Raw genomic sequence first — 111,644 nt, 5'->3', positions numbered from 1 at the left:
ATGCAAAAGTGGCTTTGTTTCAGCAGAATTGTCGAAATAGCTGCTTTCTGACCAGAGAGTAAAATTGGAAAAAAAAGTAGCCCCTGCTGCGATATGCTTTCCTAATTGCTCATACTCACCAGCTAGTAAAGCAATCCAACCAAAGACAAGGCACGACACAAGCACAATTGCAAGTGCTGGAAATATTCTTCGAACACGGCGAGCGTAAAAATCCGCAAACCTGAAGGAGCCTCGCTCGAGACTGTTGATTATCACTGTGGAGATCAGAAACCCTGAAATAACGAAGAATATATCAACGCCGACGAAACCGCCTTTCAGAACATCTGGAAATGCGTGATAAAAAACAACCGCCAACACCGCGACCGCGCGCAACCCATCAACATCTGGTCGATAGGTTGGATGCGAAAGATAACTCCCATCGTTGCTAGCAAATACTTTCTTTTTTTTATCGTAAGATGACATTGCCCCAATTTTCTAATTTTGCATAGAACCAATCAAAGCACCCGATTGATGCAATCAATATACAAGTTTTAGTATATCGCCATAGCGTGACCGTTCAGCAGAAGAAGTTTTTCTTTTCGGTGTTTCTATGGAGATCCCGGGCAAAGCTTTCCCACCCCGCCTCCCAAACACAGACAAACATCCTGGCATGAAACCGAAGGTTGGAGAGCTGGCCGGCGTCAGCGTGGAAATTGGAGCGGGTGAAGGGAATCGAACCCTCGTATTCAGCTTGGAAGGCTGCTGCTCTACCATTGAGCTACACCCGCAAGCGTCTCGCTTGAGTGGATGGTGGGGGAAGTAGGACTCGAACCTACGAAGGCATAGCCAGCGGATTTACAGTCCGCCCCCTTTGCCGCTCGGGACATTCCCCCATTTGATCCAACCAAAACGCGCCGCGTAAGGTCGTCCAAAACGAACACCCCGCCCGGAGGCGGGGGTGTCGTGGGCGCTCTTATGGTGACCCGCCTCCCCGGTGTCAACACCAAACAGCAAACCTCATCGTGAGTTCTGCGATCATGTGTTATGGCGGCTCACGCAACACAAAGAGATTTCCTTAAAAATGAGCGAGCGTCCCTTCTCCTCCCGCAAACCACGCTTCAACCGTCCCGGTGGAAAGTACGAGCGCCGGGACGCGCGTCCGAGGCGGCAAATGGAGAACGACGAAGGGACGGTGCTCTATGGCTGGCATCCGGTCGCCGAAGCTTTGCGGAACCCGAAGCGCAAGTTCACCCGCCTTCTCGCCACCGAAAATTCGATGCAGCGCCTCACCGAGGAATTGGGCATCCCCCTGCCGATCAAGCCCGAGATCGTTCGCCCGGGAGATATCAACAGGCTGGTGGAAGCCGATGCGGTCCATCAGGGCCTCTATCTCGAAGCGGAGCCCCTCGCCTCGCCCACGCTGGATACCTTGAGCGGAGAGCGCGTCGTCCTGGCTCTCGACCAGATTACCGACCCGCACAACGTGGGCGCGGTTGTCCGCAGCGCCGCGGCATTCGGGGTCGAGGCCATCATCACCACAGCCCGGCATAGCCCGGCCGCCACGGGCGTTCTGGCCAAGGCGGCTTCCGGCGGCCTCGAACACGTGCCGTTTCTCATCGTTCGCAACCTGGCCGATTCGCTCATCAAACTCGGCGATCGCGGCTTCACGCGAATCGGGCTCGATTCCTCAGGCGAGGCGCGGATCGACGAGATGCCGCTGAAAAATCCCGTCGTGCTCGTGCTGGGTTCCGAGGGCAAGGGCTTGAGACAGCGCACACGCGAATGCTGCGACCTGATCGGCCGCCTCGACATGCCCGGCGAGATCAAGAGCCTCAACGTCTCGAACGCTGCCGCCATCGCGCTCTACGCGGTCACGAAAGCCGTCTCCAGGACGTAACAATAAAACGATAATCGTCTTGTCGAGGCTGCCGTTTTACTTGCGCGAACGTCTCCTTAGACAGAAGTCGCAAATACGAATTGTGAATTGTGAGGAAATGCCCTGCCGTTAGGCTGTCTCTCCAATGGGAGTTCGGTGGCGAATCGTGGCCATCGACTTACCTGCCGCCAAGGTCTCGATGCTTTGACGCAAAAACCCGGACAACCGGGATCAACATTGGAAGGAAACACTATGGCAACCGCAGCCACAACGCCCCGGACGGACGCCGCAGTCCGCCCGATGAGCGGTGAGGAGAAGAAAGTCATCTTCGCCTCGTCGCTCGGTACTGTTTTCGAGTGGTACGATTTTTACCTTTACGGATCGCTCGCCGCCATCATCGGCGCACAGTTCTTCAGCCAGTATCCGAAGGCGACGCAGGACATCTTCGCGCTTCTCGCCTTCGCTGCGGGCTTCCTGGTGCGCCCGTTCGGCGCGCTCGTCTTCGGCCGCATCGGCGATCTCGTCGGCCGCAAATACACCTTCCTCGTGACCATCCTGATCATGGGCCTGTCGACCTTCATCGTCGGCTTGCTGCCTGGTTCGGACAAGATCGGCGTGGCCGCTCCGATCATCCTGATCGGTCTGCGCCTCCTGCAAGGCCTGGCGCTCGGCGGTGAATACGGCGGTGCGGCGACTTACGTGGCGGAGCACGCTCCCCATGGCCGTCGCGGGTTCTACACATCCTGGATTCAGACCACGGCGACGCTCGGTCTTTTTCTCTCACTCATCGTGATCCTGTTCACGCGTACGATCCTGGGTGAAGCAGAGTTCGCTGCTTGGGGCTGGCGCATCCCGTTCCTGGTCTCGGTCGTGCTGCTTGGCGTTTCTCTCTGGATCCGCATGCAGTTGCACGAATCCCCGGCATTCCAGCGCATGAAGGAAGAGGGCACGGGCTCCAAGGCTCCGCTCTCCGAAGCGTTCGGCCAGTGGAAGAACGCCAAGATCGCTCTTCTTGCCCTCTTCGGCCTCGTCGCCGGTCAGGGCGTCGTCTGGTACACGGGTCAGTTCTACGCTCTGTTTTTCCTGCAATCGATCCTGAAGGTCGACGGCTACACCGCGAACCTGCTGATCGCCTGGTCGCTCCTGCTCGGCACCGGCTTCTTCGTGTTCTTCGGCTGGCTGTCGGACAAGATCGGCCGCAAGCCGATCATCCTCGCGGGTTGCCTGATTGCCGCCCTCACCTACTTCCCGCTCTTCAAGCAGATCACCACCCTGGCGAACCCTGCGCTCGAAGCGGCGGTGGAGAACGTGAAGGTGACGGTCGTCGCCGATCCCGCCGGTTGCGGAAATCTCTTCAACCCGGTCGGTACGCGCGTCTTCACCACGTCCTGCGATCTGGCCCGCGACTATCTGGCCAAGGCTTCCGTGAAATATTCCACCGAAGCCGCTCCGGCAGGTCAGCCGACGAAGATCCGCGTCAACTCGACCGAGGTGCCGTTCGACACCGCCAAGCTCGCCGATTCGCGGACCGCGACCACGGCAGCGCTCCAGGGTGCGGGCTATCCGAAGGCGGGCGACGCGCAGATTGCGAAGATGAAACACCCGTTCGATCTGTTTAACAGCCAGATCGCCGGACTTGTGGGCCTTCTCTTCATCCTCGTGATCTTCGTGACGATGGTTTACGGCCCCATCGCGGCTGCGCTGGTGGAGCTTTTCCCCACCCGCATTCGGTACACGGGCATGTCACTGCCATACCATATCGGTAACGGCTGGTTCGGCGGACTTCTGCCCGCGACCGCTTTCGCGATGGTCGCCCAGACCGGCGATATCTATTACGGTCTGTGGTACCCGATCGTGATTGCGCTGATCACCTTCGTCGTCGGCATGCTCTTCGTCCCTGAGACGAAGGACCGCGACATCTTTACTTACAAAGGCTAGCAAGCCTTTTGACGCAGACAGAAGCCCCGCCCTCGTGGCGGGGCTTTTTGTTTGGCGCGCTTAGAAACAGGTGGTCAAGCGACGGACGATCCAGCCTTCCCCTTCCACGAAAAGGCGCTTGCGCGCGCGCTGGCAGTTGCCTGGCAGCGTCTTCCCGCCCGTGGAAGAGGTGGTGGCTTGCGGCTCCTTCTTGGACAGAACCGACGAAATCTTCGCGGCAGTCCCCTTTGGCAGAGGCTTTTTCGCCTGCGCCGCATCAACCGGCGTCCCGAGGCAAAATATCAGGATGGCGATAGCCCCTCCAAACCATTGCGACCGGGTTTTCTGCTTAGAGGATCGCGGCATAACCTCCGCCTTATCCGATGATCCAAAAACATCCCCCTTAGGGAAATCTGGTGAGGAGCGATTGGTTGCGATGCGTCCGAGCACATGATTTTGATGATTGATGGGAACTTGCCTGAAAGGCTTTGCGCTGCTACCTGAGCGCCTATGGGGCCGGCGTAGCACAGCGGTAGTGCAGCGGTTTTGTAAACCGAAGGTCGGGAGTTCAATCCTCTCCGCCGGCACCATTTTTCGGCACTCTCGGCCTAGAGCCGTTCCGTTCCTCACCCAAGACGAACCGCCGAGCATTCATGTCCGTTACGATCACCGATCCCGACGATCCCCGCATCGAGCCCTACCGGGCCGTGCGCGAGCGCGATCTCGTCGGGCGCGAGGGGCGCTTCATTGCCGAGGGCGAGGTCGTGTTGCGCGTCCTTCTCGACAGCGCGCGGTTTGACGTCGAATCTCTCCTGATTTCAGACAGCCGCGTCGGGCCGTTGGAAGATGTCTTGCGCACCATCTCACCCGGTACGCCGGTCTACGTCGCCGGTCGCGCGGTCATGGACGCGATCGTCGGATTTCCGATCCACCGGGGCGTTCTCGCAATCGGCCGCAGAAGAGACGACCCTGCAGCCGAAGAGTTGCTGTCGTCGCTTCCGCAAAACGCTCTCGTCGTCGGCCTGGTCGGCCTCGCCAACCACGACAATGTGGGCGGCATTTTCCGCAACGCCGCGGCCTTTGGCGCGGATGCGGTGCTACTCGACGCGGAAACGTGCGATCCGCTCTATCGCAAGGCGATCCGCGTCTCGGTCGGCGGCGCGCTTGTCGTTCCTTTCGCCCGCGTCCCATCGGCCGGCACCATGGTCGACGTTCTGCAGCGCACCGGTTTCGACATCATGGCGTTGAGCCCGTCCGGCCGGGAGAACCTGATCGGCGTTCGTTGCGCCCCTCGGACGGCTCTGCTCCTGGGCGCTGAAGGTCCTGGCCTGCCGACGGATCTGCTTGCCCGCACACGCACCGTCGCCATCCCTATGAAAAGCGGCTTCGATTCGCTCAATGTATCGACCACGAGCGGGATCGTGCTCCATCACCTGACAGCTTCGCGCGCCTGACGATTTCGTGAAGCCTAACGGCTTGATCCCAAGCGCAGTCATTATAGCCTCTTCAATTCATAGGGGGAGGTTGTCATGTCTGTCACACGTCGCGTGGTTCTCGCGGGTAGCACGCTCGCGCTCGCAAACCCATTCGGAGATAAAGTTTTGGCTCAAGGCACAAGCACGATGTCGAACGCGTCTTCTCAGGCTCCCGGCTTCTACCGCTACAAGGTCGGCGACATCGAGGTGACGGCCATCAACGACGGCTTCGCCAAACGACCGCTGGAAGGCTTCGTCAAGAATGCGGAACTCTCCCAGGTCCAGGACGCGATGAAGGAGGCCTTTCTATCGCCGGAAGCTCTTTCGATCACCTTCACGACGTTGGTGCTGAACCGCAACGGCCGCCTCACCCTCATCGACACGGGCAACGGTGATCTCGGCGCGCCGACCTCCGGCACGTGGATGGCGAATTTCCGCGCCGCCGGTTTTGATCCGGCACAGGTCGACACCGTCGTCATCAGCCATTTCCACGGTGACCATATCAACGGCCTTCGCCTGAAGGACGGAACTGCCGTGTTCCCGAAAGCCGAAGTCATGGTGCCGGCCACCGAATGGGCTTTCTGGATGGAGGATGCCCGCATGAATCAGGCGCCGGAGGCCATGAAGGGCGGCTTCCAGAACGTGCGCCGGGTCTTCGCCCCAATCGCAAAGGATGTGAAGCGCTACGAGGCCGACAAGGAGGTTGTTCCAGGCCTGACGGCGATAGCCATCCCAGGCCACACGCCGGGCCATACCTCATTCATGCTTTCATCCGGCGGCGGCAAACTCATCGTCATGTCCGACGTGACGAACCACCCGGCTCTTTTCGTCCGCAATCCGGATTGGTCGGCGGTCTTCGACATGGATGCGGACTTGGCCCGCCTGAGCCGACACCGGATGCTGGACCTCGCGGCGAGCGAGCGGGCGCAGGTCGCGTTCTACCACGCTCCCTTCCCCGCCACAGGTTATATCGGGAAAGAGGGCGGCAGATTTCGCTTCGTACCCGTGCAGTGGAGTGCGGCTGTCCTCTAGAGCATGATCAGAACAAGTGGAAACTGGTTGTTCGCCCCGATCATGCGACATTGAAAAATCGAGAGTTCGATCATGTTTCAAAGAGACATGATCGAACTCTAGCCGTTAGAGCGACGTTTCGGCCAGGAGCCAGGCGAGCGTGCCCGCGTCGACACCTGTGGGCTCGATGAAAAAAATGATCGGCGTCTCGTAGGGATGCCGATCTTTGAGGGCCGTATGCACGTCCTCGCGCCGGCGGGTGACCGTCTTGAGAATGGCGACAACCTCTTCACCACGCTCGATTTTTCCCTTCCAGGCATAGACCGAGACCATGCCGGGAAGCACGTTCATGCACGCGATGAGCCTGTTTCGAACGAGCTCCTCGCCAATGGACAAAGCTGTGTCCGCATCGGGAAAGGTCGTGTAGACGAGGAGTGGTTGCTCCATGCTATGCCTCTCTGGGGTATGGTCAGTGGTGACGCCGGGTCCTCAAGAATAAAAGCGTGGTTCCGAGAGGAATCATGCGAAAATGAGGGACTGGATCAGGGTTCAACGAGGGTATCTTGGGATGACGCGCCGTTTCAACAGGGTCGCTTTCGTTGCGAGCCCCTCCCCTGAAGCACAGCGTACCCTCGAAACGCTGCGGGCCGCCTATCCGAACGTCCCCCCAGAAGACGCGGACGTCATTGTGGCGCTGGGCGGCGATGGCCTCATGCTGCAATGCCTGCATCAGATCATGGGCAGGTCCAAACCGATCTACGGCATGAACAAAGGCTCCGTCGGCTTTCTCATGAACGAGTTTCGGCAGGAGGGTCTCTTCGAGAGACTGGAGGAGGCGCAGCGCAGCGTTGTGCACCCTCTCCTCATGGTCGCCTGGGATGCGAATGGGCAATCTCACACCGCGCGGGCGATCAACGAAGTATCCATGCTGCGGCAGACCCACCAGATTGCAAAACTGAAGGTCAGTGTGGACTCGCATGTCCGTTTGGAGGAGTTGAGCGCCGACGGCATTCTCATCGCCACGCCGGCAGGCTCGACGGCGTACAACCTTTCGGTCGGCGGCCCGATCCTGCCGCTCAACACGCCGCTTCTGGCGCTTACTCCCATCTCCGCCTTTCGGCCACGTCGCTGGCGGGGGGCTTTGCTGCCGGACTACGCCCGCATCGAAATCGAGGTTCTCGAACACGAGAATCGCCCGGTGAGTGCGGTGGCGGACCACACGGAATTCCGAAACGTATCGCGGGTGCAGGTGTCGATGGATCGTAGCATCGACCTGGTATTGCTCCATGACCCCGGACACGGCCTCGACGAGCGCATTCTGCGCGAGCAATTCGGCTATTGAGAAGACCGACGCGAGCCATAAAATCCGACCAGCGGGAGGAGAATGCAGAAATGACGGCTGAGCATGAACGGCATCCCCGCGGCGGGCTCTATTTCGAGGATTTCGAGATCGGCGCAACCATCCCTCATCGTCTCACGCGGACGGTCACGCAGATGGACAACATGCTGTTCTCCAACATGACCCTGAACCCGCAGCCGCTCCATATCGATGCTCATTTTTGCGCGACAGAGACGGAATGGGGGAAACCTCTCATGAATTCCCTCTTCACGCTGGGCTTGATGATCGGCATTTCGGTCAACGATACCACCGTCGGTACCACCATCGCCAATCTCGGCATGACGGATGTGAAGTTTCCGGCTCCTCTCTTCGAAGGCGACACCGTGAACGCGACGACCGAGATCGTCGCCAAACGCGAGTCGAAATCGCGCCCCGAAGCGGGCATCGTCGAATTCCTGCATCGCGCTTACAAGCAGGATGGCACCCTCGTCGCCGAATGCCGCCGACAGGCCTTCATGCGCAAGCGCAACGCTGCTCCCTGGCAGGCCGACATATGATGCGCTCGCTCCTCTTCGTTCCAGGCGACAGCGCCCGCAAGCTCGAAAAGGGTCTGGCCTCAGGGGCGGACGCCTTGATCATCGACATCGAGGATTCGGTGGCGCTCTCCGCGAAAGAGGAAGCCCGCCGCGTGACGGCTGAGTTTCTCGCGTCCGTTCGCGAAACCCGCGACCGTCCGCGCCTCTATGTCCGCGTCAACGGTCTGGCGACAGGCATGACCGATGCCGATCTCGACGGCGTCATGCGGGCCGTGCCGGACGGCATCGTTCTACCGAAAGCCATCGGCGGCAAGGACGTCGCGCATCTGGGCGCGAAGATCGCGGTACGCGAAGCCGAGTTCGACCTTGCGGACGGCGGCACGCGCATCATCGCCATCGCAACCGAAAACGCGCGCGGCGTGTTCGCGCTCGGTACTTTCGCCGGGGCGAGCCAGCGCCTCGACGGCCTCGCCTGGGGCGGGGAAGACCTGTCCGCCGATATCGGCGCCGAAACCAACCGCCGCAACGACGGGCATTATACCGAGCCCTACCGGCTCGCCCGCTCGCTCACCCTGTTCGGAGCGGCGGCCGCCGAGGTCGACGCCATCGATGCGGTCTACACCAATTTCCGCGATCTCGACGGCCTCGCCGCCGAATGCCGGGAAGCGCGCCGCGACGGCTTCGTCGCCAAGATGGCGATCCACCCGGCCCAGGTGCCGGTGATCAACGAAACCTTTGTGCCATCGCAGGAAGCGTTGGAGCGGGCAAAAGCCGTCATTGCCGCCTTCGCGACCAATCCCGGTGCGGGCGTGGTCGGCGTCGATGGTGAAATGCTCGATCGCCCCCACCTCACCCGAGCCGAAAGGCTTCTCGCGCGGGCTGGCGACAAGAGCTAGGCCCATTGAGTTTCTTGCTCATGTAGACGGTTATGCCGCCCATGAAGGGCTCGCGTTCAACGATAAGGTATCCGGTCTTCTCATAGAGAGCGACATTTGCCTCGAAGGCGGCATTCGTCAGCAGGCGAATCTCGGGGCATCCGGCCTCGATGGCCTTGCACTCGGCGTGCGCCAACAATTGCCGGCCCAGCCCTTTGCCCTGGTCGCTCGGGCCAACGGCGACGCTCTCAATCCAGAGATGATCATCGCGCAGCATCGTCTCGATCAGCCCCACCATTCTGGAACCGATATACATCAAGTCGATCTGGTGTTCTTGGACGGCCCGTTCATAGTCGGCATTCATTGGCCGAGGTTCGCGACCGATGACGGGAATCCATTTTGCGTATGCCGAGCGCACGACCTCACGGATCATGTCGGCGTCTTCCGATTTTGCTGCCCGAAATTCCACGAAAAGTTCCAAAGACATAGAAGGATCCTTGCGAGCTAAATAAAAACCCCGCCGACCGGATGGTGGGCAGGGTTGCTGAATTCTCGATAACGAAGGCAGGAGAAAGAACTAGGCTCCCACGGATCTTCGCTTTCTCGGAGTCGACGCACCACCGCGCACAATCGTACAGCGTCGGCGCTCTAAGGTTGAGAAGCGTGAGTTCATGAAACTTACGCTACCAAGATATCATTGGCTGTCAATTGACTAGCGGGCCGGCTCCGAAATCGGCTGAACTCCCGTGCCACGCGTACATAAACATCGCCTCACTTCTCGTTCGGACGGCGCAGAGAGAACTTCGTCTCCGGCGTCATCACGAAATAGTCGCGATAGCCGGAACGCGCGATGGGACGCATGGCGGCGGTGTCGAGCATTCCATCGACGAGAAAACGGTCATCGATATAGACGCCGACGACTTGGCCGATGACGAGATAATAGCGCGGATCCGATCCATCGAGCGGCACCAGCGGCACGGTTTGAAGCCATTTGCATTCGAGCGCGGCGGGAGCCTCGGCCACGCGCGGCGGCTTGACGATCCGCGAAGGCGCGGCTTCGAGCTTGGCGTGAGCCATCTCGTTCTCACCGCGCGGCAACAGCGCGGAGGTGGCGTTCATCTGATCGCGCAGATCGAAGGTCGCGAGGTTGCAGACGAACTCGCCTGTCTCTTCGATGAACGTCACCGCGTCTTTCCGCCCGGCCGACGAAAAGGCGACCATGTGCGGATGGTCGGAAACCGCGTTGAAGAACGAATAGGGCGATAGGTTGATCTCGCCCTTCGCGCTCATGGAAGTAATCCACCCGATCGGGCGCGGCGTCACGATGGCCTTGAACGGATCGTGCGGCAGGCCGTGATCGTTAGTGGCTGTTTCGTAGAACATCAGAACCGCGTCACAATATCGGAGAGGCTGGGCCGCGGCCTGTCGGTCGGGGTTTCCTTCGCCGTCCCGATATGGACGTAGCCGGCCAGCCGCTCATCGGGGGCGAGACCCAGGGCGTCGAGCACACGCCGGTCGAACGCCGTCCAGCCGGTCAGCCAGGAAGCGCTGAAACCGAGCGCGTGCGCCGCATTGAGGAGGTTCATGCACACAGCGCCTGCCGACAGCTCCTGCTCCCAATCCGGGATCTTCACGTGGGGCTTAACGCGGGAGACGACCGCTACCACCAAGGGAGCATGGGAGAAACGTGCCAGTTCCACCGCCACCTTCTCGGCCTCGGCTTCCGGCTGATCCGCCTTGAACGCGGCTGCGGCAATTTCGCCGAGCCGGCGCCGTCCGTCCCCCTCGATCACGATGAAGCGCCAGGGAACCAGCTTGCCGTGATCCGGCACACGCGCAGCGATCGTCAGGAGCGTGTCGATGTCGGTTGGGTTCGGTCCAGGCTCGGTGAGCCACAGGGCTGGGACGGAGCGTCGCTGCTGAAGACGGGACAAACTTTCGTTCATAAGGCTTTCATCCGGACCTGATACTGTGCAAGGATCATCGGGACGGCAAAGGAAAGCCGCAGACAATAAGAGCCGGGGCTCATGCCTTGCCCTCGCCATGTCTCTGCGGGTGGAACATCGCCGTCCTAGTGGGGGCTGTCGCTGCGAAATAAAACGAGCAGCGCATGTATAGGGGTAGCGTGCTGGCCCGCCAAGCCGGATTTCGATCCTGGAACACGACCCGAAAAAATGGGGTCCGATTTTCCGACAAAATCGTGAGAGATAAAGGCGATGAGTTCGCGCCGTGCGCCGATGAGGCGAGGCTGGCAGCGTCTAATACTTTATCGAATTTTGGGGTCGCCGCATTCATCTTATACAGAATGCCGGTTGGTGGATGGCGCTAACGACGAATGAAAACAAATCTCCTAGAGGATGACGCGTCCTCCTCAAATGTCTGGACGTCCAGACAAACCGCCGTATCCCTGCTCCTGATCCTGCTGATCTGGGCTATGGCCGCGTCCGTGTGGCCGCTCACAGGCAGCGTCGTGCCGTGGGATTCCAAAAACCAGTTCTACCCGACCTGGCGCTACCTCGGCGAGGCCCTTGCCCAAGGGGAACTCCCGCTCTGGAACCCCTATCATTTCAGCGGACACCCCTCCGCGGCCGATCCGCAATCCCTGCTCTTCACCCCGACGATGCTTCTTTTCGGTTGGCTCATGCCCAAGGCGTCGATGGAAGTGTTCGATGTGGTGGTCTTTGCCCATCTTCTGCCGGGAGCGCTTGCTTTCGTGGGACTCTTTCGGCGCCGGGGCTGGCATCCGGTCGGCGCAGTCATCGCGGCCATCGTCTTCATGCTCGGGGGCTCGGCGACGGCCCGCCTGCAACATACCGGCATTATCCTGAGCTACGGCTTCTTCCCGCTCGCCCTCCTGCTTCTCGAGGAGGCCCTGGACCGTAAATCCTACTCGCTCGGCGTGCTTTTCGCGATGGTTGCGGCCTTCCTGACCATCGGGCGGGATCAGGTGGCTTTCCTGTGCGCGCTGACCCTGATCTGCGTTGCTGCGCATCGGATCTTCACCTCTGAGCGCCCTCTCGTCTATTTCAGGACCCGTGTCGGCATTCTCCTTATCATGGGCTTCGTCGGCGGTGCACTGCTGGCCGTACCGTCCATCCTCACCATGCAGTTCCTCGCGACCTCCACGCGCCCCGGCTTCGGCTACGGTGTCGCGGCCATGGGATCGCTTCCGCCGGAGAGTCTGACGACGATCCTCTTCGGCAATATCTTTGGGTCTCTCCGCTGGACATACGACTACTGGGGCCCCGACTGGCACAGCGTCGCCGAGGGGACCTGGACCGACCGGGCGACCAACTATCTGTTCGCGGGCACCATCCCAGCCCTGCTCCTCCTGTGGCATGGCATTGCGGGAGGGCGGCTTCTCGCGCGCGAATTCCGCTTCTTCCTGATCTTCGGGATCGTCGTTCTCCTCTATGCGCTTGGCCGCTACACCCCCGGCTTCGGCCTTGTTTTCGACCATCTCCCCGGCGTCAAGCTCTATCGCCGTCCGGCGGATGCGACGTTCCTGATCAATATCTTCCTGGCGTTCGCCGCCGGCTACCTCGCTCACCGTTATATCCGGGACGGCATTCCGCGCCTGGACAGGGCGAAAATCGCCTCCTGGCACGTGGCCCTGCCCTCGCTCGCGGTCCTTCTGTTGGTGGCGGCGATCGGAAGCGCCCTGGGCTTCGCACTCAAAGCCGGTCAGGTTGCGCCGGCCATGAGTGAGATCGGTATCGGCCTGACCTTCGCGTCAATCGCCTTGCTTCTCCTGACCCGATTTGACGGCAACGCCCGCTGGCGTCCCGTCGTTGCTCTCACGCTGGTTATGGCCACGGGTGGCGAGTTGATCTGGCGGCATGCGGCCTCGGCTCTCAATGCCGAGCCGGAGGAGCGGTATGCCGTTTTTGAGAAGCTGCCTGCCGATCAATTGCACGGCCTGAGCATCCTCAAGACCGAGTTGGACCAGCGCCACGCCGCAGGCGATTACCCGCGCGTGGAGATCCTGGGCCTGCGCGGCCCCTGGCAGAACGCCTCCATGGTCTTCGGGATCGAGGACATCATCGGCTACAATCCGCTCCGGCTCGCCGATTACGAGCGAGCGGTCGGACCGGGCGAGAATGCGGAAGATCCCAATCTGCGCCAGTTTCCGGCGAGCTTCCGGGGGTACAAGTGCCGCCTCGCCAACCTCCTTGGCCTCGAATATCTGGTTCTGGACCGCAAGCTCGAACGCATGCCGCGCCACTTCCCCCGCCCCTCGAACGCGGAATTGCTCTACGGCTCGGGACGGATGTGGATCTATCGCCTGAACACGGTCAGCCCGCGCGTCTATGTGGCCACCAAGGTCACGCCCGTCGATTCGGAAGCGGCGCTCGATCAGGAGGACCTCCCGGAATTCGACCGCCTGAACGAGGCTCTTGTGGATATCAGCAGCGTGCCGCTGCTCAAAACCTCCCATGAGATCGTCCCTCCCGCCAGCGCGGAGAAGCCGAAGAACGAAGCCCGGATCACCCAATACAAGCGGACATCCGTGACGATCGAGGTGCAGAACGAACAGGCAGGTATGCTCGTCCTTCACGACATCTTCTATCCCGGTTGGGAAGTCCGCGTGGACGGCGAACGCCGCCCCATTTTGCGCGCAAATCTATTGTTCAGAGGCGTCGAGGTTGGCCCCGGCCAGCACAAAGTGGAATTCACTTTCCGTCCGACGTCGCTGGAAAATCTGATTGCGGCGACGGCGGATCTCGTGAAAAAGGAAGTCGAGCCCGTCAGGACCGTGCAAGCCGCCGCCCGATAGGGACGATAGGTTGGAAGTGGCGAAACGTTGAAACCGTCCATCTGGAGTTTGAGCCTTCTTGCCGCCTGCGTCGCAACCTCGGCCTGGGCGCAGTCTGCTACGCCTTCATTGACGCAGACCCCTCCCCCTATCCCAAGCTCGGAATTCACGCTCAACGCCAGTGCCGCCTTTGCGGATAGTGGCAAAGCGATCGGCTCGGGGCTTGTCTGGCGGGTTTACGAAGATCGGGGCGACGTCACGCAGCCGCTGATCGTCGCCCGCTCCAGCGCGCCGACACCTCGCTTCAATCTGCCATCGGGCAATTACATCGTTCACGTAGCCTACGGTTATGCCAGCGCGTCGAAGCGTATCAGCGCCCAATCCGGCACACTCACCGAGCGCCTTCCGATTACGGCCGGAGCCCTGAGGCTCAAGGGAGCGGTAGGCGACAGCCCCATCGCACAGAACCAGATTTCGTTCTCGGTCTATGTCCCGATCGGCACCAACTCCGAAGGCAGGCTCGTCCTGTCGAACGGAAAGGCGGGTGACATCATCCGTTTGCCGGAAGGCTCCTATCACGTCGTCTCGACCTATGGCGACGCAAACGCGATCATGCGCGCGGACCTGAAGGTCGAAGCCGGCAAGATCACGGAAGCGACCCTCAATCACCGGGCGGCTATCGCCACCCTCAAGCTGGTGGCCTCCGCCGGCGGGGAAGCTTTCGCCGGCACGGCCTTCAGCGTGCTGACGCCGGGCGGCGACGTGATCCGCGAGGCCATCGGCGCGTTTCCGTCCGTAACGCTGGCGGAAGGCGATTACGTCCTGATCGCCCGCCACGACGGCAAGGTCTATACGCGCGAGTTCAAGGTCGAGAGCGGTCTCAACCGCGACTTCGAGATCGTCGCGACGCAATAGGCTAATGGACACCACAACCAGACAGAGATACGTTGTTACACATGCGTACTCTGTTCAAAGTTGTCGGCGCATTCCTGATCGCCCTTGTCATCGTGCTGGTCGCGCCTGTGCTGCTGCTACTCATTGGAGTAGGCGTCTACGACGCCCTGACCCGCGACTGCTCTCATATCGTCGACAAGGAATACGCAACGAAGGTCATCGAAGCGTACCTCGTTCAACCCAGAGCCAGTGCTGTTCTGGGCAGAGCGAAGCCAAAGGTTGTCGCAATAGAAGAAAGTGGCGACGACTTTACTGACGACCCCGGTCCGGGAGAACGCACTTACAAATTCAGACTCGAGGACAGCAAGGGCAATAATTGGCCCCTTGCGAGAGTCGATGCCTGTGGTGGTCTGGAACTCGCTGGCTTGCTGGACGGCAGGTGAGAGGAAAACCGCCTTAAATCCCTCGTCTGAGGACGCGTCTCTCGGTCATGTTAGGACGGCCGCGGATGCACCAAAAACGTTCATGGCCGCAACAGGTGCGGCCATGAAGAGCAAAACAGGATCGGGCTAAATCAGACCAGCGTTCCCCCCACCACGTGATGCCCGTCGAGGGTTGCGTGGGCGTCGGGTTCCGAGACGGCCTTTGCCGCGCGGCGGAGATCCGGAGTGACGGCCTCTTCCTTGAGAATGCGCAAAGCTTCCTCGAGGCTGAGATTGGTCTGGTCCGGGCTGCCGAGGCGGCGGATGGAGACGGCGCGCTCGGCCACCTCCTTCTTGCCGATGATGAGAAGCACCGGCACCTTGGCGAGCGAATGTTCGCGCACCTTGTAGGTGATTTTCTCGTTGCGCAGATCCGACTCGACGCGAAGCCCGGCGGCCTGCGCCGCCTTCACGACTTCACGTGCGTAATCGTCGCCGTCCGAGGTGATGGTCGCCACCACCGCCTGCACCGGCGCGAGCCAGAGCGGGAAGTGCCCGGCGAAATGCTCGATGAGGATGCCGGTGAAGCGCTCCATGGAGCCGCAGATGGCGCGGTGAACCATGCACGGCGTCTTCTTCTGTCCGTCCGCATCCACGTAGAACGCGCCGAAGCGCTCCGGCAGGTTGAAGTCCACCTGCGTGGTGCCGCACTGCCAGTCGCGGCCGATGGCATCACGCAGCACGTATTCGAACTTCGGCCCGTAGAAAGCGCCCTCACCCGGATTGATGCCGGTCTTGATGCGCCCGCCCGACTGCTCCTCGATCTGCTTGAGGACGCGGGTCATCACCTCTTCGGCGTGATCCCACATCTCGTCCGTGCCGACGCGCTTTTCAGGACGGGTCGAGAGTTTCACGACGATATTCTCGAAGCCGAAATCGCCGTAGGTCGAGAGGATCAGGTCGTTGATCTTCAGGCATTCCTCGGCAAGCTGCTCTTCGGTACAGAAAACGTGCGCATCGTCCTGTGTGAACGCGCGCACGCGCATCAGGCCGTGCAGCGCGCCCGAAGGCTCGTAGCGCGATACCGCACCGAACTCAGCCAAGCGAAGCGGCAGGTCGCGGTAGGACTTGAGGCCGTGCTTGAAGATCTGCACGTGGCCGGGGCAGTTCATGGGCTTGATGGCGAAAACGCGCTCGTCTTCCGTCTTGGTGACGAACATGTTCTCGCGGTACCAACCCCAGTGACCCGAGGTCTCCCAAAGAGCCTTGTCGAGGATCTGCGGCGCGTTGACTTCCTGATAGTCGCCCTTGAGGCGGCGGCGCATGTAGGAGGTCAGTTCCTGGAACAGGGTCCAGCCCTTCGCGTGCCAGAAGACGACGCCCGGTCCTTCCTCCTGGAAATGGAACAGATCCATCTCGCGCCCGAGACGGCGATGGTCGCGCTTCTCGGCTTCCTCAAGCTGCCTGAGGTAGTTGTCGAGGTCTTCCTGAGAGGTCCACGCGGTGGCGTAGATGCGGGTGAGCATCGCGTTTTTGGAATCACCGCGCCAGTACGCGCCCGCCACCTTCATGAGTTTGAAGGCGTTGCCGATCTTGCCCGTAGAGGTCATGTGCGGGCCGCGGCACAGGTCGAACCAGTCGCCCTGGAAGTAGATCTTCAGATCCTGCCCTTCCGGGATCGCGTCGATTAGTTCGATCTTGTAGGTCTCGCCCTTCTCCCTGAAGACCTGCTTCGCCTTATCGCGGCTCCACACTTCCTTCGTGAAAGGTTTGTCCCGCGCGATGATCTCGCGCATCTTCGCCTCGATGGCCGGGAAGTCTTCCGGCGTGAAAGGCTCGTTACGCGCAAAGTCGTAATAGAAACCGTTCTCGATCACCGGACCGATGGTGACCTGCGTGCCGGGAAAAAGCTCCTGCACGGCTTCGGCTAGAACGTGCGCGCAATCGTGCCGGATCAGCTCCAGCGCGCGCGGATCTTCGCGGTTCAGAAATTCGATTTTGGCATTGGCGGTGATCGGATCCGCGAGATCCGTCACGGTGCCGTTCAAGGCCATGGCCACGGTGCGCTTTGCCAGCGACTTGGCAATGCCTTCCGCAATCTCGCGGCCGGTGATGCCGGAGGCGTATTGGCGCTCTGCGCCATCAGGGAATGTGAGGGTAATCATCAATCATCTCTCAAGCTCACTCCTGCCAACGGAGCAGGTAAGCGTGGGGCCGACGGGCTGGGTTTTGCTTACGACGAGCGGCCGCCGTCAGGTTCGACCGCTTCGCAGGTGATCGCGGGGGCGTTGACGCCCCGCCAGCGACCATACACCCACGGCTTATACCAGCGGGCGTGTTCGGGCAACGTTTCAGGCACGAGATCGAGCCCCGATGTGCCGAAGGGCCCACAGCGGCAGATCCGTGCCAGCCCCATCCAGCCTCCCGGCCAAAAGCCGTGCCGCTGGATCGCCTCGTCGGTATATTCCGAGCAGGACGGAAGATGGCGGCACTGGCGGCCTATGAGTCCGGAAAGCGTGAGCTGATAGGAACGGATCGCCACATGGGCGATCCGGCGGGGCATGTGTTTTGCCGTTGTCTCCTGGGGCGCGTCCTTTTGATGCCACGAGTGCGTCACGTCAGGAGGCTTCCGAGCGCCGCTGCGCCTCGATCTGCTCGATGGCGTCGACCACTGCCTCGAAAGTGAGGAGGATGGAGGCGTGCCGGGCGGTGAAATCCTTCAGCGGCTCCAGAACGGCAAGATCTGCCCATTTGCCCTCCGGTGCGCGCCCATCTTCCTTGAGAATCCTGCGTGCCTGTTCCTGAACGGCGCGCAGCTCCGCCACGGTGGAACCGATCACCTTGCTCGCCATGATGGAAGAGGAGGCCTGTCCGAGGGCGCAAGCCCGTACCTCATGCGCAAAGTCGGCAACCACATCGCCGTGGAGCTTGAGATCGACTGTCACGATGGACCCGCAAAGCTTTGACCGCTTTGTCGCACTCGCATCCGCGTCCGCGAGCCGCCCGAGCCGCGGGATGTTCGCGGCGAGTTCGAGAAGGCGGCGATTGTAGATCTGATCAAGCATGATGCGGCTGTCACGGGACAAGAGCGTTGTCGCTTGATATAGGTTATGTTGGCGTCAAGCGCGATCCCGAGAGATCCGAGGGCGCGCCGGCCCCATATGACGGTCAAAGGGCATCGCGCCCGATGGCATGGAACAAAAGAAAGGCTCCACATGGATGATGTGGTTAAGTCCTTGTCCCAGCGTCTGTCTCCAGCCGCCGACAAGCCCGTAGACCGCCCGACCCGCGAAGAAGCGGAGGCGGCCGTTCGCACCTTGATCCGCTGGACCGGCGACGACCCGGAGAGGGAAGGATTGCGCGAAACGCCAAAGCGCGTCGCCAAGGCGTTCAAGGAGCTCTATGCCGGCTACAAGGATGATCCGCACGAAATTTTGAACAAGATCTTCAAGGAGGTCGAAGGCTACGACGACCTGGTTCTGGTGCGCGATATCCCCTTCTATTCCCATTGCGAGCACCACATGGTGCCGTTCCATGGCGTGACCCACATCGCCTATTACCCGACCAAGGGTGTCGTCGGCCTGTCCAAGCTTGCCCGCCTCGTCGAGATCTACGCGCGGCGGCTCCAGACCCAGGAGACGATGACGGCGCAGATCGCCTCAGCTCTGGAAGAAGCTCTCGAGCCGCGCGGCGTCGCAGTGATGATCGAAGCCGAGCATATGTGCATGTCCATGCGCGGCGTGCAGAAAGCAGGCGCTGTCACGCTGACGAGCCAGTTCACCGGCGTGTTCAAGAAAGATCCGGCGGAACAGGCGCGCTTCATGACCATGGTTCGTCACGGCAAAGCTTGAAACTCGCGACCATCGGGGGCATTCGAGAGAAGCAACCTGCTCTCCAGTGTCCCCGAGTCATCCCATGTGCGCGAACCACCCACCCTTCCCCGCCGCCGGCTCCAAGTCCGAGCTGGAAGAAGGCGCGACCTTGACGCCTCGCTTCGGCACGGATGGTCTTGTGACCTGCGTGACGACGGAGGCCGACACAGGCGAACTTCTCATGGTCGCCCACATGAACGCCGAAGCACTTGCGAGAACGCTTGAGACGGGCGAAGCGTGGTATTGGTCGCGCTCTCGGAGCGAGCTGTGGCACAAAGGCGCGACGAGTGGACAGATCCAGACCGTCGTGGAAATGCGCGTCGATTGCGACCAGGACGCCTTGTGGCTCAAGGTGAAGGTGGCGGGCGATGGCGGGTGCTGCCATACGGGCCGACGCTCGTGCTTCTATCGGGTAGTGCAATCGAAGGAAGGCGAGACGACACTCGCACTCTCAAAACAAGCTTGATCCCTACTCATCCGGAATTGTGGGGGTGAAAAGCCTGACAGGAAACGTTACTGCGCACTCATGAGACACAATCACGTCCTTCTCGCCCGCATCGCCACCAGCACGATCTTCTTCGGTAACGGCTTCGGAATCGGAACCTGGGCGGCACAATTGCCGCGCTTCAAGGCGGCGCTCGGCCTGTCTGACGGAGAGCTCAGCCTCGCACTTCTCGCTTTCGGGCTTGGTGCGATCACCCTCATGCCCGTCGTCGGGTGGATCTCGACCCGCGTCCCGAGCCGAACGATCACCATCGTGACCGGCTTCGGCTTCGCTATCACGCTGTTTCTCCCGGGCATCGCGCCGAGCCTTCCGCTCCTCATTGCGGCATCGCTCGTGGCTGGCGCGTTCAACGGCTCGATGGACGTCTCGATGAACACCAATGCCACGGTTGTCGAGAAGGCTTGGAAGACACCGATCATGTCCTCCTTCCACGCCTTCTTCAGCCTTGGCGGCCTCGCTGGGGCAGCAATCTCTGCTGCTCTTATTAAAGCGGGCTTCGATATTGCCGCAACGCTGCTCATGTCCTGCGCCGTGATGGGCCTGCTCTTCTTCTTCTCTTCGTTTTTCATGATGAAGGACGAGACGGAAACGGCCGAAGGTCACGGCTTCGCCTGGCCGCGCGGAGCGCTGATGGGTATCGCGGTGCTCGCCATGCTGTGCATGGTCGTGGAAGGCGCGATGGTCGACTGGACGGCCATTTATCTCCGCACTGTCGCCGGTGCAGAGCTTGAAACCGCCGTGATGGGCTTTGCCGCCTTTTCGTTGACCATGACGATCTGTCGCTTCATGGGTGATTTCGTCGTGAGCCGTCTCGGCCGCGGTCCAACCTTGCGCCTCGGCGGCCTTCTCGCCGGTATCGGTTTGACGCTGGCCATCGGAGTGCCGACGCCTATCGCAGCAATGGCTGGCTTCGCGATCGTTGGTTTCGGGCTTTCCAACGCTGTGCCGGTCCTCTTCAGCAGCGCAGCGGAGGTCAACGGCGTCCCGGCTGGGATGGGCGTCGCCATGGTGGCGACCCTCGGCTATGGCGGCCTGTTGATGGGGCCCCCTATCATCGGCTTCGGCGGCGATCATCTCGGCCTGCGCGCGACGTTGATCGGCCTGGTCGTCTGCGCGCTCGTTATCGTGCTGATGTCTCGTCGGGCATTGAGCCCCTCTTTGACATAAATCCGCACCCCTCTGACCACCTAAGCTTCTCATGCGTTATTCATGAGCCCTTCATCAGGAGGTGCCAAAGATGGCTTCAACCTAGGAGCTGCTCTATGTTCTGGGATGGCATTGCCCGACGAAGTGTCGGGCCTGAAGGCGGCGGGGAAGCCGAAATGCACGCGCCAGTCGAGCGCGAAGCAAAACCGAAGGTGAAGATAGGCCTGGCGCTCGGCGGCGGTGCCGCCCGGGGCTGGTCGCATATTGGCGTCGTTCGCGTTCTCGCCGAAGCCGGTATCATTCCCGATGTGATTGCCGGATGCTCCATCGGGGCGGTCGTCGGCGGCTGTTTTGCTGCGGGCAGACTCGACGAAATCGAGGCGTTCGCTCTCTCCTTGACGAAGCGGCGAGTCATGGGATTGCTGGATTTTCATATTTCGGGCTCAGGCCTGATCGCGGGCGGGCGATTGCAGCGTCTCCTCGAAGAGAACCTCACCGATCAGCGTGTCGAAACGCTCCCCATGAAATTCTGCACGATCGCGACCGAGCTTGCGACAGGCCACGAGGTCTGGCTGACAAGGGGGCAACTTGTCCAGGCCATGCGCGCTTCCTATGCCCTCCCCGGCATCTTCGATCCAGTTTCCATCGGCGGCCGATGGCTGATGGATGGTGCGCTCGTGAACCCGATTCCGATCACGGCCGCACGCGCGCTCGGTGCCGATATCGTCATCTGTGTGAACCTGAACGGCGAAGTGCGCGTACGCGGCACCGTCATTCAATCCTACGACAGCACCCACACGGACGAGCAGGATATCGAGGAGCACATGGAGGAGCCGCGACGTTGGGGCATCTTTTCCGCGCCAAAGGCTCCGAAAAATCGGCGCCCCAATGCGCCGGGCATCGCCTCGGTGATGGTCGATGCCTTCAACATCACGCAGGACCGCATCGCACGCTCGCGCCTCGCCGGCGATCCTCCCGACGTCATGATTGCGCCGAAGCTTGCGAAAATGGGATTGTTCGAGTTCCACCGCGCTCAGGAATGCATCACGCTCGGACGGCAAGCCGCGGAACGCGCCTTGCCGGATATCACAGAGTTGCTTCAGGAAGCGGCGAAGTCATAGAGCATGATCAGAACAAGTGGAAACCGGTTGTTCACCTGGATCACGCGGCAATAAGGAATCTAGGTCGCCTCTGGGGGAGCGAGTGCGATCAGGCGCTTGCGATATATTCCTTGATCGCCTTGGTCTCCGCCTCGATTTCAGCGAGACGGTGCTTCACCACGTCGCCGATCGACACAATACCGATGAGAGCGCCCTCCTCGACCACCGGCACATGCCGGATTTTGCTCGTGGTCATGATCTCCATGATGAGCGGGATGTCGGCTCGCTTCGTGCAGGTGACCACCCCGCGGGTCATGTGTTGGGACACCGGATCGGTCAATGCGCCCGCGCCTTTGTCGGCGATGGCGCGGACGATATCGCGCTCGGAAATGATGCCGGCGACCGGCTCCTGCCCGTCGGCAACGATCACCGCGCCGATTTTCCAGTTCGAGAGAAGCTCAGCCGCCTGAGCGAGGGTCTTCGTCGGGTCGATCGTGACGACGTTTCGTCCCTTGTTCAGAAGGATGTGGTCGACAGACATGGGGCGCCTCCGCGTAACCGGAAGCGAAGGCCGTTCCCTCCGCCTCCGAGAATGGCTGGAGCCTCGATCTTTCCAAAGCGCCGGAAAACTCGAAACCCAGCGTCAATCACTAGATTCTCGGCTTTCTCGATCTTTTTTTCAAGCGGATTAGGGATGATGACGCGGCCTTAACGGATCGATGATCGGAAAGAGCGCCAATCCGGCGAAAAATCCACCCAGATGAGCTTCCCACGCAATGCTGACATCCGTGACGCCGAGCGGCCGTGCAAAGGCATCCGAGAAATAGTTGATCACGATCCAGATGACGAGGAACAGCATCACCTGTCGGTTCGCGATAAGGCCTCGCAGAGTTTCACGATGGCGTTCGTGAGGTTCGTTCATACGGCCTTCCGCGTTGAAACTCGGAGGCGCGAACATGAACCACGCCGCAGCGCCCATCATGCCGGACACCGCGCCGGATGCACCAATGAGGGGCAAGACCTGCCAAGCATGCATGAGCACATAAAGAACCGCCCCGACAAAGGCCGTCACGGCGGCAAGGGCAAGAAAGCGTGCCGGTCCGAAACGTCGCGCAAGGGGCGTTCCGAATGCCGCAAGCCAGACGCAGTTCAGGAGCACATGGGTCCAGGATCCGTGCAGCAACGCGTAGGTCAGCCCGGTCCAGGGCTTTCCGCCCTCATCGCTCAGCACATATTGGGCAAGGGCGAGCGGCAGGGTTTCCATGTCACCGTTCCCCTGAAGCGATGAAATGATATCCTGCGCATTGACCCCACCATAGGCGACCGCCCAACGCGCCGGAACCACGGCGAAGGCAATCAGCCATTCGAAGTCCACCTCTTCCGACAGAACGAAGGTGCGAAGTGCGTGAATGCCGATGAGAACGGCGATGCTCACGAGCACGACGGTCGGAAGCTGAAAAATGGGCTCGCGCGTGGCGCGGGAAGGAAGAGATGAGGGCATGGGAACCGGATGTTAGGGCGCGATACTAACCCAACGACATCTTTATGTATTTTCAGAAAAAACTCTTCAAAGGACTAAGATCCCAATCGAGTTAGCTTGGCAATTGCGTCACATTCCGCATCTGCCAAGGTGAAAAACCAAGTAACGAAAGCCCTTATTGCCCGTGCTTTATAGCTTGGCTTAAGAATTTATTAACCATACCCGGAACAAACCTGCCCGCGACGCGTTAACTCACCCTTAACTTTCTTGTTGAGCCATCAGTTAAGCCGTGTCAGCTTGGTTAAAAGAACTTTAACGGGCTGTGCGGGGCATGTCTCACATTTTTTTCAGTGGCTTCAAGCTGGGCGGTCGCAGGACCGGCCTTTTGGGTACCAAGGCCGTGTGTGCGGCTCTTCTTGGGATTGCTTTTCTTATCGGTGGGGCAGCTGAAGCGCAAAACTTTGCCTCTCTGTCGGCATCGCCGCTTCCAATTCAAAAAGGCGGCGGCTCCAAGCCGATCCTCGGATGGCAGGAATTCTGCCAGAGCAACCCTTCCGAGTGCGCCGTCAATTCCTCAGAACCACGCACCATTAAGCTCACCGCACAGATCTGGAACACTATCGTTTCCATCAACAAGCGCGTGAACAATGAAATCACCCCCGTGACCGATCAGGATCATTGGGGCGTCGTGGACCATTGGGATATACCCACCGATGGCAAGGGCGATTGCGAGGACTACCAACTCCTGAAGCGCAAGAAGCTGGTCGAGCTAGGTGTTCCGCGCCGCGCCATGCTCATGACAGTGGTGATCGACGAACTCGGCGAAGGCCATGCGGTTCTCGTTGTTCGCACCGATCGCGGCGACTACGTGCTCGACAACAAGCACTCGAACGTCCTGTCGTGGGATCAGACCGGCTACGTCTACGTGAAGCGTGAAAGCCAGGACGCCGTGGCCTGGGTTTCCCTCGGCGGTATCACAGCCTCGCCGACGACCACCGCGAACCGCTAGAACTTGCTTATTGCCGCATGATCCGGGCGAACAACCGGTTCCGATCATGCTCTAAAATGTGCGACCCGGATCAGTCGATCCGGGTCAGCCCCTTCGCGAACCTCTTCCAGTTCTCGACATAGTTCCTCGCCGCTTCCTTGAGCCGCGCGATAGCAGTCTCGTCGAGTACCTTGATCGCTCGTGCAGGCGAGCCCACGATCAGCGAATTGTCCGGAAATTCCTTGCCCTCGGTCACGAGCGCGCTCGCACCGACGAGGCTGTTTTTTCCAATCCGGGCGTGGTTCAGCACGGTCGCTCCCATGCCGATGAGCGAATTTTCGCCGATGGTGCAGCCGTGCAGAATGGCGCGATGGCCGATGGTGCAACCTGCACCGATGCTGAGAGGCGCGCCGAGATCCGTGTGGAGCAGCGCGCCCTCCTGAATATTGGTCGCCTCTCCGACATCGATGAGTTCGTTGTCGCCACGCAGGACGGCGCCGAACCAGATGCCGACATCGACTCCCAGTCGGACGCGTCCAATCACATGCGCATCCGGGGCGATCCAAAAGCGCCCAGCCTCGGGCACGACGGGTTCGACGTCATCGAGACGATAGAGCGGCATGGATCGGGCCTTGCGGAGAGTTAGAGCATGATCAGAACAAGTGGAACCGGTTGCTCGCCCGGATCATGCGGCAACAAGGAATTGGAGAACTTGATCGTGTTTCAAAGAGACACGATCGAGTTCTAGTCTTCGAGATCCGTATCGAGGATCGCCATGGTGAAGTTATAGGAGCGGTCGCCATCCTCGTCATCGAGGAAGAGCACACCCAAAAATTCTTCGCCGACATAGACCTCCGCGGAATCGGTCTTCTTCGGGCGGCCGACGACACGGATGGAGGCATTTGCAAAAGTCTGGCGAAGGTAACGCTCGACCTTCGCCATCTCGGTCTTATCCACGATGAATCCTTTCATGAAATTGATGAACGCTGCACTTGCCACGACGGAAAGAGCGGGGCAAGCGCGTCGGAGGCGTCAAATCCCTTCCGACAGGAAATGATCCATCGCACGCGCCGGCTCCGCGCAGCCCGCGGTGCCGACCACCTTGGCCGGAACACCGGCAACCGTGGCATTGTGCGGCACAGGTTGCAACACGACCGACCCGGCCGCGATGCGGGCGCAGTGTCCGACCTCGATATTGCCGAGGATCTTTGCGCCTGCGCCGATGAGAACGCCCTTCCTGATCTTCGGATGACGGTCCCCGCGCTCCTTGCCCGTGCCGCCGAGCGTCACGTCCTGAAGCATGGACACGTCGTCTTCGATCACGGCCGTCGAACCGACGACAAGACCGGTCGCATGGTCGAGGAAGATGCCCCGGCCCATGGTGGCGGCAGGATGAATGTCCGTCTGGAACACCTCGGACGACACGCTCTGAAGGTAGAGTGCGAAGTCGCGCCGCCCCACGCTCCAGAGCCAATGGGCGAGACGATGCGCCTGGATGGCATGGAAACCCTTGAAATACAGCACAGGCTCGATGGTCCGCTCGCAAGCCGGATCGCGATCCATCACGGCGCGGATATCGGCGCGGAAGGCCTCAGTGATAGAGGGCTCGGCTTGAATAGCCTCGTGGAATATCTGTTCGATCAAATCGGCCGGCACGGAGGGGTGTGCAAGACGCGCCGCAACGCGATGACTGACCGCCGCTTCGAGACTCGCCTGATGGATCACCGAGCTGAGCATGAAACCCGCAAGGACCGGCTCACGTCGGGCCGCGTCTTCCGCCTCTCGCAGCATACGGTCCCATAGGGGATCGACCGTTCCGGCGAGCGGCTCGACGGTTCCCGACTTCAGGCGCTGATGGGTCGTCATAATCAACTCCTTGCCAAGGCGACGGGTGGCGGGATTAGCATAGATAGTCTTCCGGTGTCCCCTTCTTTAGCCCCAATAGATCATGCACGCTTCATTTTCTTCCCCCTCCCCGCATCTCACCGTGACCGTGGAGGATTCCATCGCGTCTATCGCCATCGACAATCCGGCACGGCGCAACGCGCTCAATTTTGCCATGTGGCAGGCCCTGCCCGTCATCGTGACGGCGCTCGATGACGATGAACGGGTGCGTGTAATCATCCTGCGCGGCGCCGGAACGGGCGCCTTTGCCGCAGGGGCGGACATTGCCGAATTCGAAAGCATCCGGGGCACCGCCGCCGGTAGCCGTGACTACGAGCGGGCCAACGAGACGGCCTTCTGGGCTGTCGCCCATTGCGCGAAGCCCGTCATCGCCATGATCCGGGGCCATTGCCTCGGAGCCGGGTGTGGGCTCGCGGTGGCGTGCGACCTGCGGATCGCGGGGGATAACGCAGTGTTCGGCATCCCAGCGGCGCGTCTCGGCGTCGGCTATCCGCCGAGCGCCATGCGGCTGTTGACAGCCTCCGTCGGCCCGGCCGTCGCGAAGGACCTGTTCTTCACCGCGCGCAGGATCGATGCGCAGGAGGCCAAACAGCTCGGCCTGATCCAGACCATCGTGCCCGAGGAGGCACTGGAAGAAACGACTCTCTCCCTTGCCCGCACGATTGCCGAGAATGCGCCTATGACGATCGCCGCCGCCAAGGCAGCAATCGACGCTTCCTGCGGCTTAGGAAGGCAGGGGATCGACCCGCAAGCCCTGGCTGACGCCTGTTTCGACAGCGCCGATTATGGGGAGGGCCGACGCGCTTTCCTGGAAAAGCGTCGGCCGGTTTTCATCGGGCGATAGACGGACGGTGCGCGACAGGCTCCGCCTTCACGGCCCGGCGATAGACGAAATAGCGCCCCTCGGCGACCCCGACACGGGTCGACAGATTCGTGCAGCGTGGCAGATCGAACGCCCGATCCGCGAGGAAAAGGCCACCCGGCTCGAGAAGCGGTTCGATCAGCGGCGCCATGCGCTTGGCGAGCTGCCGGTTCAGCACCTCGTCGCCCGAGCCGATATCGGCGTGGATGAGAGCGGCACAGCCAAGCCCCATCCGCTCCGCGAAGAGGGGTAGCGTCTCGAAGATATCGCCCATGATGAGATAGTCTTCCGCCGGGCAACTGTCGGGATGGGCCGCAAGTGACCGCTCGAACGCATAGATCTCCCGATCGGGCAGCCGGCTCCGCAGGTGATCGTATGTCCGTCCGTTGCCGAGGCCGAGTTCGAGGATCAGCCCCGTCGGCTCGATTTCATTGACGGCCCAATTCAAAAGATTGCGCTGGGCGGTCAAACGACGAATGACGCTATCCAGACGTGTCATCGACTTCCCCTGCGTAATGCATCTGGGAAAATCGAATCTCAAATCAATGACCTAGGTCGCGTCTCTTGAATCAAATGCTGAAGCATCTCAAGGGTTAAGCTCATGTGGAACATGAACATCAGCACCCAGCGCTAACCGATTCCAGAGACTCGTCTTTATCCGACGTCGTCGGATAAAAATGAACTCACGGCCGGGTGGCGAGGAACTCCAAAACTCCCTGTTTATGCACCCGGTCACCCACCGCGAGATTGTGGTCCCGGCCAGGGATATCGAGCGCCCTGGCATTCGGTATCAGCCGGGCGAGCTCCGGGCCGGAGCCCGCCACATGATCGGCGGTTCCCACGGACACGAGGGTCGGCACGTCGATGGCGGCGACCTGCTCGCGGGTGAGCACCTGACGCGATCCACGAATGCAGGCGGCAAGCGCCCTGAGATCGCTCTTGGTCTGCTCCGCAAAGGCGCGGAACATGCGCTGCATGGGATCCGTCAGATCGTCGAGAGACGGCGCTTCCATGGCATCGGCGATCCCGAGCGGCAGGCCGACGCCTTCGACCAGATGAATGCCGAGCCCACCGAGTAGAGCGGAACGCATGCGCTCAGGGGCCGCGATAGCGAGATGAGCGGTGATCCGTGCGCCCATGGAATAGCCCATCACATCCGCTTTCTCGATGTTCAGATGGTCCAGCAGGCGGCGCGCATCCTCCGCCATGATAAAGGACTCGTAGTCCTTGGGATCATAGAGCTTTTCGCTCTCCCCATGGCCTCGGTTGTCGAGCGCGATGACCCTGAAACCCGCCTTGTTCAACGTCTTGAACCACAGCGTGTTCAGCCAGTTCACGGCATAGTTGGAGGCAAAGCCGTGAATCAGAAGAATCGGGTCGCCATGACCCTCTTCGGGAGGGGCGTCCACATAGGCGATGCGGACACCGTTGGAATTGAAGAACAGCATGGGTTGGCAACGCTCGGTTCGAGTTTCGAAAACCAGAATCCATTTCTGAAGGCTATGCTCTAAGCCATTGATCGGATTCGGTGCAAATGGGCGGACAACAGCACCTTCCCATGAATCTGAATCGACAGAAAATGGCCTACCCTCTTGAACCGACGCATTTTCCTCCGCAAAAACGAAGGCGCACTTTTGCTGAAAATGCTCTAGGCGCATGACAGATCAAACATTATGGTGCGCGCCAAATCCGCACTTCAGGCAAAACCCCATTTCAGGGCACCAACATGGCCGACAAAGGTACTCCTCACTTCCACAACGACCCCGGCGTCTCCACGATTCACATCGGAGCGAAGGAGTTCATGTGCATCGGAGCGACCCCGCCGCTCGACCACCCTCATATCTTCCTCGACATGGGATCCGATGACGAGATCATCTGTTCCTATTGCTCGACTCTTTACAAATACGACCCGTCCCTGAAGTCGAACGAGGCACGCCCGGCGGAATGCGTCTGGGAGGAAGACCTCACCGAGACGACCGCGCGCTGACGTGACCGGCTTGTCCTTCGCCGTCGTCGGCGCCGGAATTGGCGGCCTGACGACGGCTCTCGCGCTCGCCCGTCAGGGTCACACGGTGACACTGATCGAGCGTCGCACAGGTTTCAGCGAAGTCGGTGCGGGCCTGCAACTCTCCCCCAACGCCAGCCGCATCCTGATCGGCCTCGGCCTCGGTCACGCACTCCAACGCGTCGTGGGTGAGCCTGAGCGGGTCGTGGTGCGCGCCCTCCGCACGTCCAAAACCATCGGCGAAGTGGCGCTCGGCCCTTTCATGAGAGAGCGCTTCGGCGCGCCCTATTGGGTGGTACATCGTGCCGATCTGCAGACCCTGCTACTCGATGCCGTCCGCTCCGAGCCAACGATCCGGCTCATCATGGGCCGCAAGGTCGAGAACATCGAGAACGGACCGGAGCGCACCGAACTCACGCTTGCCACCGAAAACGGCCACCGCGAAACCCTGACGGCCGACGCGGTGATCGGCGCGGATGGCGTGTGGTCGAAGGTCCGGCAGGCTCTCGGTACGCGTCCCCTGCCCTCCTTCCGAAGCGCGGTGGCGTGGCGGGCGACGCTTGAGCGCGGACAGGTGCCCGCTGAACTCGCACGAAACGAAACCGGCCTGTGGCTTGGCCCCAAGGGGCATGTGGTTCACTATCCCATCGCGAATGGCCGCCTGCTCAACATCGTCGCTATCGAACGGCGCAAAGAGCCTGTCGAGGGCTGGTCGGCCCCAGGAGACAGCAAGACTCTGCTCGACCACTACGCCCACGTCGCTCCCGTTCTCAACCAGCTTCTCGCCAAGGTCGATAAGTGGCTCCTGTGGTCGCTCTTCGATCTTCCGGCGGAAAGCATGGCGCAAAACCGCATCGCCCTGATCGGGGACGCCGCGCATCCAGTGCTGCCGTTCCTCGCCCAAGGCGCCGCGCTCGCCATCGAGGATGCTGCGACCCTTGCCGCGCTGATGCCGGACGATCCCGCAAAGATCCGCCAAGCCTTCGCCACCTATGAAAGCCTGCGCGTCGGTCGCGCCCGGCGTGTTCAGGACGAGGCGCGCACAAACGGTCGAATCTATCACGCCGGAGCTATCGTCGCGTTTGGGCGCGACCGCGTCATGCAGCGTCTCGGCCCGCAAGGAATGACCGAGCGCTATTCCTGGCTCTACGATTTCAAGATCGCACACTGACTTCTCGGGCGAGCGACTTGCGCTCCTCCACGCAGCCCGCTAACCGTCACCTCAGTAGAGCATTTCCTACTCCGAGCGGGAAAATCGATCCCTCCCGACTCCACAACGCGGACGTGGCGAAACTGGTAGACGCAAGGGACTTAAAATCCCTCGGGCTATGCCCGTGCGGGTTCGACCCCCGCCGTCCGCACCATGCCTAAGCCCCTGCACTTCAGGGGCTTTTTCTTCTGCCACATATATGCCAAGTGGCATATATCATGTCGTTTCTTGCCACCATGTGGCGAAATCAGTGCCAATTTGGTGGCGATCTGCCATATAAGAGTTCCTGGAATGTTTGCCTGAAGCCTCACCAGCCACTCCTAGTTCGAACAATCGAGGAACCGTGATCACTTCAGGATTTTACATCCCAAGCCGCCCAATCTCTTGCCGCCGGTTCGTCAAAACATGATCGACATTGTGCCCCCTGCCACTCGCAGCCGGATGATGAGCGCTATTCGAGGGCGCAACACAAAACCGGAGCTTGTCGTGAGGCGCTTGTTGCGGGAGCTTGGTATAGGGTACCGACTCCACGTAAGGGACCTGCCTGGGCGTCCTGATATTGTCATGAAAGGCCGAAAGAAGATCATCGAGGTGCGGGGCTGTTTCTGGCATCGACATCCTGGATGTCGTTTCGCCTACATGCCCAAAAGCAGAATCGATTTCTGGGAGCGGAAGTTCGCCTCGAATGTCGAGCGTGACAGGCGCAATGACATGGCCCTTCAAAACAGTGGATGGGATGTCCTGACCATCTGGGAGTGCGAAACAGCAGACGCTAAGGTGCTCCGACAGCGTGTAGAAGGATTTCTTCGAGTGGGTGGACAGTAGCGTGCGACAGGTCAAGGGCAACATCATTGCGCAGAAGCTGGCAAGACTGATGTCTGGCGGCCAGCCGCGCGTCCTGGACCTATTCGCCGGATGCGGTGGTATCTCGCTAGGGTTTCAGGCTGCCGGGTTCCGAATTGATGCTGCGGTCGAAATCGATGAGATCGCGGCTCGTACCCATGCCATGAACTTCCATAAGGGGCTTGCTTCGGATGCATTCGAGCGGCACGCCAAGCCGCGCGATATCACCGCTATGGAGCCAGAGGAAATCACCGCTGAGCTTGGCCTCGGTCCTGTAGATGAAGCGTTCGACGTGATCGTCGGAGGTCCTCCATGCCAAGCGTATGCTCGTGTTGGCCGGGCCAAACTCCGGGATGTGGCCGACCATCCATCTGCCTTCAAGGTAGACCCGCGCGGAAATCTCTACCTTCGGTATATCCACTATGTGAAGGCTACGAAGCCTCTTGCCATCCTTGTTGAGAATGTCCCTGACGTTCTCAACTATGGAGGCCATAATGTCATGGGTGAGATTGCCGAAGTCCTGACAGACCTCGGCTATGTTGCCCGCTATAGCCTGATCAACACGGCCTTTCATGGCGTGCCACAGATGCGCGACCGGGTTTTTCTGATGGCTGTCCATAAGGACCTCGGGACCTCAATCGAGTTCCCCAAGGCTTCACGCCACATGACCCTACCGCCTGGATACAACGGAACCCGGTCGGTAGCACTGAAACTTGTAGACCTTTTTGCTGAAGGCCACTTCGTGGAAGCAGATCACGGGAACCCTGACATGGATGCCCCCGTGACTTGCGAGGAAGCTCTTGGCGACCTTCCTCCGATCACACTCCACCTGGAAGGCAAGTTGCGTCGTGGCGCACGCCGCTTCGACCAACCGGTGCCGTATCCCTCGCGAAAGAAACTGCCGGAATATGCGCGACGGATGCGCAATTGGCGAGATTTCGAAGCTCCGGAGGATGGGCTCAGGGACCATGTAATTCGCTACCTGCCAAGAGATGCGGCAATCTTCCGGGAGATGCCCAATGGTGCCGAATACCCAATCGCACACGTGACCGCAGTACGACTCTGGGAACAACACATCCGCTCTCTGGAGAAATCAGGAAAGCGAGTCTCTGGTGCGGAGAAGCAGCGGCTCTATAGAGCGATGGTGCCTCCCTATCCTGTAGGGAGTTTCCCGAACCGTTGGTGGAAACTTCGACCGGACTTCCCCTCACGCACTCTCCTGGCTCACATTGGCAAGGACACGTACTCGCATATCCACTATGACAGCAAGCAGGCACGTGTAATCAGCGTTCGGGAGGCTGCAAGGCTTCAGAGCTTCCCAGATGGGTTTGTCTTCTGCGGCACTATGAACCCAGCCTACAGGCAAATCGGAAATGCCGTTCCTCCATTGATGGCAGAGCGGCTCGCCGCTCAGATCAAGATTGCGCTGGACAGAGCAATTTCGGGGCGCATGCTTGCTGGTACGGTAGTCGCAGCGGAGTGATTACTCTTCCTCATCATCGGGGATGCTGATGGTAACCGGCGGGGACCAGTCGCCAATGCGTTCAGGGGCGATACTGTAGCTATCGGGAGTGATCCCATTTCCCAGACCGGCAACAGCAGACAGTATGGTCCTGGCAAATTCCCGGATGTCCCTGGCTATACGTAAGGAAGCCGTTCCGTTCGACAGCCCATATACCCTATAAAGATCAGTCCTTGGCGCTGCCGGATCGGCGGCACTTTCGATCTCGGCATGAGAAATGTGCAAGGGATGATCGAAACCTTTTCCGGTAGATTTGACTTCCAATCTTGTCAGCGTTCCATCAGTTTCCTCGGCATCGAAATCCCAGGCATTGACAGCATTGGATTCAGATATCCACGTCGAAGAGTTGAGTTTCCCGTTCTTGACCTGCTCGCGCAGCCACGCGTCCATCAGAACCTCGCCAGCCCGGCCAATTGCCTCAGCCCGCGCCCGAGCCTCCTGAAGCGCTTCTGCCGACATCCTCCTAGGCGATCCACGGGAGCGGAGGCGACGCTGACCTTCTGCTGATCCTAGGGCAGCCTCTTCGAGGGCATCGTCCAGATCGCTATCGAGAAGCTCGCGTATGGGATGGTCGAGAGCCGAAGCGGCCACTACCGAAGCAAGAATCTCAGCGTCGATCACGTCCATCTTGCGGTTTCCAAGATGGTTCATAAGCGCGGAATAGATAGATGCGTCGTCTGCGTTGGTATGGGATACCAAGACAAGTGACATCCCTGTGGGGATTCCATCTCCTTCAAGTCCGAACAGGGCGAGGTCGCCCGGTTTCAGATCATGGTAGCGGGTTGGATCGAATTCTGGGTCCGGGACCAGTTCGCCGTTCAAGCGCCAGTTCTTCCCGCCCCCTCCTGCGGATATGACCTTACGGGTCAACACCTGGGGCTGCCGCCTCAATCCCGGTCCATAGATTGCGACCGGGAGGTTGAATCGCCGCTTCTCGCCATTACCCCTCGCAAGGGGGAAAATCATGTCCACGAAGACATCAGCGTTGAGGTTTATGGCCTTTTGTTTGCTGCCCTGTTCACCGATGGCCCGAGCCTCGTTCTGAAAGCGCCGAAACTGGTACTCAAAGAACGTCAGATCGGACATCGTCAGTTTCTTGACCGCGAATTGCACGTGTAAACCTCTTTAAGGGTGGGACCTCTAGCTTTCCGGGTAAGGCTGACCTTGAGCCTGCGAGGCCGCATTCAAGCAGCTTCCCGCGTTCGTCCGCCACACCGTAACCGATTCCCCGTTAACCCACCTCACACCACTACCCCCCATTTGCCAACCCTGAGCGCATTCAATGGGCTTTCGGTGCCTATCTCGCGAAGAGCATCCGTCGCTTTTTTGTGTATTTCCTTCATCTTGTTATCAGCATCCACGATTCTTCCGAAGTCCAGGCAGGTTTTCACAATCCTCTTCAGATCGGAGCCTTTCGTGGCTTTGAACATCTGCTTGAACTCCTCGATAGAAAGCGACGCGATCAGGTCGATATCCTTGGGGTCCCAACCCCGATTCCGCCCGATGGCGATCAGGATGGCCCTAGGGTCACGTTCATCGACGAAAGATGTGATCTTTTCCTGAAACGCTTGTCGTACGTCTGGATCGTCTAGCTCGGCATCAAGGAGTGCATCATCATTAAGGTCGAAGAAATCTATCTCCTCGACGCGCTTGGCTACATAGAGACCCAGCATATCCAACGCCTTATCTCGGCATCCCAGCTTTTTCAGGACCTTCACTGTTGAATTGAGATTGCGCGGCGTGAGAAATGGAATCGCATTCTGAAAATTTGCTTCCAGCGCGGAAACGAATTCATCCCGATTGTCATCGAAAGAACCATGATAAAGCTCCCAAGCACTTTCAAAGGCTTGATGGGCCTCACGGCTGCTGCTCTGCTTCTCCAGGTCGCTGGCGGCTAGCTTTAGCTTGTCCTCATCAAAGTAGCCACGCTGCACTCCTTCCAGGAGCGCTAAATCGAGTTCATCCAGATGAGAAAAATTATACCCGTCCAGTAGAGCGCTCCACCGTCGCTCCTCCTCGGGTTGTTCGGGTCTCTCTCGGCCTTGGTTCAGGAGGTCCTGTTTCCGGCTTTTCAGAAATTCGATGGAAGGTTCTCCGGTGAGATCACCTAGGACAAGAAGGGGCACTGTCTTGGCTACCTGCTTCAGCACTTCTTCGTGAAACCCGGCGATCAGGGGGTCAACCTCCTGCATAAATCGGTTGATCTTGCGAAGGACCCGTATGTTGTCGATGCCAAGATCAATACAGCTTTGATTGAGCAGGTCGGAGTAGCGCACCTCCTTTTTGAGGGCAATTCCAGCAGCTTCGACGGGTGTTGGTGCAAAATCGACGGATCGGTCGATGACCTTGTCATGATGTCTGCGAAATGCCTTCCGTTCCTCATCTTTAAGCTCGTCTTCATTCAGGATGATAATAATCTTGCAGTTCCTCTGCTCCTTGAATTGAGAGATGAGGCCCATAATATCATCCGGCCTGAGCTTGCTTCCTCGCCGCTCGAAGTCATCGATACATATGATAGTATTCGAAATGCTAAGCGCTCCCAGAGCCTGAATGCCGCCAGACAAGTTCTTGAGTGCCGGGATTTTTTCCAGGATTCCGGAGTGTTTCTTCAGGAATGTCTCGGTGCTCGCTGGGGCACCAATCTCGTCCCGAGGAATTGAATTCTCGAATGTGGCAGTTCGCACCTGATCGAGCGTTTCGAGCCCGAACAGGGACACATAGGCGTAGGTTTCGATAGCAATAGCACCATCCTTCTTTGCTTCCTTGAGAACTCTGTTCCAGGTGAAGGTTTTGCCTACGCCCCAGCGCCCCCGCAAAGCGAGAACCTCCGGTGTCGAAGTGGCGAGAAAGCGGAGAAGTTCTTTCTTGGCAGCTACAACAGACAAAGTATGCCTCCAGCATCTTGAAGGGAGCATGCGGTATGCGCTGACAGCATCCACAAGTCAGGCCCGACTAACCTGCGGATGAAGAAACGCGATTTTCGCCCTGAAAGCGACCTCGGCGCACTGGTTATCAACTTCTGATAGGCCGCCTGGGGAAAAGTCAGTTTCTTCAGGACGGCACTCAGGTGTGGCATCAAAGCCACGTTTCAGCGCGGAAACTGAGTTTAGCAGCTATCAGGCTTGGCACTGCTGTATGCTGAAGGGGCGATACTGAAGCCCGAAGCCCAGCGTAGCAGCAATTCCAGCGGACTGGCTAACGTATTGAAAAAGAGACACAAAATTCGAGCAACGAAATCAATCAGGCTCATTGGTTTCGTCTGAGATCGAAAGTCACAAAGTTAGTTTCTGTGTGACATGAGCTTCACGAAACTAACTTTCCCGCTCCAAAGCGATCAGCGCCCCTGCGCCAGAATCTGAGCCACCCGCATACTCTCATCTAGCCGACCAGCAACTTCTGCGATCTCTCCACGCAGGCTCTGTGGCATCCGCATTGCGACTTCATCAAGCCGCTCTTTCAGCCGCTTCATAACCCGCAGTCCACCACGCGTGCCAAGACTGTCACGAAAAATGGCAGCAGAGAGATAGCCTACCTCCTTGTCGAGTAGATTTCGTGAAAACTCACGTCGGCTACAAACCAAGCCAAGCTCTCGTAGTTTTCTATAAGATTCGTCTAAATTTATTGCGATCATATAACACAAACTCGTACAATAAATAGCATATCCAAAACCCTTTTATTGCACATCAATACCTAGCATTATGAACAAATTTGACTCTTTTCACTACGCAAATACATTAGCAGTCCAACGCCTTCTCAGTCGATATTTATCGCCTCAACCAGCAGATTTCGGGGAGAGAAGCCCTGATAACAATTGGCATATCAATGACTTAGCCGTGGATGCAGTGAGGATCGGAAATCGCTCAGGTGTACCGGAAAACTGTTCGTCTTGGCGTGTCACGATCTCATCTTCTGACTGGACTGTGGTTATCCGAGCCGTATGGGCAGCCGATGGCACGTTGCACCAGCCGTTGGCGACATACTGTAAAATCGAACACTACAGCCCGGATACACTTGAGACGCGGCAGAGTCTCAACGAATGGCTTCATCGCGTTGCATGGTGAATTGCCATGCAAATTGGAGCCTTCCGGGAGGCTGCGACAGCAGGCATCCTGACAATGTCGCGCGCTCCGTGGGAGCGAGTACGTTTCATAACTCTGATTATGGCCTGCCGCGTCGTCAAACTTCATGACGATCCCGCTCTGGAAATCATCAGTATCATTGAGGACCTGCGGAGAGATTTGCGAGCCTGTGCGCAGAGATCGGGCTTCCTCAAACGAGGAACGCGATGGTGCGGAACCGTCGAGATCGATCTCGTTCACTGGAAGCTTCTGGGCAGCGACACAAAACAGGACCTCGTCGGCACCCTCGCCGGAGTAGACCCTCGAACTCTTACGCACGATGAGCGGGTAATCGTGATTCACACGCATTTTGTCGTGGACTGCCGGGGACACTTAAGCCCCGAGCACTTCGTCCGCGACATGCGAGAACAATGGCCTGGGCCACGTCGAGTGCGCTCAGACCTGATCTGGCGCGAGGGTACGGTCGCAGAGAATCTTGAGCGTATAGCAGGCTACTGCACAAAGTTGCGATTTCAGCACTCTCAGGCTTGGGAGGGTAAACGAACGAAGTTCTTCGCCACTTATGGACTTGAGTGGAAAGCATGGATGCAGCGGCTGATCGGCAGAATTGGGCTGCAAAACATGCTCGTATCATCAGTCGTTTCGCGTGCTGCCCGGTGTCCCTTACAAAACGCCGAAACCCTTTCCACGCAAGACGTTGAGCCAGTCGAGAGTAGATTGCAGTTAAAGGCTTTAGATCAGACAGAGAAAAGCTTCATAGACATTGAAAGAGATATTACAAATGAGAATAGAGCAGCTTACAAACGCTTCTACCACTCTGAAGAACCTGGAGAGCTTGATTGCCTCACTGCGGCTCCTGATCCAGAAGATGAAAGAGGACCGGCTGCTCGAAGCCTCAGCCAACAAGCCCCTGACGCCGGAACAATCGCAAAAACGAGCGGAGAAAATCCGCAAGCAGCAAGACCGCATCCGAGACATTCAGACTTCCGCGTCTCAACGGATAATGGATATCCGCGCGCAGATCAGTCGAGCATGAGTGCAATTCTGAACCTGCTCAGTTCCTACCCTGAGAGGGACTTACTGATAGATATACCCCTGGCTGGGCTTTCGCTGGCCCTTATAACACCACTTTCATGGTTAAGGGGGGATGACAGCCAGAAGCCCTTTACGGCCAATGCCAACGAACTTCTGGACTGGTGTGCTGAACACGGCGTGAAACTTGATCATCACGCTGTTGGCTCTAAGCATTATTGCGTCATCTGTCCTCGCGACGACACAGAGCGAATGATGCTCATGTTGGCTTGGCTCTAACCGCGCCCCAGGCCAGCATAAAAAGCACCTCGTCACTCAGATGCTCGAACTCCACCGAGGCGTCCTCTCGTATAGTAAAGCTTCCGGCGAGCATGGCTTCGTTTAGCCAAGCAGCTACAGCAGGTAATGTAGCTGGCGGCAGCGCAAAACGGTTGCTGTCGATCTGTTCTTCGTTCGAGAGCATCACGCTCCTGCCTCCTCTTTGAGGGTTCGATAGACACTGGCTCTTCCAATCTGAAGCCGCCTAGCAATCGCAGAGGCCCCAAGGCCCTGATTCCGAAGTTCACGCACTTTGACAGGGTCGATAGAGGCCGGTCTGCCCTTATAAATTCCCTTGACTTTCGCGGCCTCAATGCCCCGGCGCTGTCTGGCCTTCAGAAAATACTTTTCAAGGGAACCCACAAGGCCAAAGAGCGTCAGCATCATCTCAGCCATGATGTCAGTGCCATCAAAGATGATTGCTGGATCAACGATGCGGAGTACCGCACCTTTCTCGACAACGCGCTTGGCGACCGTGAGAAGATCGCCCGTATCTCTGGCAACTCGGTCTGGGTGCAGGGCCAGCAAGGTATCCCCTTTTTCCAGGAGACGGATAGCGGCTTCCAGTTGATCCCGGCCATCGAGCTTAGACCCATTGCCGGTTTCCGAAAAAACCACCACCGCTCCATGCTGCTCCAAGGCCGCCTTTTGGGAGGCGACATCCTGCCCATCACTTGAACTAATTCGACCGTACCCAAGAACCTTGCCCACGATCCCTCCATCTGTCTCGTTTAGGTTTAGACCGTTCCCTTCTACCGTCTCATAAATCACAATTCAATCCAAATAAGACACTCAAGCTGTCTCATGATGGTGGATCGTCAGGCTTTACCCAAGCAAGACAGCTAGAGCGGACATGCTACGAAGCGGCCTGTTTCAATCAGTTCTTTCTTCCAGGTAGAAATTCGAATCTAAGCTCAACCGCTTTAAACCTCATTTTCACCCTCATCCGCAGTTGACAGTTAAAGTTAGTTTAAACTAGGAAAGAACCTGCCATCCAGAGAGGGCTAAAAATGGCTGATTGGATTAAAGATGATGATATCCGACTGGCAGTTGTGCGGCTGCTAGAGGAGAAGGGATACACGGTCACCAACACGGCTTCCGGATCAGGGGTACCAAGATATTCCCGAGTGATAGTCGAGAAAGGCCGTGAGAAGCTGGCTTGCGCGATCAAAACAACTACAGGAGGGAGAATCTCCTTCACACGCGCCCCAGATGGCTCGTATTTTGTACTGAGTGATGCTGACCGCGTAATCCATGCCTGCCGGAGTCAAGATGAACCGTCGAAGGTGCGGATTTCAATGTTCGACAAATCAACAGTCTTGGACGCGTTTGAGGCGAACCATAAGGCGAAGGTCGAGCGAGGCAGAGAGCATATACCATCCTGGGTGAACCCTGAATATGAAGACGGATGGCGGCTAACCGGCTCCGGGTTCCAGGAAAAAGCTCTATGGTCCGAGACTGTCGAAGTAAGCGGCAGCAAAGCGGCTAACTCCGCAACTTCTACATCATCTGCTGCTTTGGCAGAGCCAAGCCACGAGCCTGGGATCATGGAACGGGTGAAAGCCATGCTCGCGGAGCACATGGGAGTTCAGCCGGAACTGATTGAGATCGATGTGCGTGTGAAGCTCTAATCGAATTGGCTATCCTGGCCCAGTCATCGCTAGAATGATTGGGCCATGCTAATCAGTGGGTGCTGGCTGGGCGGAACCGCACTCTCTCGGCCCATAAATAAGGGCATGTCCCATCAGAAGCTTGCTTTCCTGACGATCTGCTTTGGAGCCGAGGCTGGTATGCTCCGGCTCCAGGCACGCTCCTTCAGCAAGTTTGTTGATCCAGACTGTGTTGGATCGATACATCTCGTAATTGATCGCGGAAGTACCACGGAATTCATCCGGTACGTTTCCGAGCAGGTCCTTCCTGAGTTCGGCCATCTAGCTCATCTAGTTTCAATCCATGCATTCGAGGAAACGGCTCCAACCCACTCCTCTGATGTCGGGCTAGATGGCTGGCGACGACAACAAGCCTTGAAACTGGTAGCATTTCACAAAATCAGTGAGCCCTACACGGTCGTTCTTGATGGAAAGAACCACTTCATCCGCTCTGTCAGGTTCAGAGACTTCGTCTGTGAGGATAGCCGCCCCATTATGTCCCACGATGTTAGTCGCGGCCTGGAAGCGGAGTTTTCCAACAGCCTGCGCTACTTCGAGGTAAATCCAGCCTCCTACCGCCCTCAGCCCTTCGCGACGACACCATTTGTTTTTCCAACACATGCCGTAACGGCAACACTTGACGAAATTGAGCGCCGAGAGAATCTCTCTGCATACGAATGGTTTCTAACCCGTCCTGCTTCAGAGCGGGTTACGGAACTCTACTTGTTGGTGGGCTACAGTCTTTCACAATGCTCTCAATTAGAGGAGCACTTCCATTTGGATTGGAGCATTGCCAATGGGTGGTGGCCTAGCGATATCCGCGATCCATCCATTTCCCTTGAATGGTTGTTGTCTGACTTGCGCTCACTTCCGCGCTTTAAGCTGTCAAGCATACACCATCGCGCCATTCCCGAACTTACAACGGGTCAGATCGGCGCAGTTGGAAGTTTCTGGTGCGATATGAACCTGATCCAGGAGAGGTCTGAAGCCGAGGATTTCCTGCTGGATAAGCGTTAACTACCCGATTTGTCCGCAAGCTTTCGAATATCGGTCAGATTGATCCTGAATGCCGGTTGTTCCAGAGACCCTCTCTCGGTCCAGGAATCTTCGTCAAAGCCCTTCTTGGAGGACTCGCGAAACAGTGCATCGAACTCAACGATGTCTCCGAGGCTGAGTTCCGCCAGTTTGTTGTAGACCAGCGTGCCCGATTTCAGGCTCGAACTGCCAGCGGCTCTGTACGTGATGTTCATACCTGCGTAGTCGGAGACGAGTTCGACATCGGCTTTGCCCCCGCCTTGGTCGGTGGAGATTTTAGCCACACGCGCAATCCACTTGTTAGCAGTTAGGCTCTGTTGCTTGGCGAAGTTGATCGTCCACTCATTAGCGGCATTCCAAACTGCCGATTTTTTGATCTCGTTTACTGCTGTTACGTATTGCTGGGCGAAGTCGGCTCTCTTAGTCTCGAACTCTCTCTGCGAACTTCCATACGCATTTTGAAAAGCATTGGCCTTGGATGGCGCACCTCCAGGTACAGGAGCCAGAGCGGTTGCGGGAGCTTTGGTGGTGGAGCGATCTCCGATCCCAATGAGCCGGATAGGCTTGAGAAGCCAGTGATCGCGTTCCGCTTGCGTCAGGTTGCTCATGTTGAGGATGATGAAACCGAATGCAAACAGCATCAGGATACCCCCGGACAACACTTCACTGAGCCCGGAATTTCTCTGCCAGAGAACGATCACGATACCGACGATGCTGACTTGAGCGATAAAGACGATCCAGAAGCTGCTCACGAAGCCTGCCCTAAGCCTAATGTGAATCAATGTTGCGATTAAACTATGTAGTATATAACATGGTGTCAATTCTGACCCTGAGCTTCGTTCCTGCGCATGGATATCCAGCGCGCTGTAGGACGAAACGTCAGAAAGTACCGCCTCGCTGCCAAGCTCTCGCAGGAAGAGCTTGTCAAGAAATTGAAGGATGGCGCACCAGACGAGTGGTTCGATCAGGCGTATATCAGTCGCCTAGAGAACGGCTCATGGAACGTGACGATTAAGACGCTGTGGCATGTTTCCAAGGCACTAGGTGTGACAGTCAGTCAGCTTGTTGAAGAAACTTGAGATACTGCGCCGTACGCCCTGTGACTTGACGCATAGCAAGGATTCTTTCGTGACCGAATACGTCAGCGTTGCAGCGTCAGAGTTCTGCAAGAATTTTGAGACTTATCAGCAGCATGCCAATTCTGGCAAAGTCATTCAAGTGACGAGTGATGGTCAAACAATTGGAGCCTATCTGTCAGCACGAGACTTGGAGCACTACAAGCGCCTGACGCTACGAGAGCGCCAAGTCTATAAAGCCGGTGAACTCCCCAATGACATTGTCGAAGCCATTGAGCAGGCCAAATATGGAGCTTTGCCAACCTGATATGAAAGAGACCGGCGGCTAACTTATATTTTACCGGCGCTTCAAAAAGGCTTTCCTCAGAGAGCGTCGCGATTTCAGTAGTAGGTACTCTGCTCTCACCTACATATCTGTTTTACATCCACATCAACTTTCAGTGCCCCATCACCAATCTCTCAGGCTTGACTCTATCTATGCCAATTGGCATATATTTGGAGACGAAGGAGATTGTCCGCAATGCCCACTGAACGATTTGCTCCGATGGAGGCAGAAAGCCTGTTGTCCGGCCTGCTGGCTCTCAATGCCGAGGTCGGCCCGAGAGTCTCTCTCGGTTCCCTGATCACCTTTCTTACTATCGCAACAGATTACGGAACGCTTGGCGTTACAGCGGACGAGCTTGCACGTCAGATCGGCGTTTCACAGCCAGGAATGCACCGCATCCTCGGCGATCTTGGAATGAAGAATCGCTACGGCGAACAAGGTCTCGGCCTGATTGATGCCGTTCCTGACCCTAACGAGCCACGCAGAATGCTCTGGTTTCTCACTGAACGGGGTAAACACCGCGTCGCGCAACTCCTTTCTCCGATCTTTGGCACGGTCGATCAGTACCCTGGGAGAACTGCGCGAGATGCAGCAGCAACTCTGGAGAAAGAGGCTCGATTACGGAACGAGCAGCCACGCCCGGTAAAGCGCCGCACGAAGGCGCAATAATCAGACAAGTTCCCTGTAAACTCGTTTCAAGGCCACAGAAGAAGGAGTTGGAATGGCCCGATCATATAAACAGAAAAACCAAATCAATGTCTCCTGGCACGTGAAACCCCGTGGATCGTCATATCAGACTACGGTTTTCTGGACCCCTACCCCAGGCAACAGCCGCCGAGACCGGCGTAACTTCCCTACGGAACTGGAGGCGAAGCGTTGGGGGCTCGATTCCGAAGAGCGCATCAAGCAGGGCCTGGAGCCGGAGAAGAGTGACCGGGCCGTCAGTGATGGAAAGCCCCGCACTGTCCAGGAAATGGCCGATTACGTTTATGAGCACTACTGGAAAAAGCAGAGTGGTGGCGAAAAGCAGTACTCCAACGCTAAGGAGGTCACGACGATCATTGGCCCCACAAAACAACTCTCCAAGATCGACCTGTTCACGATCAATAAGGTGAAGAAGGCACTTGAAGACAAAGGAAACATGGGGTCCACCCTCAACCGGAAGCTCTCCACTCTCCGGCGGTGCCTCAACGTGGCTGTGGACCTCCAGATCATCCCTAGCCGTCCGAGGTGGGACAAGGAGAAGGAATCGGAGGGACGAATTGCCCGTATTTCTAAATCGCTGGAGGCACGAATGCTCAATTGGTGTGAACGCATGGGCCTTGAAGACATCGGAGATTTCATTCTGTGGAGCATCCATGTGGGCTCCCGGAATGAGGAAAGCCTTCGCATAGAAATTCGTGACATCGATCTTGAGACTGGTGTCGCCCTCTTTCCAGGCCCGATTACCAAAAGCCGGAAATCCCGCCCGGTACCGCTGGTACAGCCCGTGCTCGACATGGTGAAGCGTCGGATCGAGGAAGGCTTGGGTCCGAAGGACAGGCTTTTTGGGAATCTGACGAAGCGCAAATTCGACGTGCAGTGGGCAAAGATGCGAGAGCATTTCGACCTGGAGGACGATTCAGACTTCGTTCCTCATGCGATGCGCCATGAGTTCTGTTCGCGGATGGCCGAGCGTGGCGCATCAGCCTCCTACATCATGAAGGTGTCAGGCCATAAGACCCTGGCTGTGTGTCAGCGTTACGTTCATCTGTTTGGGAAAGAGTCGGATCAGATGGTCCGCAAGTTCATGCAGGACGCTGAGCCTGTGTCGAATGTTGTGGCAATGGACAAAGCCTTGGCGCGCAAGGACTCCCGCCCGGCGTAAGGGGATCAATCTCCTAAGAAGGGAATGTGACAAAAGCAGTGGCGTTCTGTTGCCACAACGTAAGTGATTTATACCAAATGGCATTCTTTAATATATTGTATTCAAATACTTAGCGGAGACCACAGGTTCTAAGAAAGGGACTTAAAATCCCTCGGGCTATGCCCGTGCGGGTTCGACCCCCGCCGTCCGCACCATCATTCCATCATCTTGAAGCTCGATGGCTCCCCTATAGAGTGTCTTCACGCCGGAAGCGCTGCTGCAGGGAATAGTTCGTTCCCTTTGCACAGTGCTAGTTTGGATGAACTGGAGAAACACGCGATGGAAGCAGGCGCGAAGCCGATGGAGCCGGTTCTCGTCGAAACGGACGCACCGCCAGCAAGCGCTTACGAGGCCTTGCTGGCGCCTCTTCGCCGCTTCACCGTCGAGTCGGTCGGCGTGCTGGACAACCACGACTTCGCCATCCTGATTCCGGATCCGAAGACGGGCGAGCCCATTGGCGGCCTCTGGGCGCAGTCGCGGTGGGGCGGCTTTCACATCGAGATGCTGATTGTCCCGGCGAGTTTGCGCGGCCAAGGCGTTGGCTCGCGCCTGATGAATGCAGCCGAAACAGCAGCTCGACGCCAGAATTGCCACCATATCTGGCTGGAGACCTACAACTTCCAAGCGCGCCCGTTCTATGAGCGATTTGGCTTTCAAGTGTTCGGACAGATCGAGGGCCCCGCGCCGATCTACCCTCGGTTCTTCATGAAGAAGGTGCTGGATTGAGAGCGCCCCGTCGAGCGCGCCGATTAGGTCGTGAATTCATAAAAGGCGGGTGGTCGCGATGTTCGAATGGCAACGGGTCCTTTTGCTGAGACCAAATTTCGGCTCAGAAACCTTGCTTCAGCAAGCGCTACCGCGAGCGCGACCTAATCGAGCGCTTTTTCTCGAATCTGAAGCACTTCCGCACGTCGCTACCCGCTACGACAAGCTCGCCGCCAACTTCCTCGCCATGATCCAGCTCGCCTCGATGCGGCTGTGGCTCCGAGCTTATGAGTCTACGGTCTAGATGAACAAGACGTGGAGGCAGACTTGCGCAGCATGCGACATAGCCTGCTATTCCTTTTCCGTATTACCCTGGGAACAATCTCCCTGTCCTCGCGCTTCTGAAGGCAGCTTCGTGACCGTGGGAGGTTTAGATGCTCAGATATGGTTTAATGGCAGCTCTGATCGCGGGCGCAGCCTTGAGCGCTCAGCCAGCTTTCGCTCAGGCGAGGATCGGGGAAACCGGCAAGGGAAAGACGCTTGTCGATGGCAGGGGGATGACCCTTTACACCTACGATCGAGACACGCCCGGCAAGTCCAGTTGCACCGGAATGTGCGCTCAAACCTGGCCGCCGCTCCCAGCTGCTGCCGATGCCAAGAATACGGGAAACTGGATGGTCATCCCTCGCGATGACGGCACGAGGCAGTGGGCCTACAAAGGCAGGCCGCTCTATGGCTGGATCAAGGACACAAAACCTGGTGACGTCACTGGCGATGGATACAATAACGTCTGGCATGTAGCGCAGCCTTAAGGCGCTCTGAAGAGAAGCCGGAAACATTAAGCGCCGACGCGGACATGGGCGCAGCGCTCGGAGTGCGGCATGGGCCGGTAGCTCCAGGTTTCAGGTCGTGTATTGCAAGGCGAGCAACGCGGCAGAATGTGACTGGCCCCGTTCGGTGTCCGTTAGAGCTTCAATCGACAATCCGCGCAAAAGAAAAACCCCGGTGTCGCCACCGGGGTTTTCTGTCCAAATCGGAGACCGATTAGAAGTCGCGCTGAACGCGGAGACGGCCTTCCCAAGAGCTGTCCGAACCGAACGACTGGTTGTTGACCAGCACGCGGCCACGGGGGTCGAGGCGGGCGTAGATGACTTCGAGACCGAAATCGAGACCTTCAACCGGCGTCCAGAAGCTGTTGGCACCGATGCGGTATTCGTTGAAGTCGTTGAGGCCCACGCGGAACCCATCGGACGTCACGCTCGAAGCGCTGGCGCCGTACTCGAAGCGAGCATACGAACCGAAGATCGCGGAGCGGATCTGCGGGGTCCAGAAGTGGCGGAAGCCACCGGCGATCGACCAGCCACGGCCACGGACGATGTTACCCGTAATCGGATTGATATAGCCGTCGACCAGGAACTGCGAGAGCGAACCGTCGGTGATGTCGTTCTGCGAGCCACCCGTGATGTAGCCGAGAGCGCCGTCAGCGTAGGCAGCGTTGAGCCACAGAGCATCGCCCGGAGCGAGCGACGGCAGGTTGATGCCGACGTTGGCCTGAACGGCGAAGCCCCACTCGTTGTCAGGAATGGTACCGAGAACGCCCGGTCCGAACACCGGCAGCACCGTGCCACCCACGACAGGATTGGTCAGGACGAGGCTGCGCATCTGGTGAGCGGCGGCCGAGATCTGAGCGGAACCCCAGGTGCCGGAGTACTTGACGTTGCCGACGATGTCCGGAGCGCGTGTTCCGGCGAAGAAGAGAGGCGCAGCGCCGAGCGTGGGAGAGAACACAAACCCGTTATCGCGACGCTCGAGATTGTCTTCGAGCGACAAGGTGGCCGAGAAGCCGTTGCCGAACGAGAAGGTGTAGGCCAACAGGTCGACGTCGGGCGAATCCGAGAAGCGGAGGGTGCCCATGTGCTCGGTCGGCAGATCGCCGTTGTCGAAGAAGGTCGTCACGCGACCGGCGGTCAGGCCACCGAACTGGATGAACGCCTCGTTAACGTCGGGCGAAGTGCCGATTACACCGGTGTTGCCGAACGGAGTGCCCGACGAACGGGTGATTTCGAAGCGGACCACCGAGCGGAGCAAGCCGTAAGCCGTCGCCGTACGGGCGTCGAGCTGGATACGACCGCGCGTACGGAAACCGAACGCATCGTCAGCACGGGTCAGGGGCTCGCCGAACAGATAGTCGGCGCGAACGCGACCGCTGACCTTCAAGCAGGTCTCCGTTCCCGGGATGTAGAAAAAGCCTGCGCCATGCGTAGAGCAGACCCGAACGTATTCCACCGGCGCTGCCTTCTTGGCAGGCAGGTCGGCAGCTTGAGCCCCAGCAACTGCGGCGAAGCCGACAGCCGATCCGAGGAGAAGACTCTTAGCGAGCTTCATGGAAGTCTCCACTATTAAAAACCTCAACGGAACCGTGAGTGGTGCCCGTCATGCAACCGTAACAATACTCAAGCGCGGCCGGTCGGCAATTCATCGCAAGGCCAAATTTTGCCTTTTCCCGGGGCACTGTGCCCAAAAAGAGACCATTCTGGGTTGAATCCGCAATTCCGATAAAGACTGTGGCAGAAAATCAACAATGCCTCTCCCAGGGAAGGGGGACGCAGCGCGTTGTTGCAAGAGAATCAGCGTTAATTCACGAAGAAATCCGGCGGACCGCTCCGGCAGGTATAGCCCACGAAGCATTGAGGCGTGTCTCGCGTCGGAACGTATGCCGGGTCCAGATACTCGTCGATCTCGCAAAAATCGCGATCCCGGACATAGCGATCGTAGGTGAACTGCCCGGTTCCAAGGACGATCGCCCCGCGGGCCATCACCATTTGTCTCGCCTGAGGGCAGGTCATGCTCGGCGTCATCGGTCGGGATTGGGCGGCAACACCAGATGTGAAAGCGAAGAAGGCCAGGGCGGCTGCGAGCTCTCTCATGTCCATTCCCCTTGGCAAAGTCCTGCCTGCCAACTCATATTGGTCAGGCCGGAAAGCCTTCAACGATACGCACGACCGTAACCAGTCTCACAGCATGGGCTGGAGACGCCGCGCCATCTCCACCGCAGCGGCATAATCCGTTTTGCCGGACCCGAGCACAGGGACGCCGGAAACGAGAATGGCTTTCGGGACCCACAACTCCGGATAGCCCTGCGCGCGGGCGTGGGCCAACAACGCGTCGCGGTCCGCGTCCGGCTTGTCCGTGATCAGAACGATCTGTTCGCCCTTTCGCGGGTCGGGCAAAGCAACGACCACGTGATTAAAGTCGGGCCACAAGGCCTGTACCAAACTCTCGACGGCGGCGAGCGAGATCATTTCTCCGCCGATCTTTGCGAAGCGTTTGGCGCGGCCGCGCACGGTCACGAGGCCGTCATCGACGGTGACGATGTCGCCGGTGTCATACCACCCTTCCGGCGGCGGCTCGACGGCGCCTGTGCCGTTGGGATCGAGATATCCCTTCATGATGTTGGGACCGCGCACTACGAGACGTCCGCCCTCATGAATGCCCTCGACCGGATCGAGACGCCACTCGATGCCCGGTAGAACCGGCCCAACGCTGCCCGCTCTGCTCCTATCCGGCAGGCTGACGGCGATGACCGGCGAACATTCCGTTGCGCCGTAGCCTTCGAGGATCGTAGTGCCATAACGGTCCCACAGACGGCGCGTCTCGTCCTTTACGCGCTCGGCCCCGGCGATGACGTAACGCACGCTCGCGAGATCGCTTCCCTCGGCAGCGCGGGCATAGCCCTGGAGGAAGGTATCGGTGGCAAGAACGATTGTCGCTTGTGTTCCCCCGATCAGCTTCGGGATCTGTCGATAATGAAGCGGGCTCGGATAGAGAACCGTCTTCATGCCGTTGAGAACAGGAGTCAGCAGACCGGCTGTCAGGCCGAACGAGTGAAAGATGGGGAGTGGGTTGAAAAAGACATCGTCCGGCTGCAGCACGTCGCCCGCATGCGCCTTCACCTGAAAGGCGTTGGCCACGAGATTGGCGTTCGACAGCACCACCGCCTTCGGCTTGCCCTCCGAACCGGAGGTGAAGAGCACAACGCCCGCATCGTCCGGCCCCACGCCTGCCTTTTTATGAACTGTGCGTGCGAAGACACTGCCGATGAGGCCGAGCACCTTGTCGAAGCTCGTGATCTCTTTTCGTACATCTTCAAGCCACAGGATCGTGCGCCCCTCGCTCAGCGAGGCGAGCACGTCATCGAGTTTGCCCTGCTCCACGAACCGGCGGGACGTGACGATGGCGCGGATATTCGCAATCTCGCAGGCCGCCGTCAGGTTCTTGAGCCCGGCCGTGAAATTGAGGAAAGCGGGCACGCGGCCGAACGCGTTCAATCCGAACAGCACGACAGCGATGCCCTGCACGTTGGGCAGAAGGACAGCAACTGTCTCGCGCGGCTGCGTCAGCCCCGCCAGCTTGCGGCCAAGCACCAGCGCGCCCAGCACCAAACGGCCGAAGCTGATCGGCTGACGTTCCAGATCTTCAAGCGCGATTTTGCTGCGGCCGAAACGATCCCGGGCCGTGACGAGAGCGCTGAAAAGGGTCGTGCGTGTGCGGGCGAGATCGAATGCGGCCATCTGACGATCCTTCGAAGATTCCTTTTTACCGCATGATCCGGGCGAACAACCGGTTTCCACTTGTTCTGATCATGCTCTACCCAGCCGCGCCTTCGGTAATCGGCGCCTGGTAGCTGAGGCCCATATCCCACGGGAAATAGATCCAGGTGTCCTGGCTGACTTCGGTGACGAAGGTCTCAACCATGGGTCGGCCGACAGGCTTTGCATATACCGTCGCAAAATGCGCGTTCGGCAACATGTCCCGCACCATCTTCGCGGTCTTGCCCGTGTCGGTGAGATCGTCGATCACGAGAACGCCCCGGCCCGAGCCATCGCCGATGGCCTTGATGGACGGCGCGATGTCTTTGAGGACGCGCAACTCACCCTGGTTCTTGTAGTCGTGATAGCTCGCGATGCAGACGCTCTCGATCAACCGGATATCGAGTTCGCGCGCCACGATGGCCGCCGGCACCAAGCCTCCGCGTGTGATGCAGACAATGGCCTCGAACGGACCGGCCGAAGCCAGGCGCCAGGCCAGCGCGCGGGCATCACGATGGAACTGATCCCAGGAGACGGGGAAGGCTTTCGGAGAGGAAGGAGACATCGCTTTTCTCGTGAGATGGAAGGACGATTAGAGAGGAACGCGGTCGGATTTGAGGCTCACCACCAGAGCGCGCACGGCCTCCGATGCTCTTGCAACAGCAGCGGGATCCTTACCGCGCACGACGATCTGGTTGTTGAAGCCTGTCGAAGTAAAAGACGGGTAGGAGCCGATGGAGACGTCCGCGTGCTCCTTGGCGACCAGCGCGAGCCCGTCTCCATAGGCTCCCTCCCCCAGCGAACCGGCCTCGATGGTCTCGACCACCATGCGCGCTCCGGTTCTCAGGGTCGGCGCAACGAGATCGAGCATGGCCTGCATGATGGAAGGAACGCCCGCCATGACGATGACATTGCCGATCCGAAACCCCGGGGCTTTCGAGATCGGGTTCAAGATCAAATCCGCGCCTTCAGGAATGCGCGCCATACGCAGGCGGGCCTCGGTCAGTTCGTGATCCTGATAACGCTCTTTCAGGAGCGCCACCGCGCGCGGATCGTGATCGATCGGCACGCCGAAGGCCCTGGCCACGCTGTCGGCCGTGATGTCGTCATGGGTCGGGCCGATGCCACCCGTGGTAAAGAGGTACGTGTAGCGCTGACGCAAAGCGTTCACGGCGGCGGCGATATCGCCCTCCACGTCCGCCACGACCCGCACCTCGCAAAGATCAATCCCGATCGCGGTCAGGTAGTCGGCGATGTAGCCGATATTCTTGTCCTTTGTCCGCCCGGAGAGAATCTCGTCTCCGATGACGAGAAGAGCGGCCGTGACTGAATCGGTCATGCGCAACGATCCTTTTCAAGGCGTTTAGCGCCTGAACGAAACTTCCTCAAGCAAGGATAATGACTCAAGTTTGGTCTGCGCTCTCCCCCTCTCCCTTGCGGGGAGGAGTGGAGGTGGGGGTTGAAAAGTCAGAGCGTTGCCTGTGATCCTGCAAGCAGGAAGGCTGCTACAGCGCCAGACATATGAAAGTTTCATCCAGTCAGACCACCCCCACCCTTCATCCCTCCCCGCAAGGGGAAGGGAAGCCTGCGCCTTATCCTCATCAAACTGAGTTACGGCCAAACCAAGCCTTCGGTTGAAGACGAGGCTTCTCCCCTGCTACGAGGCGTCTTCATCATTTCCGGTCCGCACCCCATGCGCTTTTCCGAACCCCTGATCGAAGGCCGGCTGGTTCAGCGCTACAAGCGCTTTCTGGCCGATATCGAGCTTGCTTCCGGCGAGTGGATCACCGCCCATTGCGCCAATCCGGGTGCGATGCTTGGATTGAAGGAGCCGGGCTGCCGCGTTCTCCTGTCGCGGGCCAGCAACCCGGCGCGCAAGCTGCAATACAATTGGGAGCTGGTCGAGGTCGCAGCCGGCGGCGGGCCGGATCAGCTGATCGGCATCAATACGTCACGCCCCAATGTCCTGGTCGCGGAAGCCTTGCAGGAAAAGCGGCTCGCCCCTTTTGCCCGCTACGACCGCATTCGCCCGGAAGTGAAATACGGGCGCAACAGCCGCATCGATTTCCTGCTGGAGAAAGACGGTGAACCGCCCTGCTATCTGGAGGTGAAGAACTGCCATCTCATGCGGCAGCCGGGCTTCGCAGAATTTCCCGATTGCATCGCGGCAAGAAGCGCCAAGCATCTTTACGAACTGACGGACATGGTCGCGGCGGGAGCGAGAGCCGCCCTCATCTATGTCATCCAGATGAACGCCGATCGCTTCGATGTCGCACGCGATATCGACCCCGCCTACGACAAAGCGTTTCGCCATGCGCTTGCTGCCGGTGTCGAGTCCTATGCCTATGTCTGCCGGATCTCGCCGGATGAAATTACGATCGACCACCCGGTCGAGATCATCACGCTACGTTAGAGCGAGTCGGAAAACCGGTTCCCACTTTTCCGGATCATGCTCGCTCGAACACGAGATTCATCCGGGTTTTCAGGATGAGCTTGTAGCCGCGCGGCTCCAGGCGTTTCTGCAGATCGATCTGCCATTGTCCACGCCCGTTCTCCATGACGAGGAGCGACGGCAGCAGCGACTCCGGTGCGTCGCGCAGGAACGGGTCGAGGATCAGGTCTTCGGCCCCTTCCACGTCGAGCTTGACCGCATCCACATGCGAAAAGCCCTCCTGGTGGATCAGGTCGAGAAGCGTGATGGCCGGGACGCGGATCGCTTTCGACTGGTTCGGGCCGACGATCTTCACGCTGGATTCGCCCTGATTGCTCGGGTCGAGAAACAGCGTCAGCTCCCCGGCCTTGTCAGCGATGGCGCAGGCGATCGCCTTCACTGTGCCGAACGGATTCTGGCTGATGTTGTAGCTCAGGCGATCGAAGATGTCGGGCTGCGGTTCGATGGCCACGATCTTGGCCTTGTTCCCGGCCCGCGCCGCCACGAAGAGGGTGTAACCGCCAACGTTCGCTCCGATATCGACGAACGTGAATCCGTCCTTGATCCGCGATTCGAGGATAGCCAGCTCCTTCGGATCGAAGAACTGCGGCGTGAACAAAATCCGCTTCTCGCAGACGTTGTTGTAGGGGTAGATTCTCATCTTGGCCCCGAGCGATTCCACGTCGAGAGGCTCGCCCTTCAAAAGCCGGATCGCGACATTCCGAAGGAGGAACGCGAGACGCCGAGTCGGCCAATCGTTCGGCAGAGCACGCGTGCTCTCCAGCAGCCATTTGACCAGACCGGACGGAGAATAGGCCCCATAGGGGCGGGAATCGGACATTTTCACAAAAAACCAAAAGCATGAAATCTGCGGATTGCCAGTGCTCTTGGCATTCCCGCGCCATAATCGCAAGCGAGCCAGGGTCGCTATTGCTTGCGCGAGGCGCGACAATGCTTACATTCTGGGGCGAACAGGATCCCCCATGACTGAACTCGAAACCGCCGGGCGCTCTCGCTCACCCCAAATCCCCCTTCACGGCCCCGAGGCTTTTGAAGGCATGCGGAGGGCCGGCCGACTGGCGGCGGAGGGGCTCGATCTGCTCGTGGACCACGTTCGGCCAGGCGTCTCGACGGACGCTCTCGACAAGCTCATCTTCGAGTTTGCGATGGATAACGGGGCCTATCCGGCCTGCCTCTATTACCGGGGCTACAACAAGACCATCTGCACCTCGATCAATCATGTGGTCTGCCACGGCATCCCCAACGACAAGCCGCTCCGCGACGGCGACATCGTCAATATCGACGTGACGCTGATCCTCGACGGCTGGCATGGGGATTCGAGCCGGATGTACTATGTGGGCGAGGTGCCTCGGCGAGCGCAGCGTCTGTGCGAAATCACCTATGAATGCCTGATGCGCGGCATCGCCGTCATCAAGCCGGGCGCGACGACGAACGATATCGGCGCGGCCATCCAGACGTATGCGGAGGCCGAACGCTGCTCCGTGGTGCGTGATTTCTGCGGTCACGGCCTCGGCCGCGTCTTCCACGACGCGCCGACGATCCTTCACTACGTCGAGCCCTCCTACAACGTGGAGCTGAAGGCCGGCATGTTCTTCACGGTGGAGCCCATGATCAATCTGGGTCGACCGCAGGTGAAGGTTCTGTCCGACGGCTGGACCGCCGTCACCCGAGACCGGTCGCTTTCGGCCCAGTTCGAGCACACGGTGGGCGTGACGGAAACCGGCGTCGAGATCTTCACCCTGTCCCCCAAGGGTTACGACCAGCCTCCCTATACGCAATCCGCATGAGCGATCAGGACGAAACGCCGCATTATCATGGCCATCGGGACCGCTTGCGCGCTCGCTTCTTGGAAGCGGGAGGCGACGCGCTGCCCGATTACGAACTACTGGAACTCGTCCTCTTCCGCTCCATTCCCCGCCGGGATGTGAAGCCGATTGCGAAGGATCTCCTCAAGCGCTTCGGCACCTTCGCCGAAGTGCTGGCCGCTCCCCCTGCCCGCCTTCTCGAAGTCGACGGCATCGGCGAAAGCATCGTGACCGATCTCAAGGTCATCGAAGCCGCCGCCCGGCGCCTCGCCAAAGGCGAGGTTTCCAAGCGTCCGGTCCTGTCCTCCTGGACATCCGTGCTCGATTATTGCCGCACGGCCATGGCCTTCATGGACAAGGAGCAGTTCCGCCTGCTCTTCCTCGACAAGCGCAACGCGCTCATCGCCGACGAGGTGCAGCAATCCGGCACCGTGGACCATACGCCGGTCTATCCGCGCGAGGTGGTCAAGCGCGCGCTCGAACTCTCGGCATCGGCCCTGATTTTGGTCCACAATCATCCATCAGGCGACCCGACACCCTCCCCCGCCGACATCAAGATGACGCGCGAAATCATCGATGTGGCGAAGCCCCTCGGAATTGCCGTCCACGACCACATCATCGTCGGGCGCGAGGGGCATGCGAGTTTGAAGGGATTGCGGCTGATTTGAGAGGGCCGTTGCCTCATGTACGGCCCCGAACTATGTTTCACGGATGCATTCAAAGCGGCGAACTATTTCGGGCCTATTTGCATCACTTGCGATGATCGGCATGGCGATGGCGGCCGATCTGCCGGCCAAGCGTGCGTCGTCATTTCTCGATGAAGTCAGGTTCGGTCCCGCCTGTACCGCTTTCGATGGCGTATCGGGCTGCGGGTTTGACCGAAACGCCGCGCTGTCGCTTCTCCGGATGCCGGCCGAACGGAGTTTGGCACTGTTCCCTTTGCCCGCGGTAACAAGCGTAACGCTATGCTTGTGCGACGGTCTAGAGAGGCGCGAGCGGCGCCTGGCATTAGAAGTCAGATATTGAGCCAATCCCGCGCGGGCCTTTGCGATCGCGTCGTCCAACGCCTTTCGGCTCTAAAACACGCTCTCCAGCCCCGACAGGATCGCGTAGACGAAGCCCAGGCTGAGCGTCAGGCCGAACAGGCCGATCACCAATCCGCCAATAACCACGAAGCCGTCACGCTCCACGAGTCCGAGGCCGATCAGGCACACGGCGAGGCCCAGCGGGATTTGGCCGATGAAGGGCGGTGCGAAGAGAAGGCCGAGCGCCATCACGAACAGGATCAGACCCATCAGGCGCATCGCCAGCGGAGTTTCTTCGAGGAAAGTCATCCGCGGGCGGCAAAAGCGCTCCAGCTTCCTGAAAATCGGCAGGGCCCGCGCAACCGCGCGCTCCACATCTGTCCGAGCGATGGAGCGGTTGAGCAGGCTTTGAGGGAGCCACGGCGTGGATCGTCCGAAAATAATTTGAAGCGCCACCAGCGCTAGCAACAAGCCGCAAATGAGCGGGATCGGCGGCGGCATGGGAAGGCAATTGGGCAACCCGAGCAGGACGACGAGAAGCGCGAAGGCCCGATCCCGCAACACCGACATGATATCCGAGACGCTCACGCGCTCAGTCGGCTGAGCGGCAAGCTCGGCCAGAATCTCGGAGGTGCGCGCGTTAAGGAACAAGGAGCCTTGGGGATTTGCTGACGCTAGGAGTGCCTTCTCTATCCGAGATGAGGGCGCTGGCCAAGTTCAAGTTCTGTCTGCGGCCTTCAATGGAATGTCAGTTCCTCCTCGATGGTCCTGATTTCCGTCGGGCCGACCAACCTGGAATGCGCCACCGTCACGGAATGGAGCGGCCCTTCAAGTTCCCGTTTCCAGAAACCCAGGAAGCGGCGGAGCACAGGAAAGCGCGGGGCAAGATCATAATCCTGCCAGATATAGGTCTGCAGCAACCGGGGATGGTCGGGCATGCGATACAGGATCTTGGCCGTGGTCAATCCATAGCCTTCTAGTTGACGCATAAAGTCTTGTGACACCATGCTTTCTCTCCAAACGGGCTCGACGAACACCGTCCATGATTCAATCGTCGCGCTTGCGTTGGAGTTCCGGCCTCTCTTGAGACTTCGGCGGCTTCATCGTATTCCAAGCTCGACTGTAGGAGCGGGCTGAACATGGGTCGGAGCGTGATCAAACGATGGGCTTTTGCCTGCGCTTTCGCTCTGACGGTCGCCGCCTGCTCGGGCTCTGTGCTCAACGATCCGATCAACGGCCCCCTCGATAAGGTGTCCGACCAGGACAATTGGCCGCTCGGTCCCGATCAGTTCGGAACGACCTTTGTCGGGGTCGCCTTTTCGGGCGGCGGCATGCGGGCTTCCGCCTTTTCCTACGGCGTTCTGAAAGAGCTCGACCGTTACCAGCTTCCGAACGGCGGCAGGCAGAGCCGCATCACCGACATGATCGGCCTGATTTCGGGCGTCTCGGGCGGGTCAGTCACGGCGGCTTATTTTGGGCTTACGGGCCGCGACGGCCTGCCGGATTTCCGTAGCCGGTTCCTCGAAAGCAATGCCGAGCAAGGCTTCGACACCGACGTTTCCATCACCAATGTGCTGAAGATCGTCGGCGAGGGCGGCGTCAACGATCGCTCGAAATTCCCACGCTGGCTCGACGACAATCTTTTCTCCGGTGCGACCTATGCCGATCTTTTCGCGCGTGGTCGCCCCCTGGTCTGGATCACCGCGTCCGACATCTACAACCGCGTTCCCTTCGTCTTCGACCCGATCACCTTCAGCGCTCTGTGCAGCGACCTGAGCAAGGTTCGCCTGTCCGAGGCGGTCGCGGCGTCAGCGGCAGTACCCGGCGTATTCGTTCCCATCAACGTGGAGAATTACGGCGCATCCTGCGGCGGCCACATTCCGAAATGGATGCAGCGCAGCCTCTCGGATTCGACCGCGCCCGCGACCCTGCGCGCCAGCGCCGCCGCTCTTACGCGGTTCCGGAAAGACCCCGAGCGTTTTCGCTATGCCAAACTTCTCGACGGCGGTCTGACCGACAATTTCGGTATTCACTCGCTCGCCATCGCGCGCACCAACCGCGACCGACCCTATGTACCGATGACGGACGAACAGGGCGTTCGCGTCAACCGCATGCTGTTCCTCGTGGTCGATGCGGGTCGTGGCCCGGGCGGTGACTGGCCGAAAAACCTGGCTTCGCCATCAGGCATCGATCTGGCGGGTATCGTGACGGACGCGGCCATCGATTCCGGCGTTTACAAGGGATACGACTACTTCAAGTCCATGATGGAGACTTGGCAGAACGATATGCGCCGCTGGCGCTGCTCTCTCTCGACCGACGAGGTCGTGCGCTTGCGCGGCACCCTCAAAGGCTGGAATTGCGGCGACGTGGTCTTCACCATCGGACGCGTCTCGTTCGAGGACACAGGTCCCGAAATGAAGGAGCGGCTGGACAACGTGCCGACACGGTTCAAGCTCGATCCTCCAACGCTCGAGATGGTGATCGGCAGCGGTGAGGCCGCGCTGCGGAACAACGCGACGTTCCGCTCATTCATCGGCAAGGCTGGCAGATCAGAGCGAAACGTCGCGCTCGTTGACGGCCAACACTCGCCCTGAATTCAGTTGAATGGGCGGCGCATGGAGCGCTTAGCTCGGCCTTAGAGCATGATCAGAACAAGTGGAAACCGGTTGTTCGCCCGGATCATGCGGCATCAAACTCTAGGAGCCTCAATCAGGACATGCGCTTCGCCTTCGTCGGCATCGATTTTCTCGGAGACGTTTTTCAGACCCTGCTGGATCGGGGTTGGAAACCGTTGAAACTCTTCAGCCGCCCTTGCGACGAAGTCTACGATTTCAACGATGTGACTGTTGCAAAGGCACATTCTCTGAATGTGCCGGTTCAGATGTCCCGGATTCAGCCCTCGGATCTCATGCAATTGCAGGAGAGAGGCTGCGAGGCCCTTATCGTCGCGGGCTATCCGTGGCTCATCACAGGCTGGGAAGCCCGCATCCCTTACGCCGTCAATTTTCACCCTTCGCCTTTACCCGAGGGCCGAGGCCCCTATCCGCTCTTCCGCGCGGTTCTCGACGAGTTCCCGGAATGGGGCGTGACCGCCCATGCCCTCGCGCCGTCCTTCGACACGGGCCCCATCATCGCCCAGGATCGTTTCGCTCTCACGCGGAGCGACACTCACGATACGCTCCTCACGAAATGCCAGATGGCCGCGAAACGAGTAGCTCACACACTGGCCGACGATCTTCCCGGTCTATGGGCGCAAGCCAGCCCCCAGGGCCAAGGGAGCTATTGGCCTCGTGCCACGCAGCGCGAACGCACACTCGATTGGACGCGCAACGTTGACCACATCCTGAGAACCGTTCGCGCCTTTGGCTCCATCGAGGTGATAGCCCAGATCGATTCGAGGCACCTTCATGTCTGGGCCGCCAATGGTTGGACTGAGCGGCATGAATACCGCCCCGGAACCATCGTCCACAGACATCGCAATCATATCGTGGTGGCCGTCGGTGACGGCTTCATTCAATTGTCGGGATGGAGCACCGAGGCAAAGCCGGTTCGGAAGGAACTTCGCGCAGCCAGTCAAAGGCGGTGGTAGGAACGGCCCTGATAAATGAGAGGGGATCGGCGTTCACCCAGCGTCACCGCGATGATCTCACCGATAATGACGTGATGGGTCGCAACGAGTCGCGCATCCGACACCTTGCAATCGAAGGCGACGAGGTTGGTCTTGAGACGAGGCTGGTCTGCCTTGGAGCGATCCCAGGTCCCGACGGTGAAGCGATCCGGCCCGTTGAGATCCCGACGACCCGCGAAGGTTTCGGCAACCAGCTCGTCATCGGCTCCCAGTGTGCTGACGCAAAACACGCCGTTCTGGAGCAGGGTCTTGATGGAACGCCCAGACGAATTGACGCAGACCAGAAGCGATGGCGGTGTATCGGTGACCGGAGTGACCGCGGTCGCCGTAAAGCCCGCCGGTCCCGCCGGACCATCCGTCGTCACCACGTGAACGGCCCCCGCGACCCGACTCATGCCTTCCCGAAAAAGCGCAGGATCGAGTTCGGTATCAAGAGCGGAATCGAGGGAGGGCGGCGGCACTTTCAACATCATGACCTAAGAAAGCCTCTCCCACCCTTTTGGAGCGAGCGCAAGACCATGCCGGGCATATGGTCTGCCGAAGAGGGTTTGGAAAGGCAGGCAAAATTTGTTATGAAATAATATTGTTAGCTCTCCTCCCCCCTCCTTTAGGCGTCATTGTCGGCCCGGGGGCCTCTTGTTACAGACGACGAACGAAACGTTCGGCTTGGCCTCGGTCTTGCATCGTGCTTTGCTGCGGCGTTCCCAACAAAGACCCCATCCAGAGGGGGCAAGGGTAGGACATGGATATCTTTTTGCAGCAGCTCATCAATGGGCTGACGCTGGGGTCGATCTACGGCCTCATCGCCATCGGCTATACGATGGTGTTCGGCATCATCGGCATGGTCAACTTCGCCCACGGCGACGTTTTCATGCTCAGCGCGTTCATCTCGCTGATTTTCTTTCTGATCCTCACCACCTGGCTCGGCATTTCATCGATCGTCGTGGCGCTGCTGATCGTGCTGGTACTCTCGATGATACTGACCTCCCTGTGGGGATGGGCCATCGAGCGGATCGCCTATCGCCCCCTGCGCGGCTCCTTCCGCCTCGCGCCGCTGATCTCGGCCATCGGCGTCTCGATTTTCCTGTCGAATTTCGTGCAGGTTGCCCAAGGCGCGCGCAACAAGCCGACCGCTCCCATGGTCCGTGAAGTGATCGTCCTCTACCAGAGCGAGGCCGGGTACACGGTGGCTTTGTCCTACAAGCAGATCATCATCATGCTCACCACGGCGGTGCTGCTGACGATTTTCTGGTATTTGGTCCAAAAAACGTCACTCGGCCGCGCTCAGCGCGCCTGCGAGCAGGACCGCAAGATGGCCGCACTCCTCGGCATCGACGTGGACAAAACCATTTCGCTGACCTTCGTGATCGGTGCATCGCTCGCAGCGGTCGCCGGTACGCTCTACCTCCTCTATTACGGCGTGGTGAGCTTCGCTGACGGGTTCGTTCCCGGCGTGAAAGCCTTCACGGCGGCCGTGCTCGGCGGTATCGGCTCCCTGCCCGGAGCGGTTCTCGGCGGCTTGATCATCGGCCTCATCGAGACCTTCTGGTCCGCCTACTTTTCCATCGAGTACAAGGACGTGGCCGCGTTCTCGATCCTCGCCATCGTCCTGATCTTCATGCCCTCCGGTATCCTCGGACGGCCAGAAGTCGAAAAAGTCTGAGGAGCCCCACCATGAACGCTCCTTCCATTACCACCACGTCAGCTCAGGACACGACGGTCCCGAGCCGCTTCAACCTTGCGGCAGCCCTCAAAGACAGCGCGGTGACAGCCGCCATCGCGCTCGGCCTCTCGATCCCGATCCTGTCCTACAAGACAGAGCAAAACGGAGCGGACCTCTTTCTCAGATCCCGCTGGGGATTTGTGGCGATCATCTGCGTCGGCATTTTCGTGCTGCGCCTCCTGATGCACGCCTTTCTGGCGACGCGGGCGGCCCGTCAGGCCCTACCCGATCCCCATCAGGCGACAGAGGCGGTTCACGCCGAGCCGGATGCAGGCCAGAAGGTGTCGAAATTCGCGATCCCCCTCTTCCTCGGGGTCGCCCTCGCCTTCCCGGCAATGATCTTCCTGATCCAGGGCAGCCTGAACGAATCCCGTTACTGGATCGATCTCGGCATCCTGATCCTCACCTATGTGATGCTGGGCTGGGGCTTGAACATCGTGGTCGGCCTCGCGGGCCTGCTCGATCTCGGATACGTGGCGTTCTACGCGGTCGGCGCGTATTCCTACGCGCTGCTTTCGACGACCTTCGGATTGTCGTTCTGGATCTGCCTGCCGCTGGCAGGCATCCTCGCGGCATTCTGGGGCATGATCCTCGGCTTCCCGGTGCTGCGCCTGCGTGGCGACTACCTCGCCATCGTGACCCTCGCCTTCGGGGAAATCATCCGCCTGGTTCTCATCAACTGGGTCGATCTCACCAATGGCGGCGCCGGCATTTCCTCGATCCCGCGCGCGACCTTCTTCGGCGTTCCGTTCACCTCCGGTGACGACGGATTTGCCGCGATGTTCGGGCTCGACTTCAATGCCATGCACCGGATCATCTTCCTCTACTACCTGATCCTCGTGCTGGCCCTCGTCACGAACTTCGTGACCATGCGCCTGCGCAAGCTGCCGGTCGGGCGCGCTTGGGAGGCGCTGCGTGAGGACGAGATCGCCTGCCGTTCACTCGGCATCAACACTACCAATACGAAGCTGACGGCGTTTTCCATCGGCGCCATGTTCGGTGGTTTCGCCGGCTCGTTCTTTGCGGTGCGTCAGGGCTTCGTCTCGCCGGAGAGCTTCAACTTCCTCGAATCGGCGATCATCCTCGCCATCGTGGTGCTCGGCGGCATGGGCTCGCAGATCGGTGTCGCAATCGCGGCCATCGTCCTCGTCGGTGGTCCAGAGGTCCTGCGCAACCTGACCTTCCTGAAGGCAGTGTTCGGCGACAGTTTCGATCCGAACGAGTATCGTCTTCTGCTCTTCGGCGCGGGCATGGTCGCCATGATGGTGTGGCGTCCGCGTGGCCTGATTTCTGAACGTCAGCCCTCCGTTGTGTTGAAAGAGCGAAAAGCCATCTCCGGCTCGCTCGTGAAGGAAGGACACGGCTAATGCGCTGGCAGCAAGATCCCGTCCTCGACGTCCAGCATCTGACGATGCGCTTCGGCGGCCTCGTCGCCATCAACGACCTTTCGTTCAAGGTCGGTCGCGGCGACATCACCGCTCTCATCGGCCCGAACGGTGCGGGCAAGACCACCGTGTTCAACTGCCTGACCGGCTTCTACAAGCCGACGGAAGGCATGGTGGCCCTGCGCAAGACCGACGGCACGCAGCTCTTCCTGGAGCGCCTGCCCGGCCATCACATCAACTGGAAGGGCAAGGTCGCCCGTACCTTCCAGAACATCCGCATGTTCTCGGGCATGACCGTGCTTGAGAACCTTCTCGTCGCGCAGCACAATTCACTGATGATCGCCTCCGGCTTCACCTTCCTCGGTGTGCTCGGCATCGGCGGCTATCGCGCGGCTGAAAAGCAGGCCATCGAGCGGGCGAAATACTGGCTCGAGAAAACGCGCCTGATCGACCGCGCCGACGACCCGGCGGGTGATCTTCCTTATGGCGATCAGCGCCGGCTCGAAATCGCCCGCGCCATGTGTACCGATCCGGTGCTCTTGTGCCTCGACGAGCCCGCAGCCGGCCTTAACCCGCGCGAGTCCCTCGAGCTCAACGATCTGCTGCTTTCGATCCGTCAGGATCACGGCACGTCGATCCTGCTCATCGAGCACGATATGTCCGTCGTCATGCAGATTTCCGACCATGTGGTGGTGCTCGATTACGGCACCAAGATCTCCGACGGCACCCCGACCGAGGTCAGGAACGATCCGCGCGTCATCGCCGCCTATCTGGGCGTGGATGATGAGGAAGTCGCAAAGATCGAAGCGGAGATCGGCGCATGAGCATCGCTGAAACGAATATCGCCACGACCCTTCGGGGCGCTCCCGAGCCTCTGCTCAGCGTGCGCGGCGTCAAGACCTATTACGGCAACATCATCGCCCTCAAAGGCGTCGACATCGACGTGAACGAGGGCGAGATCGTCACCCTCATCGGGGCCAATGGGGCCGGCAAATCGACCCTGATGATGACGATCTTCGGCAATCCGAGGGCAAGGGAAGGCACGATCCGTTTCGCGGGACACGACATCACGAAGATGCCGACCCACGAGATCGCCCGCCTGTCCATCGCGCAATCGCCGGAAGGGCGTCGCATCTTCCCGCGCATGACGGTCTTCGAAAACCTTCAGATGGGCGCGGCCATCAACGGCATGGCCCATTTCGACCAGGATCTGGAACGGGTCTGTACCCTCTTCCCGCGCCTGAAGGAGCGCCTGCAGCAGCGCGGCGGCACGCTCTCGGGCGGCGAGCAGCAGATGCTCGCCATCGCCCGCGCGCTGATGAGCCGCCCGAAATTGCTCCTCCTCGACGAGCCGTCGCTGGGCCTCGCGCCGCTGATCGTGAAGCAGATTTTCACGATCATCAAAGAGCTGAACGAGAAGGACGGCATGACCGTCTTCCTGGTGGAGCAGAACGCCTATCACGCACTCAGGCTCGCTCATCGCGGCTATGTGATGGTGACCGGCAACATCACCTTGAGCGGCAGCGGCAAGGAATTGCTGGAGAATCCGCAGGTCCGTGCCGCCTATCTTGAAGGAGGGCACCACTGATGCAGGGCTGGCTTTACGAAGAACCCTCGATCTGGCTCTTCCTCTTCATTACCGTCGTGCTCGGAGGTAGCGCGGCCTGGATGACCGGGCGAGCCATCGCCCTCACCTGGCGGCCGCGCTGGCAGTTGATCGTGTACCTGCTCATCCTGGGCGCAGCGGTGCGGTTCATCCACTTCGCCTTGTTCCAGGGAACCCTGTTGTCGCCCCATTACTACGCGGTCGACGCCGTCGTTCTCGTGATCATCGGCTCGCTGAGCTTCCAGCATACCAGGGCTCGTCAGATGACGACCCAGTATCGTTGGCTCTATGAACGTGTAGGGCCGTTTTCCTGGCGCGAAAAAGCGTCTCATCCCAATGGCTAAGCCCAAGAATTCCGACGTGACTTCCGCACAAAAAGAGGCATGATGTCACCCGGACGGCGGGTTGAATTCCGCTGAACCGGTCCAAGTTAAGGGACCTGATAAAAACCCCAGAGGAGTTACCTCATGAAGAAAATGCTGTTGACCAGCGTCGCGCTCGGTCTTGGCCTCGCCTTCTCCGGCGCGGCCAACGCGCAGATCAAGATCGGCGTCGCCGGCCCCATCACGGGACCGAACGCCGCTTTCGGCGCGCAGCTGAAGAATGGCGTCGAGCAGGCTGTTGAAGACATCAACGCCGCCGGCGGCATCAACGGCCAGAAGCTTCAGGTCGTCGTCGGCGACGACGTGTCCGACCCGAAGCAAGGCGTTTCGGTCGCGAACAAGTTCGCCGCTGAAGGCGTGAAGATGGTCGTCGGTCACTTCAACTCCGGCGTCTCGATCCCGGCCTCGCAGGTCTATGAGGAAGCCGGCATCGTCCAGATCACCCCGGCCTCGACCAACCCGACCTTCACCGAGCGCAAGATGTGGAACACCTTCCGCACCTGCGGTCGCGATGACCAGCAGGGCGCGGTTGCCGGCGGGTACCTCGCCGACAAGTTCAAGGGCAAGAAGGTCGCCGTCGTTCACGACAAGACTCCTTACGGCAAGGGCCTTGCCGACGAGACCATGAAGGCGATGAACGCCAAGGGCCTCAAGGAAGTCGTGTACGAAGGCATCAACCCGGGTGAGAAGGACTACTCCGCTCTCGTCTCGAAGCTGAAGCAGGCTGGCGTCGACGTGGTGTATTACGGCGGCCTTCACACGGAAGCTGGCCTGATCATCCGCCAGATGCGCGACCAGGGCCTCAATGCTCCGATGATGTCGGGCGACGGCATCGTGTCGGCTGAGTTCGTCTCGATCGCCGGCCCCGGCGCTGAAGGTACACTGATGACCTTCTCGCCGGATCCACGCAAGAACCCGAACGCGAAGGACGTCGTGGCCAAGTTCAAGGCCAAGAACTTCGATCCGGAAGCCTACACCCTCTACAGCTACGCTGCGACCCAGATCCTGGCCGAAGCTGCAAAGCAGGCTGGCGGCCCCGACGGCAAGAAGATGGCTGCAGCCATGCATTCCGGCAAGCCGTTCAAGACCGTCATCGGCGACATCTCCTATGACGCCAAGGGCGACATCACCCGTCCGGACTACATCATGTACGTCTGGAAGAAGGGCGCCGACGGCAAGATCGACTATTCCGGCAACGAAATGGGCATGTAATCAGTCGGCTGTTAAAGCCATCTGATAGAGCCCGCCCCGGGAGACCGGGGCGGGCTTTTTCGTCCCCTCACGCGTCGATGATCGCCCATGCCGAACCTCACCTTGACCCAGCTGCCGGAGCGCTTGGCGGTCTGCCGCTTTCCCGCCGGAACCACCGTCACTGCCGGTGGCGGCTCATCCTTCGGACTTGTCGTGCAGGCGCGGGAGGAAACAACCCTCGTCTGCCCTGAAAGTGATGCTCCCGCGAAAGCGCAGGTCGAGGCAGGCTGGCGCGGCTTTCGCATCGAGCAGACCTTCGACTTCAGCACGCCCGGCATCCTCGCCTCGGTTCTCCAGCCACTGGCAGAGGCAATGGTCGGGATCTTCGCCACCTCGACTTTCAGCACGGACTACGTGCTGGTGAAGGCTGACGACTTAGAGCTTGCAGTAACGGCTCTCAGACAAGCCGGTCACACCATTCTTCAATAGAGCCTGCCTCACAAACGTTCTATCCGCGCAGCGAAACAGCCCCGGCCTGCGAAATGGGCGTCGATATGAGCCACCTCCGGATTACCAAAGAAGCGCTCAATCACGGGTTTCGCATCGGCGCTTTCGCTCACCGCTGCATCAACAATGAAGGCTGCGGAATCATAGGCGCGCAAAGACACTATTCGATCTTTCAGAATCGGCGGTAATTCGTCCCGATAAACGCCTGACTCGGCCGAGCGACTGACGAAGATCGGGCCACTTGCCCGATAAGGCGAAGTCGGCGTCGGCTGATGGACGTGATTGATGAGAAGAAGCTCTTGCCCGGGATCGACACGTTTGAGCGAGATCCGGCAGGGGAACGCATTCGGTTGGTCGGCGAAAACCCGCCTCCCGCCAAGCTTCGCAAGCTCCTCGTCAGAAAGCGCGAATAGGTGCTCGAAATTTTGTGGGTCGAGCCCACGAATTTGAAACGACATGCTGGTCTCCCTGTTGAGAACCGCACTATCGCAAGGGGCTTCGGGACAGACGACCCGATTCCTGCTTCCTCAGCCCAGCCGGCCCAGCGCCGGGAATGTCTCCAGCAGCCAGAACGACATATGCGACACCCAGCCTGTCAAAAAGGCGATGCCGGTGAGCACGAGCAGGACGCCCATGGTTTTTTCGATCACGATGAACCGGGAATGCATGCGCTTGAGAAAGGCCACGAAAGGCTTCATGGCAAAGGCCGCCAGCAGGAACGGTATGCCGAGACCAACCGAGTAGGCGGCGAGGAGCAGCGCGCCGTGCTGAACGCTCGCTTCAGAACCCGCAACCGCCAGAATCGCTGCGAGGACCGGCCCGATGCAAGGCGTCCAACCGAAAGCGAAGGCGAGGCCCATCACATAAGCGCCCCAGAGCCCGATGGGCTTGTCGACCTGCAGCCGGGCCTCACGATAGAGGAAATGAATACGGAAAATACCGAGGAAATGCAGACCCATGATGATGATCGCGAGACCGGCGACAGTGCTGAGAACCGAGAGATATTCCCGGATCACCTGCCCCAGCACCGAAGCCGTGGCACCGAGCAGCACGAACACGGTCGAGAAACCCGCCACGAACAGCAAAGCCGCCCCAAGCGCCCGACGACGGACGGCCTTGTCGTCACCTTCGTGCAATTGATCGAACGTCGTGCCGGCCAGAAACGACAGATAGGGCGGCACCAGCGGCAACACGCAGGGGCTTAAAAAGCTGATGAAACCACCCAGCATGGCGGCAGGAAGCGAGACATTGAGCATCAGGCCTTCTAATGCCTCAGCCTCAATGGCGAAAGCCAAGAAGGGGTCTGGTCGCTAGCTTGTGAAAGGGCCTTCCAAGCCTAGGCCGTTCGTGGGCCGAAAAGAATGATTGCCGCTCCCAACAGGCAGATACAGCCTCCGACGACGTCCCAACGATCGGGTCGCACGCCCTCGATGGCCCAAAGCCAGAGGAGCGAGGCGACGATGTAAACGCCGCCATAGGCCGCGTAAGCCCGACCGGCTGCATCGGTTTCGACGAGGGTCAGGAGATAGGCGAACAGGCCAAGAGAAACACCGCCCGGAACGAGCCACCAGGGCGATCTCTCAAGACGCAACCACGCCCAAAACGAAAAGCAGCCCGCGATCTCGGCGATTGCGGCACCGGCATAAGCAAGAAGTGTCATGAGCTGGTGATCGTCCGGATGGTCATGAGCGTCTCTATACAGGTACGGCACCTTCGGGCAGCTTGGGGCTTGTGCACAAGTGGGACTTTCTATGATCGGCTCTCGAAATCTCATCACGGACGTGGAGGGCCTCACGGTCGGGAATGCGCACGATGCGGCCCTAGCCTCCGGCGTTACGGTCGCCTTGTTCGATGGTCCCGCCGTGACGTCCTGCGCTATCCATGGCGGCGCACCCGGCACCCGCGAGACCGATCTCCTCGAACCGGACAAGATGGTCCCCGGTGTCGACGGCATCGTCCTGTCTGGCGGCTCGGCTTTCGGGCTCGATGCGGCGACCGGCGTGCAGGCCTATCTTCGCGAACAGGGTATCGGCCTTGCCGTCGGCCCCGTGCGTATCCCCCTCGTGCCGCAAGCCGTCGTGTTCGATCTCCTCAATGGCGGCGACAAGAACTGGGGCCGCTATGCGCCCTATCGCGAGCTCGGCTACGAGGCGGCCGCGAAGGCCGACAAGCATTTCGATCTCGGCACCGCGGGGGGCGGCTACGGCGCGACGACAGTCAACCTCAAGGGTGGCCTCGGCTCCGCGAGCGTAATGACGCCCTCCGGTCACACGGTCGGCGCTTTGGTGGTCGTAAACGCCATCGCTTCCGCCGTCATCGGAGACGGGCCGCATTTCTGGGCCGGAGGCTTTGAAGAAGACGCGGAGTTCGGCGACCTTGGGCTGCCGTCTCGGATTACATCAGAGATGAGGCGTCTTACGTGGAAAGGCGGTCCTCAACCGGCAACCACCATCGCACTCGTGGCGAGCGATGCGGTTTTGACCAAAGCACAGGCCAAGCGTCTCGCGGTCGCGGCCCATGACGGCCTCGCAAAGGCCCTGCGCTTCGCCCACGCGCTCTATGACGGAGACACGATCTTCGCTTCGGCAACCGGCCGCAAGCCGTTAATGGACGAGGCCGCAGACTTCACGGCCCTCGCTGCTCTCGCAGGCGATTGCCTCGCAAGGGCCCTTGCGCGGGGCGTTTATGAAGCGGCGGCCCTGCCCTTCTCCGGTGCGTTGCCCGCCTGGAAGGATAGGTTCGCGAGCGAATAATCAACACTGAAGTGGGGCACGTCCAAAAACCGAAGCGATACCTTTCCCTCCCCCCCTTGCGGGGAGGGCAAGGGGGAGGGAGGAACGACCAGGTGAGCCATCCCCATCCCCGTGGAAGCTGTATTTCTCAAGCGTCCCTCGCGAAGGTGAGAGCCCTGACTTTACGACCCCCACCCTTGATCCCTCCCCACAAGGGGGAGGGAAAAATCGCGCTAACTCAGAACCGATCCACGCGGTACGGCGTCGGGTCGATCACCGGCTTCTCGCCCGTGATCATCTCCGCCATCAGGCGGCCGGTGATCGGGCCGAGCGTCAGGCCGTGGTGGGCGTGACCGAAGCCGAACCAGAGGTTCTTGTGCTTCGTCGCGGGCCCGATGATCGGCATCATGTCCGGCGTGCAGGGGCGCATGCCCATCCACGGCTCCGCATCGAGCCGTTCGCCGAGCGGGAACAGGCCGCGCGCGATGGGCTCGGCGCGAGCAAGCTGCACAGGGGTCTTCGGCGCGTCACGCAAAGCAAACTCCGCGCCCGTGGTGAGGCGGATGCCCTTCACCATCGGAGCGAGGAAGTAACCGCGCTCGAAATCGAGCGTCGGATGGTTGAGGATGGCGTTGCCTTCTGCCTTGTAGTGCATGTGGTAGCCGCGCTTCACGGCGAGCGGCAGGTGGTAGCCGAGACCCTTCGTCACCACATCCGCCCAGGGGCCGAGCGCCACGACGGCGGCGCCCGCATCCACTGGGCCGGTCTCGGTCTGGACGCGCCAACCGTCTGGCATCTCCTCGAGGCTTCTGGCGTCGCCGCCCGCGAGCTTTCCGCCAAGTTTTTCGAACAGGGTCACATAGGCCATGGTCAGGCCATGCGGGTCGATTACGGAAGCCGGATCGGTCCAGTGCAGGCCGCCCTTGAGCGGGGCTGTGAGATGCGGCTCCAGTTCGCTGACACCTGTCTGGCTCAGGGCCGCAAAGTTGACGCCGAAATCACGCTTGACCTGCTCCGCGTCCTTGACCTGCGCATCCATCACCTTGTTGGAACGGAAAACCTTGATCCAACCCTCATGACGAATGAGGTCTGTGGCGCCGGCTTCCTCAGCGAGGGCCATATGCTCGGTGACGCTGCGCTCGATCAACGGCGCGTAGAGCCGCGCAATCGCCTTGTGATGCGAGGGGCGCGAATGCATCCAGTATTGGAACAGGAAGGGCGCGATATGAGGCAACGCCGACAGGTGATAGGACGCGTCGATGGTGTTGTTCAGCGCATAACGCAGAAGCGCGCCGAAATCGTGTGGAAATCCATAGGGATAAACACCTTCGCGCTGGATCAGACCTGCATTGCCGAAGGAGGTCTCCTCGGCAGGACGCCGACGGTCCACAAGGAGCACGGAGCGCCCCTTCTTCTGAAGGTGCAAAGCAATCGACACGCCGACAATGCCGGCGCCAAGAACGACCACGTCCGTACGCATGAAAACAATCCCCCTACGCGCGCCTCCCGTTACCGGGAGCGTGAGGTTCTCAGTTAGCCTCACGATTGCCTTCTAATAATCCGCCTCACCCCCACCCGTCCATTCCTTTCCCGCATATCTTGGACCGCGGCGACGCTTCGACCCGGTTGCGGTGAAGGGCGCGGACATGCTACCGCCCCGTCATGACCCGTCCTCTGCTTCTTGCTCCTTCGATCCTGTCATCCGATTTCGCCAAACTCGGCGAGGAAGTCCGCGCCATCGACGCCGCCGGCGGCGACTGGATCCATGTGGACGTGATGGATGGGCATTTCGTGCCCAACATCACGCTTGGACCCGACATCGTGAAGGCGATCCGGCCGCACTCGGCCAAGGTGTTCGACGTGCATCTGATGATCTCGCCGACGGACCCCTATCTCGAGGCTTTCGCCAAGGCGGGGGCGGATATCATCAGCATCCATGCGGAGGCGGTGCCCCATATTCACCGCTCCCTCCAGACGATCCGCAATCTCGGCAAGAAAGCAGGCATCGTGCTCAATCCCGGCACCTCGGAGCATGCCATCGAGCCGGTGCTCGACATGGTCGACCTGATCCTGTGCATGACGGTCAATCCCGGCTTCGGCGGCCAGGCCTTCATCGGCTCGGTCTGCGAGAAGATTCGCCGTATCAAGGCGATGGTCGGCGACCGCGATATCGACATCGAAGTCGATGGCGGCGTGACGCCGGAAACCGCACCCCTGGTGGCTGCGGCCGGTGCCAACGTGCTTGTGGCAGGTTCCGCCGCCTTCAAGGGTGGCCCGGCTTCCTACGCCTCGAACATGGCCGCTATTCGCAAGGCGGCGGAACAGGCGCGTTGAGCTATCGGGCTCCCCGTGTTACCGGCGTGCGGTCACCCTTAGCTATTGCTATCGCATGATTTCATCAGAAAAGCGGATTCCACTTTTCTGAATCATGCTCTAACCGCACGAGGCATCCGGCCATGATCCCCCGCTACAGCCGCCCCGAAATGGTTGCGATCTGGTCACCCGAGACCAAGTTCCGCATCTGGTTCGAAATCGAGGCTCACGCCACCACGGCTCTGGCGAATCTTGGCGTGGTGCCGAAAGAGGCCGCTGAACTCGTCTGGGAGAAAGGCTCCAAGGCCACGTTCGACGTGGAGCGCATCGACGCCATCGAGCGCGAGGTGAAGCACGACGTCATCGCCTTCCTGACCCATCTGTCGGAGATTGTCGGGCCGGAAGCGCGCTTCGTACACCAGGGCATGACCTCGTCAGACGTGCTCGATACCTGCTTCAACGTCCAACTCGTCCGGGCCACGGATATTCTCTTGAAGGACATCGACGCGCTTCTCGCTGCCATCAAGCGCCGCGCCTTCGAGCACAAGATGACGCCGACCATCGGGCGCTCGCACGGCATCCATGCCGAACCTGTCACTTTCGGCCTCAAGCTTGCCCAAGCCTATGCGGAATTCGAGCGCTGCAAGCTTCGCCTGATTGAAGCCCAACGCGAGGTCGCCACCTGCGCCATTTCCGGCGCGGTCGGCACCTTCGCCAACATCGATCCGCAGGTGGAGGAATACGTCGCAGAGAAGATGGGCCTCTCGGTCGAGCCGGTCTCGACTCAGGTCATCCCCCGCGACCGCCACGCCATGTACTTCGCGACCTTGGGCGTCGTCGCCTCGTCCATCGAGCGCCTGGCCATCGAAGTCCGTCACCTTCAGCGCAGCGAGGTTTTGGAGGCCGAGGAGTTCTTCTCGGCTGGCCAGAAGGGCTCCTCGGCCATGCCGCACAAGCGCAATCCGGTCTTGACGGAAAACCTCACGGGCTTGGCCCGCATGGTGCGTGCCTATGCCTTCCCGGCGATGGAGAACGTAGCGCTCTGGCATGAGCGGGACATCTCTCATTCCTCGGTCGAGCGCATGATCGGCCCGGACGCGACCGTGACCCTCGACTTCGCCCTGGCGCGCCTCACAAACGTCATCGACAAGCTCGTGGTCTACCCCGAAAACATGCAGAAGAACCTGGATCGCCTGGGCGGGCTGGTGCATTCGCAGCGTGTCATGCTGGCCCTCACGCAAAAGGGCGTTTCCCGTGAGGATTCCTATCGGCTGGTCCAGCGCAACGCCATGCCGGTCTGGCGCGGCGAAGGCGACTTCCTGACGCTTCTGAAGAACGATCCGGACGTGACGCGATCCCTGACGCCTGCAGAAATCGAGGCTTGCTTCGATCTCGGCTACCACTTCAAGCACGTGGACACGATCTTCAAGCGTGTGTTTGGCGCAAGCTAGACCTGCGTCTGAGGACTGGAAATCTTCCCCAGATGCGCAAAAATCATATTCCGGTATGGCGCATCGTGAGGGGAAAACACAGTGCTGTCGGAAAATCTGCTCGTCGCGGCTCTGAGCCGTGCGGTCAAGCATGGATCCCTGGAAATGACGACTTCCAGGGGTCAGCGTTTCGCGTTCGGTGACGAGGGCGAACCCAAAGTCGCCATTCGATTTACGGATGCCGCCGCCCAGCTTGCCCTTTGCCTTAATCCCGAATTAAAGCTCGGTGAACTCTATATGGATGGGCGCCTCGTGATCGAGAGCGGCTCCATCTACGATCTGCTGCAGCTCGTGCTCCAGGACACGCACGGAGAGCTCGACGACCTGCCTCTCCACCGCATCCGCAAGATACGCACCTGGCTCCAGCTCCGGCATGAGAACGACGCGTCCCGCTCGAAGCGGAACGTAGCGCATCACTACGATCTCGACGGACGCCTCTATGCGTTGTTTCTCGACGCCGACCGCCAGTATTCCTGTGCCTATTTCGATACGCCCGACACGTCGCTCGAAGACGCGCAGTTGGCCAAGAAGCGCCATATCGCGGCAAAGCTCCTGGTCGAGCCCGGCCATAGGGTTCTCGATATCGGCTCCGGCTGGGGAGGCCTCGGGCTCTATCTCACGCGCATCGCCGGCGCGGGATCGCTCAAGGGCGTGACCCTATCGGAGGAACAGCTCGCCGTATCCCGCAAGCGCGCGGCGGAGGCCGGTCTTGCGGAGCGTGTCCATTTCGAATTGGAAGATTACCGCGCCACGACCGGATCCTTCGACCGTATCGTGTCGGTCGGCATGTTCGAGCATGTGGGCGTGTCGTCCTACGACACCTATTTCCAGACCTGCCGTCGCCTGTTGAAAGACGACGGCGTGATGCTGCTGCACACCATCGGCCGCACGGGTACGCCCTATCCCACCAATCCCTGGATCGATCGCTATATCTTCCCAGGTGGGCATCTGCCGACGCTCTCAGAGCTCATGCCGGCCATCGAGCGTTCAGGTCTCGTGGTCACGGATGTGGAGATCCTGCGGCTTCACTATGCTTATACACTGAAAGCCTGGCGCGAGCGCTGCCATGCCCATCGCGAAGAAATCGTACGTCTCTATGACGAGCGCTTCTTCCGGATGTGGGATTGCTACCTCGCCATGTCCGAGACGGCTTTCCGATTTCAGGACGCGGTCGTGTTCCAAGTCCAGCTCGCTCGCCGCAACGACGTGGTGCCCGTCACCCGCGACTACATCCCCCACCGGGAAGACCAGTTGAAACGGGCCGAAGAACGGAGCGCTAAAACTGCGGCTTGAAACGCTCTGAAAAGCGTTTACGTGCTGCGACATGAAAACTTCCGATTGCGACATCCTCATCGTCCCAGGCCACACGAATTCCGGTCCCGATCATTGGCAAAGCCGATGGGAGCGACAGCTCTCCACCGCGCGGCGCATCGACCAGGACGATTGGGACACGCCCAACAGACAGGAATGGGTCGAGCGCATCGTGCGGGACGTGAAAAGGACCAAACGACCCGTCGTTCTGGTGGCGCACAGCCTGGGAACGGTCGCGGTCGCTCATGCGGCGCCGCTTCTCGTCGGCACAAATGTCAAAGGCGCGTTTCTCGTTGGAATTCCCGATGTGGAGCGGCCCGATTTTGTTCCGGCCATCGACCGCGCCTTCGCGCCGATTCCGCGCGATCCCCTGCCCTTTCCGTCCGTCCTCATCGCAAGCCGGAACGACCCCTATTGCGACTACGAGAAGGCGGAAGATATCGCCTATTCTTGGGGCTCGGCCGTCATCGATGCGGGCGAGTCGGGGCATTTGAACACGGATAGCGGACACGGGCCCTGGCCCGAGGGATTGATGCGCTTTGCGGGGTTTCTCAAGCGTCTCTAAATCGTGATCCTCGGCCAAGGGAGTCACGTTGGCAAAGCCAGAGATCCAGTCCTCGAAAAAGACGATGCGATGATAGAAGTTTAGGGGTCGATCCTGTCTCAACGGGTAAGATCAGCCTCTAAAACTTGAACCGCAAGATGACGAAAAGTTCATGTCGCCGTCACTTGCAGGAGAGCAGCCTCGGTCCAACTTCCCTAAGCAACAAAGGAGGAGATCGAGATGAATCCCTTAGCCATTCTCACCGCCGCTTCCGCCATTGGCCTGGTCAGTGCGGTGGCCTATGCCCAGCCTGCGCCCCCTGCGCAGCCCGAGCGCCATCCTATGACCAGCGCGGATATGGCATCCCTCACTGATGCTCGGATCGCTGGAATTCAGGCAGGCCTGAAACTGACACCGGATCAGCAGAAACTCTGGCCTCCGGTGGAACAGGCTCTCAGGGCTCAAAGCGCTCAGCGCGCCAAGGTCGTCGAGGAGTTCCGTGCCCGGAACAAGTCGGAACGCCCCGACCTGATGACGATGATGGATCGCCATTCCGCAAACCTGACGCAGGAAGCCGAAACCCTGCGCAATCTCACGACTGCCATGAAGCCGTTCTGGGCCTCCCTCGACGATCGCCAGAAGAAGCTTCTTCCGGTTCTCATGCATCCCGTAGCTTCCGGCCGCATGATGCGCATGCGCCATGAGCGCGGCATGATGGAACATGGCGGAATGGGCAAAGGCATGGGCCCCGGCTCCAAGGCTCCGGCACCTCAGCAATAAGCGGCGTTCACGCCAAATAAAAAGGCCGCCCCGATTGGGCGGCCTTTTCGTATTCGTATCGCTATCGCGGATTAGCGCGAATAGAACTCGATCACGAGGTTCGGTTCCATCTGAACCGCATAAGGAACCTCGGAGAGGCTCGGGATGCGGGTCATCTTGGCGGTCATCTTGGAATGATCGACCTCGATGTAGTCCGGAACGTCGCGCTCGGCGAGCTGGCTCGCCACGACGACGACTTCGAGCTGCTTCGACTTGTCCTTGACCTCGATCACATCGCCGGCCTTGACCTGATAGCTCGGAATGTTCACGCGGCGGCCGTTGACCTTCACGTGACCATGGTTGACGAACTGACGTGCTGCGAACGGGGTCGCGACGAACTTCGAGCGGTACACGACCGCGTCGAGACGACGCTCGAGCAAGCCGATCAGGTTCTCGCCCGAGTCACCCTTGAGGCGGATCGCCTCGGCGTAATAGCGGCGGAACTGCTTCTCGGTGATGTTCGCGTAGTAGCCCTTGAGCTTCTGCTTGGCGCGCAGCTGCGTGCCGAAGTCGGACATCTTGCCCTTGCGGCGCTGGCCGTGCTGGCCGGGGCCGTATTCGCGGCGATTGACGGGGCTCTTCGGGCGACCCCAGATATTCTGACCCATACGGCGGTCAAGCTTATGCTTGGCCTGAATGCGCTTCGACATCGCTGTTCCTCTTGATAAGCGAACGGTTTTTGAGGAACGCGCCCTCCTCTTCCCCTTCCGGGGACGACAGGCCGACAAAAGAGCCGGGCCACGGGTGCGTAAATAGCCAACGCGGCCCCAGAGGACCGCGCCAACGGAGGGTGCCTACGGGAAAACGTCGGGGGAGTCAATGAAGCCGGAAGACGGGGTCGGTCTCGATTTTATAACGTGATACATTGTTTCTTAAAAATCGGACCGGAGGCGGCATTATGGACGAAGGTGGAGATGAGAGAGACCAGCCCCGATGGTTCGTCTTGCAGGCAAGGGACCTGACCACTGGATGCGCCATTCTAGAAACCCGCTTTCTCGTCGACGACCTTGCGATCTTGCACGATATTTTGGGTGATGATGCAAACCCGGACCCAAATCTGGACCAGTTATACCAACTCGATCAGCAAGCTTTACAGGCCATAAAGGAAGGCTTCAGGGCCTCGATCGATGAGGGCGACCATGAGGTGTGGCTCGTCCCATGGCACGGGCTGCGAGACGCGCCCTATCTGATCCATACCAACTTTGAGCTGCCGCTGATGCTCGAAGGCCGGAAGCCTTTTGCAAAGTTCTCCGAATTTTACCCGAGCGACTGGTTCGATGAGCAGATCCTGAAGTTCGATCCGTTCGTAGCGGCGGGGCGGCTGATCCGCCGCGTCGTGACCTGGCCATTCGAGCCCCCCACGCATCTCGCCAACGGGCGCATCATACGGGGGATGCGAGAGATTTACTTCGCTCTGCCGGGCGAGGAATGGAGGATCGACGCCTATCTGCTTCTGAACCAGGTGATGAGGAAGACCGGATGGAACGATGGGCTTGAGCGCTACGAAGGCCTGCTACTCGGCTATGAAGACTGGCAGAACGATTGGTGGATCGCTCATATGCACACTCGCCGAGAAGCCACGAAAGAAATCCGCGAACGAATAAAGGCGGAAAGGCAAGCCGAGGAGTTGCAATCCGATTGAGCCGTTATTCAGCCGCCTGCGACACGACCTCTTTCTCGGCCTCCGGCTTAGCCTCACCGCCTCTCCGCCACCTTCGCACGGCCAAGGACAGACGGTCGAGGTAGATATAGATTACGGGGGTCGTGAACAGTGTCAGCGCCTGACTGACCATGAGGCCGCCGACCATGGCATAACCCAGGGGTTGCCGGATCTCGGAACCCGTTCCGTGGCCCAGCATGAGAGGCACGCCGCCAAGCAGCGCTGCCATCGTCGTCATCATGATCGGCCGGAAACGCAGCAAGGCCGCCTTGCGGATGGCTGCCTCACTCGACAGCCCCTCGCCACGCTCGGCGGCAATCGCGAAATCCACCATCATGATGCCGTTCTTCTTCACGATGCCGATCAGAAGGATCAAGCCGATAAAGGCGATGAGACTGAACTCGAACCCGAACAGCATCAACGTCGCCAACGCACCAAGACCAGCGGAGGGAAGCGTCGAGAGAATGGTAATGGGATGGATATAGCTCTCATACAGGATTCCGAGGATCAAATAGACGACGACGAGAGCGCCGACGATCAGCAAGGGTACGGTGGATAGCGATGCCTGGAACGCCTGGGCATTACCCTGGAAAGTCCCGACCAGCGAACTAGGGGCGTCGAGTTCACGTTTCGCCCGCTCGATGGCTGTCGTCGCCTGCCCCAGTGCCACATTGGATGCCAGATTGAAGCTGATCGTGACCGCCGGGAACTGGCCCTGGTGATTGATCGAGAGCGGAGCGGTCTTGCGGGTTGTCCACTTCGCGAAGGTCGAGAGTGGAACCTGCTTCCCGGTGGTCGGCGATTTCAGGTAAATCTGGTTGAGGCTCTCCGTCTCTCCCTGGAGTTCAGGCAGGATCTCAAGGATCACGTTGTAGCTGTTGAGCTGTGTGAAATACTGCGTGATCTGGCGTTGGCCGAAGGCATCGTAGAGCGTGTTGTCGATCTGTTGTGGCGTGAATCCGAAACGCGACGCCTGATCCCTGTCGATCTCGAGTGCCAAGGTCGTGCCGCTGATCTGCTGATCGGTCGCGACGTCCCGCAACTCCGGCAGAGTCTTGAGCTTATTCAGGACCTTCGGCGCCCATTGGCTCAACTCGTCGAGATTGGCATCCTGCAAGGTATACTGAAACTGCGTGCGCGCCTGGCGCCCACCGATGTTGATATCCTGGGATGCTTGCAGAAAGAGGCGGATGCCCTCGACCTTATCGAGTTGCGGCGCCAAACGCGCCATGATCTCCGTCGCCGTGGCCGTGCGCTCCGATTTCGGTTTGAGAGTGATGTACACACGTCCTGTATTAGGCGTGGCGGCGCCACCGCCCGAGCCGCCGACGGCCATCGCGAAGGTCGCGATATCCGGATCGCGACCAATGATTTCACCCAGTTGCGCCTGCCGCCGCTTCATATCGGCAAACGAAATGTCCTGCGCTGCTTCAGAGGTGCCTTGAAGGAAGCCCGTATCCTGCTGCGGGAAGAAACCTTTCGGGATGACGACGAACAGATAGACCGTCGCTGCGAGCGTCGCGAAGAAGACCATGAGCGTCGTGAATTGATGTCTGAGAACGACCTCCAACCCGCGCTCATATCCGCTTTCCAAAGCAGCGAAAAAACGCTCCATCCAATGATAGAGCCGACTGTGTTGGGTGTTCTCGTTTTCCGCCTTCAACAACCGGGACGCCATCATCGGCGTCAGAGTCAGCGAAACGACGGCCGACACGGCGATCGCCATAGCGACAACCATGGAGAATTCGCGAAACAACCGTCCGATAATACCGCCCATGAGCAGCAGCGGCAGAAACACCGCGATCAACGAGATACTGATGGAAAGGATGGTGAAACCGATCTCGCCTGCGCCTTTCAGAGCAGCTTCCATCGGCTCCTCACCGGCTTCCACATGTCGAACAATGTTTTCCAGCATGACGATGGCGTCATCGACCACGAAACCGACGGAAATCGTGAGTGCCATGAGCGAGAGGTTATCGAGACTGTAACCGGCCAAGTACATCAGACCGAACGTGCCGAGCAAAGCCAGCGGCACGGTCACGCTTGGGATCACCGTCGCCCAGAGTTTTCGCAGGAAGAGAAAGATCACGATGACCACGAGCGCGATCGTGATCATGAGTGTGAATTGAACATCCTCCACCGAAGCGCGAATGGTCTGCGTGCGATCGCTTATGATGTCGACCTTGATGGCAGGCGGAAGTGCCGCGCTTAGTCTTGGAAGCTGAGCCTTGATGCGATTGACCGTGTCGATGACGTTCGCGCCCGGCTGTTTGAAGACGACGAGAAACACGCCACGCTTGTTGTTGCTCCAGGCTGCGAGTTTTGAATTCTCCGGCCCCGCAATAGCCTGTCCGATATCGCGTACTCTTACGGGGGCGCCGTTTGCGTAAGCGACGATGACATTGTTCCACTCTTCTGCTTGGAGCAACTGATCGTTGGCATAGATGGTGAAGCTGCGGTCCGTTCCATCGATGGAGCCTTTCGGACTATCGACTGTCGAGACCGCCAGTTTTGCCCGCACGTCCTCAAGGGAGAGGTTCTTGTTGACGAGCTTTGCCGGATCGATCTGCACGCGGATCGCGGGCTTTTGCTCACCACCGATGGTGACCAGCGCCACTCCGGAGACCTGACTCACCTGCTGCGCAAGTTTCGTGTCCGCATTGTCGTCCACCTCGATCAAAGGCAGGCTGTCGGAGGTGACGGCGATGATCAGGATCGGCGTATCGGCCGGATTCACCTTTCGATAGGTGGGAGGATTCGGGAGGTTTTTCGGCAACTGCCCACTTGCCGCGTTGATGGCAGCCTGAACATCCTGAGCGGCCGCATCGATATTCCTGTTGAGATCGAACTGGATCGTGATCGACGTCGATCCGAGGGCACTCGTAGACGACATCTGCGTGACGCCAGGGATCTGGCCGAACTGACGTTCCAGAGGCTGCGCGACGGAAGACGCCATCGTTTCCGGGCTTGCTCCGGGTAGAGACGCCGAAACCTGGATCGTCGGAAAATCGACTTGTGGAAGCGGAGCAACGGGCAGGAGCGGGTATGCGATCAGACCGGCGAACAGAATGCCGACCATCAGAAGCGTGGTCGCGACCGGATAACGGATGAAGGGCGCCGAAATTCCACCGTTCATGGCCATCTCAAGGCTCCTGCGTCACCATTTGTTGGGTCGTGACGCTATTGGCGACATCGACCTTCGCCCCCGGTTGCAGTCGATAGTGCCCCGCCGTCACAACCGTCTCGCCGACATTCACGCCACCGTTGATGACGGCCTTGTCCTCGGTGATCGCACCGACCTGAACCTCCCGCATCTCGACGGTTCGATCCGGTTTGACGACATAAACATAGAGCCCCTGGGGGCCGCGCTGAACGGCTGTGCTCGGCACCGTTGCGACCCCTCTCAAAGTCTTGAGCAGAAGTCGCGTGCTGACGGAGAGGCCAGGCCACAAAGCGTGGTTTTCGTTCTTGAATGTCGCCTTCAGCCGAATGGTGCCGCTGCCCGTGTCGACCTGGTTGTTCACCAGCGCCAATTGTCCCTCGCCCAGAGTTTCCTTGCCGTTCGGCGTCAGAGCCAGAACCTTCAACGGACTTTCGGCTTGCGCCTTGTTGATTGCGGGCAACTGATCCTCGGGCGCCGTGAACACGACCGAGATAGGCTCTATCTGGGTGATGTCGACGATCCCCGTTGTGTCCGCCGCGTGGACGATATTGCCTTGATCGACGAGCCGGAATCCTGTGCGTCCAGCAAGGGGTGAGCGGATTGTGGTATAGCTGAGCTGCGTTTGTGCGTTATCGATTGCAGCCTGGTCGGCATCGATTTGCGCGATCAACGAGTTCACCGTGGCTTGTTGCTGATCAAGCTGCTGCTTGGATGCGAATTCACGCGTGGAAAGCTGGCGAGTGCGTTCGAGGTCCGCCTGGGCGCTGACCAAAGTCGCCTGGTCCTGCGCCTTCTTCGCGACGGCCTGATCCAGCGCCGCCTGAAACGGTCTCGGATCGAGTTGCAACAGAAGATCTCCTTGCTTGACGATCTGCCCCTCCTGAAACGCGATCTTTTGGATCTCACCATCGACGCGGGTGCGTATTGTCACCGTATTGAAGGCCTGCACGGAGCCGAGCCCTGTCAGATAGATCGGAACGTCGCTCGGCACGACGGGGGCAGCTCGAACGGGAACAGGCTGCGATGCTTGCTGGGATTGGGCGGTCGGCGCGTGATCTGCACGCGACCGCCAGGATCGCCAGCCGGCATACCCGCCGGCAACGAGGGCCAACGCGACCACCACCCCGACAATACGACGTGTCCATCGGGTTTTCTTCGGCGCCGTCTGAGCCATCGAATTTCCCCGCACGCGCGCGCTTTCGCCCACAAGACTAAGCAATGAGGACGCAAATCAGTTCGCGTTTCACACGAAGTTGTGTGACCTGTACGGCCGAATTCAAGAGACGCTCAGAACACGATCCGGCGACGTGGTCGGTTCTTCGAGAGATTGAATCTAAGTCTGCAGGAGTGGGAGAGGTTCCAGGGCGATGATGGGAAGGCCCTTGTCATACAACGCCGCGCGGAGAGAGGGATTCAGATCCCGCCCTTCCGTAAAGACGATGGTCGCCTCGCCCTCATCGACCTCATGGCCAGGCACGGGAGGGCCTATCAGTTGAACGACGCGGCGGGCGATGGCGGGAGCGGGATCGATCCAGGCCACAGGCCACGGCGCAAGACGCTTCATGCGCTCCAGAAGAAGCGGATAATGGGTACAGGCGAGCGCAACCACGTCGGTGCGCCCATCCCGATCTTCCACGAAACAGGGCTCCAATTCCGAAAAGAGATCCTCGTCCGAGACCGGGATGCCCGCCAATTCGGCCTCTGCGAACCCCGCCAGACGGCTTGAGCCGACAAGATTGACCGCGCAGCCGGCGGCATAGGTCTCGATCAGATCGCGCGTATAGTCCCGCGCCACGGTGCCCGGCGTCGCGAGTACGGTAATGCGCTTGGAGCGTGTCAGTTGTGCCGCCGGCTTGATGGCGGGCACAGTGCCGACGAAAGGAATCGGAAACCGGGCGCGCAGATACGGCAGCACCAAGGTGGAGGCCGTATTGCACGCCACCACGACGAATTCGGGGTCGTGCACCGCGATAAGCCGATCCATGACCATCAGCACCCGGGCGGCAAGGGCTTCTTCACTCAATCGGCCATAAGGAAACCCGGCATCGTCGGCGGCATAGATGAAGCGGGCGTCCGGCCGCGCCTTCAGCACTTCCGTGAAGACCGTCAGCCCGCCAAGGCCGGAATCGAAGACGAGAATGGTCGGCACGGGGGTCGGCATGGTGGATGGGTTATAAGCCGTCCCGGCCAGAAGATCGACATGCATGTGCGTTCTCCCGATCAGTTGATGCGGCGGCGCGGTCCCTTCGCCGGTTGATCCTCCACCGCCGTCGGGTCCTTCGGCATCTCGGCGGAAAGCCGGCGCACCGGCCAGCCGTCGCTCCAGGAGCCCATGTCGGTCAGGTGCGGATCCTTGCGGAGGGCGGCGGCGTCCTTGCCCGTAAAAGCGGCCTCCGTCGCGAGATCGAACGTCTTCCAGAAGGCAAGATAATCGAGCGTATCGGTGGGATTGTTGCCGATCTGGACCGTGAGCAATGTCTGCTCGCCCGTGAGCGACATGTCGGCGCTCCAGCGCCACGGGCTTTTCTGTTTCGGATCCTTCGGCGGGTCAGGCGGCAGCTTGATCTCGGCTGCATCGTAGCCGGCCTTGGACGAACCGGGCGACCCGAGCGTGGCGGTCAGGGCGGGGTAACCGTGATCGTCGGACCCCATGCGCATGAACAGCTTGCGGCTCGCCGGAACCTGCGTCGCTTCCTTCAAGATACGCTTGGCGGTGCGGTCGGCGGGCAGGTAGTCGCGGTCCCCGTTCATGGTGATGAGGAGCGTCGAGGCATCGATGGCCGAAAGGTCGTCGAGCGGAATCCCGCGTGACTTCTCGCCCGAGGCGATGCCGCCGGGCATCAGGGCAAAAATGAGCTTCGGCTGCGGCAAGCCCTCCTGCCCCGCGCCCGTCGCGAGATTCAGGGCAATCGGAACGCCGGCCAAGTGGCCGATATAGGCGACGCGGTCGAGATCGGGCCGTGCATTCGCATCATGGGCGAGGGCCGCGAGAGTGTCCGCAAGAATGGTCGCCGCAAGCTTGGTGGCATCGGCGGGGCGCGTCCGGTTCACTTCCTGGAAGCGCGGAAAGACGACGAGATTGCCCTTGCGCGCAAGATGTTCGATCCAACCTCCATAGAGAGCCGGATTTGACCCACCCCAGGAATGCAGGAACACGACGACCGGGCGCGGCTCGGCAGCGGGGGCCGCAGCATGGAAGACGTAAGCACCTGCGCTCACGGTCCCGATGCCGCGCTTTGTGACGTTGGCGCTCATATAATCCGTGCCGCCGGGTCCCTGCTCCGGCTGTTTCGGCGGCGTCGCCGCGTGAGACCATGGGGCTGCGAAGCAGGATCCCAGAACGACAAGGGTCATCAGCGAACGACGCATGGAACAACTCAACAAAACACAAAGCGCGAAAGGGCGCCCCAAGAACAGAAAAACAGAACTTCTTTAAGGCTTTCTCAACCGGCGACCTTCCGCGAGCGCCCGAATCGCTCCCCGCAACGTACGTACGTCCTGCTCGGTCATCTCGAGCCGATGGAGCATGTCGCGCATGTTCCGGGTCATGCTCGGCTTTTTGTCCGGCGGATAGAAATTCACCGCCTCCAACTCCTCCTCCAGATATTCGAAGAAGGACAGAACCTGCTCGCGCAGGGCCGGCGGCGAGCGGCGTTCTCCGCCGAAGGGCAGCGCCTCTCCGACGACGCGTTTGTTCCATTCGTAGGAAACCAGTAGTACCGCCTGCGCCAGATTGAGGGACGAGAACTTCGCATCGACCGGGAAGGTGATGATGGCGTCCGCCAGCGATACCTCGTCGTTCTCGAGGCCCGTGCGTTCGCGCCCGAAAAGGATGCCGACGCCCTGCCCTTCCCCGATCCGGGAATGGGTTTCCTGCATGGCGGGTTCCGGCCCGAACACCCGCTTCATCTGACCGCGCTCGCGGGCCGTGGTGGCAAAAACGAAATTGAGATCCGCGACGGCCTCGCGGGCCGTGTCGTAGAGCTTCGCGTTTTCCAGAACATGCGTCGCACCGGATGCCGCCGAATGCGCGCCCTTCTTCGGCCAGCCGTTCCGAGGCGACACGAGGCGCATTTCGGACAGCCCGAAATTCGCCATCGCCCGCGCCGCCATGCCGATATTCTCGGCCATCTGCGGCTCGACGAGGATGATGACGGGATGTTTGGGCGCGGTCTGGGTGGTCATGATGGCAATTCTTAAAGCGAAAGCCTTCCATAGCGCCGAATGCGCGAGCATGACCAGAGGAACAGCGCCGAATGCAAAAAAGCCTCCCCGCGAAACGTCGGGGGAGGCTTTCTGTGTCTGATGTGATCCGACGGAAGTTGGCTACCAGCAGCCCCAGCCGCGGCAGTAGTACGGACGGGCCGAAGCCGCGCCGAGGGCAGCACCACCGATGACGCCGACGGCCGCGCCGGCAGCAACCTGGCTGGCGGCCGCGTTCGACTGAGCAACGTTGTTGCGGTAATTAGCGTTGGTGCAACGCGTAAAAGCTGCCGTTCCAGGCCTCAGGCCCGACTCGAGACAGACAGACTGCGCAGTCGACATGGATTGCTCGGATGTTTGACAGCCGGCGAGCGCCAGGGCGACTGCCCCGATGCCGATAATGAAAGAAAGACGCATGAATTCCCCCCAAAGCGAGACAGGTACGATTACCTAGAGGCACAATGCTCAGGTTGGATGAAATTTCAATACAGAATTTGTTCATCGTCAGTGCGCACGCGCACGCGGAGATGGTTTTGTGGAGAAATTTCAGCAAATCCGGCCGTATTCTACGTCACAACCCAGCAAAAATGATACAAAATATCGGATAACATTCATGAGAGACCGCATGGAAAAGACGCTCGACTTCTACGCCTCCGAAGCCCATGCCTACGCCACGCGGCAGCGTCTTGCCGAGAAGGCCATTCTCGACGCGTTCCTGAAACATGTCCCTGAACGAGGCTCGATTCTGGAACTCGGCTGCGGCGGCGGGCAGGACAGCGAGGCCATGATCGCCGCGGGTTATGACGTCCATCCCACCGACGGCTCGCCGGAGCTCGCGCGGGAAGCCGAGAGACGCCTCGGGCGCCCCGTGAAGGTTCTGCGCTTTGAGGATCTGGACGAGACGGACGCCTATGACGGCGTCTTCGCCCACGCCTGCCTGCTGCACGTCCCCCGCGCCGATCTCGGCGCCATCATCGCCCGCATTCACAAAGCCCTGAAGCCCGGAGGAGTTTTCTTTGCAAGCTTCAAGGCGGGCGAACAGGAAGGTCTCGACGCGTTCGGCCGCTTCTTCAACTACCCTTCAAAGGACTGGCTGCGCTCCGTCTATGAAGCGCTGGAATGGCAATCCCTTGCCATCAACGAAACAATCGGCGGCGGGTATGACGGCAGGAGAACGGACTGGCTCCATGTGACGGCGGTGAAGGCTGCCTAGTCGGGGGTTCAAATCCGTCCTCAGCTACCATTAAATCGCTAAGTAGCTTATTTTAAAGCAAAAATTTCCTTTTAGATGCAAATTTCGGTGGTGCTTTCTGGGCGCTCTCGCATTTGGCTTCTTTGTCGGCCGCACTGGGCCGAAGGAGCTGCAGATGGCGAACACTAGTCACACCCTCGCAATACGATTCTCAACTACGCCGATGGGCGCCATCAGAAAAAATTCGCCTATTTCATACCTACCCATCGCGCTGGTTTAGGCTTCACCACCAGGGCCTAGGCCAGCTTGGCTTGCAATCTAGGGATGTTGCTGTCTATCCTCATAGCTTAACAATATAGCAGGGGTGTGCGTAGGCGTGGCTCATGTCTTTGGCGGACCGGATACGAACCGGAAACTTGGCTGTCTAAGCGCCTATCTTCGCGCTTTCGCTACGGCCTTACGGAACCAGAACTTTGCCTGCGTCTACATCGATGCCTTCGCTGGTTCAGGCACTCGAACTGAAGTCAGGGCTGCTCTACCACTATTCGAGAGTGGTGTAGATGCGATTGAGGTCACAAGCCCAGGCTCAGCCTCGATTGCCATCGCCACCGATCCGCCCCTCGACGTAATTGTTCTAATAGAGCAGGATGACGCGAGATTTGCAGAGCTTGAGAAACTCGTTGCTGCAAACCCATCAAGAAGGGTTGTACTTCAACAGGGCGATGCCAATCCGCTTGTGAGGAAGCTCTGTACCGGGGCCCAATGGCGTAAGCAACGTAATGGGCGACGCGGTACGCGGGGCGTGATCTTCCTGGACCCATATGGGATGGAGGTTGATTGGAGTACCGTCGAGGCTATTGCGGCGACCAAAGCACTCGATTGTTGGTACTTTTTCCCGCTGTCAGGCCTCTATCGTAACGCCCCGCATGACCCCACGAAACTCGATGAACACAAGGAGGCAGCACTCGATCGTGTTCTTGGCGCTACTGATTGGCGGCAGCGTTGGTATGAGCATGAGACGCTGCCAGCTGACATGTTTGAGACAGAGGCGCAGGCTACACGTCGCGCGGATATCGCCGCAATCGAGGTCTACGTTAAGGAAAGGCTTGAGACAGTCTTCAAGGGTGCTGTCCTTGACCCTATCCGACTACATCACAAGAATGGCGCACCAATGGCATCGCTCTTCTTCGCCGTCTCTAATGATAGCCCACAAGCTGTTCGCCTAGCGACGGAAATCGCCTCTCATATCCTCAATTCAGGTAGATCATTCCAAAGGCGCCCACGATAAACCCGACCAGCCGCCTTTTTGTTCTTGCCGCCCCACTGCTTAAAGAAAAAGGCAGTTTCAGCTTCGGCACACAGATCATGTATCTCATCAACCCACTCTGGATCGAGGGGGCGCGCCTTTGGACCGCTCTCTCCGCCGACAATCGCCCACTGTATGCAGCTGAGATCAGCGTCGGCAACGCTACCGATTAGTGGCTCGAACGAAATGAACCGCACAACTGCCGGTACCCGTCGTAGTTCATCGATCCTATGGAGGACACGGCTATCTTCGACACTCGTTCCAAGCCATACGTTTGGAAGCCTAGAGAGGCTCGGCACAATCTCCAACATGCGGTCTGGCCGCTTGGTCAAAATCTGAAAGGTGTGTCGGGGCGTCCGCTCCATAGTTTGCCATACCTGTGCAATGAATTCAGCAGGCACGGCCGGGTGGAACAGGTCGGACATCGAATTGACGAAGACGCGACGGGGCTTGGTCCAGCGTTCTGGCAGACTTAGTGATTTTTGATCCAGAAGGACTTTGCCGGTCCATTTCGCGCGTCCACCGCTCTTGCGAGTTAAACCGGCGTACTTTTCCAATCCCATCGCGTCGAGGCGAGCAGCCATACGCATGGCGTAGCAGTTGGTGCAGCCCGCTGACATGATGGAGCATCCTGCGACAGGATTCCAAGTCGCATCGGTCCATTCGATTGTTGTTTCAGCCATTGTGCGGCGCCTCTTGTCTTAGGCATTCTCACGCCAGGATAGTAAACAAACTGGTAAGGTGAGGATAGGGTGTAGCCTTGCGTAACGTTACCCCTGGCCGTGGCTCTATTCCTTGCGGAGGCGTTGCACCTTCGAGCCGAGCGGTTCGTCACCCGGGCGAGGCGGGCGGCCATCAGGGGGGCCAAGAGAAACTGTCCTCCGCTACCACCTCAAACGCGCGCCTTGGCGCCTGTCAGCATTTCTCACCACCCGCGAGCTCCGCATTTCCTCCCGCCCCCGCTTCCCCCCGGCCTCAAGCCGCGCTATAGCGCGCGGCAACGGTTTCCCGTCCGGGAGGCCTTATCCCCTCTTCAGCGCAAGGTGAGATCATGGCGAAGATCAAGGTTGCCAATCCGGTCGTCGAACTCGACGGCGACGAGATGACCCGCATCATTTGGCACTACATCAAGGACAAGCTGATCCACCCTTATCTCGACATCGATCTCAAGTATTTCGATCTCGGCATGGAGCACCGCGACGCGACCAACGATCAGGTCACCATCGAAGCGGCGGAAGCCATCAAGAAGTACGGCGTCGGCGTGAAGTGCGCGACGATCACGCCGGACGAAGCCCGCGTGAAGGAGTTCAACCTCAAGGAAATGTGGAAGTCGCCGAACGGCACGATCCGCAACATCCTCGGCGGCGTGATCTTCCGTGAGCCGATCATCTGCAAGAACGTTCCGCGCCTCGTCCCGGGCTGGACGCAGCCGATCATCGTCGGCCGTCACGCCTTCGGCGACCAGTACAAGGCGACCGATTTCAAGGTGCCCGGCAAGGGCCGCCTGACGATCAAGTTCGAGGGCGAGGACGGCACGGTCATCGAGAAGGAAGTCTTCAAGTTCCCGGGCGGCGGCGTCGCCATGGCGATGTACAACCTCGACGAGTCGATCCGCGAATTCGCCCGCGCCTCGATGAACTACGGCCTGATGCGCAAGTATCCGGTCTACCTCTCCACGAAGAACACGATCCTCAAGGCCTATGACGGCCGCTTCAAGGACATCTTCGAGGAAGTCTACCAGAACGAGTTCAAGGCGAAGTTCGAGGCCGCCGGCATCACCTATGAGCACCGCCTCATCGACGACATGGTGGCCTCGGCCCTCAAGTGGTCGGGCGGCTATGTCTGGGCCTGTAAGAACTACGACGGCGACGTGCAGTCCGACACCGTCGCGCAGGGCTTCGGCTCGCTCGGCTTGATGACCTCGGTTCTGATGACGCCGGACGGCAAGACCGTGGAAGCGGAAGCCGCCCACGGCACCGTCACCCGCCACTACCGCGAGCACCAGAAGGGCAAGGAGACTTCCACCAACTCCATCGCCTCGATCTTCGCCTGGACCCGCGGCCTCGCCCACCGCGCGAAGCTCGACAACAACGCCGAGCTCGCCAAGTTCGCCACGACCTTAGAGAAGGTCTGCGTGGACACGGTGGAAGCCGGCTCCATGACCAAGGACCTCGCCCTCCTCGTCGGCGCCGAGCAAAAGTGGCTCTCCACCACCGGCTTCCTCGACAAGATCGACGAAAACCTCAAGAAGGCGATGGCGGCTTAAGCGGCCTCCCGCTCCCTCCCTCACCCGTCATGGCCGGACTTATTCCGGCCATCCACGCCTTGGAAACAGAGTGATCCCTGGCGACGAAGACATGGATAACCGGGACAAGCCCGGGCATGACGGACAAAAGATAGCAACCGATCCAAGGCCCGGCCCAAAGCCGGGCCTTTTTCATTGCGCAGAAGCCGCAACAAATTTGACAATGTTCTTATTTTGTTCTATGAATATATCCATATTTTAAGAATCGATGGATCGTTTTATGCCTTTACCGCCGTCCCTTCGCCACGAATTGCTCGGTGCCCGAAAGGCCATTGTCGTCGCGCAAATTGAACTCCGCAGCCTGCGCATTGCCCTCGCACTCAAGCGCTTCAACCCAAGCCAGCCGCGCGCCCCAGCCGGAAGCCCAAACGGCGGACAGTGGGTGGGAGAGGGGGCGCCGGCACATCCTTCCGAAAAACCTCGAAGTGCATCAGAAAATTCGTCCGGCATTACTCTTGCTGGCGGTTTCGAGCAAAATCAGCTTGGCATGAGGGTCCAAGATTTTGTTTCGGCACACTGCAAAGGCAAGATCCGTTCTGTGCTTCCGGGTCAATTTCTTGGTGTGACGATTGAAGACGTAATGAAGGCGGCAAAAGGCGGTGATTCCGCCGCTAGAACATGCCTAAAGATTCTTGGTCGAGACGAATACCGAAAGTGAGGGACAACAATGACATTGAGTGGCATCAAAGATCTCATACCCTTCCTGAACTATCTTGATAAAGAAAAGATCTACTATCGACTGGATCATGTCCGCGACGACACCATCATGGTGTCGTTCACACTCGTCGGCGCGCGTATCGAGTTGGACTTCTTTGACGATCACATCGAGTTCAGCATTTTCAGGGGCTCAGAAGCGGTTGAAGATAATGTCGACCTCCTGTTTGAACTGATCCAAGCTCACTGGAGCGATGACTGACTTTACCAGCGGCGTTGACGGCGGCATCGCGGAGCTTCTCTCGCGCGGTGCAGTTCCGGTGGTCGGCGGCGGACTGGATGGTGAGCATGAGTGGATCGTGCAGCGGCAATACGGCTCCACATCCGAAGACATCATCGACAATGTCGTGCGCGAATGGCTGGCGAACGGCGCCAAGGACGAGGATCCCGGCGGGCTCTGGTTTGCCTTGCGGGAACACGCCTGGACGCCGCCGGGGTAGAAAGGTATCCAAAGATGAACAACGAGCCTCGTGACAAACGGTCCGGCAAGCCGCTCAGTGAGTACATCAAGATCGTTGCGGATGAGTTGCCCATCGATGCCGTCGGGCTATGGCAGATCGTGCCTAAAGGACGTCTCGGTTTCGGTTTCGAAGGCGACGCGTTGACTGATTTCGTGCGTCGCTGCATCGCCGAACTTCTCTCGCGCGGCGCGGTGCCGGTGGTCGGGGGCGGTGAGAGCGAGCATGAATGGATCGTGCAGCGGCAATACGGCACCACGCCCAAAGAGATCATCGACAACGTCGTGCGTGAATGGCTGGCGAACGGCGCCAAGGATGAGGATCCCGGCGGCCTCTGGTTCGCGCTGCGGGAATACGCTTGGACGCCTCCGGGGTGATGCATGTCGAAGCACAAATCCCGTGTCAGAAGGCAAAACGCACACGGCCGTAATGAGGCCAAACGGCATCCACCGGGAACGACGAACCCCTTCCCGGATGAATTTCTAACGCTGGCTTTTAATCTCCATTGCACCTTGTATGAAGAGATCACCTCCGAAACGAAGCTTCGCGAAAGCCTGCTGGGGAGCCTCGACAAGCCGCGCCAGAAGAAGCTCGACACTTATCTTGCCGAGATCCTCAGCAGCCGCAGTGACGAGGAGATCAACGGCTTGTGGGACAAGACCGGCACCGAATTCATGTTCTTCCGCCCCGCAGCAGCCCGCAATTTTCTGCTCAAGGTCAGGGAGTGGCTAGCGCGGGACATTCCTCCGCCCACCCCAAAACACTGACGCTGCTCTTTCAGCAGGGAGGCAATAGGGTGATGACGCCGCGCGGCATCAAGGATCTTATCCCTTTTCTCAACTTCCTGGATCGCGAGAAAATCTACTATCGACTCGACCATCTTCGCGACGATTCCATCATGGTGTCGTTCACGCTCGTCGGTATGCGCGTGGAGCTCGATTTCTTCGACGATCACATCTAGTTCAGCTCCTTCAAAGGAAACGAGGGTGTGGAAAGCGACCCAGATCTGCTCCTTCGATTGATCGCCGATTATTGGAGCGACGACTGAAAGCCATCCGAGTTCGAGATGAGAAAACCAAGCGTGGCACCCTACAATTCCAATCTGAAGAATCGCCTCCCCTGCCCGCCGTTGCGAGCGCAAAGGAACTGAAAGCATGTCCCGAAACTCCCGAGCCGCCATGACCGGCGGCTGCCAATGCGGCGCGGTGCGTTATGCGCTTTTGTCCGAACCGACCCATGCCAGCATCTGCCATTGCCGCATGTGCCAAAAAGCCTTCGGCAATTACTTCGCACCGCTCGCGGGCGTCCCGCTGAAGGACCTGGTCTGGACCAAGGCCAAGCCCGGCATCTTCAAAAGTTCGGAAGCCGTCGAGCGCGGGTTTTGCCGGGATTGCGGCACGCCGCTTTCGTTTCGATATGTGGAGAGCGATCGCATCAGCGTCTCCATCGGAAGCCTCGACGATCCCGGCCGCGTTCAACCGGAAATCCAGTACGGAATGGAAAGCCGGATCGCCGCGTTCGAGATGCTGCACACCCTGCCCGGTGAAAGAACGGAAGATAACGCGAGCATCGAGGATCTGGCGAAAATGGCATCGCGTCAGCATCCGGATCGGGACTAGCTAGATTTCAAACCGCGCGCCTCTCGCCTCGGGATTGAATGACCTCTTCGATGTGTTGCGCCATCGTCGGGTCGGACGCGATCAACTGGTGCAGATCCTCGGCATCAAGCACGAGCAAACGGCATGGGGTGACGGCCCTCACCGTCACATGCCTCCGTCGGCGCTTCAAAACGGCGGCTTCGCCGAAGAAATCGCCGGCCCCCAACCTCACCGCTTCACCGGGAACGAGCACCTCCACCTCCCCGGCCGCGATGAGATACATCGAATGAGCCTCATCGCCTTTGCGGACGATGAGCTCGCCCGGCACGCAGCTTTGCGATCGCAACCGATGCATGACCAGAGCGACCTCTTCGGCGTCGAGATCGGCGAAGAGCGGCACGCGCGCCACCATGCTCCAGGTAACGACAAAGTCATGCCGGTGGATTTCCCGTGAAAACGCGCTGGCGATGATGCCGACCGGCAGGGCGAGCATGATGAGGCCTGCAACCGCAGTCAGTGCGGCAATGGCGTGCCCCAGGGGCGTCACCGGCACAACATCCCCATAACCCACGGTCGTCAGAGTGATGATGGCCCAGTACATGGCCTCCGGAATGCTGCCGAACTTGTCGGGCTGCACATCCTTCTCCACGAGGTTCATCATGGAGGCGAACATCAGCACGGTGCCGAGGAGAATGACACCGCAGGCGATGAGCGCGCGCCGTTCAGCGTAGATCGCCTCCATCAGGCTCGTGAGCCCCGGCGAGTAACGTGCGAGCTTGAAGAACCGGAAGAGCCTCAGAAGCAGGAAGATGCGTAGCTCGCTGATATCCCAATACGCGAAATAGAACGGCAGGATCGCGAGAAGATCGATGATGGATTGCGGATGAAGCGCCCATTTCAGACGAGCCCTCCATGGCTTCAAATGACGCCAGGGTGGGTGCTCCGGGGCGCACCAGATGCGGGCCACATATTCGAGCGTGAAGACGATACCGCTGAAAATCTCGATCGCGACGAAGGTCGGCCAGAAATCCAGCCTGAGGGAGGGCACGCTTTCCAGCACCACGGACGTCACGTTCGCGATGATCAAGAGGATCAGAAAGGCGTGAATAGCGTGAACGATGGGATCGCTCACGCTGGTGCGTTCGAGGACTTCGTAAACTCTGCGCCGTGCCGGATGTGGGTGATCCCTCGACATGGCGCAGATCCTTTAGGCGGCGGTTGAAAGCGCCGCTTCGATGGCTGCGAGAGCCGCTTCAGCTTGCGCTCCATCAGGGCCGCCCGCTTGCGCCATGTCGCGACGCCCGCCACCGCCCTTGCCGCCGAGCACTTCCGAGCCGACGCGCACGAGCGACACCGCATCGTACTTTGTCGTCAGGTCCTCGGTGACACCGACCACGATGCCGGCCTTGCCATCCTCGGCGACGCCGACGATGGCGACGACACCGGAGCCGAGGCGCTTCTTGCCCTCGTCCGCAAGGCTCTTGAGATCCTTCATCTCGACGCCGGAGACCGCGCGCGCCATCAGCTTGACGCCACCGACATCACGCACTGAATCGCCGTCGCCGGAACCGCCGCCGCCACCCATGGCGAGCTTGCGGCGCGCATCGGTGAGTTCGCGTTCCAGCTTGCGCCTCTCTTCGAGAAGAGCGGCAAGACGCTCCGCTGCTTCGTCGGCGGGGATCTTCAGGAGGCTTGCGATCTCGTGGAGCTTGCGGCTCTCGCCCGCCAGATGGCGGCGAGCGGCAGTGCCGGTCATCGCTTCGAGGCGACGAACGCCCGACGCCACCGCGCTCTCGGCGACGATGGTGACGACACCGATATCGCCCGTGCGGCTCACATGGGTCCCGCCGCAGAGTTCGACAGAGAAGGTCTTGTTGCCGTCCGCCTTGCCCATGGAGACGACGCGCACTTCGTCCCCGTATTTCTCGCCGAACAAAGCGCGTGCGCCGGACTCGATGGCCTCTTCGACGCCCATGAGCTTGGTCACGACCGGCTCGTTCTGGAGCAGGACCTTGTTCGCGATCTCCTCGACGCGCTGAACCTCTTCATCGGTCACAGGCTTCGGATGGCTGAAATCGAAACGCAGGCGGTCGGGCGAGACGAGCGAGCCCTTCTGCGCCACGTGATCGCCCAGCACCTGCCGCAAAGCCTCGTGCAGGAGGTGCGTCGCGGAATGGTTGGAGCGGATGGCCGAGCGGCGCTCGTGATCGACGATCAGTTCGAGCGACTGGTTCGGCTTGAGCGCTCCGTGCTCCACCATCACGTGATGGACGAGAAGATCGCCGAGCTTCTTCTCCGTACCGGTCACGCGCAACCGCGCGCCCTCGCCTTTCATCACGCCGATATCGCCGACCTGACCGCCCGACTCGCCGTAGAATGGTGTCTGGTTGAGGACGACGAGGCCGGTCTCCCCCGCCTTGATTTCGCTGACTTCCTTGCCGTCCTTCAAGAGGCCCAGCACGACGCCTTCCGCGATCTCGGTGTCATAGCCGAGGAACTCGGTCGCGCCGACGCGCTCCTTCACGCCGAACCACACCGTTTCCGTCGCCGCCTCGCCGGAGCCGGACCACGCCGCGCGCGCCATCTCGCGCTGGCGCTCCATGGCCGCTTTGAACGTATCCGTATCGACGCCGATGCCCCGCGACTTCAGCGCGTCCTGCGTCAGATCGAGTGGGAAACCGTAGGTGTCGTAGAGTGTGAACGCGACGTCGCCGGAGAGCTTCTGGCCCTGGACGAGCGTGCGGGTCTCCTCGTCGAGGATGGTGAGACCGCGTTCCAGCGTCTTGCGGAAGCGGGTCTCTTCGAGCTTCAGCGTCTCGGTGATGAGCGGCTCGGCGCGGATCAGTTCGGGATAGGCCTGCCCCATTTCGCGCACAAGCGCGGGGACGAGGCGGTACATCAACGGCTCCTTCGCCCCCAAAAGCTCAGCATGGCGCATGGCGCGACGCATGATGCGGCGAAGCACGTAGCCGCGACCTTCATTCGACGGCAGTACGCCGTCCGCGACGAGGAAGGACGAGGCGCGCAGATGGTCGGCGATCACCCGATGGGACGCCTTGCGCGCGCCTTCCGGCGCAACGCCGGTCGCGTGCGCCACCGCGTCGATCAACGTGCGGAACAGATCCGTGTCATAGTTCGAGTGGACACCCTGCATGATCGCGGCGATGCGCTCGAGGCCCATGCCCGTATCGATGGATGGCTTCGGCAATACGATGCGGTTGCCGGGCTCGATCTGCTCGTATTGCATGAACACGAGGTTCCAGAACTCGAGGAAGCGGTCGCCATCCTCGTCCGGGCTGCCGGGAGGCCCTCCCTGCAACGCATCGCCCTGGTCGATGAAGATCTCCGAACAAGGTCCGCATGGGCCGGTATCGCCCATCTGCCAGAAATTGTCCGACGTCGGGATGCGGATGATCTTGGAATCCGAAAATCCTGCGATCTTCTTCCAGAGATCGGCCGCCTCATCGTCGTCGTGGTAGACCGTGACGAGCAACCGATCCTTCGTGAGGTCGAATTCCTTCGTGATCAGGTTCCAGGCAAGCTCGATGGCCTGCGCCTTGAAGTAATCGCCGAAAGAGAAATTGCCCAGCATCTCGAAGAAGGTGTGGTGGCGGGCGGTGTAGCCCACATTGTCGAGATCGTTGTGCTTGCCGCCGGCGCGCACGCATTTCTGCGCGGTGGTCGCGCGCGAATAGGGCCGCTTCTCGACACCAGTGAAAACGTTCTTGAACTGCACCATGCCGGCGTTCGTAAACATCAGGGTCGGATCGTTGCGCGGCACAAGGGGGCTCGAAGCCACGACCTCATGGCCGTTCTTGGCGAAGTAATCGAGAAAAGCCGACCGGATTTCGTTGACGCCGCTCATGAAACTCTAAGCTCGTTGATGAGGATGAAATATCCTCAAGGTGTTGGTTGGGGCCGGTTTTAGACGCAGCCGCAAGCGCTGTCGAGGCAGCGTTTTGCAGGAATTTCCGGCAATGATCGGGTTTGTCGGCCTGCCGCCCCATGTGCCCCGATCATGTGACCGATCACGCACGGCATCCCTCACGTGACACCGTTCGGCAGTCGGCCACAACCGTTTTGTTCTCGGCCATCAGCAGCTCGGAGCCACGGCCACCTCGACCCGAAATCGGCCTCGCCCCCAAAATCCTGGCAGAGTTGGACCGTCTTGCCCCTTTTGGCGGCTCACCGGAAAATTCCGGCTCGGTTCAACCGGTTGCTGTTCCGCCAGCGGCTAGAGCCACAGCGCGCAAGGGCCGCTTCATCACCATTCTCGACAAGATCGAGCTCCCCACCATAGCGCAAGCCCTCCTCGGCGACTACTGACTGCCCTCAACCGTTGTTGGGTGCAGTTGACGCTCGCCGACGGGGACCTTGGCAAGTACGCCGCTGCGGATAGGTCTATATGTCGAGCAGGTTGGCAGACATGCTCGTCTATGCCTCATGCCGCCGTCCGCCCGATTGCAGAACTACGCTTTGCCGTTCTCGGCGCGCCCGTTCAGGTCGGCGCGCTCGACAGCGGGCCGGACCTCTTTCGATACCGGCGCTCCTCTCGGCTCGCCTCAACAACCTGAGACCCCGCCCGTAGAGCTTGCTCATGTCTCTTTGAACATGAGCAAGCTCTATCCTTTTGGATTCACATGATCCGAGCGAACAACCGGTTTTCCACTTGTTCTGATCATGTTCCAGGAAGCCTAATAAAAAAGACCGCCGCGATCCCTCGCGACGGCCCTTCATTTGCCCTTGAAGGAGGCAAAATCCCTGGAACCGCATGATTCTTCCGAAAAGCCGCGCTTAACTTTTCGGATCATGCTCTAAGCAGCACCCTCGTCCAGATCGTCTTCGGTCGGGGTTGCCTCATCCAGAATACGGTCGGCGAGAACGCCGGAATTCTGGCGGATCAGCATTTCAATCTTCTCGGCGACGTCGGGATTGTCGCGCAGGAACTGCTTGGCGTTCTCGCGACCCTGGCCGAGGCGCTGGCTGTCATAGGAGAACCAGGCGCCGGACTTCTCGACGATGCCGGCCTTGACACCGAGATCGACGAGTTCGCCCATCTTCGAAACGCCTTCGCCGAACATGATGTCGAACTCGACCTGCTTGAAAGGCGGAGCGACCTTGTTCTTCACCACCTTGACGCGAACCGAATTGCCGATGGCGTCTTCGCGGTCCTTCAAGGTCGTAACGCGACGGATGTCGAGACGGACCGAGGCATAGAACTTGAGCGCGTTTCCGCCCGTCGTCGTCTCCGGGCTGCCGTACATGACGCCGATCTTCATGCGGATCTGGTTGATGAAGATCACCATCGTCTTCGATCGTGAGATCGAACCGGTGAGCTTGCGCAAGGCCTGGCTCATGAGGCGCGCCTGGAGACCCGGCTGCACATCGCCCATCTCACCGTCCAACTCCGCCTTCGGGGTCAGCGCGGCGACCGAGTCGATGACGAGGACATCGATGGCGCCTGAGCGCACGAGCGTGTCGGCGATTTCAAGCGCCTGCTCGCCGGTATCGGGCTGGGAGATCAGAAGATCGTCCAGATTGACCCCGAGCTTGCGGGCATAGACCGGATCGAGGGCGTGTTCCGCATCCACGAAGGCGCAAACGCCGCCCTTCTTCTGGGCCTCGGCAACCGTATGCAGCGCCAGGGTCGTCTTACCCGACGATTCCGGCCCGTAAATCTCGATGATGCGTCCACGCGGCAACCCGCCGACACCGAGGGCGATGTCGAGGCCGAGCGAGCCCGTCGAAATCGTCTCGATTTCCTGAGGCTTCTGGCCCTTGCCGAGCCGCATGATCGAGCCCTTGCCAAAATTCCGCTCGATCTGTGAGAGCGCGGCGTCGAGAGCTTTCGACTTTTCTTTATCCATTGATGAGCTTTCCACCAGTCGCAGAGAGGACTGAGACATGACCAGGCTTCCTTATGGCACGGGCTGCTATTGAGTCTCAACGACGTGTTGATGACTTATCCGTACACTTTTTGTTCTCTCTCGCAAGTTCTTTTTTCGTTCTCACAGGGGTATAGCGAAAGTGGTTGTGGAAGGCCATTTATGACCAGAGCCTTACATTCAAATGTTAGTATAGCCGCTTAGCTAAACTGCCAGTAATTTCGTTCTCCAGGATCCCCTAGTGGATCGTGGAGTTCGTCAGCATTTGGATTCGGAAAAAGCTTGCTTTCAGCCAATTGCTTTTCAATCCCCGCTGGTTCGACGCTGATAATAAGAACGTTTAGCCGCTCCTCGACCCACTCGACCATGCGGCGATATGAACTATCGGGTCTTTGCTCGGCGATGGGCCGGCTTTCAGCCAACCAAGCCTGAAGGCGAGTGATTTCGCGATGGATCTCAATAATTCGATCTACAAAGGGTCCGCGGTCGGCTTCCCGTTTCTGGCGGGCCTTTGCCAAGTCTCGTCTTCGACAGTATTCCTGCCAACGACGATCTCGTTCCTCACGGCGTTCCCGCTCGGCTTTTCGTGCGGCGATTAGGATTTCAAATCCATCCACAATAGACGGAATTAAAGTCTCGATTGTCTGGGTTTTTCCGTCGGCCCACTTTCGGCGGACCCCGTCACCATACCCTTCAATCTGAAGAAATAACTGGCCCGTTCGAAGGGTATCCTTCTCGGGATAGGCCTTTTCCTGAAATGAATAGTTGCTCCAGGGAATCTCACCGCGCCAATACCTTTCCCGCCGCTTTTGCCGCCTTACTTCCTCTGCCAGCTCGGCTTCCGTTGGTTCGTGAGGTACACTCCGCGTGATTTCCTTGAGGCTGAATTCGGCCCTCTCTGCTCCATTCGCGATCCTCATCCCGTTACCAGTCGGTTCAATCTGCAAGCCTCGTTCGGCAAGGGTTTGGGCAAGGCTATCGAGAGCCACGATAACCCTCTCAACCGACTGAATGCCCACTTCTATCCCGCACAACCCATCGCCAAAGGCCTGCGCGACTTCGTCGCGCTGTGCAGAGCGATTACGCAGGGTTTTCGCGGTGAGGCGGATTGCAGGGTGGATTTCTCCAGATTTCGGTGGAGCAAGCTCGATTGGGGGGATGAACACTTTTCGCTCAACTGCCCGTCGCTCAAGACGTTCCGCTTTGTGACGTGCGGCAAGCTCTCGTACACCCTCTGGAAGCTGAGCGAGATTGCCATTGATATCTATGCGGTCCAGCTCCGGGTCTTTGACTTCGACAAATAGAGCCTTCTTGACCTTCTTTCCCGCTTCAACCTTTGCCCAATACCCTTGTGGAGGCGTAGGCACCCGGTGTCTCTCACAGACTTTTGCCAAGCCAACATCAGAGATCTGAAACTCAGCCGCGATCTTCGTCATAGGCTTGCTCCAGACGAGATCATAAAGTGTGCGCCGCGTGAGCTGCATTAAACCTCCCCCAGAATAAATTTAGCCAGGGTTCGGACTCGAATTTCCACCCTGAAAGAGTTCTTTTAGAGCAACCACAACAGCCGCTTCTTCGTTTTCGATATAGGAGCCACTTCGGTCTTCAAGCAAAGGTATCGGCTGCCCTTCGTACCAGTCGATAGCCTTGCCTTTGCTGTCCTTTCGTTTCCGTTTCTCGAAAATATCGCGATATCGGCGGGGTGAAATCCCAATAAACGGTTGAAAAAATACCTTATTCTCATCGTCTCCATCAAAAGTAATTGAATCTGAGTGGAGCTTTTGAGCGTAACTCTTTGGATAAGGCTCAAGGAAGACTACGCGTTTCATTCCTGCAGCAACGATATGCTTCGCGCATAAATGGCAAGGGAACGTCGTACAATAGAGTGTTGAGCCAGCGGTTTCCCGCCCCAATCTCGCAGCATCTGAAATAGCCGACATTTCGGCGTGAATGATTCTCCCATACTCAATGATATCTAGAATTTGAGCATCCTTTACGCGGGCGTTACCCAGGAATGTATCGATTCTAGCCTGTTTGTCCTCTACGGAGGTCAATTTTGCGGAAAGAAGGCCTTCGTCAAACATTCGATCGAGAAGGTCGTAGATGATTTCATTTTTTCGGCTTTGATTTGGGTCCCGGCCCAATTCCACGTCGCGTGCAATAGGACGTGGGTCATCAGACCAATAGGTCCCGCCATCCGCCTTCGGAACTTCATTGCAACCAAGCGTAATAATTTCACCGCGCTTGCTGAAAATTGCCGCTCCTACCTGCCTTGATAGATCCACAGACCTCAGCGAAGCAGCAGTAGCAATATAAAGCCCGTACTCATCCTTTGTCGGCGATGCGGACGTATCTCCAAAGAAAGCTCGAATAAAGCGATCAATTGTCTGTTGTGCCTTGACTTTATGGATGCCATCAACAAAAACATCGCCCAAATGGAATACATCAGACAGACGCTGACCATGATCATGGTCCCTCTGATTGTGGTCGACATCTATAAGTTCGATGGCCTGCCGCTCGACCTCTGCCTCATTCTTAGGGGATGCGTCATACGATTGGATTTTTTCTATCAGTATCCGCCGCCTGTCGATCGGGCTGCCGAAAACCGACACCTGGATAAACTTCCGACCATAGACACGGCGCATCAGCGCCACTTCCTCGGCTCGTTTGAACTGTCTTATAATGTAGGCCCGCCCGAGTGCCGGCTGGTTAACGTCGTTAGAGAGCTCAGCACGTATTTCACGAATTTTTGCAATTGCTATGCCCGCAATGGCCGAAGCATTCTTCGCGAGGGCTCGAAATTCATTTCCGTACTTGATTAATGTTTTATATCGGGAATAATAACTTCTTTCGTCTACCTCGATTGGAATTCGATCATCTTTTATATGTTTCGTAAGGTGAATTACACAAGCGTTGTAGCCGACATCCCGCAATGATTTTCCAAGCGAGGCAACAATACTGTCGATATCAACTCCTATCGGCCCCACGATACCAAAGATAAGCTCAGGATCGCGAATTGTAAGCTTGTCAGCATCATCATTATTATTTGACGTCGCCGAAATTAACTGCTTATTATCCATAGCATGGAACCATCGCTTGGAGGACGAGATTCTCTCAGTGTACGGTGCCATGAAAGAATCAGAGCCGATGGGAGAATATGCTATGTCGCACTATGGCCCGGCAATCGCTCGCCATGAAGATGATAACGTCAATTGGCTCTACTCACAGTTTTATCATGCGTGTGCGGCGCTTCTGGAAAAGCCGTTAGGCCGTCGCGGCCCTTTTGTGCTTTACGATGAAGATTTAAAGGTCGCCAAGAAAGAGCTTGTTGATTCAGCCGCTCAATCAGAAGAGGCGCATCCGGTTCAAGATTGAGTGCGCCGACTTTTAATCGGTATTATTTCGAGTCGCTCTACGCCCGGTTTTAAAGTCACAATTATCTATCTCTTGTGCCCGCACTCCCGAAGCAGCTACTCAAAGGCTACGCTTGGGCGTGATTCTGGAGCACAGCTTTAAATGCCTACACTCGATTGGATTGGTAAGAAGGCGGTGGTGAACCATCATCGCGAGGTGCCTTATCGCCTGATCCATTGCGACAAGAATAAGAGTGTCGGTGATCCGGACGCGGGCAACTTGCTTGTCCAGGGCGATAATCTGGAGGCCTTGAAGGCCTTGCTTCCTTACTATGCGGGCAAGGTTAAGTGCATCTATATCGACCCTCCCTATAACACGGGCAATGAAGGCTGGGTCTACAATGACAATGTGAGTTCGCCGGAAATCAAAGCATGGCTTGGATCTGTCGTGGGCAAGGAGGCAGAAGACCTGTCCCGTCACGACAAGTGGCTTTGTATGATGTATCCGCGCCTTCGAATCCTGAAGGAACTATTGTCAGAAGATGGCTCAATATTCGTATCTATCGACGACAATGAAGTTCACAATCTCATCCAAGTGATGAACGAGATTTTTGGCCGATCCAATTTTATTGCTAATATCATTTGGCAAAAGCGTACCTCCAGAGAAAACCGGTCAGCAATTGGTGATTCCCACGATTTTATCGTCGTATATGCCGCCTCTGGAAAGGATCACTGGAAGCAAGTTAGAAACCGACTTCCCGCGAACAGCAACGGCTTCAGCAATCCGGACAATGATCTCAAAGGACCGTGGCGTTCGATCCCGTTCAGCGCTCAAGGTTTTCGAGATAACCAAATGTATGAAATCGAAACGCCGACCGGAAAAAAGCTTAGTCCGCCGAAAGGGCGGTGTTGGGGAGCGACGGAGCCCGTTTTCAGGCGTTATTTGGAAGAGGGAAGAGTGTATTTTCCCAAAGGTGGTGATGGGCGCCCCCGCATTAAGACTTATGCGGGAGAAGAGGATGGATTGGTTCCTAATACGATTTGGCTTGCATCGGATGTAGGCGACAATGAACGCGCAAAGAAAGAAATATTATCGCTGTTCCCAAATGACGATGCTTTCGACACGCCAAAGCCAGAAAAGTTAATTCATTCAATTATTTCAATTGCTACGAATCCCGGCGATATCGTGCTCGATAGCTTTCTGGGCTCGGGGACAACAGCAGCCGTGGCTATGAAGCTGCAACGGCATTTTATTGGTGTTGAACTTGGTGAACACGCAGAAACCGTTGCAGCAGAACGATTGAGGCTCGTAGTTGGTGGAGATGAAGGAGGCGTTTCCTCCGAGGTTGGCTGGCAAGGGGGGGGTGGGTTTCGTTTCTGCACCCTTGGAGAGCCGTTGTTTGATGCCGATGGCAATGTAAATCCTGCCGTCACTTTTCCGGACCTCGCCGCCCATGTTTTCTTTTGCGAGACGGGCTCTCCGATTCCGCGCCGCGCGGATGGCTATTCACCCTTGATCGGAACGTTCCAAGGCCGAGCGATCTATTTGCTTTATTCAGCCGACGCGCTTGGCGTTGCCAGCTCCAATGCTGGCAATGTACTCACCAGTTCTGTGCTTGAGAGTCTACCCTTACCGGAACCTAATTTTGAAGGCGCTCGTGTCGTTTACGCAGAAGGCTGCACCATTCCCGAAGATCGACTTTCGCGCCGTGGCGTTATCTTCAAGCAGGTTCCTTATCAAATTGAGGGGCTGTGATCATGACGCTGCCGCTTTTTAAGCTGAAAGATTATCAAAATCAGACGCTCATCAGTCTTCGACGCTTTCTCGAAAAGACGGTGGAACTGAACGACGCGGATACAGCATTCTATGCTGTAACTAAGCGCGCCTTTGTACCTGCTCCGACTTTGCCGGGTCTACCCTATGTGTGCTTGCGGATTCCTACAGGCGGCGGCAAGACCATCCTTGCAGCGCATTCGATCGCCATCGCGGCGGACAGCTTCCTTCGCACGGACACGCCAACGGTGCTTTGGCTTGTGCCTTCGCAAACCATCCGCGATCAGACCTTGGCAACTTTGGAGGATCGGGCGCACCCCAATCGCCGCGCACTTGCCGATAGGTTTGGTGAAAATGTACGGGTTATGGGAGTCGCCGACGCACTCTATGCCAAGCGAGCTGACTACGATGGTGGGGTTGTGGTGATCGTCGCCACGATTCAAGCCTTCCGCGTCGAAGAGACAGAAGGCCGCAAAGTCTATGAGGCCAATGGCGAACTCATGGATCACATTAGCGGCCTGGCGACCGGGTTGCGCGAAGCATTGGATATCGGTCCATCCGGTGATCCAGTTCCATCGCTCGCCAACGTGCTCCGCGTGCGGCGCCCGATGGTAATCGTGGACGAGGCTCACAATGCGCGTACCAATCTATCATTCGACACTCTGGCGCGGCTGAAGCCCTCACTGATCGTCGAGTTCACGGCGACACCCGTGACCCTAGAGGAACATAAGCCGGAAAAAGGAATCTACGCCTCAAACGTGTTACATCACGTCTCTGCCTCCGAACTGAAGGCTGCGGATATGATCAAGCTCCCCGTGATTCTGCGCGGGCGTACAGATCCGCGCGAGACGATCGGCGACGCGATCGCTTGGCTTGATGAACTGACGGCGACAGCAGAATCCGAGGAAAAGACGACCGGCGAGTTCGTTCGACCGGTCATGTTGCTTCAAGCCGAGCCCAAATCTAAGGACAAACGGACGCTTCACGCTGAAGAGGTGAAGAAGCTACTCATTGAAGATTTCCGAGTTCCGGAAGAGCACGTCATTATTGCAACAGGCGAAACGAAAGGGCTGGATGGCGTAGATCTCTTCGATGGAGATTGCAAAATCCGTTTCATAATCACTCAACAGGCGTTGAGAGAGGGATGGGATTGCTCCTTCGCCTACGTGCTCTGTTCCGTTGCCGAACAGAAATCAGCGCGGGCAGTAGAACAGCTTTTAGGACGTGTGCTTCGCTTGCCGCGAGCTTCCCGAAAACGTCATGAAGATCTGAATCGAGCTTACGCTTTTGCTACCACCACGAGCTTTCAAAGTGCAGCAAGCACCCTTCGTGATGGTCTTGTGAACAACGGTTTCGAACGGGTTGAGGCCCAGACGCTTGTGCGCGCTGTCGCAGAGCCGATTCGTGGTTTGGAAGAAGGCGGATCCGCCTATGTGTTTGAAGAGGCGCTTCCTGCGGATATCGACCCAGCAACTTTCAAGACGAATGTCGAAACTGCGACGGGCGGGCGTGTGCAGATCGACGTTGATACAGGTACTATACGCGCACGCGGTGCTTTGACTGACTATGATCGTGCGACGCTCGTTTTGGCCATGCCAGAGGCTGCTGCGAGGGCAATTAACGCGCTCGTTAACAAGTCACGCGGCGCGCGCCTGAAAGCGATTGATAGCGAGCAAGAGGCTATTCGCTTTGGCGTACCACGCCTCGCAATCCGCTCGCCACACGGTTTACAGCTGTTCGACCGGGCGCATTTTCTTGATATCCCGTGGAAGCTGGAAGAGAGCGATCCAGCGCCGATTCTCGATTATTTTTCCCCGCCTAGGCCGGTAGGGGACGAAGCACATGTCGATGTGAGCGCGTCCGGACAGGTGACGGTTCAATTTGTCACCGACCTTCACGAGCAGCTCTCGCTCGCGTTGCAAGAACGCGGTTGGACTAAGAATGCCCTTGTGAACTGGCTGGATCGACGTTTGCCGTTTTCAGCGCGCCGGGACATTACCCGGGTGTCTTCAACTCTGTTTATCGCAAAGGCGCTAGATGAAGTTTCCGCGAAGACTGGGATGGATATCGAAGCCTTAGCGCGGGCTAAATTCCGGCTCATTGAAGCACTCGTTAAGGTCATTGCGAGGCATCGCGACGTGCGGGAAGCTGTAGCGTTTGAAAGGGCTCTACTCCCACAAAGCGGTTTGGAGTTTGAAACAAGTTCAAACCTCGAACTTGTCTTCGATGAAAGCCGATATGGCTATAACCAACCATATAGAGGCGGTGCTGTATTCAAGAAACACCTCTTCCGTGTCGTCGGCGACCTGGAGGCGAGCGGAGAAGAATATGAATGTGCTGTCTATCTTGAGCGCAGCCCAGACGTGAAGGCGTGGGTACGCAACACGTCGCGCCAGCCGCATTCGTTCTGGCTGCAAACATCCTCCGACAAGTTCTATCCAGATTTCGTCGCTCTCCTTAAAGATGGCCGTGTGCTCGTGATCGAATACAAGGGCGCACACATCGCCACGACCGATGACTCCAAGGAAAAGCGCCTCATCGGCAACCTGTGGGCGGACCGATCGGATGGTACAGGTCTCTTTTTAATGATTGAGAACAAAGAATTCGGTCGAATTGATCGCACCGTTCGCGGAGATGATTTGGCTCAGAATGGATGAGGGGGGCTCCTCCCATTCACTATCTGTCCAACCAACCTTGCAGCATGAGCGGCCAATTGGGGGCTTAATCGGCAAGTGCCATCCGAACGGAGAATGAAATCTTCTCCATGAAGAGGGTGGGTCTTGAGCAGCTTCAATATCTCATGGTCAATGACTGGGCGAAGCGGCTCCATGATATCGAAAATGAACGCTGACGATCCTTGCGATATTTCGTGCATAATGCCGAGCGTTGGATCGTAGCCACCCGAAACCGCTCTAATCTGTAACTCGCTTTGCAGAGCGGTATAGGCGTAATTCAGAATTGCATTAATCGGATGGGTTGCGTTCCGATTTCCTGCTAGAGTCCGTCCGGACGTGCGAACTTTGATTTTCTGCCATTGCTCGGGAATTGGATGGCGGGACGTGCCCTTCCATTTTAGCGGAATAGCACGCCACGACCGAAAATATGCGGCGGCGCTGCCTGCTTCCAACGCGCGCAAAGTCACAATATCCTGTGGCGGATCGCATTCGAGGCGAGTCAGATCTGCATATGCGCGTTGCATCGCCTTTTCCCAGTCGGGAGACCGTGGAACAGCCTTTTCCAGAGTCAGTATGCAGCCATCTATCTTCCGCGCTATCAGGTCAATACTGAACGCAAGGCGCCTCTGGAGATCGGTCCGCGTTTCAATTTGCCATTGTGTACGATGTCTGTTCGCCGCGTAGCCATTTCCTCCTATTGCCGAAATAACCTGTCCCCTCCAATCAATGCGGACGAGAGGGATTTCCTGTTCAGAAAGCCAACTTAGAACATCAAAGGAAATGCTGCCGCTCCCCTCAAGCAAAATAATTCTGGAGGGACGGTCGAGGCTTCCTCTGAAAAATCGATAAATTTCCTGCTTCTGCGGATAATGCGTGAAGCCGTTCTTAATCAACAAGGTTCCTGCTTCGATCCGGAGGGAAACCCCATGACCGCACAAAATCAGCGGTTCGGTGGAGCGGGCCGTTTTTGCTCGCCTCTTGACTAGCTTCGGGCGACGCAGCCAGTAGTCGGAGCGGTCCGCCCATTCAGCATCATCTTCGCTGATTCCACAGCGTTTCAGATCAATCGCCTCATTGTCTGATATTGGCGTCATTCCCGCTCACTCGGCGTCGTAGGTTGGAAATTGCACCTGCAACCACCGTAAAAACCAGCCAGTCGCCATGCCCTACTGAATTAGCCGCAACCTGAAACGCCGAAATCTTAGCACCTTGTTCGGGCAAGAAGAATCCTGAAATTCCAGCTCCCAGGCTAATTATTGTCATAACAAAGCGGAATAAGTCGCGACCCTTATCTAAATCAGCAGGCGCAATCTCGTTAATTGCTGCTAAGGCATTTTCATCCCAAGCCTCGGGGCTCGCCATTATCCCGCCCAAGGCCAAAGAAATTAAATCAGCGATCTCACCCGATTGAATATTATCGCAGTCTATTAGTGATCCTATAAATATATTTAGAGCCTTTGCATTGCTGTCGCCCCAATAGAGATCAGAAATAATTGGGATAAATGATTGCTCGGACAGCGGAAAATTCAGCTCCGCTAGGGTCGGGTGCCAAGTCGACAGTTCCTTCTTTATTTTCCGCGTTTCCTTATCGTCTAATTCAGTGCTGTCTCGTCGATTATGTTCCCAATAACCCTTCCTATGCTCTCTTTTAAAAAAGCGCTGGGATTCTGATTTGAGGGCCTCTCTGATCTGCTCAAAGGGAAATTCAGTCCCGTAGACCCAGAGATGTAACTTTAGAGTAGCCGCCCTACGAATCCCTTTGGACTTAAACTCAACTATCATTCGGGCCGAAGAAACATCGTCTTCCGAATAGGACCAAGTTGGATTGAGCCCGCGTTTGTGTCCTTTCGCCCGAGCCGGCTTAATAAGACCATCCTCGACCATGCGCTCCAGTACCCTCGCCGTTATAGGCGAGAGGCCTAATCGGCGGGCGTCCTCATTGAGGAGGCAGAGAAGATCGTCCTTGGTCACCGCTCGAAACCTTACAATTCCCTTCCAAACTGTATGAGGAATCATCTGCGATTCGGAATCGATCAGGCCAACAGGAGGCCAGATCGATGGCGCGAGATTATAAAGCCGAGTACCAACGCCGTATTCAGCGGGGGGCTGCTCGCGGCCTCTCACGGTCGCAGGCGCGAGGGCATGCCCGTGCCCATGAACCGGCGATGCGCACCGGCTCAAAACCCGACGAGCGATTTGAGAGGGCCCTTAAGTCCCTCCGTCTGACGAACAACCAGAGTTGGTCCGCCCGATCGGCGGGGATCTCCGTCGAACGGTTCCGACGCTTCCTGCGCGAAAACAACCTTGCTCAACGCGACGGACGTTCTTGGAAGCTGACCGACGATCGTCTGCGCGAAATCACCATGATCACTAACGGCAAGATCCGGCCTCTTCGGGTCTTTGGATACGAGACCGCTTCATTGATCGGTCAGTACGGGAATGCCGTCGGCAACTTCCTGCGGACCAACGACGTCAATTTTCTGGAACCCTTTAAGGGGCGCTCGATCCACGATGCGAGCGGTGTCGAGCACATTTTCGAAACTAACCCCAACACGCTTTACCGTCTCGTTCACGCCGGGGGCGAGACGTTCGAAGTGATCTACCGGCTTATTTCTTAATGAAAGTGATTGTTATGAAGAATGTGAATTTGGAACGTGAACGCAGGAAGCAAAATGCTTTCGAGCGGCTTGGAACGCACAAGCCGACCTGTCCCACATGCGGTGAAACGCATTTCGCTTGCTTTGAGGAACATCACATTGCTGGACGAAAGTACGACGCAACGACATGGCCGATCTGCGCGAATTGTCATCGCAAGGTGACCGATGCACAAAAGGACCATCCGTCCTTTCTCACGTCTAGTAATCGCCAGTTAGAGACCATCGGGCGTTTTCTGCTTGGCCTCGCTGATCTGCTTTCCCTTGCGGTCGAAAAGTTGGTCGAGTTTGGACGCGAACTGATTGAGCGAGCAGTCCTCTCCCAAGATGGGGAGGTCCGGTGATGAGGCGTCTTCACGAACAGCACGACCGACTTGCCATTGCGTTGCGAGCATACACGGCCCCCCCTCAACCCCGACTTCCCGAACAGGGGAAAAGCAAAGGCCAGCCTCGCCGATCGCTCGATCGGCCTTCTCCTTGGGTCGTCGTCTTCGACACTGAGACAACGGTCGATGCGGACCAAGCGCTACGCTTTGGAGCCTATGAGGTCTATAACAAGGGCGAGCTTTATGAGGCGGGAATATTCTATCAGCCGGACGTGCTGACAGCGAATGAGCTGTCGATTCTTATGGATTATGCTGAAGCGCATGGCCTCGTCTCGCGGACACGTGCCAGCTTCGTCGATGATATTTTTTATAAGATCGGATACGAACTACGAGCGACCATTGTCGGCCTCAATCTTCCCTTCGATCTATCCCGACTGGCTATTAGACATGGTTCAGCTCGCGGTGGCATGCGGGGAGGTTTTTCCTTCACGCTGTCTGAAGACAAACGGCGTCCTGGGGTGCAGATCAAGCACCTATCGCAGCGCGCATCGTTGATCCAATTCGCAGCACCGTTCCGTCAGCGGCTCTCCCGCAGCGAACGAAGGCGAAACACCGCACGGGTGATAAGGCGCGGTTTCTTTGTCGATATCCGAACTCTTGCGGCAGCGCTCTATTCCCGGCCCTTCAGTTTGGCTCACTTGGCGGATTTTTTAAATGTTCAAGTTCGCAAGATGGAAACCGAAGCTCATGGACAAATCCTCACCCCCGACTATTTGGACTATGCGGTGCAAGATGTTCGGGTGACCTGGGCGTGTTACAGCGAACTCGTGCACCGATATGAAAAGCTTGAATTGGTAGACACCCCCGTCCATCGCATCCTCAGCGAGGCTAGTCTGGGAAAAGCCTACCTCAAGGCGATGAGGATCAGGCCTTGGCGGGACATGCAGGGTTGCCCTCCCAATCTCTTAGCAAGGATCATGTCGGCTTATTTTGGTGGGCGCTCGGAAGTCCGCATTCGTCGCAACCTGTGCCAAGTGATGTTGTGCGACTTCCTTTCGATGTATCCGACTGTTTGCACCCTCATGGGCCTCTGGCAGTTCGTGATCGCGCAAGGCATGACGTGGCGAGACGGAACTGACGAGATCCGTGAACTTCTCGACGCATGCACCCTGACAGATCTTCAAGATCCACTCCTGTGGCGGAAATTGACCGTCTTGGTCCAGGTCAAGCCGGATAAAGACATCTTCCCAGTCCGGGCGCGGTACGAGGAGACGGGGCAAGCCACGATCGGGGCTAATCATCTCACGTCGGATCACCCACTTTGGTTCACGCTTGCGGATTGCCTTGCCAGCAAGCTGTTGAACGGGCGCGCACCCGCAGTCGAAAAGGCTCTCATTTTCGAGCCAAACGATCCTCAAGCAGATCTTAAGTCCATCGCGATCGGCGGCAATTCCGCTTACACGATCGACCCGTACACTCAGGATTTCTATCAAAGACTCATCGAATTGCGGGCTGATGTGAAACGTCAGAGAGAAAGCGCTAGCGGCCCGGAGCGCGAGGCGCTCGACACCGAACAGAATGCCTTGAAGATCGCAGCGAACGCGACAAGCTACGGTGTCTTTGTCGAAGTGAACATCAAGGAGCGAGCCAAGCGCGGTCGAACCATCGTCCACAGTGGCGTCTTCGATCCTTTCGAGGCGGAGACGGACAAGGATGAAACGCCTGGGATCTATTATCATCCCCTTCTCGCAACGCTGATTACCGGGGCAGCGCGCCTCATGCTCGCGATGACGGAAAAGCTAGTCGATAATCAGGGTCTGGAATGGGCTTTCTGCGACACGGACAGCCTGGCTATCGCGAAGCCCGGAGATCTGCCCAACGCCGAGTTTTTGGAGCGAGTGAAGACAGTTGTCGCATGGTTCGAGACTCTCAATCCCTACGACTTCAAAGGTTCGATCCTGAAGATCGAGGACGTGAATTTCAGCCTCGATGATCGGACGCGCTTCGAGCCGCTTTATTGTTGGGCGATTTCCGCCAAGCGATACGCTTTGTTCAATCTCGACAGCGACCGCAAGCCGGTCCTTCGCAAAGCATCAGCGCATGGCTTGGGACACCTGCTTCCGCCCTATGACGAGAAAAGTCCTTCGCCGCAGATTTCCACCCCGAGGGTGCCCTTGAGCGAGTTAGGCGTGGAACTTTGGCAACATGATCTGTGGTGGACGATCCTTACGTCCGCACTGCGCGGAGAGCCCGATGTCATTGACCTCGGCTTCCATTCGGCACTGGATCAACCAGCCGTGAGCCGGTACGCAGCGACCACGCCTGCGCTCCTGGCTTGGTTCAAACACTACAACAAGAACCGTCCTTATGATCACCAAGTAAAGCCATTCAATTTCCTACTGGCGATGTCGGTGAGTCCGCTCAGCTCTACGGACCAGAGCGGAACGTTGATTAGTGACAACCAACCCGCTGGTAGGAAATCGCGGCATGCGCCCAAACCCATTGCGCCATACACGCGAAACCCAGCGCGTGATGGGCTTTGTCCGTTTGATCGCGAGACGGGCGAGCCGATAACAGTCGACGTTCTCAAGACATACCGTGAGGCCCTCGCGCAATATCATCTCCACCCCGAATCCAAGTTTTTGAATGGGAACTACATGGATCGGGGCGCGACGCGCCGCCGTCACGTCTTTGCATCAAGCATTGAGCACATCGGCAAAGAAGCCAATCGGTGGGAGCAGCAATTTTACTTGGGTTTGGATCAAAGCGCTCAACTCGAATATGGCAGTTCGCCACAAGAGAACGCGAATTTGGTCAAAAGACTCAAAGAAGCGAGCGCACAAATCGGGCAAAGGGCTTTATCCGCGGAGCTCGGTGTTTCGCGCAACCATCTTACGAGGCTCATAAAGAACGAGGCCTTACGGCTAACACCTGAACAGATTGCCCGGATCGATTCCATCTTAGTTAGAGCTGCTGGCGAGAGAGAATTGCAGGGAGATCGCGAGACAGTTATTCGCTCACAGCTTGCGCAATCCATCGCTACCGAGGGATTGAGCGTGATCGCCAAAAAGCTCGGTATCGATCCATCGAACCTACGAAAGGTGGTCGCTGGGCGACGGAGGTTGGGCACCAAATTAACAAGGCGGCTCCAACTCGAAGGCGATTGATCGGCGTTTTCGTTATTTCGGCCGCCGGCCGCCTCGGAGCGGTTCCGGTGGCTCTTCATCCGAAGGCGGCTGGACAAAAAATTCCGAGAGGGGAACGTCGAGTTTTGATGCCAGCCGATCAAGTAAGTCGATCGTCGGATTCTCAGCCTGCCTCTCCAGGCCGCCGACATAGGAACGGTCCACTCCCGCGTCAAATGCAAGACGCTCCTGTGAGAGGCCTCGCATGACCCGAATGCGGCGTAAGTTCCAGGCAACCAATGCACGACCGTTCATCCCCGCAAACGGCCATCTTGTCGGCTATTAAACCACTGGCTATAGCCTCATGATTATGATTTAGTTCTTACGTAGGGCTACTTTTGGAGTTACCACGATGGCCATTCCCGGTTCAATTGCCGCAACCGGCGTTCAGAACATCGATGCCCTGTTGAGCGGATACCGATGGCTGGCTTCAATTTCCGCCCTCAGCTACAGCTTTCCGGACAGCAAGAACGACTATGAGACGGGGTATCCGGAGGCGAGCGCTCTCGATTTCGGGGCGGTCTCGTTTGATCAGATACAGGCCGCCCGTTACGTCCTCGAAGGATGGAGCCCTTATGTGGGCGGCCCGAGAATGGGGATGACCTCATTCGAGCAGGTCACCAATGCCATTGTTTACGATGCGGGCTTCAATGGCGCGGACGTTCGTATCGCAAGATCTAGCGATGCCGATCCAACGGCTTATGCTTATCTACCAATGAACGACTCCTGGGGTGGCGATCTCTGGTTCGGCACGAGCCACGATTACTCTTTCCCCGTGGTAGGGAACTACGAATACCACACGATGATCCATGAACTCGGGCATGCCCTGGGTCTCAAGCATGGACACACTGGGGGCGGCGTTTCCGACGTCGCGCTCGAACCCGATTACGACTCCATGGAGTTTTCTGTGATGACGTACCGGTCCTATGTCGGACAGGCGGTCGCTGAATATACCAATGGCGAATTCGATTTCGCCCAAACCTTCATGATGTTGGACATCGCCGCCTTGCAGGAGATGTATGGCGCCAACTACACGACGAATGCCGG

The 111,644-nt window shown here is 58.7% G+C and carries 116 protein-coding genes, 5 tRNA genes and 1 pseudogene (2 of these 122 running past the window's edge); 69 read left to right on the top strand and 53 right to left on the bottom strand.

Annotation, left to right across the window (positions count from 1 at the left end):
- From AB4072_RS08995 to AB4072_RS08985, 3 genes are all read right to left on the bottom strand, one after another.
- On the bottom strand, positions 1-462 hold the beginning of the coding sequence (locus tag AB4072_RS08995; protein WP_441967248.1) for an acyltransferase family protein. 1,554 nt of this gene lie to the left of the window's left edge; 462 of the gene's 2,016 nt are visible here — the first part of the coding sequence; its start codon is at positions 460-462; the stop codon falls past the left edge of the window.
- 231 nt (positions 463-693) lie between these two features.
- Positions 694-767, bottom strand: a tRNA-Gly gene (locus AB4072_RS08990).
- Positions 768-787: 20 nt separating this feature from the next.
- Positions 788-872: transfer RNA gene (locus AB4072_RS08985), tRNA-Tyr, on the bottom strand.
- A 188-nt stretch (positions 873-1,060) separates the two neighbouring features.
- On the opposite strand from AB4072_RS08985, the gene AB4072_RS08980 reads away from it, so the two are divergent.
- Complete coding sequence (locus tag AB4072_RS08980) at positions 1,061-1,876, top strand: TrmH family RNA methyltransferase (protein ID WP_441967246.1); 816 nt, start codon at positions 1,061-1,063, stop codon at positions 1,874-1,876.
- A gap of 231 nt (positions 1,877-2,107) precedes the next feature.
- Positions 2,108-3,793, top strand: coding sequence for an MFS transporter (locus tag AB4072_RS08975; RefSeq protein WP_441967244.1), 1,686 nt, complete (start codon positions 2,108-2,110; stop codon positions 3,791-3,793).
- 60 nt (positions 3,794-3,853) lie between these two features.
- On the opposite strand, the gene AB4072_RS08970 is transcribed toward AB4072_RS08975, so the two are convergent.
- Positions 3,854-4,138: a hypothetical protein gene (locus AB4072_RS08970; RefSeq protein WP_441967242.1), complete on the bottom strand. Its 285-nt coding sequence runs from the start codon at positions 4,136-4,138 to the stop codon at positions 3,854-3,856.
- Positions 4,139-4,287: 149 nt separating this feature from the next.
- Between AB4072_RS08970 and AB4072_RS08965 the strand changes: the two genes are divergently transcribed.
- From AB4072_RS08965 to AB4072_RS08955, 3 genes are all read left to right on the top strand, one after another.
- Positions 4,288-4,362 (top strand) — tRNA-Thr (locus tag AB4072_RS08965).
- 63 nt (positions 4,363-4,425) lie between these two features.
- Entirely contained in the window at positions 4,426-5,226 is an 801-nt protein-coding gene (locus tag AB4072_RS08960) for a TrmH family RNA methyltransferase (protein ID WP_441967240.1), read from the top strand.
- Positions 5,227-5,301: 75 nt separating this feature from the next.
- The gene (locus AB4072_RS08955) at positions 5,302-6,279 is read left to right on the top strand and encodes an MBL fold metallo-hydrolase (protein ID WP_441967238.1); all 978 of its coding nucleotides are present in this window, start codon (positions 5,302-5,304) and stop codon (positions 6,277-6,279) included.
- Positions 6,280-6,384: 105 nt separating this feature from the next.
- Here the strand turns inward: AB4072_RS08955 and cutA are convergent, their stop codons facing one another.
- Entirely contained in the window at positions 6,385-6,705 is a 321-nt protein-coding gene (cutA, locus tag AB4072_RS08950; protein WP_441967236.1) for a divalent-cation tolerance protein CutA, read from the bottom strand.
- Positions 6,706-6,826: 121 nt separating this feature from the next.
- Between cutA and AB4072_RS08945 the strand changes: the two genes are divergently transcribed.
- Genes AB4072_RS08945 through AB4072_RS08935 form a run of 3 tightly spaced genes read left to right on the top strand, consistent with a single transcriptional unit; the run spans position 6,827 to position 9,029 of the window.
- Complete coding sequence (locus AB4072_RS08945) at positions 6,827-7,600, top strand: NAD kinase (protein WP_441967234.1); 774 nt, start codon at positions 6,827-6,829, stop codon at positions 7,598-7,600.
- A 50-nt stretch (positions 7,601-7,650) separates the two neighbouring features.
- Positions 7,651-8,154 carry a MaoC family dehydratase gene (locus AB4072_RS08940; protein ID WP_441967232.1) on the top strand — a complete coding sequence of 168 codons (504 nt, stop codon included), beginning with the start codon at positions 7,651-7,653 and terminating at the stop codon, positions 8,152-8,154.
- On the top strand, positions 8,154-9,029 hold the full coding sequence (locus AB4072_RS08935) for an HpcH/HpaI aldolase/citrate lyase family protein (RefSeq protein WP_441967284.1): 876 nt from the start codon (positions 8,154-8,156) through the stop codon (positions 9,027-9,029). The genes AB4072_RS08940 and AB4072_RS08935 overlap by 1 nt, the downstream gene beginning before the upstream one ends.
- Here the strand turns inward: AB4072_RS08935 and AB4072_RS08930 are convergent.
- The 3 genes from AB4072_RS08930 to AB4072_RS08920 form a co-directional block, all read right to left on the bottom strand.
- Positions 8,983-9,441 (bottom strand): GNAT family N-acetyltransferase, encoded by a 459-nt coding sequence (locus tag AB4072_RS08930; RefSeq protein WP_441967230.1) that lies wholly within the window; start codon positions 9,439-9,441, stop codon positions 8,983-8,985. The genes AB4072_RS08935 and AB4072_RS08930 overlap by 47 nt on opposite strands.
- A 338-nt stretch (positions 9,442-9,779) precedes the next feature.
- Positions 9,780-10,391 (bottom strand): flavin reductase family protein, encoded by a 612-nt coding sequence (locus AB4072_RS08925; RefSeq protein WP_441967228.1) that lies wholly within the window; start codon positions 10,389-10,391, stop codon positions 9,780-9,782.
- Positions 10,391-10,954: a nitroreductase family protein gene (locus AB4072_RS08920; RefSeq protein WP_441967227.1), complete on the bottom strand. Its 564-nt coding sequence runs from the start codon at positions 10,952-10,954 to the stop codon at positions 10,391-10,393. The genes AB4072_RS08925 and AB4072_RS08920 overlap by 1 nt, the downstream gene beginning before the upstream one ends.
- Before the next feature lie 389 nt (positions 10,955-11,343).
- Here AB4072_RS08920 and AB4072_RS08915 point away from each other — a divergent pair, with 389 nt between their 5' ends.
- Genes AB4072_RS08915 through AB4072_RS08905 form a run of 3 tightly spaced genes read left to right on the top strand, consistent with a single transcriptional unit; the run spans position 11,344 to position 15,101 of the window.
- Complete coding sequence (locus AB4072_RS08915) at positions 11,344-13,785, top strand: YfhO family protein (protein WP_441967225.1); 2,442 nt, start codon at positions 11,344-11,346, stop codon at positions 13,783-13,785.
- 39 nt (positions 13,786-13,824) lie between these two features.
- On the top strand, positions 13,825-14,679 hold the full coding sequence (locus tag AB4072_RS08910; RefSeq protein WP_441967282.1) for a hypothetical protein: 855 nt from the start codon (positions 13,825-13,827) through the stop codon (positions 14,677-14,679).
- Between the two features lie 41 nt (positions 14,680-14,720).
- Entirely contained in the window at positions 14,721-15,101 is a 381-nt protein-coding gene (locus tag AB4072_RS08905) for a hypothetical protein (protein WP_441967223.1), read from the top strand.
- 131 nt (positions 15,102-15,232) lie between these two features.
- Here AB4072_RS08905 and thrS read toward each other — a convergent pair whose 3' ends face one another.
- The 3 genes from thrS to AB4072_RS08890 all read right to left on the bottom strand — a co-directional run bounded on the left by thrS (position 15,233) and on the right by AB4072_RS08890 (position 18,145).
- On the bottom strand, positions 15,233-17,245 hold the full coding sequence (gene thrS / locus AB4072_RS08900) for a threonine--tRNA ligase (protein ID WP_441967221.1): 2,013 nt from the start codon (positions 17,243-17,245) through the stop codon (positions 15,233-15,235).
- A 68-nt stretch (positions 17,246-17,313) separates the two neighbouring features.
- On the bottom strand, positions 17,314-17,643 hold the full coding sequence (yidD, locus tag AB4072_RS08895) for a membrane protein insertion efficiency factor YidD (RefSeq protein WP_441967219.1): 330 nt from the start codon (positions 17,641-17,643) through the stop codon (positions 17,314-17,316).
- A 55-nt stretch (positions 17,644-17,698) separates the two neighbouring features.
- On the bottom strand, positions 17,699-18,145 hold the full coding sequence (locus tag AB4072_RS08890; RefSeq protein ID WP_441967280.1) for an iron-sulfur cluster assembly scaffold protein: 447 nt from the start codon (positions 18,143-18,145) through the stop codon (positions 17,699-17,701).
- A gap of 150 nt (positions 18,146-18,295) precedes the next feature.
- On the opposite strand from AB4072_RS08890, the gene folE reads away from it, so the two are divergent.
- The 4 genes from folE (at position 18,296) to AB4072_RS08870 (ending at position 21,724) form a co-directional block, all read left to right on the top strand.
- On the top strand, positions 18,296-18,931 hold the full coding sequence (gene folE / locus AB4072_RS08885; protein WP_441967217.1) for a GTP cyclohydrolase I FolE: 636 nt from the start codon (positions 18,296-18,298) through the stop codon (positions 18,929-18,931).
- A gap of 64 nt (positions 18,932-18,995) precedes the next feature.
- Positions 18,996-19,418, top strand: a complete 423-nt coding sequence (hisI, locus tag AB4072_RS08880; protein ID WP_441967215.1) for a phosphoribosyl-AMP cyclohydrolase — start codon at positions 18,996-18,998, stop codon at positions 19,416-19,418.
- 60 nt (positions 19,419-19,478) lie between these two features.
- On the top strand, positions 19,479-20,624 hold the full coding sequence (locus AB4072_RS08875) for an MFS transporter (RefSeq protein ID WP_441967213.1): 1,146 nt from the start codon (positions 19,479-19,481) through the stop codon (positions 20,622-20,624).
- A 95-nt stretch (positions 20,625-20,719) separates the two neighbouring features.
- Positions 20,720-21,724, top strand: coding sequence for a patatin-like phospholipase family protein (locus AB4072_RS08870; RefSeq protein ID WP_441967212.1), 1,005 nt, complete (start codon positions 20,720-20,722; stop codon positions 21,722-21,724).
- An 88-nt stretch (positions 21,725-21,812) separates the two neighbouring features.
- Here the strand turns inward: AB4072_RS08870 and AB4072_RS08865 are convergent, their stop codons facing one another.
- A complete protein-coding gene (locus tag AB4072_RS08865) occupies positions 21,813-22,244 on the bottom strand; it encodes a CBS domain-containing protein (RefSeq protein ID WP_441967210.1) in 432 nt (143 codons plus the stop codon).
- Between the two features lie 147 nt (positions 22,245-22,391).
- Positions 22,392-23,204, bottom strand: a complete 813-nt coding sequence (locus AB4072_RS08860; protein ID WP_441967208.1) for a rhomboid family intramembrane serine protease — start codon at positions 23,202-23,204, stop codon at positions 22,392-22,394.
- A gap of 310 nt (positions 23,205-23,514) precedes the next feature.
- On the opposite strand from AB4072_RS08860, the gene AB4072_RS08855 reads away from it, so the two are divergent.
- Positions 23,515-24,192 carry a transglutaminase-like cysteine peptidase gene (locus tag AB4072_RS08855; protein WP_441967206.1) on the top strand — a complete coding sequence of 226 codons (678 nt, stop codon included), beginning with the start codon at positions 23,515-23,517 and terminating at the stop codon, positions 24,190-24,192.
- A gap of 70 nt (positions 24,193-24,262) precedes the next feature.
- On the opposite strand, the gene AB4072_RS08850 is transcribed toward AB4072_RS08855, so the two are convergent.
- From AB4072_RS08850 to cysE, 3 genes are all read right to left on the bottom strand, one after another.
- Positions 24,263-24,793, bottom strand: a complete 531-nt coding sequence (locus AB4072_RS08850; protein ID WP_441967204.1) for a gamma carbonic anhydrase family protein — start codon at positions 24,791-24,793, stop codon at positions 24,263-24,265.
- A 122-nt stretch (positions 24,794-24,915) separates the two neighbouring features.
- Entirely contained in the window at positions 24,916-25,128 is a 213-nt protein-coding gene (locus AB4072_RS08845; RefSeq protein WP_441967203.1) for a DUF3126 family protein, read from the bottom strand.
- A gap of 75 nt (positions 25,129-25,203) precedes the next feature.
- Positions 25,204-26,037: a serine O-acetyltransferase gene (cysE, locus tag AB4072_RS08840; protein ID WP_441967201.1), complete on the bottom strand. Its 834-nt coding sequence runs from the start codon at positions 26,035-26,037 to the stop codon at positions 25,204-25,206.
- 82 nt (positions 26,038-26,119) lie between these two features.
- Here cysE and AB4072_RS08835 point away from each other — a divergent pair, with 82 nt between their 5' ends.
- A complete protein-coding gene (locus tag AB4072_RS08835) occupies positions 26,120-26,920 on the top strand; it encodes an enoyl-CoA hydratase (protein WP_441967200.1) in 801 nt (266 codons plus the stop codon).
- Here AB4072_RS08835 and AB4072_RS08830 read toward each other — a convergent pair.
- Entirely contained in the window at positions 26,907-27,437 is a 531-nt protein-coding gene (locus tag AB4072_RS08830) for a class I SAM-dependent methyltransferase (protein ID WP_441967198.1), read from the bottom strand. The genes AB4072_RS08835 and AB4072_RS08830 overlap by 14 nt on opposite strands.
- Before the next feature lie 184 nt (positions 27,438-27,621).
- Positions 27,622-28,386 carry an alpha/beta fold hydrolase gene (locus tag AB4072_RS08825; protein WP_441967196.1) on the bottom strand — a complete coding sequence of 255 codons (765 nt, stop codon included), beginning with the start codon at positions 28,384-28,386 and terminating at the stop codon, positions 27,622-27,624.
- 278 nt (positions 28,387-28,664) lie between these two features.
- Here AB4072_RS08825 and AB4072_RS08820 point away from each other — a divergent pair, with 278 nt between their 5' ends.
- The 5 genes from AB4072_RS08820 to AB4072_RS08800 all read left to right on the top strand — a co-directional run bounded on the left by AB4072_RS08820 (position 28,665) and on the right by AB4072_RS08800 (position 32,479).
- Positions 28,665-28,925, top strand: coding sequence for a zinc-finger domain-containing protein (locus tag AB4072_RS08820; RefSeq protein WP_441967194.1), 261 nt, complete (start codon positions 28,665-28,667; stop codon positions 28,923-28,925).
- Between the two features lies 1 nt (position 28,926).
- Positions 28,927-30,114 carry an FAD-dependent oxidoreductase gene (locus AB4072_RS08815; protein ID WP_441967193.1) on the top strand — a complete coding sequence of 396 codons (1,188 nt, stop codon included), beginning with the start codon at positions 28,927-28,929 and terminating at the stop codon, positions 30,112-30,114.
- Positions 30,115-30,221: 107 nt separating this feature from the next.
- A tRNA-Leu gene (locus AB4072_RS08810) sits at positions 30,222-30,307 on the top strand.
- Between the two features lie 251 nt (positions 30,308-30,558).
- The gene (locus tag AB4072_RS08805) at positions 30,559-30,978 is read left to right on the top strand and encodes a very short patch repair endonuclease (RefSeq protein WP_441967191.1); all 420 of its coding nucleotides are present in this window, start codon (positions 30,559-30,561) and stop codon (positions 30,976-30,978) included.
- Position 30,979: 1 nt separating this feature from the next.
- Positions 30,980-32,479: a DNA cytosine methyltransferase gene (locus tag AB4072_RS08800; protein ID WP_441967189.1), complete on the top strand. Its 1,500-nt coding sequence runs from the start codon at positions 30,980-30,982 to the stop codon at positions 32,477-32,479.
- On the opposite strand, the gene AB4072_RS08795 is transcribed toward AB4072_RS08800, so the two are convergent.
- The 3 genes from AB4072_RS08795 to AB4072_RS08785 all read right to left on the bottom strand — a co-directional run bounded on the left by AB4072_RS08795 (position 32,480) and on the right by AB4072_RS08785 (position 36,149).
- Complete coding sequence (locus AB4072_RS08795; protein ID WP_441967187.1) at positions 32,480-33,631, bottom strand: hypothetical protein; 1,152 nt, start codon at positions 33,629-33,631, stop codon at positions 32,480-32,482.
- 128 nt (positions 33,632-33,759) lie between these two features.
- Complete coding sequence (locus AB4072_RS08790; protein WP_441967185.1) at positions 33,760-35,403, bottom strand: hypothetical protein; 1,644 nt, start codon at positions 35,401-35,403, stop codon at positions 33,760-33,762.
- A 449-nt stretch (positions 35,404-35,852) separates the two neighbouring features.
- Positions 35,853-36,149: a hypothetical protein gene (locus AB4072_RS08785; RefSeq protein ID WP_441967183.1), complete on the bottom strand. Its 297-nt coding sequence runs from the start codon at positions 36,147-36,149 to the stop codon at positions 35,853-35,855.
- A gap of 436 nt (positions 36,150-36,585) precedes the next feature.
- Here AB4072_RS08785 and AB4072_RS08780 point away from each other — a divergent pair, with 436 nt between their 5' ends.
- Entirely contained in the window at positions 36,586-37,908 is a 1,323-nt protein-coding gene (locus AB4072_RS08780) for a hypothetical protein (RefSeq protein WP_441967181.1), read from the top strand.
- Here AB4072_RS08780 and AB4072_RS08775 read toward each other — a convergent pair.
- Positions 37,889-38,095 (bottom strand): hypothetical protein, encoded by a 207-nt coding sequence (locus AB4072_RS08775; protein ID WP_441967179.1) that lies wholly within the window; start codon positions 38,093-38,095, stop codon positions 37,889-37,891. The genes AB4072_RS08780 and AB4072_RS08775 overlap by 20 nt on opposite strands.
- Positions 38,092-38,658 carry a recombinase family protein gene (locus AB4072_RS08770; RefSeq protein WP_441967177.1) on the bottom strand — a complete coding sequence of 189 codons (567 nt, stop codon included), beginning with the start codon at positions 38,656-38,658 and terminating at the stop codon, positions 38,092-38,094. Before AB4072_RS08770 ends, AB4072_RS08775 begins: the two co-directional genes overlap by 4 nt.
- Before the next feature lie 299 nt (positions 38,659-38,957).
- Between AB4072_RS08770 and AB4072_RS08765 the strand changes: the two genes are divergently transcribed.
- Entirely contained in the window at positions 38,958-39,578 is a 621-nt protein-coding gene (locus tag AB4072_RS08765; RefSeq protein WP_441967175.1) for a hypothetical protein, read from the top strand.
- Between the two features lie 105 nt (positions 39,579-39,683).
- Positions 39,684-40,613 (top strand): DUF6492 family protein, encoded by a 930-nt coding sequence (locus tag AB4072_RS08760; RefSeq protein WP_441967173.1) that lies wholly within the window; start codon positions 39,684-39,686, stop codon positions 40,611-40,613.
- Here AB4072_RS08760 and AB4072_RS08755 read toward each other — a convergent pair.
- A complete protein-coding gene (locus AB4072_RS08755) occupies positions 40,610-41,383 on the bottom strand; it encodes a hypothetical protein (RefSeq protein WP_441967171.1) in 774 nt (257 codons plus the stop codon). The genes AB4072_RS08760 and AB4072_RS08755 overlap by 4 nt on opposite strands.
- 96 nt (positions 41,384-41,479) lie before the next feature.
- Here AB4072_RS08755 and AB4072_RS08750 point away from each other — a divergent pair, with 96 nt between their 5' ends.
- The 8 genes and pseudogenes from AB4072_RS08750 (at position 41,480) to AB4072_RS08715 (ending at position 45,455) form a co-directional block, all read left to right on the top strand.
- Entirely contained in the window at positions 41,480-41,710 is a 231-nt protein-coding gene (locus tag AB4072_RS08750) for a helix-turn-helix domain-containing protein (protein ID WP_441967169.1), read from the top strand.
- Between the two features lie 49 nt (positions 41,711-41,759).
- Positions 41,760-42,014 (top strand): hypothetical protein, encoded by a 255-nt coding sequence (locus tag AB4072_RS08745; protein ID WP_441967168.1) that lies wholly within the window; start codon positions 41,760-41,762, stop codon positions 42,012-42,014.
- A gap of 204 nt (positions 42,015-42,218) precedes the next feature.
- Complete coding sequence (locus AB4072_RS08740; protein ID WP_441967167.1) at positions 42,219-42,701, top strand: hypothetical protein; 483 nt, start codon at positions 42,219-42,221, stop codon at positions 42,699-42,701.
- A 100-nt stretch (positions 42,702-42,801) separates the two neighbouring features.
- Positions 42,802-43,899, top strand: a complete 1,098-nt coding sequence (locus AB4072_RS08735; protein WP_441967165.1) for a site-specific integrase — start codon at positions 42,802-42,804, stop codon at positions 43,897-43,899.
- Between the two features lie 112 nt (positions 43,900-44,011).
- Positions 44,012-44,093 (top strand) — tRNA-OTHER (locus AB4072_RS08730).
- 124 nt (positions 44,094-44,217) lie between these two features.
- On the top strand, positions 44,218-44,664 hold the full coding sequence (locus AB4072_RS08725; protein ID WP_441967163.1) for a GNAT family N-acetyltransferase: 447 nt from the start codon (positions 44,218-44,220) through the stop codon (positions 44,662-44,664).
- Between the two features lie 128 nt (positions 44,665-44,792).
- Positions 44,793-44,947 (top strand): annotated as a pseudogene (locus AB4072_RS08720) (IS5/IS1182 family transposase); the annotation flags it as partial.
- 148 nt (positions 44,948-45,095) lie between these two features.
- Entirely contained in the window at positions 45,096-45,455 is a 360-nt protein-coding gene (locus AB4072_RS08715; RefSeq protein ID WP_441967161.1) for a COG4315 family predicted lipoprotein, read from the top strand.
- A gap of 232 nt (positions 45,456-45,687) precedes the next feature.
- On the opposite strand, the gene AB4072_RS08710 is transcribed toward AB4072_RS08715, so the two are convergent.
- The 5 genes from AB4072_RS08710 to AB4072_RS08690 form a co-directional block, all read right to left on the bottom strand.
- Positions 45,688-47,028 (bottom strand): porin, encoded by a 1,341-nt coding sequence (locus tag AB4072_RS08710; protein ID WP_441967159.1) that lies wholly within the window; start codon positions 47,026-47,028, stop codon positions 45,688-45,690.
- 248 nt (positions 47,029-47,276) lie between these two features.
- Positions 47,277-47,570, bottom strand: a complete 294-nt coding sequence (locus AB4072_RS08705; RefSeq protein WP_441967158.1) for a hypothetical protein — start codon at positions 47,568-47,570, stop codon at positions 47,277-47,279.
- An 87-nt stretch (positions 47,571-47,657) separates the two neighbouring features.
- Positions 47,658-49,214 carry an AMP-binding protein gene (locus AB4072_RS08700; RefSeq protein WP_441967156.1) on the bottom strand — a complete coding sequence of 519 codons (1,557 nt, stop codon included), beginning with the start codon at positions 49,212-49,214 and terminating at the stop codon, positions 47,658-47,660.
- A gap of 76 nt (positions 49,215-49,290) precedes the next feature.
- Entirely contained in the window at positions 49,291-49,797 is a 507-nt protein-coding gene (gene gpt, locus AB4072_RS08695) for a xanthine phosphoribosyltransferase (protein ID WP_441967154.1), read from the bottom strand.
- 27 nt (positions 49,798-49,824) lie between these two features.
- Complete coding sequence (locus tag AB4072_RS08690; protein ID WP_441967153.1) at positions 49,825-50,571, bottom strand: competence/damage-inducible protein A; 747 nt, start codon at positions 50,569-50,571, stop codon at positions 49,825-49,827.
- A gap of 354 nt (positions 50,572-50,925) precedes the next feature.
- On the opposite strand from AB4072_RS08690, the gene sfsA reads away from it, so the two are divergent.
- The gene (sfsA, locus tag AB4072_RS08685; RefSeq protein WP_441967151.1) at positions 50,926-51,645 is read left to right on the top strand and encodes a DNA/RNA nuclease SfsA; all 720 of its coding nucleotides are present in this window, start codon (positions 50,926-50,928) and stop codon (positions 51,643-51,645) included.
- Positions 51,646-51,679: 34 nt separating this feature from the next.
- Here sfsA and AB4072_RS08680 read toward each other — a convergent pair whose 3' ends face one another.
- Positions 51,680-52,504: an FkbM family methyltransferase gene (locus AB4072_RS08680; protein ID WP_441967149.1), complete on the bottom strand. Its 825-nt coding sequence runs from the start codon at positions 52,502-52,504 to the stop codon at positions 51,680-51,682.
- A gap of 142 nt (positions 52,505-52,646) precedes the next feature.
- Here AB4072_RS08680 and map point away from each other — a divergent pair, with 142 nt between their 5' ends.
- Positions 52,647-53,471, top strand: a complete 825-nt coding sequence (gene map / locus AB4072_RS08675; protein WP_441967147.1) for a type I methionyl aminopeptidase — start codon at positions 52,647-52,649, stop codon at positions 53,469-53,471.
- Complete coding sequence (radC, locus tag AB4072_RS08670; RefSeq protein ID WP_441967145.1) at positions 53,468-54,157, top strand: RadC family protein; 690 nt, start codon at positions 53,468-53,470, stop codon at positions 54,155-54,157. Before map ends, radC begins: the two co-directional genes overlap by 4 nt.
- A 408-nt stretch (positions 54,158-54,565) precedes the next feature.
- Here radC and AB4072_RS08665 read toward each other — a convergent pair whose 3' ends face one another.
- Both AB4072_RS08665 and AB4072_RS08660 read right to left on the bottom strand, forming a co-directional pair.
- Entirely contained in the window at positions 54,566-55,165 is a 600-nt protein-coding gene (locus tag AB4072_RS08665; protein WP_441967143.1) for an exopolysaccharide biosynthesis protein, read from the bottom strand.
- Positions 55,166-55,251: 86 nt separating this feature from the next.
- The gene (locus AB4072_RS08660) at positions 55,252-55,521 is read right to left on the bottom strand and encodes an usg protein (RefSeq protein ID WP_441967141.1); all 270 of its coding nucleotides are present in this window, start codon (positions 55,519-55,521) and stop codon (positions 55,252-55,254) included.
- 132 nt (positions 55,522-55,653) lie between these two features.
- On the opposite strand from AB4072_RS08660, the gene AB4072_RS08655 reads away from it, so the two are divergent.
- Both AB4072_RS08655 and AB4072_RS08650 read left to right on the top strand, forming a co-directional pair.
- Positions 55,654-57,108, top strand: a complete 1,455-nt coding sequence (locus AB4072_RS08655; RefSeq protein WP_441967139.1) for a patatin-like phospholipase family protein — start codon at positions 55,654-55,656, stop codon at positions 57,106-57,108.
- 122 nt (positions 57,109-57,230) lie between these two features.
- On the top strand, positions 57,231-58,103 hold the full coding sequence (locus tag AB4072_RS08650) for a methionyl-tRNA formyltransferase (protein ID WP_441967138.1): 873 nt from the start codon (positions 57,231-57,233) through the stop codon (positions 58,101-58,103).
- Here the strand turns inward: AB4072_RS08650 and AB4072_RS08645 are convergent.
- Positions 58,088-58,615, bottom strand: coding sequence for a flavin reductase family protein (locus AB4072_RS08645; protein ID WP_441967136.1), 528 nt, complete (start codon positions 58,613-58,615; stop codon positions 58,088-58,090). The genes AB4072_RS08650 and AB4072_RS08645 overlap by 16 nt on opposite strands.
- A 269-nt stretch (positions 58,616-58,884) precedes the next feature.
- Here AB4072_RS08645 and AB4072_RS08640 point away from each other — a divergent pair, with 269 nt between their 5' ends.
- The 7 genes from AB4072_RS08640 to AB4072_RS08610 all read left to right on the top strand — a co-directional run bounded on the left by AB4072_RS08640 (position 58,885) and on the right by AB4072_RS08610 (position 64,919).
- Positions 58,885-59,805 (top strand): branched-chain amino acid ABC transporter permease, encoded by a 921-nt coding sequence (locus AB4072_RS08640; RefSeq protein WP_441967134.1) that lies wholly within the window; start codon positions 58,885-58,887, stop codon positions 59,803-59,805.
- 11 nt (positions 59,806-59,816) lie between these two features.
- The gene (gene livM / locus AB4072_RS08635; protein ID WP_441967132.1) at positions 59,817-61,232 is read left to right on the top strand and encodes a high-affinity branched-chain amino acid ABC transporter permease LivM; all 1,416 of its coding nucleotides are present in this window, start codon (positions 59,817-59,819) and stop codon (positions 61,230-61,232) included.
- The gene (locus tag AB4072_RS08630) at positions 61,232-62,074 is read left to right on the top strand and encodes an ABC transporter ATP-binding protein (protein ID WP_441967130.1); all 843 of its coding nucleotides are present in this window, start codon (positions 61,232-61,234) and stop codon (positions 62,072-62,074) included. Before livM ends, AB4072_RS08630 begins: the two co-directional genes overlap by 1 nt.
- Positions 62,071-62,838 (top strand): ABC transporter ATP-binding protein, encoded by a 768-nt coding sequence (locus tag AB4072_RS08625; protein WP_441967128.1) that lies wholly within the window; start codon positions 62,071-62,073, stop codon positions 62,836-62,838. The genes AB4072_RS08630 and AB4072_RS08625 overlap by 4 nt, the downstream gene beginning before the upstream one ends.
- Positions 62,838-63,200, top strand: coding sequence for a DUF6867 family protein (locus AB4072_RS08620; RefSeq protein WP_441967126.1), 363 nt, complete (start codon positions 62,838-62,840; stop codon positions 63,198-63,200). The genes AB4072_RS08625 and AB4072_RS08620 overlap by 1 nt, the downstream gene beginning before the upstream one ends.
- 123 nt (positions 63,201-63,323) lie before the next feature.
- Positions 63,324-64,451, top strand: a complete 1,128-nt coding sequence (locus AB4072_RS08615; protein ID WP_441967124.1) for an ABC transporter substrate-binding protein — start codon at positions 63,324-63,326, stop codon at positions 64,449-64,451.
- 87 nt (positions 64,452-64,538) lie between these two features.
- Positions 64,539-64,919 (top strand): ACT domain-containing protein, encoded by a 381-nt coding sequence (locus tag AB4072_RS08610; protein ID WP_441967122.1) that lies wholly within the window; start codon positions 64,539-64,541, stop codon positions 64,917-64,919.
- Positions 64,920-64,927: 8 nt separating this feature from the next.
- Here the strand turns inward: AB4072_RS08610 and AB4072_RS08605 are convergent, their stop codons facing one another.
- The 3 genes from AB4072_RS08605 to AB4072_RS08595 form a co-directional block, all read right to left on the bottom strand.
- Complete coding sequence (locus tag AB4072_RS08605; RefSeq protein WP_441967120.1) at positions 64,928-65,395, bottom strand: DUF1203 domain-containing protein; 468 nt, start codon at positions 65,393-65,395, stop codon at positions 64,928-64,930.
- Between the two features lie 69 nt (positions 65,396-65,464).
- On the bottom strand, positions 65,465-66,193 hold the full coding sequence (locus AB4072_RS08600) for a cytochrome c biogenesis CcdA family protein (protein WP_441967278.1): 729 nt from the start codon (positions 66,191-66,193) through the stop codon (positions 65,465-65,467).
- Between the two features lie 80 nt (positions 66,194-66,273).
- Positions 66,274-66,597, bottom strand: a complete 324-nt coding sequence (locus tag AB4072_RS08595; protein WP_441967118.1) for a YnfA family protein — start codon at positions 66,595-66,597, stop codon at positions 66,274-66,276.
- A 91-nt stretch (positions 66,598-66,688) separates the two neighbouring features.
- Here AB4072_RS08595 and AB4072_RS08590 point away from each other — a divergent pair, with 91 nt between their 5' ends.
- Positions 66,689-67,690 carry a P1 family peptidase gene (locus AB4072_RS08590; protein ID WP_441967117.1) on the top strand — a complete coding sequence of 334 codons (1,002 nt, stop codon included), beginning with the start codon at positions 66,689-66,691 and terminating at the stop codon, positions 67,688-67,690.
- 217 nt (positions 67,691-67,907) lie between these two features.
- Here the strand turns inward: AB4072_RS08590 and AB4072_RS08585 are convergent, their stop codons facing one another.
- Positions 67,908-69,149 (bottom strand): NAD(P)/FAD-dependent oxidoreductase, encoded by a 1,242-nt coding sequence (locus tag AB4072_RS08585; protein ID WP_441967115.1) that lies wholly within the window; start codon positions 69,147-69,149, stop codon positions 67,908-67,910.
- Between the two features lie 182 nt (positions 69,150-69,331).
- Here AB4072_RS08585 and rpe point away from each other — a divergent pair, with 182 nt between their 5' ends.
- The 5 genes from rpe to AB4072_RS08560 all read left to right on the top strand — a co-directional run bounded on the left by rpe (position 69,332) and on the right by AB4072_RS08560 (position 74,107).
- On the top strand, positions 69,332-70,003 hold the full coding sequence (gene rpe, locus AB4072_RS08580; protein ID WP_441967113.1) for a ribulose-phosphate 3-epimerase: 672 nt from the start codon (positions 69,332-69,334) through the stop codon (positions 70,001-70,003).
- Positions 70,004-70,125: 122 nt separating this feature from the next.
- The gene (gene purB, locus AB4072_RS08575; RefSeq protein WP_441967111.1) at positions 70,126-71,433 is read left to right on the top strand and encodes an adenylosuccinate lyase; all 1,308 of its coding nucleotides are present in this window, start codon (positions 70,126-70,128) and stop codon (positions 71,431-71,433) included.
- Between the two features lie 144 nt (positions 71,434-71,577).
- Positions 71,578-72,765, top strand: coding sequence for a class I SAM-dependent methyltransferase (locus AB4072_RS08570; protein WP_441967109.1), 1,188 nt, complete (start codon positions 71,578-71,580; stop codon positions 72,763-72,765).
- 31 nt (positions 72,766-72,796) lie between these two features.
- Positions 72,797-73,348, top strand: a complete 552-nt coding sequence (locus AB4072_RS08565; RefSeq protein WP_441967108.1) for an RBBP9/YdeN family alpha/beta hydrolase — start codon at positions 72,797-72,799, stop codon at positions 73,346-73,348.
- A gap of 219 nt (positions 73,349-73,567) precedes the next feature.
- Positions 73,568-74,107 (top strand): Spy/CpxP family protein refolding chaperone, encoded by a 540-nt coding sequence (locus AB4072_RS08560; protein WP_441967106.1) that lies wholly within the window; start codon positions 73,568-73,570, stop codon positions 74,105-74,107.
- Positions 74,108-74,178: 71 nt separating this feature from the next.
- Here AB4072_RS08560 and rpsD read toward each other — a convergent pair whose 3' ends face one another.
- Complete coding sequence (gene rpsD / locus AB4072_RS08555) at positions 74,179-74,796, bottom strand: 30S ribosomal protein S4 (protein ID WP_441967104.1); 618 nt, start codon at positions 74,794-74,796, stop codon at positions 74,179-74,181.
- A 248-nt stretch (positions 74,797-75,044) separates the two neighbouring features.
- On the opposite strand from rpsD, the gene AB4072_RS08550 reads away from it, so the two are divergent.
- On the top strand, positions 75,045-75,788 hold the full coding sequence (locus tag AB4072_RS08550) for a hypothetical protein (protein ID WP_441967102.1): 744 nt from the start codon (positions 75,045-75,047) through the stop codon (positions 75,786-75,788).
- A gap of 4 nt (positions 75,789-75,792) precedes the next feature.
- On the opposite strand, the gene AB4072_RS08545 is transcribed toward AB4072_RS08550, so the two are convergent.
- The 6 genes from AB4072_RS08545 to AB4072_RS08520 form a co-directional block, all read right to left on the bottom strand.
- Positions 75,793-78,942, bottom strand: a complete 3,150-nt coding sequence (locus tag AB4072_RS08545) for a multidrug efflux RND transporter permease subunit (RefSeq protein WP_441967276.1) — start codon at positions 78,940-78,942, stop codon at positions 75,793-75,795.
- Between the two features lie 7 nt (positions 78,943-78,949).
- Positions 78,950-80,143, bottom strand: a complete 1,194-nt coding sequence (locus tag AB4072_RS08540) for an efflux RND transporter periplasmic adaptor subunit (RefSeq protein ID WP_441967101.1) — start codon at positions 80,141-80,143, stop codon at positions 78,950-78,952.
- Positions 80,144-80,302: 159 nt separating this feature from the next.
- Positions 80,303-81,175: a glutamate racemase gene (gene murI, locus AB4072_RS08535; protein WP_441967099.1), complete on the bottom strand. Its 873-nt coding sequence runs from the start codon at positions 81,173-81,175 to the stop codon at positions 80,303-80,305.
- Positions 81,176-81,189: 14 nt separating this feature from the next.
- On the bottom strand, positions 81,190-82,338 hold the full coding sequence (locus AB4072_RS08530) for an alpha/beta hydrolase (protein ID WP_441967097.1): 1,149 nt from the start codon (positions 82,336-82,338) through the stop codon (positions 81,190-81,192).
- Between the two features lie 63 nt (positions 82,339-82,401).
- Positions 82,402-83,154 carry an RNA methyltransferase gene (locus tag AB4072_RS08525; RefSeq protein WP_441967095.1) on the bottom strand — a complete coding sequence of 251 codons (753 nt, stop codon included), beginning with the start codon at positions 83,152-83,154 and terminating at the stop codon, positions 82,402-82,404.
- A gap of 141 nt (positions 83,155-83,295) precedes the next feature.
- The gene (locus AB4072_RS08520; protein ID WP_441967093.1) at positions 83,296-83,589 is read right to left on the bottom strand and encodes a hypothetical protein; all 294 of its coding nucleotides are present in this window, start codon (positions 83,587-83,589) and stop codon (positions 83,296-83,298) included.
- Between the two features lie 196 nt (positions 83,590-83,785).
- Between AB4072_RS08520 and AB4072_RS08515 the strand changes: the two genes are divergently transcribed.
- Both AB4072_RS08515 and AB4072_RS08510 read left to right on the top strand, forming a co-directional pair.
- The gene (locus AB4072_RS08515) at positions 83,786-84,385 is read left to right on the top strand and encodes a class I SAM-dependent methyltransferase (protein WP_441967091.1); all 600 of its coding nucleotides are present in this window, start codon (positions 83,786-83,788) and stop codon (positions 84,383-84,385) included.
- A gap of 355 nt (positions 84,386-84,740) precedes the next feature.
- Positions 84,741-85,652 (top strand): three-Cys-motif partner protein TcmP, encoded by a 912-nt coding sequence (locus tag AB4072_RS08510; RefSeq protein ID WP_441967090.1) that lies wholly within the window; start codon positions 84,741-84,743, stop codon positions 85,650-85,652.
- Here the strand turns inward: AB4072_RS08510 and AB4072_RS08505 are convergent.
- The gene (locus AB4072_RS08505; protein ID WP_441967088.1) at positions 85,607-86,353 is read right to left on the bottom strand and encodes a DUF5131 family protein; all 747 of its coding nucleotides are present in this window, start codon (positions 86,351-86,353) and stop codon (positions 85,607-85,609) included. The two genes, AB4072_RS08510 and AB4072_RS08505, sit on opposite strands and share 46 nt — an antisense overlap.
- A gap of 368 nt (positions 86,354-86,721) precedes the next feature.
- Between AB4072_RS08505 and AB4072_RS08500 the strand changes: the two genes are divergently transcribed.
- The 8 genes from AB4072_RS08500 (at position 86,722) to AB4072_RS08465 (ending at position 90,766) form a co-directional block, all read left to right on the top strand.
- Complete coding sequence (locus AB4072_RS08500) at positions 86,722-87,936, top strand: NADP-dependent isocitrate dehydrogenase (RefSeq protein WP_441967086.1); 1,215 nt, start codon at positions 86,722-86,724, stop codon at positions 87,934-87,936.
- 247 nt (positions 87,937-88,183) lie between these two features.
- A complete protein-coding gene (locus AB4072_RS08495; RefSeq protein WP_441967085.1) occupies positions 88,184-88,633 on the top strand; it encodes a hypothetical protein in 450 nt (149 codons plus the stop codon).
- Positions 88,634-88,642: 9 nt separating this feature from the next.
- Entirely contained in the window at positions 88,643-88,891 is a 249-nt protein-coding gene (locus AB4072_RS08490) for a hypothetical protein (protein ID WP_441967083.1), read from the top strand.
- Positions 88,884-89,129, top strand: a complete 246-nt coding sequence (locus AB4072_RS08485; RefSeq protein WP_441967081.1) for a hypothetical protein — start codon at positions 88,884-88,886, stop codon at positions 89,127-89,129. Before AB4072_RS08490 ends, AB4072_RS08485 begins: the two co-directional genes overlap by 8 nt.
- A 14-nt stretch (positions 89,130-89,143) precedes the next feature.
- Positions 89,144-89,524 (top strand): hypothetical protein, encoded by a 381-nt coding sequence (locus AB4072_RS08480; RefSeq protein ID WP_441967079.1) that lies wholly within the window; start codon positions 89,144-89,146, stop codon positions 89,522-89,524.
- 3 nt (positions 89,525-89,527) lie between these two features.
- Positions 89,528-89,914, top strand: coding sequence for a hypothetical protein (locus AB4072_RS08475; protein WP_441967077.1), 387 nt, complete (start codon positions 89,528-89,530; stop codon positions 89,912-89,914).
- Positions 89,915-89,943: 29 nt separating this feature from the next.
- On the top strand, positions 89,944-90,108 hold the full coding sequence (locus AB4072_RS08470) for a hypothetical protein (RefSeq protein WP_441967075.1): 165 nt from the start codon (positions 89,944-89,946) through the stop codon (positions 90,106-90,108).
- Between the two features lie 193 nt (positions 90,109-90,301).
- Positions 90,302-90,766: a GFA family protein gene (locus tag AB4072_RS08465; RefSeq protein WP_441967073.1), complete on the top strand. Its 465-nt coding sequence runs from the start codon at positions 90,302-90,304 to the stop codon at positions 90,764-90,766.
- Between the two features lie 7 nt (positions 90,767-90,773).
- Here AB4072_RS08465 and AB4072_RS08460 read toward each other — a convergent pair whose 3' ends face one another.
- The 5 genes from AB4072_RS08460 to AB4072_RS08440 form a co-directional block, all read right to left on the bottom strand.
- Positions 90,774-91,940, bottom strand: coding sequence for a cyclic nucleotide-gated ion channel (locus AB4072_RS08460; RefSeq protein WP_441967071.1), 1,167 nt, complete (start codon positions 91,938-91,940; stop codon positions 90,774-90,776).
- 12 nt (positions 91,941-91,952) lie between these two features.
- Positions 91,953-94,610: an alanine--tRNA ligase gene (gene alaS / locus AB4072_RS08455; protein ID WP_441967069.1), complete on the bottom strand. Its 2,658-nt coding sequence runs from the start codon at positions 94,608-94,610 to the stop codon at positions 91,953-91,955.
- Positions 94,611-95,559: 949 nt separating this feature from the next.
- Positions 95,560-96,651 (bottom strand): recombinase RecA, encoded by a 1,092-nt coding sequence (gene recA / locus AB4072_RS08450; protein ID WP_441967067.1) that lies wholly within the window; start codon positions 96,649-96,651, stop codon positions 95,560-95,562.
- Positions 96,652-96,830: 179 nt separating this feature from the next.
- Positions 96,831-98,066 (bottom strand): hypothetical protein, encoded by a 1,236-nt coding sequence (locus AB4072_RS08445; protein ID WP_441967065.1) that lies wholly within the window; start codon positions 98,064-98,066, stop codon positions 96,831-96,833.
- 69 nt (positions 98,067-98,135) lie between these two features.
- On the bottom strand, positions 98,136-99,710 hold the full coding sequence (locus tag AB4072_RS08440) for an anti-phage dCTP deaminase (RefSeq protein WP_441967063.1): 1,575 nt from the start codon (positions 99,708-99,710) through the stop codon (positions 98,136-98,138).
- Positions 99,711-99,726: 16 nt separating this feature from the next.
- On the opposite strand from AB4072_RS08440, the gene AB4072_RS08435 reads away from it, so the two are divergent.
- The 3 genes from AB4072_RS08435 to AB4072_RS08425 all read left to right on the top strand — a co-directional run bounded on the left by AB4072_RS08435 (position 99,727) and on the right by AB4072_RS08425 (position 104,414).
- Positions 99,727-100,005, top strand: a complete 279-nt coding sequence (locus AB4072_RS08435) for a hypothetical protein (protein WP_441967061.1) — start codon at positions 99,727-99,729, stop codon at positions 100,003-100,005.
- Positions 100,006-100,146: 141 nt separating this feature from the next.
- Positions 100,147-101,739, top strand: coding sequence for a site-specific DNA-methyltransferase (locus AB4072_RS08430; RefSeq protein ID WP_441967060.1), 1,593 nt, complete (start codon positions 100,147-100,149; stop codon positions 101,737-101,739).
- A gap of 2 nt (positions 101,740-101,741) precedes the next feature.
- Positions 101,742-104,414: a DEAD/DEAH box helicase gene (locus AB4072_RS08425; protein WP_441967059.1), complete on the top strand. Its 2,673-nt coding sequence runs from the start codon at positions 101,742-101,744 to the stop codon at positions 104,412-104,414.
- On the opposite strand, the gene cas1 is transcribed toward AB4072_RS08425, so the two are convergent.
- Positions 104,402-105,526 (bottom strand): CRISPR-associated endonuclease Cas1, encoded by a 1,125-nt coding sequence (cas1, locus tag AB4072_RS08420; RefSeq protein WP_441967057.1) that lies wholly within the window; start codon positions 105,524-105,526, stop codon positions 104,402-104,404. The two genes, AB4072_RS08425 and cas1, sit on opposite strands and share 13 nt — an antisense overlap.
- On the bottom strand, positions 105,504-106,403 hold the full coding sequence (locus AB4072_RS08415; RefSeq protein WP_441967055.1) for a hypothetical protein: 900 nt from the start codon (positions 106,401-106,403) through the stop codon (positions 105,504-105,506). Before AB4072_RS08415 ends, cas1 begins: the two co-directional genes overlap by 23 nt.
- 86 nt (positions 106,404-106,489) lie before the next feature.
- On the opposite strand from AB4072_RS08415, the gene AB4072_RS08410 reads away from it, so the two are divergent.
- The 3 genes from AB4072_RS08410 to AB4072_RS08400 are packed head-to-tail and all read left to right on the top strand — an operon-like array spanning position 106,490 to position 110,579.
- The gene (locus AB4072_RS08410) at positions 106,490-107,050 is read left to right on the top strand and encodes a hypothetical protein (protein ID WP_441967053.1); all 561 of its coding nucleotides are present in this window, start codon (positions 106,490-106,492) and stop codon (positions 107,048-107,050) included.
- Between the two features lie 14 nt (positions 107,051-107,064).
- Positions 107,065-107,430 (top strand): hypothetical protein, encoded by a 366-nt coding sequence (locus AB4072_RS08405; RefSeq protein WP_441967052.1) that lies wholly within the window; start codon positions 107,065-107,067, stop codon positions 107,428-107,430.
- Positions 107,430-110,579, top strand: a complete 3,150-nt coding sequence (locus AB4072_RS08400) for a hypothetical protein (RefSeq protein WP_441967051.1) — start codon at positions 107,430-107,432, stop codon at positions 110,577-110,579. The genes AB4072_RS08405 and AB4072_RS08400 overlap by 1 nt, the downstream gene beginning before the upstream one ends.
- 12 nt (positions 110,580-110,591) lie before the next feature.
- Here AB4072_RS08400 and AB4072_RS08395 read toward each other — a convergent pair whose 3' ends face one another.
- Entirely contained in the window at positions 110,592-110,852 is a 261-nt protein-coding gene (locus AB4072_RS08395; protein WP_441967049.1) for a helix-turn-helix domain-containing protein, read from the bottom strand.
- A 97-nt stretch (positions 110,853-110,949) separates the two neighbouring features.
- Between AB4072_RS08395 and AB4072_RS08390 the strand changes: the two genes are divergently transcribed.
- Positions 110,950-111,644 carry the beginning of a M10 family metallopeptidase C-terminal domain-containing protein gene (locus tag AB4072_RS08390; protein WP_441967047.1) on the top strand. The gene runs 1,378 nt beyond the window's last position, so 695 of the gene's 2,073 nt are visible here — the first part of the coding sequence; its start codon is at positions 110,950-110,952; its stop codon lies off the right edge, out of view.

The organism is Microvirga sp. 2MCAF38, assembly GCF_052115485.1.
Lineage (GTDB): Bacteria > Pseudomonadota > Alphaproteobacteria > Rhizobiales > Beijerinckiaceae > Microvirga.
The sequence above is the reverse complement of the archived record's forward strand: the minus strand, read 5'-3'. Positions and strand labels throughout refer to the sequence as shown.

Coding starts and splice junctions, on each gene's coding strand:
- AB4072_RS08980 (WP_441967246.1), top strand. CDS start 1,061: ATGAGCGAGCGTCCCTTCTCCTCCCGCAAACCACGCTTCAACCGTCCC.
- AB4072_RS08975 (WP_441967244.1), top strand. CDS start 2,108: ATGGCAACCGCAGCCACAACGCCCCGGACGGACGCCGCAGTCCGCCCG.
- AB4072_RS08970 (WP_441967242.1), bottom strand. CDS start 4,138: ATGCCGCGATCCTCTAAGCAGAAAACCCGGTCGCAATGGTTTGGAGGG.
- AB4072_RS08960 (WP_441967240.1), top strand. CDS start 4,426: ATGTCCGTTACGATCACCGATCCCGACGATCCCCGCATCGAGCCCTAC.
- AB4072_RS08955 (WP_441967238.1), top strand. CDS start 5,302: ATGTCTGTCACACGTCGCGTGGTTCTCGCGGGTAGCACGCTCGCGCTC.
- cutA (WP_441967236.1), bottom strand. CDS start 6,705: ATGGAGCAACCACTCCTCGTCTACACGACCTTTCCCGATGCGGACACA.
- AB4072_RS08945 (WP_441967234.1), top strand. CDS start 6,827: ATGACGCGCCGTTTCAACAGGGTCGCTTTCGTTGCGAGCCCCTCCCCT.
- AB4072_RS08940 (WP_441967232.1), top strand. CDS start 7,651: ATGACGGCTGAGCATGAACGGCATCCCCGCGGCGGGCTCTATTTCGAG.
- AB4072_RS08935 (WP_441967284.1), top strand. CDS start 8,154: ATGCGCTCGCTCCTCTTCGTTCCAGGCGACAGCGCCCGCAAGCTCGAA.
- AB4072_RS08930 (WP_441967230.1), bottom strand. CDS start 9,441: ATGATCCGTGAGGTCGTGCGCTCGGCATACGCAAAATGGATTCCCGTC.
- AB4072_RS08925 (WP_441967228.1), bottom strand. CDS start 10,391: ATGTTCTACGAAACAGCCACTAACGATCACGGCCTGCCGCACGATCCG.
- AB4072_RS08920 (WP_441967227.1), bottom strand. CDS start 10,954: ATGAACGAAAGTTTGTCCCGTCTTCAGCAGCGACGCTCCGTCCCAGCC.
- AB4072_RS08915 (WP_441967225.1), top strand. CDS start 11,344: ATGAAAACAAATCTCCTAGAGGATGACGCGTCCTCCTCAAATGTCTGG.
- AB4072_RS08905 (WP_441967223.1), top strand. CDS start 14,721: ATGCGTACTCTGTTCAAAGTTGTCGGCGCATTCCTGATCGCCCTTGTC.
- thrS (WP_441967221.1), bottom strand. CDS start 17,245: ATGATTACCCTCACATTCCCTGATGGCGCAGAGCGCCAATACGCCTCC.
- yidD (WP_441967219.1), bottom strand. CDS start 17,643: ATGCCCCGCCGGATCGCCCATGTGGCGATCCGTTCCTATCAGCTCACG.
- AB4072_RS08890 (WP_441967280.1), bottom strand. CDS start 18,145: ATGCTTGATCAGATCTACAATCGCCGCCTTCTCGAACTCGCCGCGAAC.
- folE (WP_441967217.1), top strand. CDS start 18,296: ATGGATGATGTGGTTAAGTCCTTGTCCCAGCGTCTGTCTCCAGCCGCC.
- hisI (WP_441967215.1), top strand. CDS start 18,996: ATGTGCGCGAACCACCCACCCTTCCCCGCCGCCGGCTCCAAGTCCGAG.
- AB4072_RS08875 (WP_441967213.1), top strand. CDS start 19,479: ATGAGACACAATCACGTCCTTCTCGCCCGCATCGCCACCAGCACGATC.
- AB4072_RS08870 (WP_441967212.1), top strand. CDS start 20,720: ATGTTCTGGGATGGCATTGCCCGACGAAGTGTCGGGCCTGAAGGCGGC.
- AB4072_RS08865 (WP_441967210.1), bottom strand. CDS start 22,244: ATGTCTGTCGACCACATCCTTCTGAACAAGGGACGAAACGTCGTCACG.
- AB4072_RS08860 (WP_441967208.1), bottom strand. CDS start 23,204: ATGCCCTCATCTCTTCCTTCCCGCGCCACGCGCGAGCCCATTTTTCAG.
- AB4072_RS08855 (WP_441967206.1), top strand. CDS start 23,515: ATGTCTCACATTTTTTTCAGTGGCTTCAAGCTGGGCGGTCGCAGGACC.
- AB4072_RS08850 (WP_441967204.1), bottom strand. CDS start 24,793: ATGCCGCTCTATCGTCTCGATGACGTCGAACCCGTCGTGCCCGAGGCT.
- cysE (WP_441967201.1), bottom strand. CDS start 26,037: ATGACGACCCATCAGCGCCTGAAGTCGGGAACCGTCGAGCCGCTCGCC.
- AB4072_RS08835 (WP_441967200.1), top strand. CDS start 26,120: ATGCACGCTTCATTTTCTTCCCCCTCCCCGCATCTCACCGTGACCGTG.
- AB4072_RS08830 (WP_441967198.1), bottom strand. CDS start 27,437: ATGACACGTCTGGATAGCGTCATTCGTCGTTTGACCGCCCAGCGCAAT.
- AB4072_RS08825 (WP_441967196.1), bottom strand. CDS start 28,386: ATGCTGTTCTTCAATTCCAACGGTGTCCGCATCGCCTATGTGGACGCC.
- AB4072_RS08820 (WP_441967194.1), top strand. CDS start 28,665: ATGGCCGACAAAGGTACTCCTCACTTCCACAACGACCCCGGCGTCTCC.
- AB4072_RS08805 (WP_441967191.1), top strand. CDS start 30,559: ATGATCGACATTGTGCCCCCTGCCACTCGCAGCCGGATGATGAGCGCT.
- AB4072_RS08785 (WP_441967183.1), bottom strand. CDS start 36,149: ATGATCGCAATAAATTTAGACGAATCTTATAGAAAACTACGAGAGCTT.
- AB4072_RS08780 (WP_441967181.1), top strand. CDS start 36,586: ATGCAAATTGGAGCCTTCCGGGAGGCTGCGACAGCAGGCATCCTGACA.
- AB4072_RS08765 (WP_441967175.1), top strand. CDS start 38,958: ATGGCTGATTGGATTAAAGATGATGATATCCGACTGGCAGTTGTGCGG.
- AB4072_RS08760 (WP_441967173.1), top strand. CDS start 39,684: ATGTCCCATCAGAAGCTTGCTTTCCTGACGATCTGCTTTGGAGCCGAG.
- AB4072_RS08750 (WP_441967169.1), top strand. CDS start 41,480: ATGGATATCCAGCGCGCTGTAGGACGAAACGTCAGAAAGTACCGCCTC.
- AB4072_RS08725 (WP_441967163.1), top strand. CDS start 44,218: ATGGAAGCAGGCGCGAAGCCGATGGAGCCGGTTCTCGTCGAAACGGAC.
- AB4072_RS08715 (WP_441967161.1), top strand. CDS start 45,096: ATGGCAGCTCTGATCGCGGGCGCAGCCTTGAGCGCTCAGCCAGCTTTC.
- AB4072_RS08710 (WP_441967159.1), bottom strand. CDS start 47,028: ATGAAGCTCGCTAAGAGTCTTCTCCTCGGATCGGCTGTCGGCTTCGCC.
- AB4072_RS08705 (WP_441967158.1), bottom strand. CDS start 47,570: ATGAGAGAGCTCGCAGCCGCCCTGGCCTTCTTCGCTTTCACATCTGGT.
- AB4072_RS08700 (WP_441967156.1), bottom strand. CDS start 49,214: ATGGCCGCATTCGATCTCGCCCGCACACGCACGACCCTTTTCAGCGCT.
- gpt (WP_441967154.1), bottom strand. CDS start 49,797: ATGTCTCCTTCCTCTCCGAAAGCCTTCCCCGTCTCCTGGGATCAGTTC.
- AB4072_RS08690 (WP_441967153.1), bottom strand. CDS start 50,571: ATGACCGATTCAGTCACGGCCGCTCTTCTCGTCATCGGAGACGAGATT.
- sfsA (WP_441967151.1), top strand. CDS start 50,926: ATGCGCTTTTCCGAACCCCTGATCGAAGGCCGGCTGGTTCAGCGCTAC.
- AB4072_RS08680 (WP_441967149.1), bottom strand. CDS start 52,504: ATGTCCGATTCCCGCCCCTATGGGGCCTATTCTCCGTCCGGTCTGGTC.
- map (WP_441967147.1), top strand. CDS start 52,647: ATGACTGAACTCGAAACCGCCGGGCGCTCTCGCTCACCCCAAATCCCC.
- radC (WP_441967145.1), top strand. CDS start 53,468: ATGAGCGATCAGGACGAAACGCCGCATTATCATGGCCATCGGGACCGC.
- AB4072_RS08660 (WP_441967141.1), bottom strand. CDS start 55,521: ATGGTGTCACAAGACTTTATGCGTCAACTAGAAGGCTATGGATTGACC.
- AB4072_RS08655 (WP_441967139.1), top strand. CDS start 55,654: ATGGGTCGGAGCGTGATCAAACGATGGGCTTTTGCCTGCGCTTTCGCT.
- AB4072_RS08650 (WP_441967138.1), top strand. CDS start 57,231: ATGCGCTTCGCCTTCGTCGGCATCGATTTTCTCGGAGACGTTTTTCAG.
- AB4072_RS08645 (WP_441967136.1), bottom strand. CDS start 58,615: ATGATGTTGAAAGTGCCGCCGCCCTCCCTCGATTCCGCTCTTGATACC.
- AB4072_RS08640 (WP_441967134.1), top strand. CDS start 58,885: ATGGATATCTTTTTGCAGCAGCTCATCAATGGGCTGACGCTGGGGTCG.
- livM (WP_441967132.1), top strand. CDS start 59,817: ATGAACGCTCCTTCCATTACCACCACGTCAGCTCAGGACACGACGGTC.
- AB4072_RS08630 (WP_441967130.1), top strand. CDS start 61,232: ATGCGCTGGCAGCAAGATCCCGTCCTCGACGTCCAGCATCTGACGATG.
- AB4072_RS08625 (WP_441967128.1), top strand. CDS start 62,071: ATGAGCATCGCTGAAACGAATATCGCCACGACCCTTCGGGGCGCTCCC.
- AB4072_RS08620 (WP_441967126.1), top strand. CDS start 62,838: ATGCAGGGCTGGCTTTACGAAGAACCCTCGATCTGGCTCTTCCTCTTC.
- AB4072_RS08615 (WP_441967124.1), top strand. CDS start 63,324: ATGAAGAAAATGCTGTTGACCAGCGTCGCGCTCGGTCTTGGCCTCGCC.
- AB4072_RS08610 (WP_441967122.1), top strand. CDS start 64,539: ATGCCGAACCTCACCTTGACCCAGCTGCCGGAGCGCTTGGCGGTCTGC.
- AB4072_RS08605 (WP_441967120.1), bottom strand. CDS start 65,395: ATGTCGTTTCAAATTCGTGGGCTCGACCCACAAAATTTCGAGCACCTA.
- AB4072_RS08600 (WP_441967278.1), bottom strand. CDS start 66,193: ATGCTCAATGTCTCGCTTCCTGCCGCCATGCTGGGTGGTTTCATCAGC.
- AB4072_RS08595 (WP_441967118.1), bottom strand. CDS start 66,597: ATGACACTTCTTGCTTATGCCGGTGCCGCAATCGCCGAGATCGCGGGC.
- AB4072_RS08590 (WP_441967117.1), top strand. CDS start 66,689: ATGATCGGCTCTCGAAATCTCATCACGGACGTGGAGGGCCTCACGGTC.
- AB4072_RS08585 (WP_441967115.1), bottom strand. CDS start 69,149: ATGCGTACGGACGTGGTCGTTCTTGGCGCCGGCATTGTCGGCGTGTCG.
- rpe (WP_441967113.1), top strand. CDS start 69,332: ATGACCCGTCCTCTGCTTCTTGCTCCTTCGATCCTGTCATCCGATTTC.
- purB (WP_441967111.1), top strand. CDS start 70,126: ATGATCCCCCGCTACAGCCGCCCCGAAATGGTTGCGATCTGGTCACCC.
- AB4072_RS08570 (WP_441967109.1), top strand. CDS start 71,578: ATGACGACTTCCAGGGGTCAGCGTTTCGCGTTCGGTGACGAGGGCGAA.
- AB4072_RS08565 (WP_441967108.1), top strand. CDS start 72,797: ATGAAAACTTCCGATTGCGACATCCTCATCGTCCCAGGCCACACGAAT.
- AB4072_RS08560 (WP_441967106.1), top strand. CDS start 73,568: ATGAATCCCTTAGCCATTCTCACCGCCGCTTCCGCCATTGGCCTGGTC.
- rpsD (WP_441967104.1), bottom strand. CDS start 74,796: ATGTCGAAGCGCATTCAGGCCAAGCATAAGCTTGACCGCCGTATGGGT.
- AB4072_RS08550 (WP_441967102.1), top strand. CDS start 75,045: ATGGACGAAGGTGGAGATGAGAGAGACCAGCCCCGATGGTTCGTCTTG.
- AB4072_RS08545 (WP_441967276.1), bottom strand. CDS start 78,942: ATGAACGGTGGAATTTCGGCGCCCTTCATCCGTTATCCGGTCGCGACC.
- AB4072_RS08540 (WP_441967101.1), bottom strand. CDS start 80,143: ATGGCTCAGACGGCGCCGAAGAAAACCCGATGGACACGTCGTATTGTC.
- murI (WP_441967099.1), bottom strand. CDS start 81,175: ATGCATGTCGATCTTCTGGCCGGGACGGCTTATAACCCATCCACCATG.
- AB4072_RS08530 (WP_441967097.1), bottom strand. CDS start 82,338: ATGCGTCGTTCGCTGATGACCCTTGTCGTTCTGGGATCCTGCTTCGCA.
- AB4072_RS08525 (WP_441967095.1), bottom strand. CDS start 83,154: ATGACCACCCAGACCGCGCCCAAACATCCCGTCATCATCCTCGTCGAG.
- AB4072_RS08520 (WP_441967093.1), bottom strand. CDS start 83,589: ATGCGTCTTTCTTTCATTATCGGCATCGGGGCAGTCGCCCTGGCGCTC.
- AB4072_RS08515 (WP_441967091.1), top strand. CDS start 83,786: ATGAGAGACCGCATGGAAAAGACGCTCGACTTCTACGCCTCCGAAGCC.
- AB4072_RS08505 (WP_441967088.1), bottom strand. CDS start 86,353: ATGGCTGAAACAACAATCGAATGGACCGATGCGACTTGGAATCCTGTC.
- AB4072_RS08500 (WP_441967086.1), top strand. CDS start 86,722: ATGGCGAAGATCAAGGTTGCCAATCCGGTCGTCGAACTCGACGGCGAC.
- AB4072_RS08495 (WP_441967085.1), top strand. CDS start 88,184: ATGGATCGTTTTATGCCTTTACCGCCGTCCCTTCGCCACGAATTGCTC.
- AB4072_RS08490 (WP_441967083.1), top strand. CDS start 88,643: ATGACATTGAGTGGCATCAAAGATCTCATACCCTTCCTGAACTATCTT.
- AB4072_RS08485 (WP_441967081.1), top strand. CDS start 88,884: ATGACTGACTTTACCAGCGGCGTTGACGGCGGCATCGCGGAGCTTCTC.
- AB4072_RS08480 (WP_441967079.1), top strand. CDS start 89,144: ATGAACAACGAGCCTCGTGACAAACGGTCCGGCAAGCCGCTCAGTGAG.
- AB4072_RS08475 (WP_441967077.1), top strand. CDS start 89,528: ATGTCGAAGCACAAATCCCGTGTCAGAAGGCAAAACGCACACGGCCGT.
- AB4072_RS08465 (WP_441967073.1), top strand. CDS start 90,302: ATGTCCCGAAACTCCCGAGCCGCCATGACCGGCGGCTGCCAATGCGGC.
- AB4072_RS08460 (WP_441967071.1), bottom strand. CDS start 91,940: ATGTCGAGGGATCACCCACATCCGGCACGGCGCAGAGTTTACGAAGTC.
- alaS (WP_441967069.1), bottom strand. CDS start 94,610: ATGAGCGGCGTCAACGAAATCCGGTCGGCTTTTCTCGATTACTTCGCC.
- recA (WP_441967067.1), bottom strand. CDS start 96,651: ATGTCTCAGTCCTCTCTGCGACTGGTGGAAAGCTCATCAATGGATAAA.
- AB4072_RS08445 (WP_441967065.1), bottom strand. CDS start 98,066: ATGACGAAGATCGCGGCTGAGTTTCAGATCTCTGATGTTGGCTTGGCA.
- AB4072_RS08440 (WP_441967063.1), bottom strand. CDS start 99,710: ATGGATAATAAGCAGTTAATTTCGGCGACGTCAAATAATAATGATGAT.
- AB4072_RS08430 (WP_441967060.1), top strand. CDS start 100,147: ATGCCTACACTCGATTGGATTGGTAAGAAGGCGGTGGTGAACCATCAT.
- AB4072_RS08425 (WP_441967059.1), top strand. CDS start 101,742: ATGACGCTGCCGCTTTTTAAGCTGAAAGATTATCAAAATCAGACGCTC.
- cas1 (WP_441967057.1), bottom strand. CDS start 105,526: ATGACGCCAATATCAGACAATGAGGCGATTGATCTGAAACGCTGTGGA.
- AB4072_RS08410 (WP_441967053.1), top strand. CDS start 106,490: ATGGCGCGAGATTATAAAGCCGAGTACCAACGCCGTATTCAGCGGGGG.
- AB4072_RS08405 (WP_441967052.1), top strand. CDS start 107,065: ATGAAGAATGTGAATTTGGAACGTGAACGCAGGAAGCAAAATGCTTTC.
- AB4072_RS08400 (WP_441967051.1), top strand. CDS start 107,430: ATGAGGCGTCTTCACGAACAGCACGACCGACTTGCCATTGCGTTGCGA.
- AB4072_RS08395 (WP_441967049.1), bottom strand. CDS start 110,852: ATGAACGGTCGTGCATTGGTTGCCTGGAACTTACGCCGCATTCGGGTC.